The sequence below is a fragment of the Burkholderia sp. Ac-20353 genome (assembly GCF_017104785.1).
GTDB lineage: Bacteria > Pseudomonadota > Gammaproteobacteria > Burkholderiales > Burkholderiaceae > Burkholderia.
This window is the reverse complement of record NZ_JAAGPL010000014.1, coordinates 1-112800: the sequence shown is the minus strand read 5'-3', so window position 1 is coordinate 112800 and position 112800 is coordinate 1. Positions and strand designations below refer to the sequence as shown.

At 62.9% G+C, this 112800-nt stretch carries 109 protein-coding genes and 4 pseudogenes (1 of these 113 only partly in view); 71 read left to right on the top strand and 42 right to left on the bottom strand.

The window, feature by feature from the left end:
- From G3N94_RS07300 to G3N94_RS07280, 5 genes are all read left to right on the top strand, one after another.
- On the top strand, positions 1-326 hold the 3' end of the coding sequence (locus G3N94_RS07300) for an aldehyde dehydrogenase family protein (protein WP_205791527.1). It extends 1186 nt beyond the left edge of the window; only the last 326 of its 1512 coding nucleotides appear in the window; the start codon falls outside the window, past its left edge; it ends in the stop codon at positions 324-326.
- 53 nt (positions 327-379) lie between these two features.
- Positions 380-1726: a DUF3100 domain-containing protein gene (locus tag G3N94_RS07295; protein ID WP_205791567.1), complete on the top strand. Its 1347-nt coding sequence runs from the start codon at positions 380-382 to the stop codon at positions 1724-1726.
- Between the two features lie 22 nt (positions 1727-1748).
- On the top strand, positions 1749-2942 hold the full coding sequence (locus tag G3N94_RS07290) for a M20 aminoacylase family protein (RefSeq protein ID WP_205791525.1): 1194 nt from the start codon (positions 1749-1751) through the stop codon (positions 2940-2942).
- Between the two features lie 148 nt (positions 2943-3090).
- Entirely contained in the window at positions 3091-4398 is a 1308-nt protein-coding gene (locus tag G3N94_RS07285; RefSeq protein ID WP_277398518.1) for a D-amino acid dehydrogenase, read from the top strand.
- Between the two features lie 116 nt (positions 4399-4514).
- A complete protein-coding gene (locus G3N94_RS07280; protein ID WP_205791521.1) occupies positions 4515-5000 on the top strand; it encodes an anthrone oxygenase family protein in 486 nt (161 codons plus the stop codon).
- Between the two features lie 14 nt (positions 5001-5014).
- On the opposite strand, the gene G3N94_RS07275 is transcribed toward G3N94_RS07280, so the two are convergent.
- A complete protein-coding gene (locus G3N94_RS07275; RefSeq protein ID WP_205791565.1) occupies positions 5015-6064 on the bottom strand; it encodes an AraC family transcriptional regulator in 1050 nt (349 codons plus the stop codon).
- 144 nt (positions 6065-6208) lie between these two features.
- On the opposite strand from G3N94_RS07275, the gene G3N94_RS07270 reads away from it, so the two are divergent.
- From G3N94_RS07270 to G3N94_RS07260, 3 genes are read left to right on the top strand one after another with little or no spacing between them, the layout of a single operon-like run.
- On the top strand, positions 6209-7876 hold the full coding sequence (locus G3N94_RS07270) for an acyl-CoA synthetase (protein ID WP_205791519.1): 1668 nt from the start codon (positions 6209-6211) through the stop codon (positions 7874-7876).
- A gap of 14 nt (positions 7877-7890) precedes the next feature.
- Positions 7891-8658 (top strand): 3-hydroxyacyl-CoA dehydrogenase, encoded by a 768-nt coding sequence (locus G3N94_RS07265; protein WP_205791517.1) that lies wholly within the window; start codon positions 7891-7893, stop codon positions 8656-8658.
- A 19-nt stretch (positions 8659-8677) separates the two neighbouring features.
- On the top strand, positions 8678-9868 hold the full coding sequence (locus G3N94_RS07260; protein ID WP_205791515.1) for an acetyl-CoA C-acyltransferase: 1191 nt from the start codon (positions 8678-8680) through the stop codon (positions 9866-9868).
- Between the two features lie 86 nt (positions 9869-9954).
- Here the strand turns inward: G3N94_RS07260 and G3N94_RS07255 are convergent, their stop codons facing one another.
- Complete coding sequence (locus G3N94_RS07255; RefSeq protein ID WP_205791513.1) at positions 9955-11061, bottom strand: AraC family transcriptional regulator; 1107 nt, start codon at positions 11059-11061, stop codon at positions 9955-9957.
- Positions 11062-11456: 395 nt separating this feature from the next.
- Between G3N94_RS07255 and G3N94_RS07250 the strand changes: the two genes are divergently transcribed.
- Both G3N94_RS07250 and G3N94_RS07245 read left to right on the top strand, forming a co-directional pair.
- The gene (locus G3N94_RS07250) at positions 11457-13103 is read left to right on the top strand and encodes an AMP-binding protein (protein WP_205791512.1); all 1647 of its coding nucleotides are present in this window, start codon (positions 11457-11459) and stop codon (positions 13101-13103) included.
- 119 nt (positions 13104-13222) lie between these two features.
- Entirely contained in the window at positions 13223-13945 is a 723-nt protein-coding gene (locus G3N94_RS07245; protein ID WP_241021655.1) for an OmpW family outer membrane protein, read from the top strand.
- Between the two features lie 65 nt (positions 13946-14010).
- Here G3N94_RS07245 and G3N94_RS42910 read toward each other — a convergent pair whose 3' ends face one another.
- From G3N94_RS42910 to G3N94_RS07230, 4 genes are all read right to left on the bottom strand, one after another.
- Positions 14011-14133: a hypothetical protein gene (locus tag G3N94_RS42910; RefSeq protein WP_277398515.1), complete on the bottom strand. Its 123-nt coding sequence runs from the start codon at positions 14131-14133 to the stop codon at positions 14011-14013.
- A gap of 29 nt (positions 14134-14162) precedes the next feature.
- Positions 14163-14573 (bottom strand): organic hydroperoxide resistance protein, encoded by a 411-nt coding sequence (locus G3N94_RS07240; RefSeq protein ID WP_205791560.1) that lies wholly within the window; start codon positions 14571-14573, stop codon positions 14163-14165.
- Between the two features lie 186 nt (positions 14574-14759).
- Positions 14760-15212, bottom strand: coding sequence for a MarR family transcriptional regulator (locus tag G3N94_RS07235; protein ID WP_241021654.1), 453 nt, complete (start codon positions 15210-15212; stop codon positions 14760-14762).
- 232 nt (positions 15213-15444) lie between these two features.
- Positions 15445-16005 carry a TetR/AcrR family transcriptional regulator gene (locus tag G3N94_RS07230; protein WP_205791511.1) on the bottom strand — a complete coding sequence of 187 codons (561 nt, stop codon included), beginning with the start codon at positions 16003-16005 and terminating at the stop codon, positions 15445-15447.
- Positions 16006-16297: 292 nt separating this feature from the next.
- Between G3N94_RS07230 and G3N94_RS07225 the strand changes: the two genes are divergently transcribed.
- The 5 genes from G3N94_RS07225 (at position 16298) to G3N94_RS07205 (ending at position 21769) form a co-directional block, all read left to right on the top strand.
- The gene (locus G3N94_RS07225) at positions 16298-18514 is read left to right on the top strand and encodes a DUF3141 domain-containing protein (RefSeq protein ID WP_205791510.1); all 2217 of its coding nucleotides are present in this window, start codon (positions 16298-16300) and stop codon (positions 18512-18514) included.
- An 8-nt stretch (positions 18515-18522) separates the two neighbouring features.
- Positions 18523-19464, top strand: coding sequence for a phosphate acetyltransferase (locus tag G3N94_RS07220; RefSeq protein WP_205791509.1), 942 nt, complete (start codon positions 18523-18525; stop codon positions 19462-19464).
- 11 nt (positions 19465-19475) lie between these two features.
- The gene (locus tag G3N94_RS07215; RefSeq protein WP_205791508.1) at positions 19476-20654 is read left to right on the top strand and encodes an acetate/propionate family kinase; all 1179 of its coding nucleotides are present in this window, start codon (positions 19476-19478) and stop codon (positions 20652-20654) included.
- A gap of 24 nt (positions 20655-20678) precedes the next feature.
- A complete protein-coding gene (gene fabI / locus G3N94_RS07210) occupies positions 20679-21458 on the top strand; it encodes an enoyl-ACP reductase FabI (protein WP_205791507.1) in 780 nt (259 codons plus the stop codon).
- Between the two features lie 62 nt (positions 21459-21520).
- On the top strand, positions 21521-21769 hold the full coding sequence (locus G3N94_RS07205; RefSeq protein ID WP_205791506.1) for an RNA-binding protein: 249 nt from the start codon (positions 21521-21523) through the stop codon (positions 21767-21769).
- A 19-nt stretch (positions 21770-21788) separates the two neighbouring features.
- Here the strand turns inward: G3N94_RS07205 and G3N94_RS07200 are convergent, their stop codons facing one another.
- Complete coding sequence (locus tag G3N94_RS07200) at positions 21789-23084, bottom strand: citrate synthase family protein (protein ID WP_205791504.1); 1296 nt, start codon at positions 23082-23084, stop codon at positions 21789-21791.
- A gap of 101 nt (positions 23085-23185) precedes the next feature.
- Here G3N94_RS07200 and G3N94_RS07195 point away from each other — a divergent pair, with 101 nt between their 5' ends.
- Together G3N94_RS07195 and G3N94_RS07190 are read left to right on the top strand one after the other, a co-directional pair.
- Positions 23186-24622, top strand: a complete 1437-nt coding sequence (locus tag G3N94_RS07195) for a CoA transferase (protein WP_205791502.1) — start codon at positions 23186-23188, stop codon at positions 24620-24622.
- A gap of 1 nt (position 24623) precedes the next feature.
- A complete protein-coding gene (locus G3N94_RS07190) occupies positions 24624-25394 on the top strand; it encodes an SDR family oxidoreductase (protein ID WP_205791500.1) in 771 nt (256 codons plus the stop codon).
- A gap of 90 nt (positions 25395-25484) precedes the next feature.
- Here G3N94_RS07190 and G3N94_RS07185 read toward each other — a convergent pair whose 3' ends face one another.
- The 5 genes from G3N94_RS07185 to G3N94_RS07170 all read right to left on the bottom strand — a co-directional run bounded on the left by G3N94_RS07185 (position 25485) and on the right by G3N94_RS07170 (position 29144).
- Positions 25485-25877 (bottom strand): nuclear transport factor 2 family protein, encoded by a 393-nt coding sequence (locus tag G3N94_RS07185; RefSeq protein ID WP_205791498.1) that lies wholly within the window; start codon positions 25875-25877, stop codon positions 25485-25487.
- A 104-nt stretch (positions 25878-25981) separates the two neighbouring features.
- Positions 25982-26308: an antibiotic biosynthesis monooxygenase gene (locus tag G3N94_RS07180; protein WP_205791496.1), complete on the bottom strand. Its 327-nt coding sequence runs from the start codon at positions 26306-26308 to the stop codon at positions 25982-25984.
- 53 nt (positions 26309-26361) lie between these two features.
- Entirely contained in the window at positions 26362-27480 is a 1119-nt protein-coding gene (locus G3N94_RS07175) for a polyamine ABC transporter substrate-binding protein (protein WP_205791494.1), read from the bottom strand.
- A 181-nt stretch (positions 27481-27661) separates the two neighbouring features.
- Complete coding sequence (locus tag G3N94_RS42250) at positions 27662-27865, bottom strand: hypothetical protein (RefSeq protein ID WP_241021652.1); 204 nt, start codon at positions 27863-27865, stop codon at positions 27662-27664.
- 364 nt (positions 27866-28229) lie between these two features.
- Positions 28230-29144, bottom strand: coding sequence for a LysR family transcriptional regulator (locus tag G3N94_RS07170; protein ID WP_205791493.1), 915 nt, complete (start codon positions 29142-29144; stop codon positions 28230-28232).
- Positions 29145-29243: 99 nt separating this feature from the next.
- Here G3N94_RS07170 and G3N94_RS07165 point away from each other — a divergent pair, with 99 nt between their 5' ends.
- The 3 genes from G3N94_RS07165 (at position 29244) to G3N94_RS07155 (ending at position 31766) form a co-directional block, all read left to right on the top strand.
- Positions 29244-29690: a DMT family transporter gene (locus G3N94_RS07165; RefSeq protein WP_205791492.1), complete on the top strand. Its 447-nt coding sequence runs from the start codon at positions 29244-29246 to the stop codon at positions 29688-29690.
- A gap of 39 nt (positions 29691-29729) precedes the next feature.
- The gene (locus G3N94_RS07160) at positions 29730-30590 is read left to right on the top strand and encodes a D-amino-acid transaminase (RefSeq protein WP_205791491.1); all 861 of its coding nucleotides are present in this window, start codon (positions 29730-29732) and stop codon (positions 30588-30590) included.
- A 645-nt stretch (positions 30591-31235) separates the two neighbouring features.
- Positions 31236-31766 carry a hypothetical protein gene (locus tag G3N94_RS07155; RefSeq protein WP_205791490.1) on the top strand — a complete coding sequence of 177 codons (531 nt, stop codon included), beginning with the start codon at positions 31236-31238 and terminating at the stop codon, positions 31764-31766.
- A 134-nt stretch (positions 31767-31900) separates the two neighbouring features.
- Here G3N94_RS07155 and G3N94_RS07150 read toward each other — a convergent pair whose 3' ends face one another.
- Both G3N94_RS07150 and G3N94_RS07145 read right to left on the bottom strand, forming a co-directional pair.
- Positions 31901-33061, bottom strand: a complete 1161-nt coding sequence (locus tag G3N94_RS07150; RefSeq protein ID WP_205791489.1) for a porin — start codon at positions 33059-33061, stop codon at positions 31901-31903.
- Between the two features lie 533 nt (positions 33062-33594).
- Positions 33595-34548: a LysR family transcriptional regulator gene (locus G3N94_RS07145; RefSeq protein WP_205791488.1), complete on the bottom strand. Its 954-nt coding sequence runs from the start codon at positions 34546-34548 to the stop codon at positions 33595-33597.
- 108 nt (positions 34549-34656) lie between these two features.
- Here G3N94_RS07145 and G3N94_RS07140 point away from each other — a divergent pair, with 108 nt between their 5' ends.
- From G3N94_RS07140 to G3N94_RS07095, 10 genes and pseudogenes are all read left to right on the top strand, one after another.
- The gene (locus G3N94_RS07140) at positions 34657-36168 is read left to right on the top strand and encodes a CoA-acylating methylmalonate-semialdehyde dehydrogenase (RefSeq protein WP_205791487.1); all 1512 of its coding nucleotides are present in this window, start codon (positions 34657-34659) and stop codon (positions 36166-36168) included.
- Between the two features lie 198 nt (positions 36169-36366).
- Positions 36367-37167: an NAD(P)-binding protein gene (locus tag G3N94_RS07135; protein ID WP_205791486.1), complete on the top strand. Its 801-nt coding sequence runs from the start codon at positions 36367-36369 to the stop codon at positions 37165-37167.
- The gene (locus tag G3N94_RS07130; RefSeq protein ID WP_205791485.1) at positions 37164-38897 is read left to right on the top strand and encodes a SulP family inorganic anion transporter; all 1734 of its coding nucleotides are present in this window, start codon (positions 37164-37166) and stop codon (positions 38895-38897) included. The genes G3N94_RS07135 and G3N94_RS07130 overlap by 4 nt, the downstream gene beginning before the upstream one ends.
- Before the next feature lie 56 nt (positions 38898-38953).
- Complete coding sequence (locus G3N94_RS07125) at positions 38954-40408, top strand: DUF2252 domain-containing protein (RefSeq protein ID WP_205791484.1); 1455 nt, start codon at positions 38954-38956, stop codon at positions 40406-40408.
- A 188-nt stretch (positions 40409-40596) separates the two neighbouring features.
- Entirely contained in the window at positions 40597-40818 is a 222-nt protein-coding gene (locus G3N94_RS07120) for an enoyl-CoA hydratase-related protein (protein WP_205791483.1), read from the top strand.
- A complete protein-coding gene (locus tag G3N94_RS07115) occupies positions 40815-41375 on the top strand; it encodes an acyl-CoA dehydrogenase family protein (RefSeq protein WP_346778662.1) in 561 nt (186 codons plus the stop codon). The genes G3N94_RS07120 and G3N94_RS07115 overlap by 4 nt, the downstream gene beginning before the upstream one ends.
- A gap of 20 nt (positions 41376-41395) precedes the next feature.
- Positions 41396-42328, top strand: a complete 933-nt coding sequence (locus G3N94_RS07110) for a 3-hydroxyacyl-CoA dehydrogenase NAD-binding domain-containing protein (protein ID WP_205791482.1) — start codon at positions 41396-41398, stop codon at positions 42326-42328.
- A 309-nt stretch (positions 42329-42637) separates the two neighbouring features.
- Positions 42638-43573, top strand: a pseudogene (locus G3N94_RS07105) (phospholipase D-like domain-containing protein); the annotation flags it as partial.
- A 509-nt stretch (positions 43574-44082) separates the two neighbouring features.
- Positions 44083-44922, top strand: a complete 840-nt coding sequence (locus G3N94_RS07100) for an SPFH domain-containing protein (RefSeq protein WP_205791480.1) — start codon at positions 44083-44085, stop codon at positions 44920-44922.
- Positions 44923-44924: 2 nt separating this feature from the next.
- On the top strand, positions 44925-45476 hold the full coding sequence (locus G3N94_RS07095) for a hypothetical protein (RefSeq protein WP_205791478.1): 552 nt from the start codon (positions 44925-44927) through the stop codon (positions 45474-45476).
- 433 nt (positions 45477-45909) lie between these two features.
- Here G3N94_RS07095 and aroQ read toward each other — a convergent pair whose 3' ends face one another.
- The 3 genes from aroQ to G3N94_RS07080 are packed head-to-tail and all read right to left on the bottom strand — an operon-like array spanning position 45910 to position 48869.
- Positions 45910-46359: a type II 3-dehydroquinate dehydratase gene (gene aroQ, locus G3N94_RS07090; protein ID WP_205791476.1), complete on the bottom strand. Its 450-nt coding sequence runs from the start codon at positions 46357-46359 to the stop codon at positions 45910-45912.
- 25 nt (positions 46360-46384) lie between these two features.
- Positions 46385-47437, bottom strand: a complete 1053-nt coding sequence (locus G3N94_RS07085) for a Gfo/Idh/MocA family oxidoreductase (protein ID WP_205791475.1) — start codon at positions 47435-47437, stop codon at positions 46385-46387.
- A 25-nt stretch (positions 47438-47462) separates the two neighbouring features.
- The gene (locus G3N94_RS07080) at positions 47463-48869 is read right to left on the bottom strand and encodes an MFS transporter (RefSeq protein WP_205791474.1); all 1407 of its coding nucleotides are present in this window, start codon (positions 48867-48869) and stop codon (positions 47463-47465) included.
- A gap of 74 nt (positions 48870-48943) precedes the next feature.
- On the opposite strand from G3N94_RS07080, the gene G3N94_RS07075 reads away from it, so the two are divergent.
- The gene (locus G3N94_RS07075) at positions 48944-49912 is read left to right on the top strand and encodes a LysR substrate-binding domain-containing protein (protein WP_205791473.1); all 969 of its coding nucleotides are present in this window, start codon (positions 48944-48946) and stop codon (positions 49910-49912) included.
- Between the two features lie 23 nt (positions 49913-49935).
- Here the strand turns inward: G3N94_RS07075 and G3N94_RS07070 are convergent, their stop codons facing one another.
- Positions 49936-50838, bottom strand: coding sequence for a LysR family transcriptional regulator (locus G3N94_RS07070; protein ID WP_205791472.1), 903 nt, complete (start codon positions 50836-50838; stop codon positions 49936-49938).
- Between the two features lie 98 nt (positions 50839-50936).
- Between G3N94_RS07070 and G3N94_RS07065 the strand changes: the two genes are divergently transcribed.
- From G3N94_RS07065 to G3N94_RS07035, 7 genes are all read left to right on the top strand, one after another.
- Complete coding sequence (locus G3N94_RS07065; RefSeq protein ID WP_205791471.1) at positions 50937-51887, top strand: ketopantoate reductase family protein; 951 nt, start codon at positions 50937-50939, stop codon at positions 51885-51887.
- On the top strand, positions 51884-52276 hold the full coding sequence (locus tag G3N94_RS07060) for a VOC family protein (RefSeq protein WP_205791470.1): 393 nt from the start codon (positions 51884-51886) through the stop codon (positions 52274-52276). The genes G3N94_RS07065 and G3N94_RS07060 overlap by 4 nt, the downstream gene beginning before the upstream one ends.
- Before the next feature lie 2 nt (positions 52277-52278).
- Complete coding sequence (locus G3N94_RS07055) at positions 52279-52737, top strand: MaoC family dehydratase (protein ID WP_205791468.1); 459 nt, start codon at positions 52279-52281, stop codon at positions 52735-52737.
- Positions 52737-53948: a CoA transferase gene (locus tag G3N94_RS07050; RefSeq protein ID WP_205791466.1), complete on the top strand. Its 1212-nt coding sequence runs from the start codon at positions 52737-52739 to the stop codon at positions 53946-53948. The genes G3N94_RS07055 and G3N94_RS07050 overlap by 1 nt, the downstream gene beginning before the upstream one ends.
- 7 nt (positions 53949-53955) lie before the next feature.
- The gene (gene aroE, locus G3N94_RS07045) at positions 53956-54789 is read left to right on the top strand and encodes a shikimate dehydrogenase (RefSeq protein ID WP_205791464.1); all 834 of its coding nucleotides are present in this window, start codon (positions 53956-53958) and stop codon (positions 54787-54789) included.
- Positions 54790-55044: 255 nt separating this feature from the next.
- A complete protein-coding gene (locus G3N94_RS07040; RefSeq protein WP_205791462.1) occupies positions 55045-56250 on the top strand; it encodes an alpha-hydroxy acid oxidase in 1206 nt (401 codons plus the stop codon).
- Between the two features lie 135 nt (positions 56251-56385).
- Positions 56386-56844 carry a hypothetical protein gene (locus G3N94_RS07035; RefSeq protein ID WP_205791460.1) on the top strand — a complete coding sequence of 153 codons (459 nt, stop codon included), beginning with the start codon at positions 56386-56388 and terminating at the stop codon, positions 56842-56844.
- A 225-nt stretch (positions 56845-57069) separates the two neighbouring features.
- Here the strand turns inward: G3N94_RS07035 and G3N94_RS07030 are convergent, their stop codons facing one another.
- Positions 57070-57453 carry a hypothetical protein gene (locus G3N94_RS07030; RefSeq protein ID WP_205791458.1) on the bottom strand — a complete coding sequence of 128 codons (384 nt, stop codon included), beginning with the start codon at positions 57451-57453 and terminating at the stop codon, positions 57070-57072.
- Positions 57454-58000: 547 nt separating this feature from the next.
- Positions 58001-58297 (bottom strand): hypothetical protein, encoded by a 297-nt coding sequence (locus G3N94_RS07025; RefSeq protein WP_241021650.1) that lies wholly within the window; start codon positions 58295-58297, stop codon positions 58001-58003.
- Positions 58298-58690: 393 nt separating this feature from the next.
- Here G3N94_RS07025 and G3N94_RS42245 point away from each other — a divergent pair.
- The 4 genes and pseudogenes from G3N94_RS42245 to G3N94_RS07010 form a co-directional block, all read left to right on the top strand.
- Positions 58691-58795, top strand: a pseudogene (locus tag G3N94_RS42245) (recombinase family protein); the annotation flags it as partial.
- A gap of 32 nt (positions 58796-58827) precedes the next feature.
- Positions 58828-59067 (top strand): lipocalin-like domain-containing protein, encoded by a 240-nt coding sequence (locus tag G3N94_RS07020; protein WP_205791456.1) that lies wholly within the window; start codon positions 58828-58830, stop codon positions 59065-59067.
- 45 nt (positions 59068-59112) lie between these two features.
- Positions 59113-59628, top strand: coding sequence for a DUF2867 domain-containing protein (locus tag G3N94_RS07015; protein WP_205791555.1), 516 nt, complete (start codon positions 59113-59115; stop codon positions 59626-59628).
- Positions 59606-59685 (top strand): annotated as a pseudogene (locus G3N94_RS07010) (MerR family transcriptional regulator); the annotation flags it as partial. The gene G3N94_RS07015 and the pseudogene G3N94_RS07010, both read left to right, overlap by 23 nt.
- A 234-nt stretch (positions 59686-59919) precedes the next feature.
- On the opposite strand, the gene G3N94_RS07005 reads toward G3N94_RS07010, so the two are convergent.
- Positions 59920-60693 (bottom strand): arylamine N-acetyltransferase, encoded by a 774-nt coding sequence (locus G3N94_RS07005; protein ID WP_205791454.1) that lies wholly within the window; start codon positions 60691-60693, stop codon positions 59920-59922.
- A gap of 253 nt (positions 60694-60946) precedes the next feature.
- Between G3N94_RS07005 and G3N94_RS07000 the strand changes: the two genes are divergently transcribed.
- Positions 60947-62386: a PLP-dependent aminotransferase family protein gene (locus G3N94_RS07000; RefSeq protein WP_346778661.1), complete on the top strand. Its 1440-nt coding sequence runs from the start codon at positions 60947-60949 to the stop codon at positions 62384-62386.
- Positions 62387-62751: 365 nt separating this feature from the next.
- On the opposite strand, the gene maiA is transcribed toward G3N94_RS07000, so the two are convergent.
- The gene (maiA, locus tag G3N94_RS06995; protein WP_205791451.1) at positions 62752-63402 is read right to left on the bottom strand and encodes a maleylacetoacetate isomerase; all 651 of its coding nucleotides are present in this window, start codon (positions 63400-63402) and stop codon (positions 62752-62754) included.
- A 124-nt stretch (positions 63403-63526) separates the two neighbouring features.
- On the opposite strand from maiA, the gene G3N94_RS06990 reads away from it, so the two are divergent.
- Together G3N94_RS06990 and G3N94_RS06985 are read left to right on the top strand one after the other, a co-directional pair.
- A complete protein-coding gene (locus G3N94_RS06990) occupies positions 63527-64789 on the top strand; it encodes an MFS transporter (protein ID WP_205791450.1) in 1263 nt (420 codons plus the stop codon).
- A 161-nt stretch (positions 64790-64950) separates the two neighbouring features.
- Entirely contained in the window at positions 64951-66051 is a 1101-nt protein-coding gene (locus G3N94_RS06985) for a nitronate monooxygenase (RefSeq protein WP_205791449.1), read from the top strand.
- A 26-nt stretch (positions 66052-66077) separates the two neighbouring features.
- Here the strand turns inward: G3N94_RS06985 and G3N94_RS06980 are convergent, their stop codons facing one another.
- Positions 66078-67034, bottom strand: coding sequence for a LysR family transcriptional regulator (locus G3N94_RS06980; protein WP_205791448.1), 957 nt, complete (start codon positions 67032-67034; stop codon positions 66078-66080).
- A 146-nt stretch (positions 67035-67180) separates the two neighbouring features.
- Between G3N94_RS06980 and gltP the strand changes: the two genes are divergently transcribed.
- The 6 genes from gltP to G3N94_RS06950 all read left to right on the top strand — a co-directional run bounded on the left by gltP (position 67181) and on the right by G3N94_RS06950 (position 74499).
- Complete coding sequence (gene gltP, locus G3N94_RS06975) at positions 67181-68506, top strand: glutamate/aspartate:proton symporter GltP (protein WP_205791447.1); 1326 nt, start codon at positions 67181-67183, stop codon at positions 68504-68506.
- A gap of 55 nt (positions 68507-68561) precedes the next feature.
- Positions 68562-69836: an aminotransferase class V-fold PLP-dependent enzyme gene (locus tag G3N94_RS06970; protein WP_205791446.1), complete on the top strand. Its 1275-nt coding sequence runs from the start codon at positions 68562-68564 to the stop codon at positions 69834-69836.
- A gap of 258 nt (positions 69837-70094) precedes the next feature.
- A complete protein-coding gene (locus tag G3N94_RS06965; RefSeq protein WP_205791444.1) occupies positions 70095-70844 on the top strand; it encodes an electron transfer flavoprotein subunit beta/FixA family protein in 750 nt (249 codons plus the stop codon).
- A gap of 14 nt (positions 70845-70858) precedes the next feature.
- Positions 70859-71794 (top strand): electron transfer flavoprotein subunit alpha/FixB family protein, encoded by a 936-nt coding sequence (locus G3N94_RS06960; RefSeq protein ID WP_205791442.1) that lies wholly within the window; start codon positions 70859-70861, stop codon positions 71792-71794.
- A 30-nt stretch (positions 71795-71824) separates the two neighbouring features.
- Positions 71825-72664, top strand: coding sequence for a CoA ester lyase (locus G3N94_RS06955; protein WP_205791440.1), 840 nt, complete (start codon positions 71825-71827; stop codon positions 72662-72664).
- A gap of 164 nt (positions 72665-72828) precedes the next feature.
- Positions 72829-74499 carry an electron transfer flavoprotein-ubiquinone oxidoreductase gene (locus G3N94_RS06950; protein ID WP_205791438.1) on the top strand — a complete coding sequence of 557 codons (1671 nt, stop codon included), beginning with the start codon at positions 72829-72831 and terminating at the stop codon, positions 74497-74499.
- Between the two features lie 53 nt (positions 74500-74552).
- Here the strand turns inward: G3N94_RS06950 and G3N94_RS06945 are convergent, their stop codons facing one another.
- The 4 genes from G3N94_RS06945 to G3N94_RS06930 form a co-directional block, all read right to left on the bottom strand.
- Positions 74553-75944 carry an MFS transporter gene (locus G3N94_RS06945; protein WP_205791436.1) on the bottom strand — a complete coding sequence of 464 codons (1392 nt, stop codon included), beginning with the start codon at positions 75942-75944 and terminating at the stop codon, positions 74553-74555.
- A 105-nt stretch (positions 75945-76049) separates the two neighbouring features.
- Entirely contained in the window at positions 76050-77228 is a 1179-nt protein-coding gene (locus G3N94_RS06940) for a CaiB/BaiF CoA-transferase family protein (protein WP_205791435.1), read from the bottom strand.
- Positions 77229-77243: 15 nt separating this feature from the next.
- Positions 77244-78401 carry an acyl-CoA dehydrogenase family protein gene (locus G3N94_RS06935; RefSeq protein ID WP_205791434.1) on the bottom strand — a complete coding sequence of 386 codons (1158 nt, stop codon included), beginning with the start codon at positions 78399-78401 and terminating at the stop codon, positions 77244-77246.
- A 32-nt stretch (positions 78402-78433) separates the two neighbouring features.
- On the bottom strand, positions 78434-79279 hold the full coding sequence (locus G3N94_RS06930; RefSeq protein ID WP_205791433.1) for a MaoC family dehydratase N-terminal domain-containing protein: 846 nt from the start codon (positions 79277-79279) through the stop codon (positions 78434-78436).
- A gap of 139 nt (positions 79280-79418) precedes the next feature.
- On the opposite strand from G3N94_RS06930, the gene G3N94_RS06925 reads away from it, so the two are divergent.
- On the top strand, positions 79419-80372 hold the full coding sequence (locus tag G3N94_RS06925; RefSeq protein ID WP_205791553.1) for a LysR substrate-binding domain-containing protein: 954 nt from the start codon (positions 79419-79421) through the stop codon (positions 80370-80372).
- Between the two features lie 63 nt (positions 80373-80435).
- Here G3N94_RS06925 and G3N94_RS06920 read toward each other — a convergent pair whose 3' ends face one another.
- On the bottom strand, positions 80436-81368 hold the full coding sequence (locus tag G3N94_RS06920) for a LysR substrate-binding domain-containing protein (protein ID WP_205791432.1): 933 nt from the start codon (positions 81366-81368) through the stop codon (positions 80436-80438).
- Positions 81369-81464: 96 nt separating this feature from the next.
- Between G3N94_RS06920 and G3N94_RS06915 the strand changes: the two genes are divergently transcribed.
- The 4 genes from G3N94_RS06915 (at position 81465) to G3N94_RS06900 (ending at position 85660) form a co-directional block, all read left to right on the top strand.
- Complete coding sequence (locus G3N94_RS06915) at positions 81465-82001, top strand: phosphonopyruvate decarboxylase (RefSeq protein ID WP_205791431.1); 537 nt, start codon at positions 81465-81467, stop codon at positions 81999-82001.
- Entirely contained in the window at positions 82001-82594 is a 594-nt protein-coding gene (locus G3N94_RS06910; protein WP_205791430.1) for a thiamine pyrophosphate-dependent enzyme, read from the top strand. Before G3N94_RS06915 ends, G3N94_RS06910 begins: the two co-directional genes overlap by 1 nt.
- Before the next feature lie 125 nt (positions 82595-82719).
- The gene (locus tag G3N94_RS06905; protein WP_205791429.1) at positions 82720-84198 is read left to right on the top strand and encodes an aldehyde dehydrogenase; all 1479 of its coding nucleotides are present in this window, start codon (positions 82720-82722) and stop codon (positions 84196-84198) included.
- A gap of 157 nt (positions 84199-84355) precedes the next feature.
- Positions 84356-85660 (top strand): MFS family transporter, encoded by a 1305-nt coding sequence (locus G3N94_RS06900; protein ID WP_205791427.1) that lies wholly within the window; start codon positions 84356-84358, stop codon positions 85658-85660.
- 214 nt (positions 85661-85874) lie between these two features.
- Here G3N94_RS06900 and G3N94_RS42905 read toward each other — a convergent pair whose 3' ends face one another.
- A complete protein-coding gene (locus G3N94_RS42905) occupies positions 85875-86009 on the bottom strand; it encodes a hypothetical protein (protein ID WP_277398513.1) in 135 nt (44 codons plus the stop codon).
- 457 nt (positions 86010-86466) lie between these two features.
- Between G3N94_RS42905 and G3N94_RS06895 the strand changes: the two genes are divergently transcribed.
- On the top strand, positions 86467-86640 hold the full coding sequence (locus G3N94_RS06895; protein ID WP_205791569.1) for a hypothetical protein: 174 nt from the start codon (positions 86467-86469) through the stop codon (positions 86638-86640).
- A gap of 119 nt (positions 86641-86759) precedes the next feature.
- Here G3N94_RS06895 and G3N94_RS06890 read toward each other — a convergent pair whose 3' ends face one another.
- Positions 86760-87665: a LysR substrate-binding domain-containing protein gene (locus G3N94_RS06890; protein WP_205791425.1), complete on the bottom strand. Its 906-nt coding sequence runs from the start codon at positions 87663-87665 to the stop codon at positions 86760-86762.
- Positions 87666-87761: 96 nt separating this feature from the next.
- Between G3N94_RS06890 and glaH the strand changes: the two genes are divergently transcribed.
- Positions 87762-88679 (top strand): glutarate dioxygenase GlaH, encoded by a 918-nt coding sequence (gene glaH, locus G3N94_RS06885; RefSeq protein WP_205791423.1) that lies wholly within the window; start codon positions 87762-87764, stop codon positions 88677-88679.
- 52 nt (positions 88680-88731) lie between these two features.
- Here glaH and G3N94_RS06880 read toward each other — a convergent pair whose 3' ends face one another.
- Positions 88732-89628 carry a LysR family transcriptional regulator gene (locus G3N94_RS06880; RefSeq protein ID WP_205791421.1) on the bottom strand — a complete coding sequence of 299 codons (897 nt, stop codon included), beginning with the start codon at positions 89626-89628 and terminating at the stop codon, positions 88732-88734.
- A gap of 281 nt (positions 89629-89909) precedes the next feature.
- Here G3N94_RS06880 and G3N94_RS06875 point away from each other — a divergent pair, with 281 nt between their 5' ends.
- The 5 genes from G3N94_RS06875 (at position 89910) to G3N94_RS06855 (ending at position 95922) form a co-directional block, all read left to right on the top strand.
- A complete protein-coding gene (locus G3N94_RS06875) occupies positions 89910-92114 on the top strand; it encodes a TonB-dependent siderophore receptor (protein WP_205791419.1) in 2205 nt (734 codons plus the stop codon).
- Positions 92115-92147: 33 nt separating this feature from the next.
- Positions 92148-93071, top strand: coding sequence for an ABC transporter substrate-binding protein (locus tag G3N94_RS06870; RefSeq protein ID WP_205791417.1), 924 nt, complete (start codon positions 92148-92150; stop codon positions 93069-93071).
- 60 nt (positions 93072-93131) lie between these two features.
- Positions 93132-93752, top strand: a complete 621-nt coding sequence (gene pnuC / locus G3N94_RS06865; RefSeq protein ID WP_205791415.1) for a nicotinamide riboside transporter PnuC — start codon at positions 93132-93134, stop codon at positions 93750-93752.
- A 71-nt stretch (positions 93753-93823) separates the two neighbouring features.
- The gene (locus tag G3N94_RS06860; RefSeq protein ID WP_205791412.1) at positions 93824-95002 is read left to right on the top strand and encodes a phosphotransferase; all 1179 of its coding nucleotides are present in this window, start codon (positions 93824-93826) and stop codon (positions 95000-95002) included.
- Complete coding sequence (locus G3N94_RS06855; protein WP_205791410.1) at positions 94999-95922, top strand: rhodanese-like domain-containing protein; 924 nt, start codon at positions 94999-95001, stop codon at positions 95920-95922. Before G3N94_RS06860 ends, G3N94_RS06855 begins: the two co-directional genes overlap by 4 nt.
- Positions 95923-95943: 21 nt before the next feature.
- On the opposite strand, the gene G3N94_RS06850 is transcribed toward G3N94_RS06855, so the two are convergent.
- The 7 genes and pseudogenes from G3N94_RS06850 to G3N94_RS06820 form a co-directional block, all read right to left on the bottom strand.
- Positions 95944-96684, bottom strand: a complete 741-nt coding sequence (locus tag G3N94_RS06850) for an SGNH/GDSL hydrolase family protein (protein ID WP_241021648.1) — start codon at positions 96682-96684, stop codon at positions 95944-95946.
- 22 nt (positions 96685-96706) lie between these two features.
- Positions 96707-96802 (bottom strand): annotated as a pseudogene (locus tag G3N94_RS06845) (PadR family transcriptional regulator); the annotation flags it as partial.
- A 76-nt stretch (positions 96803-96878) separates the two neighbouring features.
- Positions 96879-97691, bottom strand: a complete 813-nt coding sequence (locus G3N94_RS06840; RefSeq protein WP_205791408.1) for an alpha/beta hydrolase — start codon at positions 97689-97691, stop codon at positions 96879-96881.
- A 68-nt stretch (positions 97692-97759) separates the two neighbouring features.
- Positions 97760-98977, bottom strand: a complete 1218-nt coding sequence (locus G3N94_RS06835) for a pyridoxal phosphate-dependent aminotransferase (protein WP_205791550.1) — start codon at positions 98975-98977, stop codon at positions 97760-97762.
- A complete protein-coding gene (locus G3N94_RS06830; protein ID WP_205791406.1) occupies positions 98977-99621 on the bottom strand; it encodes a dimethylmenaquinone methyltransferase in 645 nt (214 codons plus the stop codon). The genes G3N94_RS06835 and G3N94_RS06830 overlap by 1 nt, the downstream gene beginning before the upstream one ends.
- Positions 99621-100301 (bottom strand): RraA family protein, encoded by a 681-nt coding sequence (locus G3N94_RS06825; protein ID WP_205791404.1) that lies wholly within the window; start codon positions 100299-100301, stop codon positions 99621-99623. The genes G3N94_RS06830 and G3N94_RS06825 overlap by 1 nt, the downstream gene beginning before the upstream one ends.
- Positions 100302-100324: 23 nt before the next feature.
- Positions 100325-100984: an RraA family protein gene (locus tag G3N94_RS06820; protein ID WP_205791402.1), complete on the bottom strand. Its 660-nt coding sequence runs from the start codon at positions 100982-100984 to the stop codon at positions 100325-100327.
- Positions 100985-101171: 187 nt separating this feature from the next.
- Here G3N94_RS06820 and G3N94_RS06815 point away from each other — a divergent pair, with 187 nt between their 5' ends.
- From G3N94_RS06815 to G3N94_RS06795, 5 genes are all read left to right on the top strand, one after another.
- Positions 101172-102092 (top strand): LysR substrate-binding domain-containing protein, encoded by a 921-nt coding sequence (locus G3N94_RS06815; RefSeq protein ID WP_205791400.1) that lies wholly within the window; start codon positions 101172-101174, stop codon positions 102090-102092.
- On the top strand, positions 102089-102652 hold the full coding sequence (locus G3N94_RS06810) for an AAA family ATPase (protein WP_205791398.1): 564 nt from the start codon (positions 102089-102091) through the stop codon (positions 102650-102652). Before G3N94_RS06815 ends, G3N94_RS06810 begins: the two co-directional genes overlap by 4 nt.
- 86 nt (positions 102653-102738) lie before the next feature.
- Complete coding sequence (locus tag G3N94_RS06805; protein WP_205791396.1) at positions 102739-103257, top strand: SRPBCC domain-containing protein; 519 nt, start codon at positions 102739-102741, stop codon at positions 103255-103257.
- 18 nt (positions 103258-103275) lie between these two features.
- The gene (locus G3N94_RS06800; protein ID WP_205791394.1) at positions 103276-103740 is read left to right on the top strand and encodes a GNAT family N-acetyltransferase; all 465 of its coding nucleotides are present in this window, start codon (positions 103276-103278) and stop codon (positions 103738-103740) included.
- Positions 103741-103742: 2 nt separating this feature from the next.
- On the top strand, positions 103743-104978 hold the full coding sequence (locus G3N94_RS06795) for a proline dehydrogenase family protein (protein ID WP_346778660.1): 1236 nt from the start codon (positions 103743-103745) through the stop codon (positions 104976-104978).
- A gap of 220 nt (positions 104979-105198) precedes the next feature.
- Here the strand turns inward: G3N94_RS06795 and G3N94_RS06790 are convergent, their stop codons facing one another.
- Positions 105199-106833: a DUF2306 domain-containing protein gene (locus G3N94_RS06790; protein WP_205791392.1), complete on the bottom strand. Its 1635-nt coding sequence runs from the start codon at positions 106831-106833 to the stop codon at positions 105199-105201.
- 217 nt (positions 106834-107050) lie between these two features.
- Here G3N94_RS06790 and G3N94_RS06785 point away from each other — a divergent pair, with 217 nt between their 5' ends.
- Positions 107051-107722 carry a TetR/AcrR family transcriptional regulator gene (locus tag G3N94_RS06785; protein WP_205791390.1) on the top strand — a complete coding sequence of 224 codons (672 nt, stop codon included), beginning with the start codon at positions 107051-107053 and terminating at the stop codon, positions 107720-107722.
- Here the strand turns inward: G3N94_RS06785 and G3N94_RS06780 are convergent.
- On the bottom strand, positions 107719-108207 hold the full coding sequence (locus tag G3N94_RS06780; protein WP_205791388.1) for an NUDIX hydrolase: 489 nt from the start codon (positions 108205-108207) through the stop codon (positions 107719-107721). The genes G3N94_RS06785 and G3N94_RS06780 overlap by 4 nt on opposite strands.
- A 248-nt stretch (positions 108208-108455) precedes the next feature.
- Between G3N94_RS06780 and G3N94_RS06775 the strand changes: the two genes are divergently transcribed.
- A complete protein-coding gene (locus G3N94_RS06775; protein ID WP_241021647.1) occupies positions 108456-109010 on the top strand; it encodes a hypothetical protein in 555 nt (184 codons plus the stop codon).
- Here G3N94_RS06775 and G3N94_RS06770 read toward each other — a convergent pair.
- Positions 109004-109966 carry an alpha/beta hydrolase gene (locus G3N94_RS06770; RefSeq protein WP_346778663.1) on the bottom strand — a complete coding sequence of 321 codons (963 nt, stop codon included), beginning with the start codon at positions 109964-109966 and terminating at the stop codon, positions 109004-109006. The genes G3N94_RS06775 and G3N94_RS06770 overlap by 7 nt on opposite strands.
- A 45-nt stretch (positions 109967-110011) precedes the next feature.
- Positions 110012-110740 (bottom strand): helix-turn-helix transcriptional regulator, encoded by a 729-nt coding sequence (locus G3N94_RS06765; RefSeq protein ID WP_241021646.1) that lies wholly within the window; start codon positions 110738-110740, stop codon positions 110012-110014.
- A gap of 555 nt (positions 110741-111295) precedes the next feature.
- Here G3N94_RS06765 and G3N94_RS06760 point away from each other — a divergent pair.
- Positions 111296-112624 (top strand): hypothetical protein, encoded by a 1329-nt coding sequence (locus G3N94_RS06760; protein WP_205791384.1) that lies wholly within the window; start codon positions 111296-111298, stop codon positions 112622-112624.
- Positions 112625-112800: the final 176 nt, after the last annotated feature.

Sequence of the window (112800 nt, the reverse complement as noted above, 5' to 3'; positions counted from 1 at the left end):
AAATTTTCGGCCCGGTTGTGGCGGCCATCCCGTTCGATACGGAAGACGAAGCGATTGCGATCGCCAACGATACCGAGTTCGGTCTCGCCGGCGCCGTGTGGACGACCGATGTCGGCCGTGCGCACCGGGTGGCGGCGCAGGTGAACGCCGGTACGTTCTGGGTGAACGGATACAAGACGATCAACGTCGCGTCTCCGTTCGGCGGATACGGCATGAGCGGCTATGGCCGGTCCAGCGGCGTCGAAGCGCTGTACGAGTACACGCAGACGAAGAGCGTATGGGTGGAAACGGCCAGCGAGCCGTCGACCGCATTCGGTTATCTGTAAGGTGGAATCGGCTCCGGCCCGATCGGGTCGGAGCCAGCGGGGAGGAAGGAGACATGGAAACGGTGTTCAATACGCGAGAACAACAACAGGGCACGGCGCAAATCGCCGTCAAGCTGTTCGTCTACGCGGCGGTGATCGTGGTCATTGCCGAAGCCATCGGTTCGTTTGCGTTCAAGATTGGTCCCGGCAAGGTCGTTCTGTTGCCGATGATCTGGGCGTTGTTGATGGGAGCCGCACTTGGCCTGCTGAGTCAACGCTCGAGAAGCGGCCTCGCCCTCGATGTTCCGACGCAATTTCATGCAGCCGCGATCCTGCAACCGGCGCTACTCCTTTTCATTGCCAAGCTCGGCCTGATGATAGGGAGTGCGCTTCCGAAGCTCGCTTCTGCGGGCTGGGCGCTCGTGTTTCAGGAGTTCGGCCATTTTGTCGGCACGATTCTGCTCGGCCTGCCGCTGGCGCTGGTGCTCGGCATCAAGCGCGAGGCGATCGGCGCGACATTTTCGGTCGGGCGCGAGCCGAGCCTGGCGATCATCGGCGAAAAATACGGGATGGATTCGGCCGAGGGACGTGGGGTGCTCGCCGAGTATCTGACCGGTACGATCTTCGGCGCGGTGTTCATTGCGATTTTTGCGGGCTTCATCGCGAGCCTGAACATCTTCGATCCGCTCGCGCTTGCGATGGGATCCGGTGTCGGCTCCGGCAGCATGATGGCCGCGGCGTCGGGCGCGATCGCCGCGCAGCAGTCGCCGGAGGTCGCGAAGTCGGTCCTGACGTTCGCTGCGGCGAGCAACCTGATCACGACGACGGTCGGAACCTACTTCACGCTGTTCATTTCGTTGCCGATGGCGGTCTGGGGATATCGTCTGTTCGAACCGGTGATCGGTCGGACGACCCGCGCTTCCAGCACGTCCGACGCGTTGACTGATGCACGCCCGAAGCTTGGCGACGTGGAAACCGAAGCGCCGACGCTGCACTACGGCGGCAAGGTATTGGCATGGGGCGTCACTGCCGTGCTGTCGCTGGTCTGCGACTGGATCGCGCATGGCACGACGCCGGCCGAAGGCTTGCCCGGCATGGCACTGATGATCGTGGCGGTGGTGGCCGGCGACGCGTTGTGTACGCTGACGCGTCGCAAGATACCCGCCGTGTGCTGGGTATCGTTCATCGCGATGTTCATGACATCGCCGTGGTGCCCGCTAGGCGCACATTTCGCCGAGTTGAGCGCGAAGAACGACTTTCTCGGCGTGACCACGCCGATGCTGACGTTTGCCGGACTGTCGATCGCGAAAGACGTTCCCGCGTTCCGCCGCCTTGGCTGGCGCATCGTGCTCGTGTCGTTCGTCGCAAACGCCGGGACGTTCCTGGGCGCGACGCTCGTGGCGCAGATCTTTCATATCTGAGACGGTTTGAAGAGTCGCGATCATGAACGTCATTGCAGAAATCAACGCGGAGTCGGATGCGCTGAAAGCAATCCGACGCGATATCCATGCGCATCCGGAGCTCGGCTATGACGTACATAGGACGGCGAACCTCGTCGCGACCAGACTCGAGGAATGGGGGCTGAGCGTGGCGCGCGGTATCGGTCGGACCGGGGTTGTCGGTACGCTGAAGCGCGGCACGAGCGATCGCGCGATCGGCCTGCGGGCCGACATGGATGCGCTCCCGATGCAGGAAGCGAACGCGTTTGCGCATTGCTCGACGGTACCCGGTGTGATGCACGCCTGTGGCCATGACGGACACACGGCGATGCTGCTGGGCGCGGCACGTTATCTGTCTCGATCGGGCGACTTCGATGGAACGGTGCAATTCATCTTTCAGCCAGCCGAAGAGGAGGGTGGCGGCGCGAAAGCGATGATCGAGGATGGCCTGTTCAAGCGGTTTCCGGTCGAAGCCGTGTTCGGCGTACACAACTGGCCCGGTATACCGGCCGGCCATTTCGGCGTGAGACCCGGGCCGATCATGGCGTCGACCAGTCTTTTCAGGATCAAGCTCACCGGCGCCGGTTGTCATGGCGCGATGCCGCACCTCGGCACGGATCCTGTGTTCGCGGCCGCGCAGATCCTGACCTCGCTGCAGAGCATTTTGACCAGAAACAAGAATCCGATCGACGCGGCCGCACTATCGGTCACGCAGATCCATGCCGGGGAAGCGCTGAACGTCGTACCGACCGATGCATGGCTGGGCGGGACGGTTCGCACGTTTACCGACGAAACGCTCGATCTCATCGAGAAGCGCATGCGTGCAATCGTCGCCGCGATCGCGGCCGGTTTCGATTGCGACAGCGAGATCGAGTTCGATCGAAACTACCCGCCGACGGTGAATGATCCGGCGCAGACCGCGCTGGCCGTCGAGGTGATGCGCGAACTTGTCGGGGACGATGCGGTGAACGCGGCGATCGCGCCGACGATGGCCGCGGAGGATTTTTCGTTCATGTTGCGTGCAAAGCCGGGCTGTTATGCGTTCATCGGCAATGGAACGGGCGACCACCGCGCAATCGGCCATGGCGGCGGGCCATGCCTGTTGCACAACGCCAGCTACGACTTCAATGACGATCTGCTGCCGATCGGCTCGAGTTACTTCGTTCGACTGGTCGAGCGGTTCCTGCAGGGTGCCTGACCCGAGTTCAGTTGACGCTGAATAAATTCAGCCGATAATCGACGGAAAACGAGAAATAAAACTGCGGTGAGTTGATTAGTATCGGCGATTGGACCGGAAGCTGCGGCACCACGGACAGCGCCGGCGCAGCGTGTATGCGCGTCGGAGCCTGAGGAGAAACAGCATGCGAGTCGTTGTGTTGGGAAGCGGCGTCGTTGGCGTGACTTGTGCGTACTATCTGGCACGCGCAGGTCACGAAGTGACCGTCATCGATCGCGAAACCGGTCCTGCGCTCGAAACCAGCTTTGCAAACGCGGGCCAGATTTCTCCCGGCTACGCGGCGCCATGGGCTGCCCCCGGCGTGCCGCTCAAGGCGGTCAAATGGATGTTCCAGAAGCATGCGCCGCTTGCGATCCGGCCTGACGACGCGGACAAGCAGTTCCAGCTGCAGTGGATGTGGCAGATGCTGCAGAACTGCACGGCCGAACGTTACGCGGTGAACAAGGCGCGCATGGTGCGCCTGGCCGAGTACAGCCGCGATTGTTTGCAGGCACTGCGTGCCGACACCGGGATCGAATACGAAGGCCGCACCGGCGGGACGCTGCAGGTGTTCCGGACGCAGCAGCAGCTCGAAGGCGCCGCGAAGGACATCGCGGTGCTGAAGGAGGCGAACGTCGCCTACGAGCTGTTGATGCCGGCGGATCTCGCGCGGGTCGAACCGGCGCTTGCGGCGACGTCGCACAAGCTGACCGGCGGACTGCGCCTGCCGGGAGACGAAACCGGCGATTGCCAGCTGTTCACGACCCGTCTTGCCGCGCTGGCGGAACAGCTCGGCGTGACGTTCCGCTACAACACCGTGATCGACGGCCTGGTCGTCGAAGGCGGCCGCGTGATCGGTGCGCGGCATGGCGGCAAGCTCGTGCATGCCGATGCGTTCGTGGTGGCGTTCGGTTCGTACTCGACGAAATTCCTGGCGGATATCGTGAAGATTCCCGTGTACCCGCTCAAGGGCTACTCGATCACCGCGCCGATCGTGAACGAAGCGGCCGCGCCGGTGTCGACCGTGCTCGACGAGACGTACAAGATCGCGATCACGCGATTCGAAAAGCGCATCCGCGTCGGTGGCATGGCCGAAATCGTCGGCTTCGACAAGAAACTGCGCGAGGCCCGTCGCGAGACGCTCGAGATGTGCGTGAACGATCTGTTTCCCGGTGGTGGCGACACGTCGAAAGCGACGTTCTGGACGGGCCTGCGCCCGATGACGCCGGACGGCACGCCGATCGTCGGCCGCACAGCCATGCCGAATCTGTTCCTCAACACGGGGCACGGCACGCTCGGCTGGACGATGTCGTGCGGCTCGGGGCAACTGCTCGCCGATCTCGTTTCCGGCAAAAGGCCGGCCATCCAGTACGACGATCTCGATGTGTTCCGCTACGCGGACGAGCCTGCGCCGCCGGCCGACTTCGAATTCAGTTGAACGCACGTTCGACGGGCACCCTGTATGGCGTCGATGACGCGCTCGGCCGGCCCGCGCGCGAATTTACGGACTATGCGCGCGCGGCTGCCGCGGCTGGCGCGTGGGGAGGCTGAGCGATGCGACCACTCGTCATGGCGATCCTGCTGTGGTTTTCCGCAATCGGTTGCGGCGTGCTGGCCGGCGTCTATTTCGCGTTCTCGACCTTCGTGATGACGTCGCTCGGCCGCATCGCGCCCGCTGCCGGCGTCGCGGCGATGAACGCGATCAACGTCGACATCGTCCGGTCGCTGTTCATGCCGGCGTTTCTCGGCACGACGCTGACGTCGCTCGCGCTTGCGATCGTCGCGCTGTTTCATCGTGACGAACCGGGCGTGATCTGGATCGTCGCGGCAGGCGCGATCTACGTGCTCGGCATGTTCGCCGTCACGATGATCTTCAACGTGCCGCTCAACGATGCGCTCGCCACGATCGATCCGGCGACGGCCGACGGCACGGCGTTCTGGACGCGCTACCTGCGCGACTGGACCGTCTGGAACCACGTGAGGACCGTGGCGTCTGCGTTGGCCTGTGTTTTCTTTGTCGTGGCGATTGCGGTGAGGTAGCGCCGCGCGATACATCAATCGTCGCCGCGCATCGCCGGATCGGCGTCTTCGCCATCCGCATCGGACCCGCGGCGAAGCCCCGCCCGATCCGCGCGAAACCCGCCGGGCGACTCACCCGTCCATTTGCGGAACGCGCGATGAAACGCGCTCGGCTCGGAAAACCCCAGGTCGCCCGCAATATCGGCCACGCTGCGCGTGCCTTCGCGCAGCAGCGCCTGGGCCATCACGCTGCGCAGTTCGTCCTTGATCGCGGCGAAGCTCTGTCCTTCGCTGCGCAGGCGCCGCCGTAGCGTCGCCGGCGGCATGTCGAGCTGCGCGGCCAGCGTGTCGAAGCACGGCCAGTCCGCCGCCGGCATCGCTTTCAGGTGCGCGCGGATTTTCGCGACCCAGCCCGTGTCGTGCCGATAGCGCACGAGGATGTTCGCGGGCGCGCCGCGCAGGAAGGTCTTCAGCGCCTGCTCGGAGCGGATCGTCGGCAGGCTCAGGTACGCGGCATCGAACGTCAGCCGGCTGTCGGGCTGGCCGAAATGAACCGGCGCGCCAAAGAACTGGCTGTAATCGGCGCGATGCTCGGGGCTCGGGCACGAGAAATCGATGCGCCGCAGCGGAATGCGCCGCCCGACGAGCCAGCACGCGAGCCCGAGCAGCACCAGCCAGTAGGTCCGGTACGCAAACGCGGGGCGCGGCTCGCCGACGTCGGCGAGCACGATCCGCGCGTCGCCGCCCGCCACCTGGAGCCGGCCGTGCGGATGGTCGAGCACCACGCGCAGAAACCTCAGCGAGCGCCGCAGCGCCTGCTCGAGCGTGTTCGTGTGCAGCACCGCATGGCAGAGCAGCGCAAAGCTGCCGACCCGCATCGGGCGCGCGGCCAGGCCGAAGAACTCGTCGTCGAGCGCCTCCGCCATCGCGAGCCATAGCCGCCCGTATTGCTGGACCGTCACCGGCGCGTCGACCTCGGCCGGCAGGCCGGCCGCGCGCAGGATCGGCGCGACGTCGACGCCCTGCCGGCGCAGGCTCGCGAGCGCATCTTCGACAAACGCCGGCGCAATCATCTGCCGTTCCACCGCAGTTCCTCCCGACATGGTATTTCCGATCACGATCGTAGACCTGATTTGTCATTGTTTGCAATGTCGGCGATTACTACCATCAGGTACGGATCTGCCGTGCCATCCAACGAGGCGGCAGCCATACACCGGGAGGAGACACCCATGTCAGACCAATCCGTCGCCAGTACGACGCCCGCTTACGCCGACGCGGTGGCGCGATTCAGCATCGAGGCGGCCGCCGCACAACTGCACGGCGACCTCGCGCACGGGCTGAACGCGTGCGTCGAGTGCTGCGACCGGCACGTGGCGGCCGGCGGGACGGCGCTCGACTGGATCGACGCGAGCGGCCGGCACCACAGCTTCAGCTTTGCGCAGATGCAGGCGCTGTCCGCGCGGGTCGCGCATCTCCTCGTCGCGCAAGGCGTGCGGCCCGGCGACGTGGTCGCCGGCCTGCTGCCGCGCACGCCCGAACTGCTCGCGACGGTGCTCGGCACCTGGCGCGCGGGCGCGGTCTACCAGCCGCTGTTCACCGCGTTCGGGCCGAAGGCGATCGAGCACCGGCTGCGGATGAGCGAAGCGAAGCTCGTCGTGACCAACGTCGCGAACCGGGCCAAGCTCGACGACGTCGCCAGTTGCCCGCCGGTGGCGACCGTGCGCGAACCGGGCGCGTCGCTGCCGGACGGCGACATCGATTTCCTCGCCGCGCTCGCCGCGCAGCCCGACACCTTCGACCCGGTGCCGCGCACGGGGACGGACCTGCTGATGATGATGTCGACGTCCGGCACGACCGGGCTGCCGAAAGGCGTGCCGGTGCCGATGCATGCGCTGCTCGCGTTCGGTGCGTACATGCGCGACGCGGTGGACCTGCGCCCGGACGATCGCTTCTGGAACATCGCCGATCCGGGCTGGGCGTACGGCCTCTATTACGCGATCACCGGTCCGCTGCTGCTCGGCCATGCGACGACGCTGTGCGAGAGCAGCTTCACGGTCGAGGGCGTCTACGACGTGATCGAGCGGCTCGGCATCACGAGTCTCGCGGGCTCGCCGACCGCCTACCGGCTACTGATGGCGGCCGGCTCCGCGCCGGCCAGCCGCATCAAGGGCCAACTGCGCGTCGTGAGCAGTGCGGGCGAGCCGCTGAATCCGGAGGTGATCCGCTGGTTCGACACCGAGCTCGGCGCGCCGATCCACGATCACTACGGCCAAACCGAGCTCGGCATGGTCGTGAACAACCATCACGGGCTCGCGCATCCGGTGCATCCGGGTTCGGCCGGCCTCGCGATGCCCGGTTACCGGGTCGCGGTGCTCGACGACGCGGGCCGCGAACTCCCGCCGAACCAGCCGGGCGTGCTCGCGATCGACCTCGCGCGCTCGCCGCTGTTGTGGTTCAGCGGCTACTGGCGCCAGGAAACGCCCGCGATCGCCGGCGGCTATTACCGCACCGGCGACAGCGTCGAGCTCGAGCCGGACGGCAGCATCAGCTTCATCGGCCGCGCCGACGACGTGATCACGTCGGCTGGCTACCGGATCGGCCCGTTCGACGTCGAAAGCGCACTCATCGAGCATCCGGCCGTGATGGAGGCCGCCGTGATCGGCGTGCCGGATCCGGAGCGGACCGAGATAGTCAAGGCGTACGTCGTGCTGTCGGCGGGCCATGCGCCTTCGCCGGCGCTTGCCGAAGAACTGAGCCTGCACGTGAAGAAACGCCTGTCCGCGCATGCGTATCCGCGCGCGGTCGAATTTGTCGAGGCGCTGCCGAAGACGCCGAGCGGCAAGATCCAGCGCTTCGTGCTGCGCAAGATGGCAGTCGAACCCAGCACCCATTCCTGAACGGAGCAACACAGATGAACATCGATAACCGGGTATTTGTCGTCACGGGGGCGGGCTCGGGCCTCGGCGCCGCGGTGGCGCGCATGGTCGTCGCACAGGGCGGCCGCGCGATGCTGCTCGACATCAACGCGGATGCCGTCGCCGGCGTCGCGCGCGAACTCGGTACGGCGGCGCGCAGTGCGGTGGCCGACGTGACGAGCGACGCGGACGGCCAGGCCGCGATCGCGGCCACGCTCGACGCGTTCGGGCGGATCGACGGCCTCGTGAACTGCGCGGGTGTCGCGCCGGGCGAGAAGGTTGTCGGACGCGACGGCCCGCACCGGCTCGACAGCTTCGCGCGCGCAGTGTCGATCAACCTCGTCGGCACCTTCAACATGATGCGGCTCGCGGCCGACGCGATGTCGAAGCAGGACGCCGACGCGAACGGCGAGCGCGGCGTGATCGTCAACACCGCGTCGGTCGCGGCGTTCGACGGGCAGATCGGCCAGGCCGCGTATGCGGCGTCGAAGGCTGGCGTGGTCGGGATGACGCTGCCGGTCGCGCGCGAGCTCGCGCGCTTCGGCATCCGCGTCGTGACGATCGCGCCGGGCATCTTCGAGACGCCGATGCTGACCGGGATGCCGCAGGAAGTGCAGGACTCGCTGGGCAAGAGCGTGCCGTTCCCGTCGCGTCTCGGGCGGCCCGACGAATTCGCGGCGCTGGTGCGCCATATCGCCGAAAACCCGATGCTGAACGGCGAGGTGATTCGGCTCGATGGCGCGTTGCGCATGGCGCCGCGCTGATACTGAAGGAGAGGGAACCATGACGACACAGGATCCGATCGTTATCGTCGGTGCGGCACGCACCCCGATGGGCGGTTTTCAGGGCGAGCTGGCCGCTGCCGGCGCGAGCGACCTCGGTGCGGTGGCGATTCGCGCCGCGCTCGAGCGCGCGGGCCTGCCGGCCGAACAGATCGACGAGATCGTGTTCGGCTGCGTGCTGCCTGCCGGGCAAGGGCAGGCTCCGGCGCGGCAGGCGGCGCTGAAGGCGGGGCTGCCGCTGGCGGCGGGCGCGACCACGGTCAACAAGATGTGTGGCTCCGGGATGAAGGCCGCGATGTTCGCCCACGACCTGCTGGTCGCGGGCAGCGCCAGCGCGATGATCGCGGGCGGCATGGAGAGCATGAGCAACGCGCCGTACCTGCTGCCGAAGGCGCGCGGCGGCTATCGGATGGGGCACGGGCAGGTGCTCGACCACATGTTCCTCGACGGCCTCGAGGATGCGTACGACAAGGGCCGCCTGATGGGCACCTTCGCCGAGGATTGTGCGCAATCCTACGGTTTCACGCGCGAAGCGCAGGATGCATTCGCGATCGCGTCGCTCACGCGCGCGCAGAAGGCGATCGCGCAAGGCCACTTCGCTGCCGAAGTCGCGCCGGTGAGCGTGAGCGCGGGCAAGACGGAAACCGTGGTGAGCATCGACGAACAGCCGGGCAACGCGAAGCTCGACAAGATCCCGACGCTGAAGCCGGCATTCCGCGCGGGCGGCACGGTGACGGCCGCGAACTCGTCGTCGATCTCGGATGGCGCCGCGGCGCTCGTGATGATGCGCCGCTCGGAAGCGGAGCGGCGCGGCCTCACGCCGAAGGCCGTGATCATCGGGCATGCAACGTACGCGGACAAGCCGAGCCTGTTCCCGACGGCGCCGGTCGGCGCGCTGCGCAAGCTGTCGGAGAAGACCGGCTGGCAGCTGCGCGACGTCGACCTGTTCGAAATCAACGAGGCGTTCGCGGTGGTCGCGATGGCGGCGATGCGCGATCTCGACCTGTCGCACGACAAGGTCAACGTGCATGGCGGCGCATGTGCGCTCGGTCACCCAATCGGCGCGTCGGGCGCGCGCGTGATGGTCACGTTGCTCGCGGCGCTCGAGACGTACGGCCTCTCGCGCGGCGTGGCGTCGCTGTGCATCGGCGGCGGCGAGGCGACGGCGATCGCGATCGAACGGATCGTGTGATGGAGTAGCGCGGATCCGGTGACGTCCGGATCCGCGATGAGATCAAAGGCGGCGCAGCGGCGCGCGCAGCGTTGCACGGCGGCGGCTTACGATTCCCGGTTGTCGCGCGCTTCGCTCGGCGTCTTTCCGGTCCAGCGCTTGAACGCATGCCGAAAGCTGACCGCATCGCTGAAATCCAGTGCTTGCGCGATGTCGTCGATACTCAGCGCGGTCGTGCCCAGATAGTCGATCGCAAGCGCTTTGCGCACGCTCGTCAGCAATTCGCTATATGACGTTCCCGCGGCCTCGAGCTTGCGGCGCAGCGTGCGCGCGGTCATGCACAGCCCCTCGGCGATCGCGTCGATGTCCGGAAACCGGCCCGGCGTGCGCGTCAGTTCCTGGTACACGCGCCGCGTGACGTCGGACTGGTTGCGCAGTTCGTCGAGCAGGCGCGCGCAGTGCGACGACACTTGCGCCGCAGTGATCGGGTGTGCGAGATGCCCTGCGCGCGGCAGCCACGCGGCCGGGTAGCTGAGCACGTTGCCCGGCTGGTCGAACGCAAGCGGACAGTCGAGCACGTCGGCCAGCAGCGCCGCGTGCGCAGGTCGAGTCCGCATGAATTGCGCGCGCGCCGGCACGCACCATGCACCCATGGCGTCTTTGATGACCGTTACGTGCAACGCAAACTGCAGATCGATCAGGAAGTCATACAGGTTGGTGTCGAGTCCGGGCAGCGACACTTCCTCCCTGGCGGGAAACAGCCAGGATGCAAAATCATCCTGCCTGACCCATCGGATACCGAGCATCCCGTTCGCGAGCTGATGAAACTTGACGGCCGAGTTGAACCCGTGTTCCATCGACTCCGAGCACAGCAACGCATAGCCGAACATTCCATAACTCGACGCGCGCAGCCGGCTGCCGACGCGCACGCCCAGGTCGGAATGCGCGTATTGGCCGATCGCGTTGCGCGCAGCGGTCAGGAACTGTTGCGTCGACGTGAGCGTGAACGGGTTGGCGATCGTGTCGGGATCGAGCCCGGTCCCGGCCAGCACGGCGGTGAGGTCCAGTCCCGATTCTGACGCGACGTCGATCAGGGCCGCGAGCTTCGACGGCGAGAAGCGCTTTTCGGAAAGCGTGGCGGGATGTGCGGGATCGGCTGACCGATCGCGGCAGCGTTGCGTCTTCGCTGGTTTTGAAAGTGCATTGTGCTGCATGAGCAAGTCCTGAGTCCGATTCGATACGCACCGAAGCGTAATTCTGCACTCAAACGTACCATTCAGTCATCGGCTGCCGCACCAGCGGCGACAAAGCTCGCGGGCTGGAAAGACCGACACCCCGGCTTTCAAGGACAGCCCGCTTGTCCGTTTTAATCATGTTCCACACGCGGCCCGCCCGCCAAAGCCGCCGCCGGCGCGAAGGTTCGCGCGCGGCGACGTTCAAGGACAGTTCATCTGTCCGTCTCGATCATTTTCAAAGCGACGCTGGCGCGCGATAGTCGCCGCTGGCGAGACGGTTCGCGCACGCGATGCCGGACGGCGCCCGCGGCGGTCCGGGAGCGATTCCCGTGAGAAGCGCGAAGCCTTCGCGCTGGCAGTTAAAGGATACCTAAATGATCAAGAGACACTGGATCGCGTCATACGGCTCGATCCCCGCAGAGATCGACCCCGATCGTTATCTTTCGATGAATGCGCTACTGGACGACGCGATGCGCCGGTTCGCGGACAAGCCCGCGTTCCGCACAGCCAGCCAAACGCTGAGCTATGCGGATGTCGATCGCCTGTCGTCCGCGCTGGCCGCGTATCTGCAGCAGATCGTCGGGATCCGCAAGGGCGATCGCGTCGCCGTGATGCTGCCCAACGTGCTGGCTTTTCCGATCGTGTTCATTGCCGTCACGAAGATCGGCGCGATCCAGGTCAACGTCAATCCGCTCTATACGGCACGGGAACTCGAACATCAGCTCAATGACGCGGGTGTCGAGGCGATCGTGGTCTACGACGGTTCCGCGGGGACGCTGGCGGACGTGATCGCGAGCACGCGCATCAGGACGGTGATCACGGCTTCGGCCGACGAAATCGGCGCAATGCCGGTTGCCGCGACCGGGCATCCGGGGCTCTCGTGCGGGACGGTCACGTTGATGGTCACGCTGACTGCTGCGCTCGCCGAAGGCGCGCGGCTCGCGTGCGAGCCGGTCGCCGTCGATGGCAGCGACCTGTTGTTCCTGCAATACACGGGCGGCACGACCGGGCTGTCGAAAGGGGCCGCGTTGTCGCACCGCAATCTTCTTGCCAACATCGAGCAGTTCCGGGCCTTCATGCCGGATGTGCAACGGCCGGGCGAGGAGGTCGTCGTCACGGCGATCCCGCTGTATCACATCTTTGCGCTCATGGTGAACTTCCTGTCGTATTTCGCGAACGGCGCGGAAAACTGGCTTGTCGCCAATCCGCGGCAGATCGACGCGTTCATCGACACGCTGAAGGCCGTGCGGCCGACCGTCTTCTTTGGCGTCAACACGCTGTATGCAGGGCTTGCCAGCCATCCGCGCCTGAAGGAGGTGGACTGGTCGCGCCTGAAGTTGTCGGCCGGTGGCGGCTCGGCGATGATCGATGTGGTTTCGGCACGATGGAAGGCCGTCACCGGCAATTTCATCCGGGAGGGCTACGGTCTGTCGGAGACCTCGCCCGTGGTGTCGTTTAATCCGCAATCCATCCGCGAATTCACGGGTACCGTCGGCCTGCCCGTGCCGTCTACCGACGTCGTGCTGCTCGACGACAACGACCGCGAAGTCGATATCGGCGAGCCCGGCGAGATCTGCGTGAAAGGGCCGCAAGTGATGACAGGCTACTGGCAGCAGCCGGAGGCGAACGCGAGGGCATTCACTCCGGATGGCTACTTCCGCACCGGCGACGTCGGCGTGTTCGACGACAGAGGCTTTTTGAAGATCGTCGACCGCAAGAAGGACATGGTCATCGTGTCGGGCTTCAACGTCTACCCGAACGAAGTGGAAGCGGTCGTGACGTCGTTCGACGGCGTCGCCGAGTGCGCGTGCGTGGGCGTGCCGGACGAAAGGACCGGCGAAGCGGTCAAGCTGTTCGTCATCATGGCGCCGGGCGCCGACGTGACCGAAGCGGCCGTCATCGCGCATTGCCGGGCAAGGATGGCGGCGTACAAGGTGCCAAAGGTCGTTCAATTCGTCGATTCGCTGCCGAAGTCGACTGTCGGGAAGATCCTGCGGCGAGCACTGCATACGGTCGACTGACCGCTATACGGCGACACGAAAGTCGGGAGACGGAAACGCGGCTCCCGACGACTGTTTCATGGAGATTTGCAGCGTCGGTTTATTTGAAGTCCTTATAAAAAATATGGAGACTGTTCGTAATGAAATTCAAGAATCTGGCCATTGCCGCCGCCGTATTTCTGATGAGTGCCGGCGTGCATGCGCAGTCTGCCGGCAGCAACGTCGTCGGCGCAGGCTGGTTACGCATCGCGCCGCAGACGTCGAGCGATCCGCTCGTCGTGGGTGGCCAGTCGGTTCCGAATACGGGGGTCAATGCCGACAACGCGGATACGTTTGGATTGACGTTCACGCATTTCCTCACGGACAACATCGCATTGGAGACGGTCGCCGGAATTCCGCCGAAATTCAAATTCTCCGGCACGGGAGTGCTCTCGTCTGCGTCGATCAATCCGCTCGGCGAAGTTCGACAGTGGAGCCCGTCGCTGGTGCTGAAGTACTACTTCGGACGAGCGGATTCCAGATGGCGGCCCTATCTTGGCCTGGGTGTCAGCTACATCTGGTTCACGAACGCGCATGTCAGCTCCCAGTTCCAGCAGGCATTGAGCATGCAGGTGACGCACGGTGTGACAGCGGGGTTGCCGACCAGCGCCGACGTCGAGAGCGAATGGTCGCCGGTTTTCAATGCAGGCATGAGCTATCAGTTTGACAAACATTGGTCGGCGGTTCTTTCGCTTTCTTATCTCCCGTTCAGCACCAAGGCCAACCTGACTACGAAATTGCCGAACGGAGGGGAAGTGAAAAGCATGGCAAAGATCACTCTGGATCCTGTCGCGACGCTGGTTTCGATCAGTTATCGGTTTTAACGCGTATTGAAAACGCAATGTCCGGAAGATCCACCCGATCCGGCAACGGATTCCGCACTTGAACGTCAGTGTGCGCCGGCCGCTGGGTCGGCGCCGCCTGCGAGCTTTGACGGCTTCGTGATCCGGATCGGCGGAATGTTCGCGATGAAGATGATCGCCGACATGTAGAAGCTGTCGTTCAGCCCCATTACCGCGTCGATCGCGGCGAATCGTGCAGTCAGTCGACGGACACGTGCAAGCGCACGTCCACGTTGCCGCGAAGGGCGTTCGAATACGGGCAGGTGCGATGGGTCGCTTCGACGAGCTTGCGTGCATCGTCGTCGCTCAGCCCCTTCACGACGACATGCAGAGCGACCTCCAGCGCATAACCGCCTTCGGCCGCTTGCCCGATTCCGACTTCGGCCGAGGTCCGGCTTCCGGCGAGTGGCAGTTTCATCCGGCTCGCCGCCACCGCCAGCGCGTTATCGAAACACGCCGCGTAGCCGAGCGCGAACAGTTGCTCGGGGTTGGTGCCGGTCTTGCCGGATCCTGGCATTGCAAGGTCCAGCGCAAGGCTGCCGTCATCGAGCGCCGTGCGGCCGGAACGTCCGCCCGTGGCGGTGGCGCGGGTGTGGTAGAAGATCTTCATCATGTGTTCGTTGTCGGTTCGAGGTGGAATTTCCGGATGATCGATTTCGGTGAATTCGTCGTCGATCAGTCGTTAATTGATCTGTAATGCTAAGCGTGAGCGATGAGAAAAGTGCCGGCGTGAAGCTTGCCTGACGTGATGAACGAGCAGCAGCGATTCACGAGCGGCGCGATTGCCCGTCGGCCGTCATTGTGCGTGCTCCGCCAGGAGACGCACCAGATCCTGAGCGGTGGACTGCAGCCCGCTCAGTTGCGCGCGTTCGACGCCGAGTTGACGCAGCAGCGTACCCGGAATCTCGCGAGCGGGCCTGCGGAGGGCGCTTCCCTCAGGCGTCAGCGCGATGATGACGCGGCGCTCGTCCGCCGGATCGCGGGATCGAACGATATGCCGTGCCTGCTCCATGCGCTTCAGCAGCGGGGTAAGGGTGCCGTTGTCCAGATGGAGACACGCCTTGAGCTCCCCGACGGTCGCTTGCTCGTGCTCCCAAAGCACCATCATCACCAGATATTGCGAATAGGTGAGGCCGAGCGGCGCGAGCAATGGCCTGTAAAGCCGTTGCAGCAGGTTCGTGGCTGCATAGAACGGAAAGCAGACCTGCCGGGCGAGCTTCAGTTCTTCATGGGTGTCGGGTTTCTTCATGGTTCTGCGCATCGTTGCGGCGGCGGAGGCGGTGCAAGCCACGAGCACACGCTTGGGCTGTCCGTGGCGACTCATCGCCCGTTTCGAATGATTCGCATGATATGTTGCTAGCGATATATTGGCAAGCGATGTTTGTGGGGCGCGTCATGTTTCCTGTCCGCCTTCCCCACCTCGCGCACTAGCATCTGGCGGGCGCATTGCACGTGCACGTGCACGATCCGACCGAGGCGGATCATTCGCGCGCGTTCGGCCGAGTGCCCAATCGCTCCTCGAGATAGCTCCCCAGCGCCCGCTGCATTTCCCGACGCAGCGATGCGCGTTCGCGCGCGTCGACCAGCCGGATGCCCTGAACCGCGCCGCGAATCATCAACGACGCGGTGATCGACACCCTGGACAGTTCGCGTTCCTTCATGGAACGTGCATATGACGTCATCAGGTTGCAGAGGGTCGCGGACAAACGATCGACCGCATATTGATGCGGCATCAGCGCGGGCACTTCGGACAAAATCGCCCATACCGGACGCTGTGCCACATAGTCGAAAATGATCGAGATCAAACGATGCGCAAATTCTCTTGGCGTATTCGGTAAATCTTTTTTGAATTCATCGAGCTGCCCGGACAACTCGTCCATATACCGGAGCAGCAACGCCAGGCCGATGTTCTCCTTGCTCGGAAAGAACTGATAGAGCGAGCCGACGGACGCGCCGGCCCGATTCGCGATGCCGCTCATCGTCGTCCCGTCGTATCCGTCCGTTTCGAAGAAATATTCGGCTGATTGAAGAAGATCGGCCACGCGACGTTCGCCGCGCTCTTGCGTCGGGGATTTCGACGCTCTTGACAAAATGTGAGGCTCATTCATATGATGATTTTAAAATATGAAGCGTATTCATATTTTAATTGCCTGAGATCAAATCGTAATCATCTCGTTTTCCCGATTGCGGGCCGGTCTTGCGTAATGTCTGTCTGCCAGCATCCGCGTTCGACGGGTTCGCCATCCTGCGTGCGACGCCACGCGGCAGTCTCGCCTGCTGATCTTGCGAAGCGTCGTTTGCGCTGTCCGAAGTTCCTCTAACAGGAGTTCCAGCATGTCCGATGTCGATCACGCAATTCCATCCCTGGTTCGATGCGCGCAAGACGCCGTCGAATACGGGATCGATGCATGGCAACGCAGCATCCTGTTTCTCGACGTGCTGCGCGAGCGGGGAAACGTCTATCTCGACCACGCGCAGTCCGGCAAGCCGCCGGTGCTCGCGTTCGAGTATGAAGTCGTCGCCGACGGCCGGGAACTGCCGGAGCCGGCGAACTATGCACTCGCGCGCATCGTGCCGCCGGCAGGGGCGCCTGAAACCGATCCGGCGAAGCGGCCGTTCGTCGTCATCGATCCGCGCGCCGGCCACGGGCCGGGGATCGGCGGTTTCAAGATGGATAGCGAAATCGGCATCGCGCTGAAGCAGGGGCATCCGTGCTATTTCGTGTTCTTCCATCCGCAGCCGGAACCGGGCCAGACGATCGAATCGGTGACGCGCGCGGAGATCGCCTTTCTCGAACGCGTTGCGGAATTGCACCCTGATGCGCAAGACAAGCCGTTCCTGATCGGCAATTGCCAAGGCGGATGGGCGGCGCTGATCCTCGCGGCCGCCGTTCCCGAGATGGCCGGCCCGCTGCTGCTCGCGGGCTCGCCGGTGTCGTACTGGGCCGGCGTCGCAGGCAAAAATCCGATGCGCTACTCGGGCGGCTTGCTCGGCGGCACCTGGCTCGCGTCGTTCGCGGGCGATTGCGGGAACGGCACCTTCGACGGCGCCTATCTGGTCAACAACTTCGAGCAGATGAACCCCGCGAACACGTACTGGACGAAGCTCTACAACGTCTATGCGAACGTCGACACGGAGCCGGCCCGCTTCCTGGAATTCGAGCGCTGGTGGGGCGGCCATTTCCTGATGAACAAGAAGGAAATGGAATGGATCACGCAAAACCTCTTCGTCGGCAATCGTCTGTCCGCCGGCGAGGTGGTGTCGGCCGACGGCAACGCGCGCATCGATCTGCGCAACATCCGCTCGCCGATCATCGTGTTCGCGTCGTGGGGCGACAACATCACGCCGCCGCAACAGGCGCTCTACTGGATTCCCGATCTGTACGACAGCGTCGACGCGATTCGCTACAACGAGCAGACGATCGTTTATTGCCTGAACGACAAGATCGGGCATCTGGGAATCTTCGTATCGGCCGGCATCGCGAAGAAGGAGCACACGGAGCTCATCAGCGCGCTCGACCTGATCGATGTGCTGCCGCCCGGTTTGTACGAAGCGGTGATCGAGGATACGCAGCCCGACCTGCCGGGCCGCGAGTTTGTCGAGGGGCGGTATCTGATTCGTTTCGAGGCCCGTGAGATTGCCGACATCCTCGCGCTCGGCGACGGGCGCGACGGAGAGCGCGCGTTCGAAGTCGTCAAACGTGTCGCCGAAGTCAACCAGGGCGCCTACGACACGTTCGTCTCGCCGTGGGTGAAGGCGGCATCGAATCCGTGGACGGCGGCCTGGGCGCGGCTGATGAACCCGGCGCGCGTCGAGCGGTGGGCGATGTCGAACCTGAATCCGGCGGCATGGGCCGTCGGGCTGGCGGCTGACATGGTGCGGGCGGCACGGCAACCCGCGTCGTCCGGAAACGCGCTGCACGCAGGCGAGGCGCAGGTGTCGCAGGCGATCGTGTGCGGTCTCGACAGCTATCAGGCATGGCGCGACGGCACCGTCGAAATCCTGTTCAGAACGATCTACGAGTCGCCATGGCTCGCATCGCTGGTCGGCCTGAAGGAGGGCTCCGTGCAGCGTCGCACGCGTGAAACGGAGAGCTGGTTCGAGGAGGAGTTCAAGCGGCTCAAGCGGCGCGAACTGGAAGCCGCGTTCGAGAGCGGAACGCTGCTGGATGGCGCGATGCGGCTGATCATCTATTGCGGCCGCGAGCTCCAGGTGGTCGACGAGCGCCCGTTCAATGCAATGCGCGAGCTGATGCGCGAATCCGGGCTCGACGCGCAGATCCGGATCGCCGACCTCAAGCAAGTGGTGAAGCGCCAGACCTTCCTCGTGCTGCTCGACGAGGAACGCGCGCTCGCGGGGTTGCCGCGATTGCTGCCGGGCGAACCCGAGCGCCGTCGCGCGCTCGAGGTGGCGCGCATGCTGGCGGCCACGCGAGGCGAACTCACGCCGGCCGAGCAGACGCGATTCGCGCGGGTTGCCGAGGTGCTGGGGGTGGCGTCGCGAGAGCGCCGCACGAAATCGACTGAATCGAAATCGACGGAATCGGCGTGAGGGATACGATGGAACACAAACGCGAAAAATACGAACGCCTGATCGCGTTCGCGAAGACGTTGCCGGCCACGCCGACCGCCGTCGCGCATCCGTGCGACCTCAACGCGCTCGGCGCCGCGGTCGAGGCGGCACAGCTCGGCCTGATCGCACCGATTCTGGTCGGGCCGCAGGCGAAGATCGGCGCGATCGCGGACGAAGGCGGGCTCGACATCTCGAACCTGCCGCTCGTCGACGCGCCGCACAGCCATGCGGCTGCCGACGCCGCGGTGCGCCTCGTGCACGAGGGGCGGGCGCAGGCGCTGATGAAAGGTTCGCTGCATACCGACGAACTGATGGGCGCCGTCGTCGCGCGCGACACGGGCTTGCGCACCGCACGCCGCATCAGCCACTGCTTCGTGATGGACGTGCCGGGCCACGACGATCCGCTGATCATCACGGATGCCGCGGTGAACATCGCGCCCACGCTCGAAGAGAAGGTCGACATCGTGCAGAACGCGATCGATCTCGCGCACGCGTTGCGCTTTCCCGCCGCGCGGGTCGCGATCCTGTCCGCGATGGAGACGGTCAACCCGAAAGTGCCGTCGACGCTCGACGCGGCGGCGTTGTGCAAGATGGCGGACCGCCGCCAGATCGAAGGCGGCGTGCTCGACGGTCCGCTCGCGCTCGACAATGCGATCGACGTCGCCGCAGCAGGGCTCAAGCACATCGATTCGCCCGTCGCGGGGCGCGCGAACGTGCTCGTCGTGCCGAATCTCGAGGCCGGCAACATGCTCGCGAAAAGCCTGACGTTTCTCGCGGGCGCGGACGCGGCCGGCGTCGTGCTCGGCGCGCGCGTGCCGGTCATCCTCACGAGCCGCGCCGATTCGGTGGTCGCACGGCTCGCGTCGTGCGCGGTCGCCGCGATGGTCGCGCTTTGGCGGCGCACGCCGTCGCGCATCGTCGCCAACTGAGCGGGTGAACCATGGACGTCATTCTGGTCATCAACGCAGGTTCGTCGAGCGTCAAATTCTCGGTCTTCGCGGTGGCCGACCACGCGCTCGGTCCGATTTGCCACGGCAACTTCGAGGAGATCCATACGGAGCCGCACGTGCGCATCGGCAATGCGCACGGCGAGACGCTCGACGAGAAACGCTGGCCACGCGATACGCGGCTCGGCCATGACGGCGCGATCGGTTTCATGTTCGACTGGCTGCGCAGCCATTCCGCCGGCTATACGCCAATCGGCATCGGCCATCGCATCGTGCACGGCGGGAGCCTGTATGCGAATCCGGTTCGCGTCGACGATGAAGTCATTGCGAACCTCGACACGCTGGTGCCGCTGGCGCCATTGCACCAGCCGCACAACCTGGCTGCGTTGAAGCTCGTCGCCGAGCGGCAGGCGGATCTGCCGCAGATCGCCTGTTTCGACACGGCGTTCCACCATGGGCAACCTGCGGTCGCAACGCAATTTGCGCTGCCGCGCGAGATCACGCGGCAAGGGGTGCGGCGCTACGGCTTTCATGGCTTGTCGTACGAGTACATCGCTTCGGTACTGCCGCGTTACGACGAACGGGCGGCGCGCGGCAAGACGGTGGTCATGCACCTGGGAAATGGCGCGAGCATGGCGGCGCTGGCCAACGGCAAGAGCGTCGCGAGCACGATGGGATTCACGGCCGTCGAGGGATTGCCGATGGGCACGCGCTCGGGAACCGTCGATCCGGGTGTGCTCGTGTGGCTGATGGATCATCACCATATGGGCGCCCGCGACATCGAGGCGCTGCTGTATCGGCAGTCCGGGTTGCTCGGCGTGTCCGGCATTTCCAGCGACATGCGCACGCTGCTCGATAGCAGCGATCCGGCGGCGGAGGAGGCGGTAGCGCTGTTCTGCTACAGGGTTTCGCGCGAGCTCGGATCGCTCGCGGCCGCGCTTGGCGGCCTGGACAGCATCGTGTTCACGGCGGGCATCGGCGAGCACGCGGCGGCGATACGCGAACGCGTCTGTCGCGCGGCCGCATGGCTCGGCGTGTCGCTCGATCCGGACGCGAACGCGCACCACGGGCCGCGCATCAGCACGCCCGGCAGCGCGGTGTCGGCCTGGGTCATTCCGACCGACGAAGAGTTGATGATCGCGTCGCACACGCTCGACCTGCTCGAGACCTGACTTGAGACCTGACTCGAGGTTTGAATGGACGACAACCGGAATACGCCGCTAGCGGGCCACAAAGTGCTGATTGCCGGAATCGCGAACGAACATTCGATCGCATATGGATGCGCGCGCGCGTTCCGCGAGCTGGGCGCGGAACTGGCGATTACCTACGTGAACGAGAAATCGAGGCCGTATGTCGAGCCGCTCGCGCGGGAGCTCGGCGCCGCGCTTTTGATGCCGCTCGACGTGTCGAAGCCGGACGAGCTGCAGGCACTGTTCGACGAAATCCGCGCGACCTGGGGGCGGCTCGACGTTGCCGTGCATTCGATTGCTTTTGCGCCGAAGGCGGATCTGCAGGGCGGATTGATCAACAGCTCGGCCGAGGGCTTCGCAACGGCCATGGACGTGTCGTGCCACTCATTCATCCGGATGGCACGGCTCGCTGTGCCGTTGATGGACGATGGCGGGACGCTGTTCGCGATGAGTTATCTGGGCGCGACCCGGGTCGTGCCGAACTACGACCTGATGGGGCCCGTCAAGGCGGCTCTCGAGGCGACGTGCCGCTATCTGGCGCACGAACTCGGCCCGCGCGGCATTCGCGTCCATCCGATATCGCCGGGGCCGCTCAAGACGCGTGCGGCATCGGGACTCAAGGATTTCGATCTGCTGCTCAACGAGGCGGTCGAGCGTGCGCCGCTCGGCGAGCTGGTCGACATCATGGACGTCGGGTTCGCGTGCGCGTATCTGGCAACGCCGTATGCGCGGCGCATTACCGGCAACACGATGTTCGTCGACGGTGGCGTCAGCATCATGGGATAGGCGTCGGACCAAACCATGCCCGGCGCGCCGGGCATGAATTTCATTTGGAAGGAATACTGAAAATGAGACTCTTGATCGGCAATTTGCCGCCCGATACGAGCGATGACGATCTGCGCGAATTCGTGAACAAGTACATGCCGGTCGAATTCGGCAGCATCACGCATATCGACGTCGAGGACGAGAATCCGAGTGTGCTGATCGAAGTATGCGGCGCGGAACATGTGCTGCTGGCCGAAATGCAGCGCCGCTTTCATCACCTGTACTGGAAAGGCTGCGAGCTTTCCGCACACGTGATGCTGTTTTCCGAATGAGTCCGTTGTGGGGGCGGTGCTAACGCGCGTTGAACAGCGCGGCAAGCACGTCTTCCTTCGGAATCCCGTGTTGCGACGACGGGCGTTTCCGTCGCGACCGGTTCGTTCCTGAACCTGTGGTCTCCGAATCGGTTTCAGCCGGCCGCGCGCCCGTATAGATCGCGCGCGGCCGGATCAGCCCAGGATGCTGACGTTGCTCCAGCCCATGTGCGATCCAGCCGACCGTGCGGCCGAGCGCGAACAGCCCGAACGCGGCACCTACCGGAAGCCGCAGATGCCGGCGCACGGCCACGAGCGCGAAATCCACGGACGGTTTCTGCCCGACGAGCGACGTCCCCAGGTCGACGAGGGTCCGCCATTTCGGATGACTCGGCAGCACGCGCGACAGTAGCGCGACGGCCCGCACGTCGCCATCGGGATAGAGCGGGTGGCCGAACCCCGGCAAATCGTCGCCGCGCGACAGGCGCTCGCGCATCCTGCGCTCGATGTCGTCGTCACCGAACTCGTCCCACATCGCTTCGCCGCGCGCCGTGGTTGCGCCGTGCCGTCCGCCCGTCAATCCCGCAAGCCCGCCGATGACGGCCGCGCGCAGGCTCGCGTCCGTCGACGCGATGCAGCGGGCCGTGAAGCTCGATGCGTTCAGTTCGTGGTCCGCGCAGAGCACGAGCGCCATCCGGATCAATTCGGCGCCGCGCCGGTCGACGCCCCATGCGCGTGCGCATTGCAGGTGTATCGGCGCGGTGTCGGGCCGGGTGCCGAGCAGGCACGCGGCCATGATGCGCACGAGGTCCGCGCAGCCCTGCGCCTGCCGTTGCGCGGATTGCTGCCAGATCGCCGTCGGCGCGTCTTCGCTCGCGACGGTGAACAGCGGAAGCAAGGATTCCTCAGCACGTCGGCCTGCATAGCGCTTCATCAATGCAGGCAGCGCAGCGGACGACGGTGGCGCGCGATCGCCGAATGCGGTCGTCTCTTCGCATTGCCACAGAAGCGCAGCGACCGCTTCGAAGCTCGCGGACGCTGCAAGGCTCAGCGCGTCGACGCCGCGATAGGACAGCCGGCCGCCTTCGATCAACGTGATCGACGATTCGAGCACAGGCGTGCCCCAGTCGAGCGCCGCCCGCGCGACTTCCTTCGGCTTGCGGCCGCGCGCACGCTGCTCGGCGAGACGTTCGACGTCGCTCGCGAGATACCGGCTCTCGCGCTGGTTGCCGGTGCCGTCGGCGCGCAGCAGGCCGCGACTGACGTACGCATAGAGCGTCTGACGCGACACGCCGAGGCGGGCCGCTGCTTCGGTCGAGTTCAGGTAATCCGGCATGATTGCGCACCGATCGAGCGACGGGTTGATCAGGATAATCAACGTTGACAACTAAAGCGAGCAAAACGATCTTAGGCGTACTCAACCCACCCGAGGGCATCATGTACGCCGAAGAACAGACTCAAACGACTCTTGCCGATGGCAGCGATACGGTATTCCGTATCTTGTCGGAATTCTGGCATGCCGTGGACGGTGACCCGCAATACCTGCGGGCGATCGAACTGACCGGTTCCGGTGATCTCGTTTCCGCGTTTCGCGTGTCCGATCTCGCGACCGCCGCGATCAGTGCCGCGGGCGTTGCGGCCGCCGAGTTGCTGTCTACAGGAACGGGGCACGTGCCCGCGGTGCGTGTCGATCGACGCCTGGCGTCACTCTGGTTCGGCACGTCGCTGCGCCCGGATGGATGGACGCTTCCGCCGCAATGGGATCCGATCGCCGGAAACTATCGCGCGCGGGATCGCTGGATCCGGCTGCACACCAACGCGCCGCACCATCGTGACGCCGCGTTGAGCGTGCTCGGCTGTCGCGCGGACGCGCAGTCGGTCGCGGACGCGATCACGCATTGGGATGCCGGCGCGCTCGAAACGGCGATCGTCGAGCACGGCGGTTGCGCGGCCGCGATGCATACGATGGACGAATGGTCCGCGCATCCGCAAGGGCAGGCCGTCGCGGCCGAGCCGCTGCTGTATCGCACGATGCGCACGGACGTCGTCGACAGCGGCTGGCAGCCGAACGCGGATCGGCCGCTCGCCGGCATTCGCGTGCTCGACCTGACGCGCGTGCTCGCGGGGCCCGTCGCGACCCGCTTCCTGGCCGGCCTCGGCGCCGACGTGTTGCGGATCGATCCGTATGGCTGGGAAGAGCCGGGCCTCATACCGGAAGTCGTGCTCGGCAAACGCTGCGCGCGGCTCGACCTGAAGGACGACGCGGGGCGCGCGACGCTGGAACAATTGCTGCGCGGCGCGGACGTCGTCGTTCATGGCTATCGTGCCGACGCGCTGGCGCGTCTCGGCTTCGACGCGGAGACGAGAAGGCAGCTGAATCCGGCGATCGTGGACGTGTCGCTCGATGCGTACGGCTGGCAGGGCCCCTGGTCCGGGCGGCGCGGGTTCGACAGCATCGTCCAGATGAGCACGGGCATCGCGGAATTCGGGATGCGTGCGATGGGCACCGATCAACCGGTGCAGTTGCCGGTGCAGGCCGTTGACCACGCAACGGGCTACCTGATGGCCGCGGCGGTGATCCGCGGGTTGACCGAACGCGTGCGGCACGGCGTCGGATCGGTGGCTCGCGCGTCGCTCGCGCGGACGGCGCGCTTGCTCGCTGCGTACCCGGCGACGGCGTGCGCGCCGCTCGTGCCGGACGGGCCCGCTGATCTTGCCGCGCACGTCGAACACACTTCATGGGGGCCGGCGCGCCGGCTCGTGCCACCGGTGCAGATCGACGGCGCGCCGGTCTGGTGGCAACACCCGGCGAGCGCGCTTGGGTCGTCGGCCGCGCAGTGGCAGGTTTCTTCACGCAATCGATCGGGAGAGTGAAATGGAGCAAGTCGTCGTTGTGAGCGGCGGCGGGACGGGCATCGGTCTCGCCACGGCAAAGAATTTCGCCGCGCAGCGTGCGCAGGTGGTCGTGATCGGGCGGCGCGCAAGCGTGCTCGCACAGGCGGTGGACGCGATCGGACGCGCGTATCCGGACGCACCGGCAGCGCTCGCGCTGTCCGCGGATCTGAGCGCGCCCGACCAGGTCGAGCGCGTGCGCGCGTCGCTGGTCGAACGGTTCGACGCGATCGACGTGGTCGTCAATGCGGCCGGCGGGAACGTGCAGAGGCTGTTTCCGGAAGCACACTACGCGGACGGGCTCGCCGGCGTCGCGCGCAGATGGTCCGACAATTTCGGCCTCAATACGCTGTCGGCCGTGCTGCTGACCGAGGCGCTGGTCGACCGGCTGCGCGCGCCGGGCGCCCGCATCGTGTTCATCAGTTCGATTGCCGCGTACCGCGGGTCGGGGCATGGTTGCTACGGCGCGTCGAAGGCCGCGCTTCATCCGTATTGCTACGACCTCGCGAAGCGCGTCGGGCCTCGTGGCATCACGGTCAACGCGGTCGCGCCCGGCTATGTAGAGGACACCGAATTTTTCGGCGCCGCGCTGCCGCCGGAGCAGCGGGCCGGCAAGGTCGCGGAGGCGATGAACCGCCGCGCGGGCACGCCGGACGATATCGCGGGCACGATCGGCTGGCTCGCGTCGCCCGCTGGCGCACATGTGACCGCGCAGATCCTGCAGATCAACGGCGGGGCAGAGCGGGGGCGGTAGCGCGTCGAGAACGTTGAACGGATCGGCTGGCGGCGTGCCGCGACCGGCGTTGCAGTTCGCGTGCGATTCGCGTGCGGTGAGTTGCGTCGATCAGTCCAGCCGTTCGACGAACTGCGAGCGGTCGAACGGCGCGTCGTACGGTTCGGGCCAGAACTCGACGATCTTCGTGATCGTCCGGTTTTCGACGGAAAAGAACGTGATGGCCCGAGCACGGGCGACGCCGTCCGTGACCGACACGTCCGACGTGGCATCCCGTTCGCCGGCGACGATCCGGTTGATCGTGAACGACCACAACCCGTCGGCCGGATACGCAGCGTTCAGTCGCGCAAAATTGTCGCCGCCCCGGATGCGCTCGTTCGACTGCGGCCATTCGAGCACGAAGTCTTCGGAAAGCACGGCCTTCACCGCGTGGAAATCGTTCGTCGCCATCAGGCGCCAGAATTCCCGAACTACGGTGGCCGTGTCATCGGTCGTTGTCGTCATCGGGTCCTCGATGTTCTCGATGTGTTGAAACGGGTGACGGCAATTCGCATGCGATTGCGCTTCGTCAGATTTCGTCCAATTGCCGGTCGTGCTTGCCGTTCCGATCAGGCGGGCTGGCCCGGATTCTGCCGGGCCAGCCCGCCGTCGCCGTATTCCCGGATCACCTTCGCGATGACGACCCGGTAGCCGTCCAGCCAACGGGCCTGCTTCGACTTCGCGTCGAGGTGCGACGGATGCCGGATCAGTTGCGTCAGCGCTTCCTCGGATTCCCAGTAGTAGATGTTCTGGATCAGTCCGGTACCCGCGTTCTCCCAGGTTTCCTCGCCGAGATACCCCGGAATCGCGCGTGCCGCTTCGGCGATCTGCTGGTCGAGACGATGAAATTCGTCGTCGTATTGACCGGCCTTGAAGATGAAGGTGGACGAGTACACGGGGCTTTCCTTGGAGCGATCGGGAGAACGCGTAGTGTACGGCATGCTGCCGCTCAACGCCCCGTCTTCAGTTGCGCCCACAAGCGGTTCTGCAGCCGGCGAATCTCGGGCGACACGGGTTTCAGCAGTGTCATCCTGCTGAGCACGTCGTCGGACGGATACACGGCCGGATCGCGTGCGATCGCCGGATTCACATACTGGCGCGCCGCCTTGTTCGCGGTCGGATAGAACACCGAGTTCGTGATCGCCGCATTGACCTTCGGATCCTGGCTGTAGTTGATCCACTTCAGCGCGGCGTCCTGATTCGGCGCGTCCTTCGGGATCACCATCATGTCGAACCACAGCAGGCCGCCTTCCTTCGGATTCGCGAACCGGACCTCGTACGGACGTTTCGCTTCAGCGGTACGGCGGTGCGCGATGCCGACGTCGCCCGAGTAGCCGAACGCGACGCAAAGGTCGTTGTTGGCGAGATCGTTGATGTAGCCCGACGAGTTGAACTGCGTGATGTACGGACGCACCTTCTTGAGCACGTCGTACGCGGCGCGATAGTCGGCCGGGTTCGTGCTGTTCGGGTCCTTGCCCATGTACTGCAGCGTCGCGGCGAACACGTCGACGGCCTGATCGAGGAACGACACGCCGCAGCTCTTCAGCTTCGCCATGTTGGCCGGATCGAAGACCAGCGACCAGCTGTCGACGGGCGCCTTGTCACCGAGCACTTTCTTCACCGCCTGCACGTTGTAGCCGATGCCGTCGGTGCCGTATGCCCACGGCACGCCGTACTGGTTGCCCGGATCGGCGTCGGCAACCATCTTCATCAGCAGCGGATCGAGGTTCGACAGATTCGACAGCTTCGTCTTGTCCAGCTTCCGGAACACGTCAGCCTGGATCTGCTTGGCCATGTAGTTCGACGTCGGCACGACGATGTCGTAGCCCGAATTGCCCGACATCAGTTTCGCCTGCAGCGTGTCGTCGCTGTCGTAGTTGTCGTAGCGGACGTGGATGCCGGTTTGCTTCTGGAAGTTCGGGATCGTGTCCGGTGCGATGTAATCGGACCAGTTGTAGATGTTCAGCTCGCCGGCCGCGTAGGCCGGCACGCAGGAGAGGGATGCGGCGCCGGAGAATGACACGAATGCGGCGGTAGAGACGGCGCGGCGAAGCGTTCGAATACGCATGATGGGAGTTTCCGTATTTGATGCGGGTGGCGGCATGCAGTTGATGTGCCGTCACGCGCTCGTGATTTGGCGCTGTGTGCGGCAATGAACACGCGAGCGCAATCCGTCACCGGTCACCAGTCAAACGGTGCGCGGCGGACGGGATGCGGGCGGAATCGACGACAGAAAGAGAAACGAGGCGCTACGGCAGCAGTGACGCCACGTCGTCGGTATGGATCGCAACGAATGCGCGCGCGGAGACGGCGTTGTGACGTCGAACGGAACGACGGGACAGGATGGTGTAGATCGACAGATGCAGGCGAGGACGATGCCGGCCGCAACTGCCGTCGGAAGGGGATGCCGCGCTGCGCAGGCTACGCGCATCGCCTCGATCCCATCTCACCATAGGGCCACGGACTTTCACGATTGCACTCGACTGGGTTGTTGAAAGTATTGAACACCCGTTGATACGAACAGGGCACGCATTTCGATCTTCGAGATGACGGCTGCATCCGGCAAAAGCATTTTGCTGCGCAGCAATAAAGGCGTCGTCACGCGAATTGAAAGATTTACGTCAGCCTGAAACGTCAGGATATACAGGTTTTTGACATCATCAAAAAAATTCTTGTAAGGATGAGTCAGTATTTTCCCTAGTGAGCGAATCGAGTCGGCACTCGATCGGGCACGCAGTCGAATGCGGATAGATGACGCCGGGCAACGGCTTCCCTCTGATCAATGCGTCCGAAAGTGATGAGAATATTCAACGCGATCTACGCGATGTCCGCGCCGGAATCGAATGATGTCGCCACATCATCGCGCTCGGCTCTCAGAAGGTCGATGAAGCGTTCCGTGAGGCTGTCGGGCGGCATGCCGCCCGGTCGGATCAGCACCGTTTCAATGGGCAAACGAGGCCGGAAGGGCCGCAGCACGATGGGCAACCCGGTCAGGTCACGAGCGGCCAGCGGGTCGACGATGGCGACGCCCAACCCTTCCGCCACCAGGCCGCACCGCGCTGCCGTGTACTGCGCCATCAGGGAAAAGCGTGGCTCGATACCGGCGCTTGCAAATGACGCGTCGACCGCCTGCTGAAAAGCCCCTGGGGCACCCGCGATCAAAGGGACGTCCGCAAGATCGGATACGCTGATCGTCCGTTTGCGAGCCAATGCGTGCCGACGCGGTAGCGCGCACACCGCATCGACCGTAAGGAATGCTTCGCACGCGACGCCTGCATAGCCGGAGCGCGGCCGTACGAGGCCAAGGTCGCACTGCCCGGTCGAAACCAGTGACCAGATCGTGTCGGGGTTGGGCACGTGAAGTGACACGCGTACACCGGGATGTGCGCAACCCAACTGCCGGATGGCACGTGGCACGAACCTGGAGGCCAACGATGGCTGGCATGCCACGCGTAACGAGCCGGTTCCTATTTCACGTATCTGGCGCGCGGCGTGCCGAAGCTGATCGAGCCCGGCATAGGTCCGGTCGACTTCGCGCGAGAAAGCGATGCCCTCTTTTGTCGGCAATGCGGCTCCATGCCCGCGTATGAACAGCGGAAAGCCAAGATCCGCTTCGAGCTGCGCAATCGCTCGACTGACATGGGGCTGGCCCATGCCGAGCGCTTCCGCTGCCCTCGTCATTCCACCATGGCGCATGACGGCACGAAACAGGTCGATATGGGCTGGATTCATGATGCCTGATTTGCATGGATAACGTGATTTACGGCATTTGACGACATGGATAGCCGTGTCGTCAAATCCCCGTATTGATTCTGGAAACCGAAAACGTCAATGCAAAACGCGCTCTTCTTTCTGATTCTTGCCGTCCTGGCCGGGGCCAGCGTCACCGTCCAGCAGGTGTTGAATGCAAACCTCCGCGCGGCACTGAGTTCGGCCGCATGGTCGGGCTTCGTCAGCTATATCGTCGGCGTGGCCTGCATGGCGCTGCTGGCGGTGGCCCTGCGCAATCCCGTTCCTTCGATGGCCGTAGCGGGACGTATTCCACTGTGGGCATACAGCGGCGGGATGTTTGGCGCGATCTTCATCGCGCTTGCCATCTACCTTGTTCCACAGCTCGGGGCCGCGACTTTCATGGTCCTGCTCGTTACCGGCCAGATGCTGACGTCGGTGGCGATCGACCATTTCGGATGGTTGGGGATCCCCGCACGACCGATCGATCTTTCCCGGTTCGTCGGGGCAGCGTTTCTGATCGGCGGATGCGTTCTCATCCGACGGTAGATATTCGAATTCAATGGCAATAGAAAAGGAGAAATGCAAGTGACCGGGATCGCCTATGTGAATGGCTCGTTTCTTCCATACGCGGAAGCGCAGGTATCAATTTTTGATCGAGGCTTTCTGTTTGCGGATGGTAGTTACGAAGTTTGCGCTGTGCTCGATGGAAAGATCGTCGATAGTGAGATCCATCTGGCTCGCCTGCAACGCTCGACACGTGAAATCGAGCTGGAGTTGCCGGAGACGCCGGAGCGCATTGCCGCGCTGATGAAGGAAGCGATTGCTCGCAATGCATTGGTCGAGGGTGCTGTTTATCTGCAGGTCACTCGTGGGGTTGCGCCCGAGCGTAACTTTGCCTATCCCGAAGGCATGCAGGCGTCGCTGATCATTTTCACAACGGCGAAGAACCTGATCGATACGCGGGAGGCGAGAGCGGGGATCGCGGCGAAGACAGTGCGCGATATCCGCTGGTTGCGGCGAGACATCAAGAGCATCTCGCTTCTCGCACAAGTGCTCGTCAGGCAGGAGGCAGCGAGGGCGGGCTGTCAGGAAGCGATCATGGTCGACGATGATGGCTTTATCACCGAGGGTGCGTCGTCTTCGGTATTTATTCTGAACACCGAAGGTATTTTGGTAACGCGACCAAACTTCAGCGCGATCTTGCAGGGCTGCACGCGCAAGGCCGTCGTTCAGCTTGCCGCCGAGCGGGACATTCGCATCGAAGAACGACTGTTCAGCGTAGCCGAGGCACTCGAGGCAAAGGAAGTATTCGTTACCAGTGCGGGGGTGCTGGTGCAGTCTGTCGTGACGATTGACGGCAAGGCAATTGGCGATGGCCGGGTAGGGCCGGTGGCTCAACGCTTGCGGGAGATTTATATCGACGTTTCCCGTGCGAGGGCGTGCTAGGCATTGGGTTCGGTTCCGGGCTGGCGCTGCTTTCGAATCGCGCAGCGTGGTCTCGCGCGCAAGCTCGATGAATGGTTTGCTTCGGTTGCCTGTTCTTTGAGCATGGCGATCGAAGCCTTGTGCGGCAAGGAAAGCGGCGGGTTTTCCACACGGTTGTCCAGTGAAATTGTGGATAGTGTGGCGCGCGGCGATTCCGGATGTCGTTGAGCCCGTGTGCCGCAGCACAAGCTCGGGAAAGCGAGAATAGGCAGTGAGTCCGACGATGGTCGCGCCGCGTCGCGCCGGTACGACGCAACGCGAATTCATGCGGATCTGGATGGCATCAGTGGTTGATTTCGCTGGCTGAAGTGAGCTCGGTCAAATCGTTGGTCATCTGCCGACGACCGACATGACAGCTCGATTGCGATTCAATGGCAGACAAGTTGCCGGCGTTTCCATTGCTCAGGTGATCGCCGAATGCAAGGGGTCAACTGTCAAACAACGTGAGTCATTCGTCAGCATTTGCAACGAGCGTAACAGTCCTCAAGAATCGCGGATTTCCGGTGCGAGGCCCGCTACAGTGGCTTCACCTGCCGCACGGTGCGGCGAGGAACGCGACAGGCCGCCGATGCGGCCGGTACCAACAATGTCTTTGGGGAGAAAACCATGAACAAGATTCGTACGATGCTGCTCGGTGCCGCGCTGACGGCGTTTGCTACGTCGGCTGCTTTTGCGCAGACCGCCCAGACGGGTGCACAGGGCTCGGCCGGCCTCAACGTCCAGACGCCGGTTCTCGGCGTCAATGCGCAGGCAGGTGCCGGCGCGAACGCTGCAGGTACGGGAACGGGCGCAGGCAATCTCGTCGGCGGCGCGGTGAACGGCGTCGGCAAGGCGGTCGGTGGTGTCGGCGCAGCGGCCGGCAACGTGGCTGGCGGTGCGACGAACGCGGTGGGTTCGGCCGCTGAAGCCGCGAAGGACACGACGAAGTCGGCCGTCCATTCGGCGAAGCAGCACGTGAAGCACGTTGCAGGCGCGGCGAAGAATCACGCGGAAGGCGCGATGTCGACGGCGGGCGACGTTGTCGGCGGCGCGAAGGCGAAGGCCGGCGAAGCGCTCGACGGCACGGCTGCAGCAGTTCAGGGCGGCGCGTCGGTCGGCGTGAAGGGCTCGGCTTCGGCTCAAGGCGGCGCAATGTAAGTAGCGGCGATTTTGCCGACGCGGCGTTCGACTCGATCGAGCCGTCGCGCAGGCACTTGCCGGACGACGGCCCGGTTCGCTTCGATGCGGACCGGGCCGTTTTGCCTGTGGGTACGGCGGCAGGCAGATGACGATCAGAACCGGTGGCGCAGGCCCAGATTCACCATCGTCTGGGACTTCGTGCCGCTATAACCGTACGAGCCGATCGATGCCTGTGCCGGCGTCCTGCCGCCTGCGCCGTCGGCAGTCTCCCCGCTCGCGTGCTGATACGCGGCCGTCATGTACACGTCCGTGCGCTTCGACAGGTTATAGTCGGCGCCGAGCGACGCCTGGTGGTAGTTCGCCGCGCTATCCCCGCCCGACTTCGTGTAGCTGTAGCCGACACCCAGCAGCAGCGCCTGTGATGCCTGGTAGTTCAAAAAGCCTTGCGCGGTGTTGTAGTGCTCGTTCTTTGCAAACACCGAAGCGCCATCGCGGCGGTATTGCGCATTGCTGTAGCCAGCACCGACAGTGAACGCGCCGAACACATACTGACCCGCGGCGCGCGCGATACCGATCGAATGCGCGGTCTGGTAGCCCGTGTTGATCGCGCCGTTGAACGTGCCGTCAGACGTGCTCGACCACGTCGTGCGGTCGCCGGCCGTCGGGTTCGCGTTCGCTGCGTAGAAGTAGCCGCCTGCGAGGCTCAGCGGGCCGTTGTTGTATGCCACTGCCGCCGAATACGACTGCTTCGAGCCGGTGCTGCCCGCCACACCGCCAAGCGAGTACATCGCGGCGAACTGCAGGCCGGCAAACACGGGCGACGTGTACTTGACCGCATTGTCGACGCGGAAGCTGTTGTCGTAGTTGTCGACATCGCCTGCGGTCGCGAACGCACTGCCGAAGTAGTTGTCGGCGGTGATCGGCTGCACGAGGTCGATCAGCGGATCGTACTGACGCCCCAGCGTAACCGTGCCGTACGGGTTGCTGGCGAGGCCAACAAAGGCCTGCCGCCCGAACATGCGGTTACCCTGGCCGAGGCCGCCGGTGCTCGGATTGAAGCCGTTCTCCAACTGGAAGATGGCTTGCAGGCCGCCGCCGAGATCCTCGGCGCCCTTGATGCCCCAGCGGCTGCCGGACAGGTTGCCCGCGCTGCTGTTGCCGAGTGCCCACAGATTCTTTGCGCCGTCGGCGTGATTCACGTACGTGAGCGAGGTATCGATCGTGCCGTACAGCGTCACGCTCGTCTGGGCGTGCGCGACACCCGCCACCGCGAACGACGCGAGCGAGAGGATCGATAAAGTCGTGCGTTTCATGTCATCTCCTTTTTTACACAGTTGCATGTGGTTGCGCGAACTGACGGAGATTACCTAGACACATTTCCGTTGCAAAAAAACGCAAATCTGTTTTGTGTCGAAAAGGACACAGCCTTCCGCACAAGAGGGCGCACGGGGATGGTGCGCATTGTCACGGGAATGGTGCACATTGTCTTTTTCAATATGACAATCCCCATTGCAAATAGGCCAATTACAAATTTCGAAGGACGACATGAGCACATCGTGAATACGCGCAGGCCTGATCCGCCACATTTCTTTGTCTTTTCTGCCAGCCGCTGCGATTATTTCGATATCAAAAAATAATTGTTGATGGATTGAATTTTGGAGATGAAGCGTGAAGCTGTTATGGTGTGCGCGTGCGTCTCGCACATTATGTGTTGGCAGATGTACCCACGCTTGAGCGGCCTCGGCCGCTCTTTTTTTAATTTGTCGTGCGGTCCTTCCATGGCGTGGATGCGACTCATCCACACCTCTCACGCCGACCGACGAGCGTGGTCTTGTCGACTCGCAGGCTACAGCGGAAACCCCTGCGCGAAGCATTCGCGCAGATGGCTCACGAACAGGCCGACCGCGCGCGGCACATGCGTTGCGTAAGGTCTCAGCACGTAGAGCTGCTCGGCGAACGTGCCGGTAATGCGCCAGTCCGGCAACAGCTGCACGAGCTTGCCGGCCTGCACCGCGGCTTGCGCGGTGAAATCGGGCAGCAACGCAATGCCGAGGCTGTCGAGCGCCGCGTCGCGCAGCGCTTCGCTGTTGTTCGCGGAAAACGGACCGTTCACCGGCAGCACGACCCGCTCCTCCGCCATGCCGGATGGCGTTTTGCGTGGCGCCTTGCGCTCGAACGACCACGCTGCCGCGCCCGCGGAGCGCGGATAGGACAGGCAATCGTGGCCGGCGAGATCCTCCGGCCTGGCCGGCGTGCCGCGCCGGCGCAGGTACGCGCGCGTCGCAACGATCACCGAACGCGTTTCGCACAGCTTCCACGCGACGCATGTGTCGGGCGCCTCCGCACTGTGGCGGATCGCGAGATCGAAGCCCTCGGCCGCGAGCGACACGAGCCGGTCGGATACCTCGAGCTGCACGCGCACGGCCGGATGAGCCTTCAGGAACGCGGGCAGTTTCGGCACGAGCTGTTGCCGGGCGAACGCGACGGGCGCCGTGACGCGCAGCTGCCCGCGCACAACGCCCGCGAGCTCGCGAACGTTCGCGAAGCTCGCTGCGATCTGCGCGTAATGGCTGCGCGTATCCTCGACGAGCTGCTGCCCGGCCTCCGTCAGCCGGACGCTGCGGGTCGTGCGCTGCACGAGGGAAATGCCGGCGGCGCGCTCCAGTTCCGCGATCCGCTGGCTCACGGCCGCCTTGCTGACGCCGAGCCGCGCGGCCGTCGCGGTGTAGCTGCCCTGTTCGGCGAGCATCGTGAGCCAGTGCAGATGCGTCCACAGGTTTTCGGCGTTCTGGATATCCATAGACTGATTGTTCACGTTTGAAAACAATGAATTCAACGATAGCACCTTTGCAGACCGTCGCGCGCTTCCTAAACTGCCTCCATCGCAAATCATCAACAGGAGGACGGCATGCAGGCTTACCAGGACAGCGCGAACGTCGGTCATTTCATCCACGGTGAACGCACGGACGGCACGGGTACGCGTACCCAGCCGATCTTCAATCCGGCGACCGGCGCAGCGACGCGCACGCTGCTGCTCGGCGAGGTGGCCGACGTCGACGCGGCTGTCGCGAGCGCGAAGGCGGCGTTCCCGGCCTGGAGCAACACGCCGCCGATCCGCCGCGCACGCGTGATGCTGCGCTTTCTCGAACTGATGAACCGGCATCGCGACGAGCTCGCCGCGATCATCACCGCGGAGCACGGCAAGGTTTTCTCCGATGCGCAGGGCGAGGTGGCACGCGGCATCGACGTGATCGAGTTCTCGTGCGGCATCCCGCAACTGCTGAAGGGCGACTACACGGAGCAGGTGTCGACGGGCATGGACAACTGGACGACGCGTCAGCCGCTCGGCGTCGTCGCGGGCATCACGCCGTTCAATTTCCCGTGCATGGTGCCGTGCTGGATGTTCCCGGTCGCGATCGCCGCGGGCAATACGTTCGTGCTGAAGCCGAGCGAGCGCGATCCGTCGGCGGCGCTGTTCATCGCGGAGCTGCTGAAGCAGGCCGGCCTGCCCAATGGCGTGTTCAACGTCGTGCAGGGCGACAAGACTGTGGTGGATGCGCTGATCACCCATCGTGACGTGAAGGCGGTGAGCTTCGTCGGCTCGACGCCGATCGCGAGCTACATCTACGAGACGGGCGCGCGGCACGGCAAGCGCGTGCAGGCGCTCGGCGGCGCGAAGAACCATCTGGTCGTGATGCCGGACGCGGACCTCAACCAGGCCGTGGACGCGTTGATCGGCGCCGCGTACGGATCGGCCGGCGAGCGCTGCATGGCGATCTCGGTTGCGGTGCTGGTTGGCGACGTCGCCGACCGGATCGTTCCGATCCTCGCCGAGCGTGCCCGCGCGCTGCGCGTGAAGGACGGCATGGAAGCCGATGCGGAAATGGGGCCCGTCGTGACGCGCCAGGCGCTGGAGCGCATCGAAGGCTACATCGCGACCGGTGTGGAAGAGGGCGCGCAACTCGTGGTGGACGGCCGCGGCCTGAAGGTGCCGGGACGCGAGGAAGGCTTCTTCACGGGCGGCACGCTGTTCGATCATGTCACGCCCGACATGCGCATCTACAAGGAAGAGATCTTCGGCCCGGTGCTCGCATGCGTGCGCGTGAAGGACTTCGCCGACGCGGTCGAGCTGATCAATGCGCACGAGTTCGGCAACGGCGTCGCATGCTTCACGCGCGACGGCCACGTGGCACGCGAATTCGGCCGCCTGATCGACGTGGGGATGGTCGGCATCAACGTGCCGATTCCGGTGCCGATGGCGTGGCACGGCTTTGGCGGCTGGAAGCGCAGCCTGTTCGGCGACATGCACGCGTACGGCGAGGAAGGCGTGCGTTTCTATACGAAGCAGAAGTCGATCATGCAGCGCTGGCCCGAGAGCATCGAGAAGGGTGCCGAGTTCGCGATGCCGACGGCGAAGTGATGGAACAGACGTGTTGCCGGAGACCGAACACGGTTTCCATATAACGGGATTGCCGCCGGTTCGCCGGCGGTTTTTTTTATGGTTCTTCAACATCCCTTCGGGCTCTTGACTATTGACTACGGGCGCGAAAGGGGGGACCGTATCCGCTTGGCATTGGGTTCGCTGTTGTCTCGATCAGACTAACAATCCGAGGTAACCATGTGGATCTTCCGTGTCGATGAGCCTCGTCTCGGGGTCATCCGTGTTAGAGAATGGCGCCGCCGCGCGCGCCACACGATCGGCCTTCTCGTTCTGCTGCTGGGCTGCTCCGTCACTGGGCTGATCAGCCTCGACCAGTCCAAAACATCTGTCCCCAACAAAATGTTTACGGCCCTCTGGGACGGGGTCAACCTCGTCACGACAATCGGTGCCTTCAGCGAGTTCAATCAGCCTCAGAAGGTCTTCATGCTTGTGGCCATGGTCGCGACACTGCTGATCGGCGGATTCGCGGTGTCCAGGCTCACGGGCATGCTATCGGGCGACGATGTGATGGTTTATCGGGAGAACCGGCTCATGGAACGCAAGCTCGAACAACTCGTCAATCATGTCGTGGTGGTCGGATTCCATTCGCTCGGAGAGCTGGTCGCGAACCGCCTGCAAGGAGCCGGAGAGACGGTGCTCGTCCTCGTGGGCGATCAGGAACAGGCCGACCGGGCGGCGGATAGCGGCCACATGGTCGTGCTCGGCTCGCCTGGCGCGTTCGACGACGTGCTCAAGCATGCGCGGCTGGACAGCGCCAAGGCAATGGTCGTGACGACACCCGACAGCAACAACAATCTGGCGATCACACTGCTGGCCCATACGCTGAACGATTCGCTCGCGATTTCAGTACCCGGCGAAAACCCGCTGAGAAAAGGGCTCTTCACGAGCGCGGGCGCAACCAACGTGGTCATCGCAGATGACATCATCGCCAATGCGCTGATCAGCACACTCACGACAGCAGTGGAGGCAGCGAAATGAAACCCGCAGCGCCGACGCCTTCTCATCTGCATCACTTGCCGTTCCTGCAGGGGCTGTTGCCGTTCAATCCTGCTCAACTGCCGCACGACATCATCGCCGGGATCACGCTGGCGGCACTCGGGATTCCCGAGGTGATGGGGTACACGAAGATTGCCGGCACGCCCACGGTCACGGGCCTGTACACGATCCTGCTGCCGCTCGTGGCGTTCGGGGTCTTTGGTGCGTCGCGTCAACTGGTCGTTGCTGCGGACTCCGCGACTGCCGCCATTCTCGCGGGTACGCTAACGGCCGTCGCCGCGCTGGGCAGCAAGGAATATATCGGCCTGACGAGCACCGTTGCGTTGACGGTGGCCGTAATGCTGGTGATCGCGCGCATCTTTCGTCTGGGTTTTCTGGCCGACTTTCTTTCTCGCAGCGCATTGATCGGATTTCTGACCGGCGTGGGCGTCCAGGTCGCGGCGGGCGAGCTCGCCGGGCTGTTCGGACTCGAGAAGCAGGGGCATGGCCCGTTGATGCAGATCGCATCCGTGGTGCAGCGCGTCGCCGCGGCGAACTATGCGACAACGGTGCTTTCGATAGCCGTCCTCGTCGTGATCATCGGTGGCAAGCGTATCGCGCCGCGCGCGCCGGGCGCGCTGATCGCGGTGATCGGTTCGATCGTGGCAAGCGGCGTGTTCAATTTCGCCGGACACGGCATCGCGGTAACGGGTGAAGTGCCTGGCGGGCTCCCGTCGCTGTTCGTGCCGCCGTTGCATATGGCTTCGATCGACCAGGTGCTGGTGACGGCCGCGTCGTGCTTCATCGTCATCATCGCCCAGAGCGCTGCGACGGCGCGCGCGTACGCGAACCGCTACAACGAGAAGGGCGATGACAATGCCGACATCATCGGGCTTGCTGCCGCAAACGCAGCGGCGGCGTTCACGGGCACGTTCGTCGTGAACGGCAGTCCGACCAAGACCGAGATGGTCGACGATGCGGGAGGACGCACCCAGGTCACCCATCTGACGACGGCCGTCATCGTGCTGCTGGTGCTGCTGTTTCTCACGAAGCCGCTGAGTCTTCTGCCTGCCCCTGTATTGTCGGCCATTGTCTTCATGATCGGCGTGAAGCTGATCGACGTGAAGGGCATGAGGGAGCTGTTTCGCATGCAGAAGGACGAGTTCGTCGTCGCGTTGCTGACGGCATGCGTGGTGGTCTTCGTCGATGTGATGCACGGCATTCTCGCTGCCGTCGTGCTGTCGCTGATCGCGCATGCGCGCAATAGCTACCGCCTGCGCACGCGCGTGTTGACGCGCAGCCCCACCGGCCACTGGTTCCCCCATCGTGTCGAGCCGAATCTGCTCGCGGCGCCCGGCATCGTCGTCTACCGGTTCGAGGCGGACCTGTTCTATGCGAACACCGGGCGCTTCGCGGAGGAAGTGCTGGAACTCGTCAACGGGGCGAGCACGCCGTTGCGCTGGCTGGTGATCGACGCATCGGAGATCAACAACATCGACTACACGGCGGGCAAGAAATTGACCGAGCTGGGTGCGGAGCTTGACAGGCGTGGCGTGGGCATCGCGGCGGTTGCGCTTCCGACGGGCGTGCGGCATGAAATCGAACGGTATAAGGCATTGCGTGTGGGCGGCACGCATCGCGAGATCTTTGAGACAGTCGATGCAGCGATTGAAGCGCTACGCGATCGTTCGCCACCTGCGTCCGCACCGTCGCCGGGCGCCAAGCCGGAATGAAGCAACGCGAAATGATGGAAGTCCGCTTCGACCTTGAATCGAAAAAGGAGTGATGCGTGCCTGATTCCACTGCCGCAAAGCGCGCCGAAACCGCCACGGATCGCGCTGATCCCCAGACTCTGGCGGCGCAGGAAGATCCGTCAACGCTTTTTGCAGGGCGTGGCTCGTTGGCAGCGCGCGTCAAGCAGGGCAAGGCGGCGCGCAGTAAAGTGCGGCGCGAGAACCTGGCGACCTGCAGGATTGCAGATCGCGATCCGATCGCACTGCTCGACGCTTCCAATGTGGGCCGGGTGAAGGAACTGATACCTATCCGCTATGGGCGGATGGTTGCGGGCCCGTTCGCGTTCTATCGCGGTGCTGCGCCGTTGATGGCGCACGATCTGTCGAAGCTGCCGCATTCGGACGTGATCGTGCAACTGGGGGGCGATGCGCATCTCGCCAATTTCGGACTGTTCGCAAGCCCCGAGCGGCGCATACTCTTCGGCCCCAACGACTTCGATGAAACGCTGCCTGGCCCGTTCGACTGGGATGTGCGCAGGCTTGCCACATCATTCGTGATCGCGGCGCGCGAACGCGGATTCGCGCTGCGTGACCAGCGCGGCGTGGTGCGTCGGCTATGCGAGACCTTTCGGCAACGGATCGCCGAGTTCAGCAGCATGGACACGCTGGACGTCTGGTACTGCCAGTTCAAGGCGGCGAGCATGCTGGCCATTGCCGATTCGATGGAGGAAAGGAGGAAAGAACTGGCCGTGATCGAAAAGGCGAGGCAACAGTCGTCACGTTCCGTGATGACTCACGCAACCGAACTGGTCAACGGCAAGCTGCGCATCAAGGACGCACCGCCTCTCGTGTACCACATCCCGCTGGAGAGTCCGCACGATCATAAGCAGTACGATGCGCTGGTACGGCGCTTCTTCGCCGACTACCGGCTAACGCTTCCCGATGACAGGCGTGCACTGTTCGATCGCTACGAACTGGTGGACGTCGCCATTCGCGTCGTGGGCATCGGGTCGGTGGGAACGCGTTGCTACGAGGCCCTTTTCATGGCCGACGGACAGTGCCCACTGTTCCTTCAGCTCAAGGAGGCGCGGGCATCCGTGCTCGAGGATTACCTGACGCCGAGTCGCTACCCCAATCACGGTCAGCGTGTCGTGAACGGTCAGCGTCTGCTGCAGTCGGCCAGCGACATTTTTCTCGGATGGTCGAAGATGCGCCACACGGGCAACGACTTCTATGTTCGGCAGTTGCGCGACATGAAGGGCGCATTCGACTTTACGACCTTCGACGTTGAAGATCTCGGCGAGTATGCGGTTTCGTGCGCGCATGCGCTGGCCCATTCGATGGCGAAAGCAGGCGATCCCGCATTGCTCAGCGGATATGTCGGCAAGTCGGACACATTCGACGAGGCGATCGTCCGATTCGCACTCGCTTACGCAGAACAAAATGAGGCGGACTGGTCGGCTTTGAAAGCAGCAGTCAAAGCGGGACGGATCGAGGTCATTCGTGAGTGAAACTCGAGCTGGTCGCAACCGTAAATCACGAACATTGCACTTTGGAATTTTCCCGTCGCTCCTCTATAAATCACTGAAGGCAACGACGGTGCGGGAATGTGCGAAAGGAGTGAGTGACATGAAGTTTTCCTGACAATCGTGAAGGTATCGTGCGCGATTTGTAAATGTCGTGCGGAGTACTAAGACTCATGAAACAGATACTTACCCCAGAATCGTTCGAAACGATTGTCTATGAAAGGAACGGCGCGGTCGCGTCGGTCACGCTGAACCGTCCCAAAGTCCTCAACGCGCTGAACCACAAGGCCATTGGCGAGCTGACGGTGGTCTTTGAAAGCGCCCGCGACGACCCCGATGTGCGCGGCGTCATGATCACGGGTTCAGGCGACCGCGCCTTCATTGCAATCAGGTGAAGGGCTTCATCGTCGAAAACAAGACGACGCCGGGATTTTCGGTCGAGAAGATCGAGCGCAAGGTTGCGCTGCGCGTCGTGCAAAACGGCGTCATCACGCTCGAGAACTGCCGCGTGCTGCGCCTGACCCGCCAGTATGTCGCATGGGAATCCGTCGGCTGCAGCATGGGCGCGTACGAGAACGCGCTTAAATATGCGCAGACCCGCGAGCAGTTCGGCAAACCGATCGCGTCGTTCCAGATGGTCCAGGATCTGCTGGCGAAGATGCTCGGCAACATCACCGCGTCGCAATGCATGGTCGTGCGCCTCGCGCAATTGCAGGACCAGGGCAAGCTCAAGGACGAGCACGCTTCGCTCGCGAAGGCGTTCTGCACGATCCGGATGCGCGAGACGGTCGGCTGGGCTCGCGAGGTATTGGGCGGCAATGGCATCGTGCTCGACTACAACGTCGCCCGCTTCATGGCCGACTCGGAAGCGCTGTACTCCTATGAAGGCACGCGGGAGATGAACTCGCTGATCGTTGGCAAGGCCGTCAGCGGTTTCAGTGCGTTCGTTTAATTTCCTGGAGATCAACTGTCATGGCCAAGCCAATGCAACGTGTCACCATCATCGGAACCGGGGTCATCGGCGCGAGCTGGGCTGCGCTGTTTCTTGCCAAAGGGCTGGACGTGGTCGCGACTGACATCGCCCCCGATGCGAAAAAAAAGCTCGACGATTTCATCGCGGCCGCCTGGCCTGCGCTGGAGACATTGGGTCTCGCGCCGGGCGCATCACCGGCGATGCTTCAATTCACTGACAACTTCGACGAAGCCCTCGCCGGCAGCGATCTGATTCAGGAAAACGGCCCCGAGCGGATCGACTTCAAGCAGGATCTCTATCGCCGTCTCGATCACGCATTGGCGCCGGAGGTGATCATCGCATCGAGTTCGTCTGGCCTGACGATGAGCGAGATTCAATCGGCCTGCCCGAACCATCCCGAACGATGCGTGATCGGCCACCCGTTCAACCCGCCGCACCTGATACCGCTGGTCGAGATCGTGGGCGGCGCGAAGACATCGGAAAACACCATTCAACGCGTCAGCGAGTTTTATCGCAGCCTCGGAAAGAAAACGATTCGCTTGCACAAGGAGGTTCCGGGCCACGTCGCAAATCGCCTTCAGGCAGCCCTGTTTCGTGAAGTCGTTCATCTCATCGCAGAGGGTGTCGTCAGCGTTGGCGACGCCGATGCCGCCGTCTCGTGGGGCCCGGGCTTGCGCTGGGGAATCATGGGGCCGAGCCTTCTGTATCACCTCGGCGGCGGTCAGGGCGGCATCGAGCATTTCTTCGAGCAGTTCACGGGCCCATTGACGGCCTGGTGGCATGTGCTCGGAACGCCGGAACTCACTCCGGACGTGCGGGCGACGATCATCAACGGCGTACATGAGGAGGTCCAGTCGCGCTCGCTGCAGGAACTCGCCACTTACCGCGATGAGGTGCTGATGGGGTTGCTTCGGCTGCGGGACAACGAGTGACGCCTTTCACCGAGCGCATCTCGAATCTTCCGGGGCACGGCATTCGTCGCGAGCGAAAGCGGCGAGCGTGCCCCGCGCATTGGGTTGGCCGTTGTCAACGCATCGGTGCCGATGACGGCGGTGAGGTGCGGACATGACAAAACTTCAGCGTCTCATCGTAAGCGTTCTCGCCCTTGTGTTGACCGCGTGCGCCGGTCTTCCGCCGCAGAGCAGCCAGCCACAGACTTTTTCGCTTCCAGACAGCGAACCCACACGACTCAGCGCGATCTTCGCGCGGGACGAGCTGAGCCATCCGGACAACAGCGCGCGCATGGTCCGACTGTCCGGCAAGTCTCCGGCGCCTTCGACATGTTCTGGAATGCTGAATCGACTTATTCGATCGAACAGTTGACGGGGCATCCGGCGGAACCGTCCGCGCTGGCCGACTACCGCGCGAAACTGGACGAATACGTCAAGGCGGAGCATGACTCGACCTACGTCGAGCAAGCGCGAGAGCGGCTGACCAAGATCCTGGCAGCGGGTGATGCCGACTTTTCGTGGGGAACGGCCACGCTCCTGTACGACGACCCATCCAAGATCACGCGCGACCCGGCCGACCCGAAGGGCCACCTCATGACGCGGTTTGCGGCCCTTGACCTCAAACCCGCGCATGAGATGCTCATCATCTCGCCTTACTTCGTCCCGGGGAAAGAGGGTGTCGCATGGATCAGCGATTTGACCGCTCACGGGGTGCGCGTGACGGTGTTGACCAACTCGCTGGCTGCCACCGACGTCGTTGCGGTCAATGCCGGATATCAGCACTACCGCGTAGCGCTCCTCGCGGCGGGCGTACGCCTCTATGAGCTGAAGCCGGTTGGCTCGGCAAACGTCAAGGCGCAACGAAAGATTTTCGGCTCTTCAAGGGCCTCGTTGCATGCGAAAACGTATGTGTTCGACCGACAAAGTATTTTCATCGGCTCGATGAATCTCGACCCTCGATCAAGCAGGCTCAACACGGAGATTGGCGTGCTGTGCAACAGTCCGGCGATTGCCGGCCAGGTGATCGATGACGTCGAGCCGCACCTGGACGCGATTGCGTGGCGAGTCGAGCAACGCACTGACGCGAATGGCAGGAGCCGGATCGTCTGGATCGACACCGCCGAGAACGGAACGGTGACGGAAACTGATTCGGAGCCAGGTGTGTCTTTCATGCGGCGTGGCAGCATCTGGTTTTTGGGCCTGCTGCCGATCGAATCGCAGCTGTGAGCGCAGTGGCGCGGGGTGATCGCGGCCTGGAGATGGAACAGCCGCCAAAGGCCGAGGGTGGGAAGAGGGCCGGTGGTCGCCGGGGAGGGCTGGAGCCCCCCCTTTTTGCCAGCTTGCCCCCGAGTCGACTAGCCAGAACAGCGTCTGAAAACACAAACCGGGCGCTTCAATGTTGCACGTTTCCTCAGCCGTCAAGAGGTAGTCCCAGGTCACCGCGAGGGATACCTCGACAGCAGCGGTCAACAGCAGCAAAGCGGCGACGTGTTTCATGGGGGCAGATTTTGGGACAGGCATGCTAACGAGTATGGCATGGGAGTCAAGCGGTGTAACGAATACGATGGGTGTAATGAATACGAAGGCCGTATGCCATATCGGCGAAAGTTCGGTGTCACACATGGCGTCATTTGACTTTCTTCGGTATGGGAATATGCTTTGAACGCCAAGGATCACGATACCCGCTTCGCTATCCGCTTTGCCGTGGAGTCAATGACTGACACAAGGAGCATCGCATGGCCATTACAAGGCAGGTCATCACGTCGCTACAACGCGACGGCACCGATATGCTGGGGACCAGGATCCTGGCAGTCAAGATTGCCGACGAGAGCATCGTTTCAGGCTCGCTGTTGACAGTGGAAAGCAATCACTTCTGCGTCCTGAAATCGCGCGGGGCTGTGCTCAACATCTATGAGACGGGTCAATACGCACTGACTACGCCCGACAAGCCGCTTCTGGGCTCGATTGCTCAAGGCTTTTTCGGCGGATCCTCGCCTTGGGTTTTCGAAGTGATTTACATCAATCGGTCGAAGCTCCTGATTCGCAACCAGGGGATTGCCACGAGTGCGGAAATGGCCGAGATGGCTTACCAGGTCGACTATTACGTTCATATCGATACCAAGGAAGCGGCGCTCGACCTGATTGCACACCTGCCGTTCAACGGCAATTTCATCAATACCGAAGAAGTCGCCGAGTATGCGGGCCCCGCGATCGAACAGGCCATCAACCAGATCGTTCAGGTCACGAAAATGGAAAGCATCAACGAGCACATCACCGAAATCAGGGATTCGGTGAAGATGCACCTTTCCGATTTTCTGAAAACCTTCGGCATCCTGCTGAACGACGTCAAGGTGTTGATCGTGCCGAAGGACGAACGGATGCGCGAACTGATATCGCTGCAGGCCATTGGTCTCACGCCGATCGAGGCCGTTCGCTATTATCTTGCGCTACGGATGGCCGAAAAAGGTCTTGTATCCGCACCCAACGCTGCGGCAGGCGTGCCGTTCCAGATCGGTGGTCCGGCTACCGGAGTTTATCCATTAGGATCCGATACCGGGCTTTCCACAAATACCTGACCATGGATTCGGGATTCTACGACGAAGGCGTACTCCGGCAGACAGCGATCAACTTGTTCTACGGCTGGGGCTACAACTTCTACAAGATCGAGAACCAGCTGCGCGCTGACGATCAACTCGTGCGCAGTAAGGCGGCATGGCTGCTCGGTTTGGCACGCTCGAGTGTGGAGCGCGCCGATTCCGAATACCGGCGAGCGCATTGTGGTACGCCGTCGCGCGAACAGCCATTTCCGGATCCTGCAGCCACGTCGGCGTCCCGGCAGCTTGAACGGCTGGCTGTCGATATCGGCATGGTGGGTGGCCGGCTGCAATCGCAACCGGTGCCGGAGAACGACCGTATGACACAACGCTACCGTCGCGAGGCAGACACGCTCAAGGATCTGATCAGTTGCGATGAGCGACTCGTCGGGCAGTGCAACTTGCTGCACGCCATGCTGGATACGCGAAGCGGTGAATGGATGCTCGAGCATCTGGGTGAACTTGGCCAAGGGCTGGTGGCCATCCAGGAAACCCTGCGACGCCGCGATGCGGTATTGCTTGCCCACATCGAATAGGCTTCGCTCGGCCATGGAGCGCCGGCATATCAGGAATACGAATCGCCCGGCGGCCTGAATGTGCGCATTGACGGATCGCGGTTCGCAGATCCAGAACGGAAATACGTGTCACGCGCCCGACGGGCGGTTTCGGATCGTCATCTGCCGTCGGCGTCCACGGCCTCCCCGGGGACGCGACACGGCTTTCGTCGTCGGTCCGGACCCGGCCACAAGCCGCCGTTCGCATGCGTTGGTGGTTGGACATTCAGGTGTCAGCTTTGGCGTGCGGATTCAACCCGTCGATGCAACACACTTGAGGCTGCATAGTAGCAAGGAGTGTTGCCATGAAACAGAGACGGCGGATCTACTATACAGACACCCAGAAGGCGTTAATGTGGGAGCGTTGGCGCACGACAGCAGCCACAGGATGTCGATGCGGCGGACTGATGCATTATCAACCCTTGTTTGCCTCGGTGGCCGCGGCAACCGCTGCCCGCAGCGCGAGCAGATAGCTGTCGAGCCCGAACCCGCAGATCTGCCCTTTCACGACCTCGGCGAACACCGAGTGATGCCGGAATGCCTCGCGCGCGTGGATGTTGGACATATGGACCTCGACGACCGGTACGGTCAGGATGGCCAGCGCGTCGCGAATGCCGTAGCTGTAGTGGGTCCACGCGCCGGCATTGATTAACACTGCATCGACGCGTTCGGAGAAGGCCTTGTGAATGCGTTCGCACATCTCGCCTTCATGATTCGTCTGGAAGCTGTCGACCTCGACGTTCAACTCGCGGCCGAGCGCTTTGAGCTTATCGTCGATTTCGGTCAATGTAATCGTCCCGTACTGAACCGGGTCGCGCTTGCCGAACATGTTGTGGTTGATGCCGTGAAGCATGAGTACTTTCATTTCAATCTCTCTTCTATGTTGATTTTCAGTCACGCGGCAGTTCGACGATGGTGCCTTGCATTGCCGCAGTCACAATGGCTTCGGTGATTCGCAGGTTCTTGAGGCCATCGCGGGCCGATACCAAGGGTGCCACCTCACCGCGAGCGACCGCGCCGAAGTGTTCCATCTGATGCTTGATGGGGTCGTCACGCACCATGCCGACCACGCCTACCTCGAACGGCTTCCACCAGGAGCGGTCTTCGTGTCGCGGATACGTTTTAAGACGCATCGTCGGAATCGCGAAGCTCCCATTCGTGCCTGCAACGAGGTAACAGTCTTCGTCGTCGTAGGTAGGATAGGCCTTATTTTCCTGCGAGGTTTGCTCCCAGCTGCGAGCACTAGCCGCCGTGTCCGACAGCATGAACGTACCGAGCGCACCACTTTCGAAACGAAGGTTGATTGCAACCGTGTCTTCGACCGGGAAATCTCTGGTTGCGTGCGACTTGAATGCCTGCACCGCGACGATGTCACCGCAAAGCATGCGGAGGTTGTGCACTTCGTGAATCATGTTCAGCAGAATCGGGCCGGCGCCGATTTCGCGACGCCACGGGGCGTCGACGTAGTAGTGGTCGGGTTTCACAAACATCGCCGTACCCGTGACCGCAACCAGACGTCCGAGAACTCCGGAGTCGACCACTTGGCGAGCCTTCGCCATGATGGGGCTGTGGGCGCGATGGTGACCAATCAGAATTGGCACACGTGCATCCTCGCCGACGCGGACTAAGGCTTCGGCTTCTGCGACTGTCGGCGCAATGGGCTTCTCGAGCAACATTGGTACGCCCGCCTCGAGAGACAGCTTGGCGTGTGCAACATGCAACTGATTCGGCGTGGCGAGGACGACGCCATCCGGTTTGTCTTTCTCGAACATTTCGTCGAGAGTGGCATACAGCGGCACGTTTTCCTTCTCTGCCAGCGCCTTCGCCGCTGGCGACGGGTCAACGATGGCAGAGAGCATACAGGTGTTGCTTCCGACGGCGGCGCCGATATGTGCCTGTCCGATATAACCGGCTCCGGCGACGGCGATTCGAGTCTTGCTCATGTTGCTGCTCCTCAATGGATTGCGCTCAGGCGCGCGATTGCTCAAGAGCCTGCTGGCGCATCTCCTGGTACTCAGGTTTTCCGATGGGGCTTGCGTCAGGCTTGCCCAAATCGTTCAACGGAATTCGATACGTCTCACGAGCGCTCCAGGCTGCCACCGCCGACACAATCGTGATGACCAATGTAACGACTCCAATGGTCGTCGGGATGCCGGATGCGCCTGGAGGGGCCACTGCCGCGAACAGAGCGGGCAGGAGTGCCGTCAGTGCGGTACCAACGTTTTGAGCGATTGCTACCGCTGTGACGCGGGTGCGCGTCGGGAAGAGTTCCGGGTACAGGCTGGGGAAAATCGCGTTATAACCTTGGTAGACGACACCCCACATCAGCAGTGACATGCCTATTGCGAGCGGAACACTCTTGATGCTGATTGCGTACAGGTAGGCGAACGACAGCAACCCGGTCACGAGTGCACCGACTATGACAAGCGGTCTGCGTCCAACCTTGTCCGACAGGTTGCCGACAAACGGAATCACGAGGACGGCCACGATGTTTCCCAGCACGGGAATCCAGAGATAGACGTCCTTTGCGAAGCCGATGCCGTAGCCCGGCTGAACTGCATATGCTGCGCCGAACACTGTGGTCACAACGGGGATGACGTTCATCAAGGCGATGCCAACTACGCGAAGCATGTCGCGCCAGCTGTACTTGAACGCATCAACGATGGGAGAACGCGGTACTGCATCCTTCTCGCCTTCCTCCTGGAAAGCTGGCGTTTCTTCCACATTGCGGCGGATGAGGTACCCGGCGATGATGACCACAAAGCTAAGCAAGAACGGGATACGCCAACCCCAGGAGTTGAATGCGTGTTCCGGCATGTAATGAGCCAGGGGGAGGAAAACGGCTGCGGCGAGAATCTGACCTGCTTGCACGCCCTGGAGGGTGAAGCTGGCGTAGTAGCCTCGGCGCCCGAATGGAGCATGTTCCAGAATCATCGAACTCGCCCCAGAGATTTCGCCTGCGACAGCGAAGCCCTGGACGAGGCGCATGATGACGAGCAGCGTCGGGGCGAAAACACCGACTTCTTGATAGGTCGGCAGCAACCCCACTGCCATGGTCGAGAAGCCCATCAGGAACATACAAACGATGAGCACCTTCTTGCGTCCGTGCGTATCGCCTAAGTGACCGAGGAAGAAAGCGCCAATCGGACGCGCTACATAACCGACGCCATAGGTGGCCAACGAGGCAACGATGGCGACGGTGGGGTCACCTTTCGGGAAGAAGATTTGCGGAAAGATAAGCGACGCGGCCGTCGCATAGATGAAGAAGTCGTAGTACTCGAGCGCTGAACCTATCCAACCGCTCGCAGCGGCTCGTCGCGTCTGGCGAGTCGGATGCGCGCCGTCGGCGGTGGCCTTGGTGGCTTGCTGCTTCATTGCCTGTCTCCGTTTATATGAACCGCGAACTAAGACGCGCGGTTTCGTCGTGGAGCAGAGAATAGAGTCAACCGATGCGCCTACAATGCGCGCATCATTCACTTCAATCCTTCCAAATCGTGAACAATGATTGGGACCTCATCGACCTCAAAGTCTTCTGCGAAGTGGCTCGGCGCTCGAGTTTCGTCGCAGCAGCTACTGAACTAGGGATTTCCCCGGCCTATGTGAGCAAGCGAGTCGCGGACCTGGAACGGGCGCTAGGAGTAACCCTGTTCCACCGGACGACGCGGCGCGTTCGAATCAGCGATTCCGGTGAGGCGGCTTACGCGTGGGCGCGCCGGGTGCTGGAAGCGGTAGATGGTTTGAATGACAGCGTGTCGCGAACGGACAGACGGTTATCGGGGCAGCTGCGAATCAGTTCTAGCCTCCGTCTGGGGCGCAACCATCTGTCCCCGATACTGGCGGAGCTGCATCGCGAGCATCCAGACCTGGAAATCTGGCTCGAACTGATGGACAGGCGCGTTGACCTTCTTGCCGAAGGCTTTGACATCGACATCAGGATGGGCGAAGTGTCAGAGCCGCACCTTGTGACGCACCTCGTGGTCGAGAACGCGCGGGTGCTTTGCGCCGCGCCCGAATATCTCGCCAGACGCGGCACGCCGAAGACGGCAGCTGAACTCGCCGGCCACGACTGCCTTCTCTATCGGGAGCGGCACCAAACTTTCGGTGTCTGGCGACTTCAAGGTCCGCAGGGGATAGAAGCGGTGAAGGTAACGGGGCGAATTGGTTCCAATCACAGCGACATCGTAAGCAACTGGGCGCTGGCTGGGCACGGCATCATTCTGCTGGCCGGGTGGGACGTCGCCCCTGCGCTCAAATCAGGAAAGCTGCAGCGCATCCTGCCCGAGTACCGCCAGGAGGCCAACGTGTGGGCGGTCACCGCCGCCAAACTTCAGAGTTCGCCCAAGCTACGCACCTGCACAAACTTCATCATGAAGCGCCTGCGCCAAGGGCCGCACGCTCTGGATACTTCGATTCGATGAGTCTCGCCGCACTGCTGTCGCGCTCATGACGCGCCGAACAACAAAGCAATGACGCCGCGCAACCACCGATTGCCGGCCTCGTGATGGTAACGGGCGTGCCAGTGCTGCCGGACGGCGAAGCGTTCGACCGGCACGGGACAGTTGTAGACATGCAGGTCATTCGCTTGAGCAAGCGTCTCTCCGATGTGCCTTGGGAGCGTGGCGACCAGGTCAGTGGTCTGGACAACAGCACCCAAGCCTAAAAAGCCTGGCAGTTCGAGTATGACATCTCGCTCGATGCGCTCGCGTGCCAGTGCTTGTTCGAGAAGCTGCGCACCAGTCCCCGCCGCGATGGAGATGTGACCTTCTGAGCGATATTGCTTTATGCCGAACCGGGTGCCAATTCTTGGGTGATGACCGTTTGTGAGGCACACCCAATCTTGGTCGTAAAGCTGCTGCTGGTAGATTCCGCCGCTCAGCCAGGGCACATAGCCAATCGCAAGGTCTGCTTCCCCGGATTCCAATGCGCGCTCCGTGTTGCCGTCGATTCGCGCGGCTTCCAGTCTGACACCGGGCGCTTGAGCACGAACGTGCGCGAGCAGTCGTGGAAGTAGCGTGATGTGGCTCGCGTCCGTCATGCATATCCGGAAACGCCTTTGCGCAGTCGCAGGGTCAAAAGCAATCTCCCAGGCGGCAAACCGTCTGAGTGACTCCAGGATTTCCCGACAAGGTCCAATCAAGGCATCGGCCTGCGGGGTCGGCGCCATCCCACCTGGGGTGCGTATGAACAATGGGTCGTGCAGATACTCGCGAAGCTGGCCGAGCCAGATGCTCACAGTGGGCTGGCTCTGGCCAAGTTGCTCGGCGACGCGCGTCACGCTTCTGGTGTCGTAGAGCATGTCGAAAAGGTGGAGCAGCTTCAAATCCGGCAAATCGCTTGTGTTCATGGCGTTATTGAATTCGGCAATGGTCTCATTGTAGGCATTGAATTGCCATTATGCGGGGCAACTCCTATCGTTTGACAAAACACACCACGGAGATGCTCGTGAAGATTGCAGTTCTCGGTGCCGGCGCTCTCGGCTGCGCTATCGGCTCCACACTCACCCAAGGCGGCAACGAAGTCTGGCTGGTTGACGCCTTCGCCGCGCATGTCGAAGCAATGCGCAACGATGGCCTGCTGGTCGACAGCGTGGAAGGTTCCAGGCGCGTCGAGGTTCGAGCCACCATGAATGCAACGGATGTCGGCCCCGTGGACGTAGTCGTCGTGCTGGTCAAGTCCTTCCACACCGATGCGGCGATGCGCGGCGCGCTCGCGCTCGTCGGCAGCAAAACGGTCGTTCTTTCTTTGCAAAATGGACTCGGCCATGAGGACGTGCTGGCCGACATCGTCGGCCGGGAGCGTGTTCTCGCCGGAAAGACTTACGTCGGTGGCGTGCTTCGCGCGCCGGGCCATATACAGGCCGGTGTCTCCGGGAAGCTGACGTTCATCGGCGAACTCGACGGCCAAATCACGCCCCGCGTGAAGGCAATTGCTGAGACGTTCAACGCCTCGGGACTGGCGACCACGGTGAGCAGCAACATCATGGGAACGATGTGGGACAAGTTGCTGATTAACGTCGCAACCGGAGCCCTGACTGGCATCACCAGCTTGACATACGGTCCACTTTACGAGGAACCCTTGCTCAAGGCGGCTTCACTTTCCGCAGTGGCTGAGGCTATCGAGGTCGCCAAGGCAGCTGGTGTCCAGTTGTCCATCACCGAGCCGGAGGAAGCGTGGAATCTGGCGGGCGAGGGACTCGGTCCGGCTTTCAAGACCTCGATGCTGCAAAGCCTGGAAAAAGGTTCAGTCACCGAAATCGACTACATCAACGGGTCGGTCGTTCGTTGGGGTGAGCGCGTCGGCGTACCGACGCCGGTCAACTCCACTCTGGTCGCGTGCATCAAAGGTATCGAACGCGCGATGACCGACCGACAGAAGGAAGCGGAAAAAGTATGAGCGGCGCAAAAGCATATCTCGAGCACGTTGCCATCTGGGTGAAGGACATTCATTGGCACATCCGCTTCTTTGAAGACGTTCTGGGCATGACGATGCGCGAAGTCGATGGGACGGTCGACGCACCTCGTCAGTACTGGACCCTTGGCGGTCTGCAATTTATCAGCGCTCCGGACCATGAAGGCCCCGAAGGGCGGCTCGCTCACTTGGGTGTCATGTGCGATGACCTTGAGCAGGCACTGACGGCAGCCAAGGCCTATGGTGTCAGCGAGATGCCGCAGGGGCGGAACTGGGTGCGTCTTCCGGACGGACTCGCTGTTGAATTTATTCAAGCCAAGCCCGCCATCTGCGTCGCGCAGGCACTGGCAATCAATCCCCGCGCGGAGGCATGAGCATGACTATCGTTGAAAAGTACTGGGACGACGCCTGTGAGGGCGACGAGTGCACGAGCCCGACCTACACGGTCACCAAGGAACGCATCCTGGCTTATGCGGGCCTCACCGGGGACCACACGCCGGTTCACGTCGACGAGGAGTACGCCAATGCAAGCCACTTCGGAAGCATCGTGGCGCATGGCCTTTTCGGACTTTCCATCGCGGATGGCCTGAAGACGCAGAGCGAATATCGCTTTCTGCCTGGCATGTCACTCGGTTGGACCTGGGACTTTCTGCTGCCCATCAAGGTCAATGACGTCTTGCATGTGAAGTTCCGCGTTGGGTCGATGCGCCCGAGCAAGAGCCGTCCGGATTGGGGCATCGTTGTGCTGCCGTCCGAACTCATCAATCAGCAGGACGAAGTTGTGCAACGCGGTGAACACCGCCTCATGGTGCCGCGTCGGCCGGGAGCTTACTGATGCAGGCACGTCCCCTCGAAGGTATTCGCGTCATCGATTACAGCCATTTTCTGGCAGGCCCATATGTTGGCCGCTGCCTCGCTGCGCTTGGTGCGGAAGTCATCAAGGTCGAGCGTCCCGGCAGTGGTGACGCAGGTCGGCAGCATGCCACAGTGCTGGACGACCAGCAGAGCGGTTATTTCCTGCAGCTCAACATGGGCAAGCGCGGTGTCAGTGTGAACATGAAAGATCCGCGCGGAAAGGATTTCATGCAGCGCCTGTGCGATTCAGCCGACGTGTTTATAGAAAACTACCGTCCTGGTGCCCTGGACAAGCTCGGTCTTGGCTACGCCGCGTTGTCAGAGCGCAACCGGCGCCTGGTTTATTGCTCGATTTCGGCCTACGGGCACACCGGGCCGGACGCGCATCGGGCTGGGTTTGGCCTGATTGCAGAAGCAAAGAGCGGAATTATGCAGATGGTTGGCACTCCGGGCGAGCGCCCGCCGCTACTTCGTATATCCCTTGGTGATATGTACACCGGCATCCATGCAGTCGCAGCGATCAACGCCGCGTTGCTGGGCCGTGAGAAGAGTGGCCGCGGTCAGCACATCGACATGGCGCTCTACGACACGCTCGTATCGATGCACGAATATGCTGTGCAGTGCTATACGATGCAAGGCATTTTGCCTGAACAGACGGGCCACGATATGCCTACGTCGACTCTCTATGGCGTATTCCGCGCGTCCGACGGCGACCTGGTGATAGCAGCACAGGTAGACGATGCCTGGAAGCGGTTTGCTGCGCTCGTCGAGCAGGATGGCGGACCGGCGGCCTTCGGTGCCGACACCCGCTTCCATACGCTTAGGGGCCGTAACACGTTCCGGGAAGAGATTCTTTCGGTTGTGCAACCTTGGGTAGCTGCGCACTCCGTTGCAACGGTGCTCGATCTGCTAGACAGCGTCGACGTACCTTGCGCGAAGGTCCAGCGTATCGATGAGGTTCTTAGCGACCCTCAAATCCTGGCGCGAGGCATGGTGGTCGAGCAGCATCATCCGCGCTATGGAACGCTGCGACTGCCTAACCTGCCCTTCCGCTTCTCGGACTGCGATACGACGATCCGCGAAGTCGCGCCGGACCTCGGTCAGCACAACGCTGAGGTCGCCCAAACACTGGGCTTCTCTGCATCTGAGATTGACGCGATGCAATCCGAAGGTATTCTTTATTCAAGGTAATCCGACGATGACTGACAAATATGCGGTAGTTGGCAATCCAATTGGCCATACCAAGTCTCCCCTGATTCATGGAATGTTCGCCAAAGAGGCGCAACAGGACATGAGATACACGGCCATCGAAAGTCCGCTGGAACCGAAAAGCGCCTTTGAAGATGCGGTGCAAGCCTTTGCGGCGGAAGGCGGAAAGGGAATCAACATCACGGCGCCCTTCAAGCTCGAGGCGTTCGCGATGGCCGATGAACGAAGCGAGCGTGCAACACTGGCTGGGGCGGCGAATGCTCTCAAGTTCGAGAATGGGCGAGTATTCGCAGAGAACTTCGATGGCATCGGACTGCTGCGCGATATTGAGGTCAATATGGGCTTGCCGTTAAAAGGCAAGCGAGTGCTCATACTCGGCGCAGGTGGTGCGGTACGCGGCGCATTGCTGCCGTTCCTCGCGGCACAACCCGCTGAACTGGTCGTCGCAAACCGGACACTGCGCAAGGCCCAGGACCTGGTCAGCGAAGTCGGCGATCGTGGTCCGCTGCGTGCCGTCGGCTATGGCGAGCTCGAGTCGATGGGGCGATTTGACCTCGTAGTTAACGCAACGTCAGCAAGTCTGACCGGAAACCTTCCTCCCGTGCCGCCCAGCGCCTTCAGTCCGGATGGGACCGCCTACGAGCTCGCCTACGGAAAGAAGCTCACACCATTTTTGCGGCTGGCGCGCAATGCCGGTGTTCAATACATCGCGGACGGAGTCGGCATGCTGGTGGAACAAGCAGCAGAAGCATTCGAATGGTGGCGCGGCGTTCGCCCGCAAACGCGAGCTGTCATCGACCAGCTTACGGTTCCGCTTGAGTGAACGAATGACATGCCATAAACGCTGGTGCGGCATAAGACGGCTCCGACGACGCGCGTTACCCTTGCATCGGCACAGTCCCGCCGCGCCGATGGTACTGCAGCGTATGGCCCGCTGCCGGAGAGCCAGGGCTGACGACACATGACGGCAGGTCATGGAGCCCATGAGGAAAGATCGATTGTTGTGACGTTTCTGCGCGACTAGCATGGACCGTCCACCGCCGAAAACACGCACACTAAGCAACTATATTCGACAGGTATGAAACGTAAGCTCTACAGCGGCAGGGATTCGCGGCGCGCGGTCGCGATCGCCGACCTTCAGGCGATGGCGCGCCGACGCCTTCCGCATTTCGCGCTCGAATATCTCGAATGCGGTGTCGAAGACGAACTGGGCGTTCGCGCAAACCGGGCCGCCTTCGACGGCGTTCAGCTTGTGCCGCGTACGCTGCGCGACGTATCGCAACGATCGATGCAGACCCGTCTCGCCGGCGACATCGCGTCCGCCCCGATGGCCATTGGACCAACCGGCTTCAACGGAATGCTGTGGCGCGATGCGGACATCGCGCTCGCGAGAGCGGCCGCGCAGAGTGGGGTACCGTTCTGTATTGCGACGCTCGCGTGCGCGAGCATCGAACGCATCGCAGACGCGACGCGGAACTGGCCGGAGTCGCGCCGCTGGCTACAACTCTATCTATTCCGCGATCGCCGCTGCACGCTCGAATTGCTACAACGAGCGCGGGACACGGGCATTACCACGGCCGTGTTGACGACCGACGCAGTCGTCTATGGCAACCGCAACTGGGAAGCGCGCAACTACCGGGGCTTCAAGCGGCCGAACTGGCGCAGCATGTTCGACGCCGCGATGCACGGGCGTTGGCTCGCGAACGTCTATCTACCCGGCCTGCCTCGCTTCGAGAATCTCGACGAGTTCATCGGCAAACGCGCGACGGCGCTGGAAGCGGCCGACTGGATCGAACGTCAGATGGACACGGCACTGACGTGGCGCGATGTCGAATGGCTGCGCGAGCATTGGGACGGCACGCTGATCGTGAAAGGGATACTCGATACCGAGGATGCGAATCACGCTGTGCGCTGCGGCGCGGATGCGATCGTCGTGACGAGCCACGGCGGGCGTCAGCTCGATTGTGCGATTCCGAGCCTCGCCGCACTGCCGGCGGTTGCGGATGCGATCGGCGGACGGGCAGCGATCCTGATCGATTCCGGTATTAGGCGCGGGCTGGACGTGATCAAGGCACGGCGTCTGGGTGCGCAGGGGGTACTGCTCGGCCGCGCGACGCTCTATGGTGTTGCGGCGGCCGCCGAGCGGGGCGCATTGCGCGCGCTCGAAATCTTGCGCAATGAGATCGACAACGGGCTAGCTCAGCTCGGCTGCGCCACGCTCGATCAGCTCACGGACGTTTCGGTCGTCTGCGCGCCGAATGCACCAGCTGAGAGACGGATATAGCAGACGAAGAAAACAGACGGTGCTGGTTACACAGAAGGCGCAAGTGCGTGTAGATTAGTATCTTGTTGCGACCCGCCACTGTGTCTTCGAATCGGTCGCCATCCGAGTCAGTCCTGAAGTTGCACAGGAGCCGGCATGACCCCGAAGCACAGCAAGAAAGGTCATCTCGAAGCCGCGGCGTCACACCACGAGCAGGCCGCGCGACATCACCGCGAGGCGTCGCGCCATTTCGAGGACGGTCAAGACTTTGCCCACGCCGCACATCAGGCGATGCTGGCCCATGGCCACACGTTGCATGCGATCGATCAGGCACACGACGCTGGCGCGCACAGCGCCAATACGCCATCAGTAACGCCTCCATCGACCGGCTCAGGCTTAAGTGCCGCGGACGTGGCAAAACATCATGCGGCGGCCGTGGAGCTTCACACGCAGGCCGCGCAGCATATGCGCCACGCCGTCAAGCTCTTCGATCAGGATCGTAGTGCGGCCTCCCATGACGCACAGGTAGCGCTCTCCCTTGCACTGCGCGCTTTGTCTCATGGCAACGAAGCAGCCAGACTATTTGTCCAGCTCACTGCCAGTGGTGCTGAGTGAGTTAAGGTTGGTTGAACTCAAGCCAGTCACAACTTGTTTGGTGGGATATTCGGAGAGTTGCGGTATCCGTCTATACCGCTTATTGAGCGCACCGAAAGCCGAATCGCTTTCTGCACGGCGTGCACGCCGTGCAGCATCAGGTCGTCGCGCGGATCTACGGTCGTGGGCCTTCCGCATCGATCCGCGCATTGCCAGGTATGGCGTAATCCAGCGTGCCACTCGCGACTAGGCCGTTCGTTCCAGCAAGTCTGTTGCGAAAGACTTCGCATGCTCTACAGCCTCTTGCGCGTCGAGGAATACACCGAGCTGCTCCCAGCGCTCTTCGGCCGCGTACGTTCCTTTCACACCGAGTGCCCTCTGAACGCGCAATTGCGCCGCGAATCTGCCGTCCTCCAATGGTCGAGCAGTCGCTATTACCTTGTGCGGAAGGTCGGATCCTTCTGGCTGAACCAACTCGACAGGACCGCCAGCTACGCCGATATCTTTCAACTCGTTCCTGACTTTGCAGTCCGGGCAGTAGAAGCACCACCCGTCGTCCTCCTGCATGGATCTGACCTGCCCGCGCGCCAGCACGGCACGACATTCAACGTTTTCGCAGATGAACGGCATAGCAGTCTCCGGAGTTGTTTGAAAGAAATCCTAGCATGTCCGCCGACGGTCAACCATCGGCATTGTTGCCGTGCCTGACGCTAACGAAACCCTCAAGCGCGGGCTGGCGAGGTCGCGTTACGCGGCCGCGGAGTCGCCATGATCAGGTATAGACCGCCGCCGATCGCCACAGTAAGTGGTCCGGGTCGAGCCAACGGTCATGAGTGCCCAGAACGGGTCCCGCTCGTCGTCTGACACTGGCCTCCTTGGTTTTGTCGAGCACCCAATCATCGGAATGCCGTTGCTGAACGAGAAGCCGTCGGACCGGCCCAGTCCTGGAATTTGCGCACCGTCTCAATGCCCTTCCGGATGAAGAGCAAGTGCAGCGTCCAAGTGACAACTTGGCAGATCACCTCCAGAACGGACGGTCGCTTCTCCTCGAGGCCACGCAAGGCAACCGGGAGTCGCAACTGCACGCCGGGAAAAGCTACGCGGGGTTGAAGGGAGTCGAGCACAACGTCGTCAACGCGACTGGCCATGAAGTGATATTTATCGAAGTAGAGATTCTTTAGGTGAAGGTGTGGCCAGATCGCAGTCCGGCCTGCTGGCCGCCAATCAGGCGTAGGAGTGCGGCTAGGCCCATGATCTCGGCTTCGCCCGGCGTGCCAACCAGCCGACGGGACGTCTTGATCGCAAATGCCAGACGCGATGCATCGACGCGCTGCTGGAATTCCGCAACCAGCGGATCGTGCAAAGCCCATGCGCGGATAGCCACTTCGCGGCCGGGCCGTTTATTCGCTGCGATATGTAGATAGCGCGTCAGCGTGTCGCCCACACTGCGACCATCGGCCGCGTAGGCGATCATGCGCGCCGATTCCCCCATACCCTACCCCGTCGAGGGTATCGAACGCCGCTGCAATCCAGTCGTGTCGCGTCAGTTTGCTCATCGGTGTCTTCCATACAGGCTGTGTATGGTACGGCATGAATTGATATGCTGAATACCCTAGCACATTGTGACTCACGCGTATGGTGCCGTGCCAATTCTCATGGAGATTGCTTTGAAAGACATCGCCATTACTGCCCTCCGGGCAGCGGGAGATCTACGAGGACCTGATAGAGTTCAGTATCCGGCAGCGCATGGAGCAAGAGACGAAATCGATAAGGTGTCAAAACCCGGCTGATTGCTTAATTTCCTAACCTGATTTTTAGACAATTCGGGCCTGTCTTTTTGCCGCTTCTCCAGCGTATCAATCGGCGCGACCTGTGCCAAGAACTCGGCATCACACGGCAGACCTTGTATCGGCACATTTCCCCAAAAGGTGAATTGCGGCCTGATGGCGTGAAGCTAATCGCCCGTGTCTGACTTGTAGGTTGGCGAAACCAAGGAGTGGTGAGATGGCTATGTCCGACATCGAAGCCCACCCGTTGTTCGGGTGGTGGAAGATTTTATCTTTTCAGGTCGAGTTCGAGGATACAGGCGAGCGCGCGGACACATACGGTGTCGAACCACTCGGCCATATAGTCATCGAACGCGATAGGATGATGTCGATACTCACATCCAGAGAGCGCCTGAATAGCGATCCGGCGGCCCTTTTCGAGACAATGATTGCTTATTCTGGTTTGTGTCGAGGATGAGGACAAACTCATCGCGCTAAACCCAAACTATGGAGAGATTGGTTGATGATCAATGCCCATAAAGCTCATGCGATACCCGTGCCATCCGACAGCATCCTAGCGCCGCTTTATAAGAGCGCGGACCTGCTGGATGCGTATGCGGTTCAGTTGCCGGCGGGGGCCAGCGACGATCTGGAAGTGTTGGCGCGCGCTGGATTCGAGCGGCAGGCGTGGTGGATTCGTGCGCTGATGCGGGTGCGGGACACAATTATGGCGACAGTCAGCGTCAAATCGTCTCGTGCGGTCGGTATTGCTGCGGCGGCGCGGGGGCCGGTGATCGGTTTCTTTCCACTGCTGTCGAAGAGTGCGGGGGAACTGGTGATGGGCGAGGACGATCGGCATCTCGACTTCCGGCTCGCGATCCAGCAGCGTGCGGGCGCGGCACGCGGCAGGGAGCTCGTCGTGGTGACCGTGGTGCATTGCCATAACTTGCTGGGGCGGACGTACCTCGCGGTAATCACACCGTTCCACCGTGTAATCGCGCGGGCTAGTCTGGAACAGGCGGCAAGCCGTGCTGTCTGAACTGGTCTGCGCCTGCCATGCACGAAAAGGGAATTTTCATACCCGCTGATCGCGTAACGACAGGGCGATACGAGTCAGGCAAGCTCGGCTACACCTTAGCGTGTTCTATTTTCCGTTTTCTGAGATGACAGAGCAGCAGACTGAAGTTTGATGACGTGACGGCCGGCGAGCGGTCGCTTGCTGGCCACAACCGATCACTCGCTACCTAACCTTGAGGGTCCGGTCGTGCCGCCCGAAGGAGACGCACGACGGACACTCGCGCCATCGATTGCGGCTACGAAAGCATCGGCTTCAATTGTGCGTGGTGGTAAGGCCAAACTCGCGGAACAGGATAGCCCCACGGTCGTCAGGCGAGATCGTGTACTGCTCCGTTTGCCCGTTCACGACAGCTTTTAGTGTGTCACCAAACAGGATTTTTCGACCGGCTTCGTTGTGCAGGACGACGAGCATTTTTTGCACAAAAACCGCGTCCGGGTGCGTCGAGTTCAGATAGTTGGCAGGAGCGAAGTCTATCCACTCCTGCGGAGAAAGATCGAACGCGTATTGATTCGCCCATTGCCCGTCGACAAGCGCCTTCAATAGATACTCGCGGTCGCTCGTCATGCTCAGCATGAACGTGTCGGCATCCTGTTTGACCTCGATGTCAATCTCATCGAGTCGCATCGGAGCCCTGATTCCGTAACTTCCGAAGCCAAGATCACACAGCCATCGTTCGCCGTTCATGTTCAGTACAAGCGCCATGTGTGTTTTGGGTCTCTTGACCGGGTAGAACATCGGTCTTGCAGCGACGAATTGGTATGAAACGCCAAGCGCCTGCAGGGCCATTGCGAATATCCCATTCACCTCATAGCAATATCCACCTCGTTTGCGATGGAGGATTTTTTCGACGATCTCCTCGGGAACAAGGGAAACTCCTCGCTTTTCCTGCACGTCCAGATTCTCGAACGGAACGGTAAAGAGCTGCCGCCTCATCATTTCGGCGACGGTGGCGATATCCGCCGCCGCAGGTTGTTCAAAGCCTATCCGGTCGAAATAGTGCTGCAACGTAAAGTTCTCTGCATCCATTATGCGATCCCACTGTTAATCAGTCGTTTTTACTGAAAGTAGTTGGCTATGCGCGGGACAACCGGACTTCCGTGCCGTTGCGACCCGCAGGTCGGACTCGGTCGGGCAACGGTATCGCAAAGGGATCTGGCCGCTCTGCTCGTAATGTCTTCGCGAAAGCATGGCCATGATGGTGGCATGCGGTCCATTGCGAGCCTATACACAACAGTAACGAATCTGTTACATAACAGATTCGAGAAAACGGATAACGAATATGGCGCGTATGAAGTCAGCGATACCGCGATACAGGCAACTCGCAAATCGGTTGTGGGACGGGATCGTACAGGCCGGTCTCAAGGATGGGAGCCGCCTGCCGTCTGTACGTACACTGGCGGCGCAGCATGGCGTGAGTCTGACAACAGCGTTGCAGGCGTTGCGTTGGCTGGAGACGCAAGGGAATATCCGGGCGCGCCCGCGTTCGGGTTACTTCGTGGTCGCACCGACGGAACGGGGGAGCCCGACCATCGCGAGATGGCCGAATGCCTCGCCGGAACTAGATGCGCAGGCGCGGGACCATCTCGCGATGGTCGGTTCGCCATGTGCCGTCCAGCTTGACCTCGCGGCCGGTGAACCGTCTCTTTATCCCGTCGACCGGTTCAGCGTCCTGCTACGGCGTTTCGCCTACCAGCAGATGCACCTTGTCGGTGCGCATGTCAGGGGAACCGGTCACCCAGATCTCCGGCGTGAGATCGTTCGTCAGGCGATGCACTATCCCTGCGAACTCGACCCGGAAGAACTGGTGGTGACCAATGGATGCGTCGAGGCGCTGAATCTGGCACTCCGGGCCGTCACGCGTCCCGGCGACGTGGTGGCCGTCGAATCGCCGACGTATTTCGGGCTGTTGCAGATGTTGCGCGCGCTGGAGTTGACGGCGCTGCCGGTACCCTGTCGGCCTGATACGGGCATGGACCTCGACGTGCTGAAAAGTGCGCTTGACCAGGCGCCTGTCAAAGCGGTTGTCACCATAGCCAACGCCAACAACCCGATTGGTAGTGTTGCATCCGACTCTGCAAAGTGTGCGCTTGTCGAACTACTCAGGGGACGGAACATCCCGCTGATCGAAGATGACGTCTTCGGGGACATCTGCTTTGGGGACACGCGACCACGCCCGGTACGGGCTTTCGATACCAATGGCAATGTCCTTCTTTGTGGGGGATTCTCGAAAAGCCTATGTCCTGGACTGAGATTGGGCTGGATTGCGGCCGGGCGTTTCGCCGAACGAGTGAAAGCGCTGAAGTACACGACCAGCATGGCCACTGCTGAGCTGCAACAGGCTGCGGTTGGGGAAATGCTCGCAAGCGGCGGCTACGCATTACACCTCAGGCGACTCAAGACGGCCGTCAAGCACCAGCAAAGGAGCCTGCGTGATGCGATGCTGCGCCACTTTCCGGACGGGACGACAGTGAGCAGCCCGGCTGGTGGATTTGTCCTCTGGGTCAAGCTACCTGCGAGATCGGATGGCGACTCCGTCAGCACGCGTCCGCTGTTCGAACGGGCACGTGCGGAGGGAATCGGTTTCGCGCCAGGGCACCTGTTTGGTCAGGACGGTGCGTATGACGATTGCTTGCGGGTGAATGCGGGCTATCGCTGGACCAACGAACTGGAGGCCGCGATTGAGCGCCTAGGTACACTGGCGAAGATCACTGCCGTCTGAGTCATGGTCGGCGGCACCTCTCGGACCGGAAGCGGACGATCACCGGTCCTCGCTATCAAACTTCGGATTGCAAAATTACTAAGGCGGATTGCTCCCTAATGCCTGCAGCAAACCGATGCCGGGATATAAAAAAAACAGCAGCTAGCGCCGTGACCATTGAATGGCGCCACGGAGACAGCCTTTCCAGCCGAGTGACACCAACGATTCCCAGGAAACAGAGCAAGCGCTGGCCTCGATGAAATGGGCATCGCCCTCATTCGGCAGCGTCCCGACACGTGTCGACGGAACAGCAAGCAACCCTGTCTCCCCACAGGGAGGAGACAGGGCCCCGCGCTGGAACTGATCTCGCGCGACGCGGGTTCACTTCAGGACGGATAGCCCGGTTGCCGGAACGGATGTGCGTCGGCGAACGCCGGGAGTTCAAAGCAGCGCTTCGTCAAAGCCGTCACGTTGGGAAACGGCGTAACGTCGAGTTTGTAGAGATCGGCGATGATGATCTGGCCGGCGATGCAGATATCGGCGATCGTCGGCGCGTCCCCTAGCGCAAAAGGCGCGGCCGGGCGTCGGGTGAGATGCCGCTCGTAGGCTGCCAATCCTTCTGTCGCCCAATGCCTGCACCATGACTCGACGGCTGGCGCATCGGCGCCGAATGCCGTCCCGAGATGCTTGCGAACGCGCGGTATGACCAGCGGATGCGAATCGGCGACCGAAACGAGCGCAAGCGACCGCGCATACGCGCGTTCCTTTGCATCTGCCGGCAGCAGTCGAGGCTCCGGATGGATGTCATCGAGATACTCCATGATCGCCAACGACTGGAAAACGCGATGTCCATCATGGACGAGGGTCGGTACCACGTGCTCCGCGTTCAATTCAGCATATTCGGTATCGAATTGACGTCCGGACAGGATGTCGACTTCGATTTCTTCGAAACGGAGTTTCTTCAGTGCAAGCTGTGCGCGCGTACGAGGTCGCTCGAGGATGGCCTCGCGGCCCATGCTGTGATCACCGACGCTCACTCAACCGGTTTCAGGAAGAATATCTTCCGTATGACGTGGATTCTATCCATTCTCGGTTCAATCTAGACTGAGTCCCAATGTGACGGCTGCCGCCCCGGCGCCTGTTCAGCGGAAGGAGGTCACCATGCAGCAAGCGATCCTGGATCGGCCGGCGCCGCCCGCATTCAACGTGGGGCGGGGCACGACCTACGCGCAGCGCAACGCGCAATACTGGCGGCGCAATCTCGCCGTCTGCGTGTTCGGTTCGTTCACGACGCTGGTCAGCCTGAGCATGCTGCTGCCATTTCTGCCGCTGTACGTGCGGCAGCTCGGCGTCGATTCGCCGTCGGCCGTGATCCAGTGGTCGGGCGTCGCGTTCGGCGCGACGTTCCTCGGCACCGCGGTGACCGCGCCGCTGTGGGGGCGCCTCGCCGATCGCTTCGGTCGCAAGCCAATGCTCGTGCGGGCCGCGATCGGGATGGCGATTGTGATGTCGCTGATCGGCGTCGCGCACAACGTCTACGAACTCGTCGCGCTGCGGCTCATGGCCGGCCTCGTAGGCGGATATGCGTCGGCGTCCACGGTGATGGTCGGCACGCAGGCGCCGCGCGAGCGCGCGGGGTGGGCGCTCGGCATCCTGTCGACCGGCGCGCTCGCCGGCAATCTCGTCGGGCCGCTGGTCGGTGGGCTGCTGCCCGGCTGGCTCGGCATTCGCGGCACGTTCTTCGCCGGCGGCGCGATGATCGCGGTCGCGGCGCTGTTGACGATCTTCGTCGTGAAGGAAGACTTCCATCCGGGCATAGACACACGGCGCGATGCAGCCGGCCCGGCGACGGACACCGTGCGCCGCACCCGTTTCGCAGTGGTCGCCGCGTTGCTCGTGACCGCGATGATGGTGCTGCTCGCGAACATGTCGATCGAACCGATCATTACCGTCTACATCGGCGACCTCGGCGTCGGCGCAGATCACCTTGCGCGCGTCGCGGGCGTGGTGATGGCTTGCTCGGCGCTCGGCAGCATGCTGACGGCGGCGCGGCTCGGCGCGCTGGCCGATCGCGTCGGCAGCTGGAACGTGATCGTCGGCTGCCTGCTGCTGACCGCGCTCGCGATGCTGCCGCAGGCGTTCGTCACGCACTGGTGGCAACTCGCGGCGTTGCGCGTGCTGATGGGGATGACGCTCGCGGGGCTGCTGCCGTCGATCGGCAAGCTCGTCAGGCAGTCGGTCGACGAGCGCGCGACCGGACAGATGCTCGGTTACCTGCAGTCCGCGCAATTCAGCGGGCAAGTGATCGGGCCCGTGATCGGCGGCCAGATCGGCGTGAGCGTGGGCCTGCATTCGGTGTTCTTCGTCACCGGCGCGCTACTGGCCGCGTGTGCGGGGCTGGTTCACTGGGCGCGCGGGCGCTAGCCGGTTCGCGGTATGCGGGATGAACGTACGATGCAAATCCGCCGACCGGCGCGTGCGGGTACGATGCAATGCGTCGCGATCCGAGCCGATCAGGCCGGCGAAACGATGCGCGCTCGCGCGCGCTGATGACGACAACCGAATTCGTAACAGGAGCAGACGACATGGACAATCCTTCCGACAACCGAACCCTGCTGCGCAAGCTCGGGATCCGCGCGCCGATCATTCAGGCGCCGATGGCGGGCGTCAGCACGCCGGCGCTCGCCGCCGCGGTGTCGAATGCGGGCGGGCTCGGCTCGCTCGGCGTCGGCGCGACGAACGCCGAAGGCGCGCGCAAGATGATCCGCGACACGCGCGCGCTCACCGACCGGCCTTTCAACATCAACGTGTTCTGCCATCAGCCGGCGACGGCCAATGCGGCGGTCGAGCGTGCATGGCTCGACTGGCTCGCGCCGGAATTCGCGAAGTATGGTGCGACGCCGCCGGCATCGCTGGCCGAGATCTACACGAGCTTCGTCGCGGACCCGGCGCTGCAGGCGATGCTCGTCGACGAAAAGCCGGCCGTGGTCAGCTTCCATTTCGGGCTGCCGTCCGCCGACGTGATCGCCGCGTTGAAGCGCGCCGGCATCACGCTGCTCGCGAGTGCGACGAACCTCGACGAAGCGCGGCAAGCGGCCGCGGCGGGCGTCGACGCGATCGTCGCGCAAGGCATCGAGGCCGGCGGGCATCGCGGTGTATTCGATTCGACCGCGACCGACGACCGCCTCGGCACGTTCGCGCTGACCCGGCTGCTGGCCAGCGAGCTCGCGCTACCCGTGATTGCGGCGGGCGGCATCATGGACGGTGCGGGGATCGCGGCCGCGCTCGCGCTCGGCGCGCAGGCCGCGCAGCTCGGCACCGCGTTTGTCGCATGCGCGGAAACGTCGATCGATGACGGCTATCGTCGCACGCTGCTCAGCGACGCGGCACGCCGCACGACGTTCACGTCGGCGATTTCGGGGCGGGTCGCGCGGAGCATCGTGAATCGCCTGACGGAACTCGGCAACGACCCGCGCGCGCCGGCGACGCCGGCCTATCCGATCGCGTACGACGCCGGCAAGGCGCTCCATGCGGCCGCGAAAGCGAAGGGCGAGTTCGGGTACGGCGCGCAGTGGGCAGGACAGGCCGCGCCGCTCGCGCGGGCACTGCCGGCCGCGGAATTGTTCGCCGAGCTGGAGCGCGAACTGCGCGACAGCGTTCGGCAGATGCAGGCGGCGTGGGGTTGATCGGCGTGGGCACGCGCCTGCAGCGGTCACGGCGCTTTGCACGTTGATCGATTGCGCGATGGCGGTTGCCCGTGCGCGCCCGGATCCAGCAGGTTCGTATTGAAATTGCACGACTGCGCGGCCAGTTGTGCGATCTCGGCATTCAGCGAATGCGCACGTTCGGCACGATGCAGCGCGACATAGCGGACAGGCGGCAGCGCGGGACGCGTCCGCACGATGTCGAGCGCCCCGCACGCGACCAGGTGCGCGACGCACGCCTTCGGCAGGTAGCTGACGCCGAGGCCCGACAGTGTCAGGCCGATCTGCGCAATCAGGCTGTTGCTCGTCAGGATCCGCTGCATGCCGACGCCGTGTTCCTGCAGGAAGCGCGTGTAAAGGTAGCCCGTGCCCGACAGGCCGCCTTGCAGGATCAGCGGAAACTGCGCGATGTCCGCGAGCGCGGTGATCGTCCTCCTTTTCGGCGCGAATCCGGCCGCGCACATCCACGCGTTGTCGACTTCACCGACTGAAGTCGTCGCGAACGATTCGGTGGCGTGGATCTGCGGTACCACGATCAGGTCGATCGTATCGGCGGCCAGGCGGTCGCGCAGTGTCGCGTTCAGTTCGACTTCCGCTTCGACACGCACCTTCGGATACGCGGCCTGGATCGCCGCGATCAGGCGCGGCAACCATGTCAGCGCGGTCAGTTCGGTTACGCCGATCCGTACTTGCCGAACCAGCGCTTCCTTCGAACTGATCCGCTCCACGATCTGGTCGCGCCGTTCGAGCAGCTCCTTCGCATGGCCAAACAATTCCTCGCCCTTGTCGGTGAGCCGCGCGCTGCGGTGCGCGCGGTCGAATACGGTGAGGTCGAACGCACGCTCGAGTTCCTGGATGCGTTTCGATATGGCCGACTGCGTCGTATTGAGCCGCGTTGCCGCTGCTTCGAACGAGCCGAGCTGCACGATCCAGTACAGCGCCTCCATCTGCTTGAACGTCAGCATCGCCTGTCGTCCCTGTCATGAATAAAAGCGATAGTTTCTCATACAAAAAAATCGCTTTTTTCGCTTATTTCGGTTGCTTATGGTGTCGATGTCGCGCCGCCTGTCGCCCAACATTCGATCGAATGAACCTCTAGTCTGGAGAGAGCATGGACACCGTCATCGAAAACCCGTCCGTCACGCACGCCGAGCGCAAGCCGCGCGTCGGCCTCGCGTGGCAGATCGTCATCGGCCTCGTCGTCGGCATCGCGACAGGGCTCGTGCTGAACCGCTTTCCGCCATTGCGCGATGCGGCCGTCTCGGGATTCCTGCAGCCGGCCGGCGACATCTTCATCAAGCTGATCCGGATGATCGTCGTGCCGATCGTGTTCACGAGCATGGTGATCGGCATCGCGGGCGTCGGCGACGGCAAGTCGCTCGGGCGCATCGGCCTGAAGACGCTCGTGTACTTCGAAGTGGTCACGACGATCGCGATCGTGCTCGGGCTCGTGATCGGCAACGTGCTGCAGCCGGGCGTCGGAACCGACCTGTCGCAGCTCGGGCACGCCGACATCTCCCGCTACCAGCAGGCGACTCAGCAGGTGCAAGCGCATCACGGGCTGATGGCGCTGGTGCTGGGCGTGATCCCTGACAACATCGTCGCGTCGATGGCGAAGGGCGACCTGCTGCCGGTGATCTTTTTCTCGCTGCTGTTCGGGCTCGGGCTGCAATCGGTGCCGGACGAATACCGCAAGCCCGTACTCGCGATACTGAAGGGCATCGCCGACGCGATGTTCAAGGTGACGAACATGGTGATGCGCTATGCACCGATCGGCGTGTGCGCACTGATCGCGGTGACGGTCGCGAGTTTCGGCTTCGGTTCGCTGCTGCCGCTGCTGAAGCTGGTGGCCGTGACTTACCTGGCGATCCTGCTGTTTGCGATCGTGGTGCTCGGCATGACCGCGCGGCTGTTCGGTTTTCGCATCGTCACGCTGCTGCGCGTGATCAAGGACGAGCTGATCATCGCATTCTCGACTTGCAGTTCGGCGACCGTGCTGCCGCAGTTGATGAAGAAGATGGAAGACTACGGCGTGCCGAAAAGCATCACGACGTTCGTGGTCCCGACCGGCTACACGTTCAACCTCGATGGCGCGTCGATCTATCTCGGGATCGGCACGCTGTTCGTCGCGCAGCTGTACGGCGTGCACCTCGGCTGGCAGGAGCAGATCCTGCTGACGCTGACGATGGTCGTCACGTCGAAGGGCGCGGCGGGTGTGCCGGGCTTCATGTTCGTGATCCTGCTCGCGACGCTGGCAAGCGCGGGGCTGCCGCTCGAAGGGCTCGCGTTCATCGCCGGCGTGGACCGCGTGATGGACATGGGGCGCACCGCGCTGAACGTGGTCGGCAACGCGCTTGCGCCGCTCGTCATCGCGAAATGGGAACGCCAGTACGACGCGGAAAAGGGCCGCGCGTATCTCGCGTCGCTGGATGCGTGACGCCAGATACACGACGCACACCGACAAACTTCCGAAGCAAACAGGAGCATTGCAGATGAGCAGCACCCGAGGCGCATTCTTTCCCGACGCGTTGATGGCGGAGATCAAGTCACGTTTCCATCACGTCGATCACGATATCGACGGGCGCGAACGCCTGTTCTTCGACAACGCAGGCGGCTCGTTCCGCCTGAAGGCGGCCGTCGAAGCGTTCGCGCGGATCGACGCGCTGCCCGATTGCCCCGAGCGCATCCATCAGCGCGCGCTCGATCTCCAGGGGATCCAGTCACGCGGCGAGGCTGATGTCCGCACGATTCTGAACGCGCAGGGCGGCACCGTCTATGCATCGCTGACGGCATCCGGCGCGATGTTCGACATGGTGCGCGCGATCATGGAGAACGTGCCAGGGACGAACGCGGTCACGACGATCCTCGAGCATCCGTCGTCGCACGATGCGATGACGTATTACGCGGAGCGAACCGGAAAGACGCTGCGTGTCGCGCCCAGCAATCCGGAGACCGGCGGCGTGGATGTCGACGCGATCGTGTCGCTCGTCGATGCCGATACCGCGCTGCTCAGCGTGATGGCTGCGTCGAATATCTCCGGCGCGAAATTCGACATCGCGGCGATCGTCGCGCGGGCACGCGAGAAGAAGCCGGACCTGTTCATCGTCGTCGACGCGGTCCAGCACGCGCCGCACGGCATCATCGACCTGCAGGAAACGCCCGTCGATTGCATCAATTTCGCACCGTACAAGTTCTTCGGCTGCCGGGGCTCGGGCATCGCGTGGCTGTCGCCGCGCGCGGCGGCGTTGCCGCATCACCGGCTTGCCGCGAAGCAGGCGGGCGTCTGGGAACTCGGCAGTCCGGCACCCGCGCAGTTTGCGGTCGTCACGGCGATCGTCGATTACGTGACGTGGATTGGCCGGTATTTCAGCGATTCCGACGATCGCCGCGCGCTGTTCGTCGAAGGCATGCACCGGATCGAACTGCACGAGCGCGCGTTGCTGGCGGCACTGCTCGACGGTCACGGCAGCCGCCGCGGGCTCAGGGCGATCGACGGCGTCGACGTCTACTGGGACCATGACGACCTCACGAAGCGGGACCTGATCGTCGGCATCGGTTTCGAGCATCTCGAACCGACGCAGGCCGTGCGCGAGTACGAGCAGCGGGGCGTGATCGTCTACGAGCGGGTTGCGTCGAGCCTGTATTCGGGCCGGATGCTGAAGTCGTTCAATCTCGACGGCGCGGTGCGGATCTCGCCGCTGCACTGTCATGGGCCTGACGACATCGAACGCTTCCTGGCGATCACCGAAGCGCTCGCAGCACGCTGACCACACGGCCCGGATGATCCGGGCCGTGTCGCATTCGGCGTCGGCATTCACGATGGTCAATGCTGGCGAGCCGCCCGCAGCCAGTTGATGCGCCCGCCATAGGGTGTTCCTATGGCGGGCAGAAGGATCGCGTATTTGCGCAACGCGTGGCGACGGGTTCAAATGCGATTTCCGCAAGCGTAATCAACCATTCCCGAAACGTTGGCGTGCCACTTGCACAGAGGCCGCGCATCGTGGAGGCGTCGAAGGAGGCAGCAGGTGCGAGTTTTGGTGGCAGTCAAGCGCGTGGTCGACTACAACGTGAAGGTCCGCGTGAAGTCGGACAACACGGGCGTCGACATTGCGAACGTGAAGATGTCGATGAACCCATTCGACGAAATCGCGGTGGAAGAAGCCGTGCGCCTGAGGGAAGTGGGCGTGGCGACCGAGGTGGTCGCGGTGTCGGTTGGTGTGACGCAGGCGCAGGAAACGCTGCGTACCGCGCTGGCGATCGGCGCGGATCGCGCGATCCTCGTCGAGTCGAATGACGGCGTCGAGCCGCTCGCGGTCGCGAAGATCCTGAAGGCGCTGGTCGACAAGGAGCAGCCACAGCTGGTGATCCTCGGCAAGCAGGCGATCGACGACGATTCGAACCAGACGGGCCAGATGCTGGCTGCGCTGGCCGGCCTGCCGCAAGCGACGTTCGCGTCGAAGGTCACCATTGCCGACGGCCGTGCCACGGTCGCGCGTGAAATCGACGGCGGCGCGGAAACGCTGTCGCTTGCGCTGCCGGCGGTCGTCACGACCGACCTGCGCCTGAACGAGCCGCGCTACGTGACGCTGCCGAACATCATGAAGGCGAAGAAGAAGCCGCTCGAGACCGTGAAGCCGGAAGACCTCGGCGTGGACGTGACGCCGCGTCTGAAGACGCTGAAGGTGGTGGAGCCGCCGAAGCGCGCGGCCGGCGTGAAGGTGCCGGACGTGAAGACGCTGGTCGAGAAGCTGAAGACCGAAGCCAAGGTGCTGTAAGGAGCGGAAAGAAAATGACGATTCTGGTTATTGCCGAACACGACAACGCGTCGATCAAGGCGGCGACGCTGAACACGGTGGCTGCTGCAGCGAAGATTGGCGGCGACATTCACGTGCTGGTCGCAGGTCACAACGCGCAGGGCGCGGCCGACGCGGCAGCAAAGATCGCAGGCGTTTCGAAGGTGCTGCTGGCTGACGCGCCGCAACTCGAAGTGGGCCTCGCGGAAAACGTCGAAGCGACCGCGCTGAACATCGCGAAGGACTATTCGCACATCCTCGCGCCGGCTACCGCCTACGGCAAGAACATCGCGCCGCGCATCGCCGCGAAGCTGGACGTTGCGCAGATTTCGGACATCACGGCGGTCGATTCGGCCGACACGTTCGAGCGCCCGATCTACGCAGGCAACGCGATCGCGACGGTGCAGTCGAGCGACGCGATCAAGGTGATCACGGTGCGTGCAACGGGCTTCGATCCGGTGGCGGCTGAAGGCGGCAGCGCAGCGGTCGAGAAGATCGAAGCGGCAGCCGATGCAGGCGTGTCGCAATTCGTGAGCCGTGAAGTGACGAAGCTGGACCGTCCGGAACTGACGTCGGCAAGCATCATCGTGTCGGGCGGTCGCGGCCTGGGCAGCGGTGAGAACTACACGAAAGTGCTGGAGCCGCTGGCGGACAAGCTGTCGGCTGCACTCGGCGCCTCGCGCGCGGCAGTCGACGCCGGCTACGTGCCGAACGACTATCAGGTCGGCCAGACCGGCAAGATCGTCGCACCGCAGCTGTACATCGCGGTCGGCATCTCGGGTGCGATCCAGCATCTGGCCGGCATGAAGGATTCGAAGGTGATCGTCGCGATCAACAAGGATCCCGAAGCACCGATCTTCAGCGTGGCCGACTACGGCCTCGTCGGCGATCTGTTCACGCTCGTGCCGGAACTCGCTACCGAACTTGGGTAACCCGCGTTGGATTCGTCGCAGGAACCACACATGATGAACCACACTGCTATTTCACCTCAGTCCTACCTATTCGTACCCGGCAGCCGGCCGGACCGTTTCGACAGCGCGCTGTCGAGTGGTGCCGACGCGGTCATCGTCGATCTCGAGGACGCGGTCGAGTCTGCCGCCAAAACCGCCGCGCGTGAGACTGTGGCTGCATGGGTTTCCCGTCGACATCAGGTTCTCGTGAGAATCAACGGGCGTGGAACGCCATGGTTCGAGGAGGACGCGAAGCTGGCCGCACTCGCCAGCGTGGCAGGTATCGTCATTCCTAAAGCCGAAGGACTCGACGACATCGTTGCCGTTGTTTCGCAGGCGAAGCGCAAGATTCCGATCTATCCGCTGATCGAGACCGCGCAAGGCATGTGGTCGGCCATGGAGATCGCGAAGGCACCTTGTGTCGAACGTCTGATGTTCGGCACGCTGGACTTCATCGCCGAGATGGGAACGGATGACGATCGCGACGCATTGAATCCCTACCGCACGCAACTGGCACTCGTTTCCCGGGTGGCCGGGATCCAGCAACCGGTCGACGGTGTGACGCCCGACATCAAGGACGACAGCCGACTTGCAGCCGACGCACGTAACGGAAAGCAGCATGGCTTCGGCGCGAAGCTTTGTATTCATCCGAGGCAGATTGCGACCGTCCACGCGTGCTACGGGCCGAGCGAACGCGATCTGGATTGGGCGAAGCGCGTGATGGACGCTGTCGCTCGTTCCGAGCAGGGCGCGTTGACCGTCGACGGGAAGATGGTCGACCGTCCGGTCGTGCTGCGCGCGCAGCGGATCCTTGCGTTTGCTGATCGAGGTCGGGTGGGCTTGAATACCTGATCATCGATTGGGTTAGCAGAGGCGGGATGGCGTGGCTACGCGAACGAACAGTTGCGAAGACAACCGATTTGACTCGCTACGAGTGCGGTGCCGAGACGGCACGCCGGTTCCCGGCTGCGACCGCGTTACTGCAGTTTTACGAATGAGAAAGAAGAAGTCAGCCTATGTCTCGAGATGATTTTGTCGCGCGCTTCGGTCCGCGCGAATCGATGGAATACGACGTCGTGATCGTCGGCGGCGGCCCTGCCGGGCTGTCCGCGGCGATCCGGCTCAAGCAGCTCGCCGCCGAGAAAGGCGCCGAGATCGGCGTGTGCGTGCTCGAGAAGGGTTCCGAGATCGGTGCGCACATCCTGTCGGGCGCGGTGATGGACCCGCGCGCGATCAACGAGCTGTTCCCCGACTGGAAGGAACAAGGCGCGCCGCTGACCGTCGAGGTCACGGAAGACCGCTTCCTGTTCCTGTCCGAGAAGAGCGCGGTGCAGACGCCGAACTGGGCGCTGCCCGCCAACTTCCAGAACCACGGCAATTACGTGATCTCGCTCGGCAACGTCACGTGCTGGCTCGGCCAGCAGGCCGAAGCGCTGGGCGTCGAGATCTTCCCGGGCTTCCCGGCTGCGGAGATCCTGTACAACGACGACGGCTCCGTGAAGGGTGTCGCGACCGGCAACATGGGTGTCGGCAAGGACGGCGAGCCGACCGAGAATTTCCAGCTCGGCATGGAGCTGCACGCGAAATACACGCTGTTCGCGGAAGGCTGCCGCGGCCACCTCGGCCGCCAGCTGATCTCGAAGTTCAAGCTGGACGCGAATGCCGACCCGCAGGCGTACGGCATCGGCATCAAGGAGCTGTGGGAAATCGACCCGGCGAAGCACAAGCCGGGCCTCGTGATCCACACGGCCGGCTGGCCGCTGAAGTCGGACACCTACGGCGGCTCGTTCCTGTACCACATGGACAACAACCAGGTCGTGGTCGGCTTCGTGGTTGGCCTCGGCTATACGAACCCGTACCTGTCACCGTTCGAGGAATTCCAGCGCTACAAGACGCACCCGTCGATCCGCGCCTTCCTCGAAGGCGGCAAGCGCGTGTCGTACGGCGCGCGCGCGATCACCGCGGGCGGGCTGCTGTCGCTACCGAAGACGGTGTTCCCGGGCGGCGCGCTGATCGGCGACGATGCAGGCTTCCTGAACGCGTCGCGGATCAAGGGCAGCCACGCGGCGATCAAGACCGGCATGCTGGCGGCCGATGCCGCATTCGATGCGGTGCAAGCCGGCCGCCAGAGCGACGAGCTCAACGCGTATCCGGATGCGTTCAAGCAGTCGTGGCTGTACAACGAGCTGTACCGCGCGCGCAACTTCAAGCAGTGGATGGCCAAGGGGCTGTACCTCGGCACGCTGATGGTCGGCCTCGAACAGAAAGTGATGGGCGGCAATGTGCCGTGGACGCTGCATCACAAGCATGCAGACCACGAGATGCTGAAACCGGCGTCGCAGTGCGCGCCGATCGAGTATCCGAAGCCGGACGGCAAACTGACGTTCGATCGCCTGTCGTCCGTGTTCATCTCGAACACGAACCACGAGGAGAACCAGCCGGCGCACCTGACGCTGAAGGATGCTAACGTGCCGGTGAACGTGAACCTGCGCACGTATGCGGGACCGGAAGGCCGGTTCTGCCCGGCGGCCGTCTACGAATTCGTGAAGAACGACGACGGCAGCGACCGCCTGGTGATCAACGCGCAGAACTGCGTGCACTGCAAGACCTGCGACATCAAGGACCCGACGCAGAACATCGTGTGGGTCACGCCGGAAGGCGGCGGGCCGAACTACCCGAACATGTAACGTGCCGGAAAGCGCCGCCCCGAGCGGCGCTTGTTTCAACTTCAACCGAGTCGTCACTGCGCCTCACGCGGGATTGTGCTTCTTTCCCGGGCGCTTGCTTCCGGCATCGCAGATGCGACGTCCTCCAGCGCATGCCGACCGGTTTCGACACGCAACACGGCGATTGCCACGCAAAGCACGGCAAGAACGCCGCTCAACATGGCAATGACGCCTGAAACCCCGTATTGCTGATAGAGCGCAAGTGCCAGGTACGGTGTGGCGATCGAAGACGCGCGACCGCACGTACCGGCTATGCCGGTGCCGCGAAGCCGGACCTCGGTCGGAAACAGCTCCGGAATGTAGCCGAACAAACCCAACGTGGTGACCGTATAGATCGCGCTGACGAGACAAAAGCCAACGACGACAATGGCTGTTGTATCGCGCAGCGACACATACAGCCAGCCAAGGGCGACGCTGAGAAGCGACGCAACGATGATGCCCTTTGCGCGCCCGAAACGGTCGGCGACCAGATAGCCGATCAGACCGCCTACCGGTGAGCCGATCGACATCAGAAATACGAAACCGAGGGACTTGACGACAGACAGCCCTTGCGTAACGAAGAACGTAGGCAGCCACGCGATAAAACCGTAGAGCCCAACGTTGACGCCGATCGCGGTGAGCGCCGCCACGAAGAGCCGCCCGCGCATCCCTCGCGCAACGAGTGCGCTGAGCGGCGCCTTCCCGACATGCAGATTGACGGTGCGCTGCACGGGCGGCAACTCTCCGACCTGCGCGCGAACTTCGCGCTCGATCGAGGCAAGCGTTGCTTCGGCTTCGTCGAGCTTGCCCACCGATTCGAGCCAACGCGGCGATTCGGGCATGCGGTGACGGAGAAACCATACGACGATCGCCCCTACGCCGGCTAATGCGAACATGTAGCGCCAACCGAGGTGAGGAATGATCCAGTACCCGGCCGCGAGCGCAGCAAAGAGGCCGCTGTTCGTGATGATCGCGAGCAGGGATACCCATTTGCCTCGCGTAGCCGGGGGAACGAATTCCGCCAGCGTGCCGGCTGCGACAACCAGTTCTGCGCCGAGGCCGATACCCATCACGAAACGCAGTGCGATCAGCCACTCGATCGTCGGTGCGAAGCAGGCGGCAATCGACGCCAGCCCGAACACGGCCAGATTGAGCTGGTACGAGTATCGCCGCCCCAAGCGGTCACCCACGTAGCCCGCGGCGAACGCACCGATCATCATCCCGATGAACGTCGACGAAACGAACATCGCGCCGTGATGCAGATCGGTGAATCCTTCCTTCACCATCGCGGCAACCGAACCGTTCGCGAGGTAGATGTCGAACGCATCGAGGAACGCGCCGCCGGCAATCAAGCCCAGGATCTTCCAGTGAAATCGTGAGATCGGCAGTCGATCGAGCCGGCCGGCGGCATTTACCGTCATTGACATGTTTGTCTCCAATTATTGAATGTGAGCTCGCGCGCCCGGTGACGGGCGCGGAGCTTCTTCTTGTGGATAGGTAGCTGATTCGTGCCAGGCGGCGCGAGAGGGGGATCAGATCGCGCCGGTTTCGTGCAGCATGTCGATCTGGCCGTCGCTATAGCCGAGTTCGCGCAGCACGGCGGTGGTGTGCTGCCCCAGTGCGGGAACCGGATCCATGCGAGGCGCGTCGGTCAGTGAGAGTCCGGGCGGGAAAAGCGCGGGAATCTCGCCGGCTGACGTGCCGACTGTGGTCCAGCGGTTTCGGGCAGCGAGCTGTTCATGTTCCCACACCGCTTGCATGTCATTCATTCTCGCGTTCGCGATGCCGGCTTCTTCCAGTCGATCGATCACCTGGGCAGAGGAAAGCGTCGAGAACGCCTGCTCGATCATCCGCGACAGGTCCTCGCGGTGTGCAACACGCCGGCTGTTCGAGCAGAACCGCTCATCTGACGTCAGCATCGGCTGGTGGATCACGACGTCGCAGAATTTCTTCCACTCGCGCTCGTTCTGCAGGCCGAGCATCACCGTCTTTCCGTCGCCGGCCTTGAACGGACCGTACGGAAAGATCGTCGCGTGAGCAGCACCGGTCTGACGTGGCGCGGATTGACCGTCAATCGCGTAGTAGAGCGGATAGTTCATCCATTCGACCATGCTTTCCAGCATCGACACGTCGATGTGCCGGCCCTTTCCGGTGCGACCGCGCTCGATCAGGGCGGCCAGGATGTTCGTATAACCGTACATGCCTGCCGCGATGTCGGCAATCGAGCAGCCGGCTTTGGCCGGTTCGCCGTCGGAACCGGTAATGCTCAGAAAGCCGGACTCGCTCTGGATCAGCAGGTCGTACGCCTTCTTGTCGCGAAACGGGCCGTCGAGCCCGTATCCGGATATGTCGCAGACAATCAATCGCGGGTATTGTTCGCGCAAGGTCTCGTAATCGAGACCCAGACGCTGCGTCGCGCCGGGCGCGAGATTCTGCACGAATACGTCGGCAGTGGAAAGCAGCTGATGAACGACCTCGATCGCGGCGGGTTGCTTCACGTCGAGCGTGATGCTCTCCTTCGAGCGGTTGGTCCACACGAAATGCGAGGCGAGTCCTGACACGCGCTCGTCGTAGTTGCGCGCGAAATCCCCGCCGCCCGGCCGCTCGACCTTGATGACGCGTGCGCCGAGATCGGCGAGCTGGCGTGTACAGAACGGCGCTGCGATCGCGTGCTCGAACGTGACGACATTGATCCCTTCAAGTGGGCGCATGATTTGCATTCCTCATCAGAACGAGCGCGGGAGACCGAGTATGTGCTCGGCGACGTACGACAGGATCAGGTTCGTCGAGATCGGGGCGACCTGGTAGAGGCGCGTCTCGCGGAACTTGCGCTCGACGTCGTATTCGCACGCAAAGCCGAAGCCGCCGTGGAACTGCAGGCATGCGTCCGCAGCTTCCCACGACGCGTCGGCGGCGAGCAGCTTTGCCATGTTCGCCTGCGCGCCGCACGGCTCGTGCGCATCGAACCGGCGCGCGGCCTCGAAGCGCATCAGGCTCGCAGCCTCGACGTTGATATACGAGCGTGCGATCGGGAACTGCACACCCTGGTTCTGGCCGATCGGGCGGCCGAACACGACACGGTCCTTCACGTATTGCGATACCTTGTCGACGAACCAGTAGCCATCGCCGATGCACTCGGCCGCGATCAGCGTGCGTTCCGCGTTCAGGCCGTCCAGGATGTACTTGAAGCCTTGACCTTCTTCGCCGATCAGGTTCTCGGCAGGGATTTCGAGGTTGTCGAAGAACAGTTCGTTGGTTTCGTGGTTGACCATGTTCGGAATCGGGCGCACGGTCATGCCGTTGCCGATCGCGTGATGAAGATCGACGATGAAGATCGACATCCCTTCACTTTTCTTCGTCACGTCCGCCAGCGGGGTGGTGCGTGCGAGCAGGATCATCAGATCGGAATGCTGGACGCGCGAGATCCAGACCTTCTGGCCGTTGATCACGTAACGGTCGCCCTTGCGCACCGCGGTCGTCTTGATCTTCGTCGTATCGGTGCCGGTGGTCGGTTCGGTCACGCCCATCGATTGCAGACGCAGCTCGCCGCTCGCGATCTTCGGAAGGTACTGCTGCTTCTGTGCGGCCGACCCGTGGCGCAGCAGCGTGCCCATGTTGTACATCTGGCCGTGGCACGCGCCGGAATTGCCGCCGGCCCGGTTGATCTCTTCCATGATCACCGATGCTTCGGTCAGCCCGAGCCCCGAGCCGCCATACTCCTGAGGAATCAGCGCGGCCAGCCAGCCGGCCTTAGTCAGCGCGTCGACGAACGCTTCCGGGTAGCCGCGTTCTTCGTCGATCTTGCGGAAATATTCCGCGGAAAACTCGCCACAGAGGTCGCGAACGGCTTCACGAATGTCCTGGTAGGCGTCGGTATGATTCATGGCGTGTGTATCGAGGTAATAGTCAGAAAGGGTCAGGCAAGGGTCGCGCGGGCGGACATGGTCAGCCAGCCGTCCTGGTCCTTCGCCCAAAGGTCGATCGTCTTGCCGTCGTCGGCAAGATGGCCGCAGACGCTGAACGTGTTGCCGACGAACGTCGGCCGCACCGCGCGGTAGGCGTATTCGCGGATGGTTGCGCCCGGCAGCGAGCGCGGGACGAGGTCGAGCAGCAGCGTCGCGATCAGCGGTCCGTGTACGACGAGGTCCGGATAGCCTTCGACTTCGCGCGCGTAGCTGCGGTCGTAATGGATTCGGTGGCCATTGAACGTCAGTGCCGAGTAGCGGAACAGCAGCACTTCGTCCGGTGTGATGTCGCGCTGCCACTGGGCGTCTTCAGGTGCGGCCTTGGGCGCAGGCGTAGCGGTACCGGGCTCGGCAGCGCCGCGATAGACAATGTCGTGTTCCTCCCGGATCGCGATCGACCCGCCGGATACGACCGTGTGCTCGACCGTCACGAAGCCCAGCCGGCCGCTGCGTCCTTCCTTGCGCTCGACCGACAGCACGCGGGACGTGCGCGTTGCGGTCCCGCCGATCGGCAGCGGGGCCTCGAACGTGACGCGGCCGCCCGCCCACATTCGTCGCGGAAGCCCGAGATCGGGGAGAAAGCCGCCCTTGCGCGGATGCCCGTCCTGGCCAAGCTCGGACTGCCGGGCAACCGACCAGAAGTAGAGCCAGTGCCAGAGCGGCGGCAGCGCGTCGCCGGCTGTGGGACGCGGGTCGTGGTCGAGCGTGGCCGCGAAGGCCGCGGCGCGGTCGACGGAAATCAGGTCGGTTGCGACCTGCGCGACGTCGTTGCCGACGTCGGAGCGGGGAGTGTTCATTGTCGCCTCCATCGCCGGCAATCCGGCTATTTGGATTCTGTTGGGGCGACTTTATGTGAAGCGACCGCGTAGCGGAAATACCGTTTGAATGTACCGGCCATAGGGGTATCCTATGACTTTCACGTTGCCTCTCCTTGCCATGGACATTCGCCAGCTCCGCTATTTTGTTAGCATCGTCGAGTACGGGAGCCTCGGCAAAGCAGCGGAAAAACTCTATGTCGCGCAACCGTCGCTAAGCCAGCAGATAGCGAGGCTCGAGGATGATCTCGGGGTTGCGCTGCTGGTACGCAGTCCGCAAGGGGTAAAACCGACCGTCGCGGGGAAGGCGCTTTACCGGCATGCGCGTGTCGTCCTCAAGCAGATGGAGCAACTGCGCCAGGAAGTGTGCGAGGGTGCGGGCGGCGAGTCGGGCACGGTTGCCGTCGGACTTCCGACGACAATGACGTCGATTCTCGCCGCGCCGCTGTTCGAGCGGGTGAGGAGCCGGTATCCGGGGATTCGGCTGCAGTTCGTCGAGAGCATGAGCGGGTTCATCAACGAGCTGCTTGCGAACGGGCGGCTCGATCTCGCGATCTTGTTCCGCGAGTCCAATACGACCGGGATCACCGCACAGCCGCTATTCGACGAAGTGCTGTATCTGCTCGGCGAGCCGGGCGGCGGCGTGTCACCGCGTTCGCGCACTTGCAGCCTCGGCGCGCTGGCGGGCGTGCCACTCGTTGCGCCCAGCGTGACAAACGGGCTGCGCCTGTTGCTCGAGCGCACGTTCGCGCGCGAGGACGTCCCGCTCAACATCATTGCCGATATCGATTCGCTGCCAACGCTGCTCGCGATCGCTCAATCGGGTGCCGCATGCACGATTCTGCCGGCATCGTCGATCATGTCGCGCGACGCATCGAGCCGCCCGAAATTGCGCCGTATTACCGATCCCGAGATTCAACGACCCGCGAGTCTGTGCTGGCCAAGCACGGTGCCGGTAAATTCGGCGGCGCTCGCGGTGCGGCGGACGATCGTCGAGCTCATCGACGAACAGGCGGCGACCGGTGCGTGGACCGGCATCACGTTACGTACGCAGCAGCAAGAATCGCCGGCGTGACGGGTTCCCTGGCACGGCTCATGGCCGTGTTCGACCAGCACCTGCTCACGCACAACGAGCGTGCTAGCTCGCGATCCAGCGAGCAGCGGGCCAATCGCCGCGTTCGACAGCGTGCTTCATTTCGAGGACCAGGATCGCCGACACGGCCCGTACCGCCATCGCGATCCGGCGCGTGTTCGGCAACGCAAGCACGATCGTGCGTTGCAGCTCCGCGTCGCTCAACGGTGACGCGCAAAGCTGCCGGCGCGCGACGTCCTCGGTGACTGCAATGCTTGGCAGGATCGTGTAGCCGTGCCCGTGCGCGACGAGGTTCTTCTGCACGCTCATTGCATTCGTTTCCACGACGACATTCAGTTTCGTCCCCGTGCCCGGGCAAGCCTGTTCGAGCATATTGCGCATGCCATGCGGCGAGCTCGGCAGGATCATCGGCCATGAGACGACATCGGCGAGCGCCACGGGCCGCTCCGGCGAAAGTTGCGAAGAAGGCGGGCCGACGACGCACAAACTCTCGGTGAGCAGCGGCTGTACCTGGACGGTCGGCGCCGCCTTCGGGTTATAAAGCAGCGTGGCGTCGACCTCGCCCGATTCGAGCCAGTCGCGCAGATGTCCCGCGTACCCGACCGAAATGCGGAAACTGACGGCTGGATGGCGCGCCTTCACCTCTGTCAGCAACGGACCCGCCAGCAGATCCGCCGTGCTCGGCAGCAGGCCGATCGTCACGATGCCGGAGATCTGCGCATCCGATGGCTGAATTTCCGAGCGCGCACGGTCGAGTTCGAGTAGCGCCCGCCTCGCGTGCTCGGCGAGTATCTCGCCCGATTCGGTCAGCTCCATCCCGTATCGGCCGCGCTCGAACAGTGAAATCCCGACGTCTTCCTCGAGCAGCTTCAGTTGCCGCGAAACCGCGGGTTGAACGATGTGCAGCACTTCCGCCGCACGGGTGACGCTGCCCGTTTCCGCGACGGCCAGCAGCGCACGCAGTTGCTTGATGTCCATGCCGATTTGTGATCCCGCAATCAGAAAACTCTATTTCTGGGTAGGTGTAATCGCAATTTATTATGCCTGAAACCACTTCGTGAAGGAGCGCAACCCATGAGCACTGCAACGGGACACACGCCGGCCTGGCAGGAGTCCATATTTTCGGTCCTGAAGGCCGGTGGCGTACGGCAAATTGCCTACGTGCCGGATGCCGGGCATACGCAGGTGATCCGCCGGGCGATTGCGGACGACGAGATCGAGGCGATCGCACTGACAACCGAGGAGGAGGGCGTCGCGCTGACGAGCGGCGCGTGGCTCGGCGGGCAGCGGGCGGTGCTGCTGATGCAGAGCAGCGGCGTCGGCAACTGCGTGAACATGTTCTCGCTGCTGCGCAGCTGCAATTTCCCGTTTTTCACGCTCGTGACGATGCGCGGCGAATATGCGGAGTTCAACCCGTGGCAGGGGCCGATGGGCAAGACGACGCAGGCCGCGCTCGAGCTGATGGGCATCACGGTGCTGCGCGCCGACCGCCTGGAGGACGTCGAGGAAATCGTCGGCGCGGGTTTCGATGCCGCGTTCGAAGCGGGCGAGCAGGTCGCCGTGCTGTTGTCGCAAAGCCTGATCGGCCGCAAGAAATGGGAGAGAAAGTAATGAGCGGGCAGAACACGAAGACGATCGAGCGACGCGCATTCGTCGCGAATCTGCTGGCTCGCGTGCCGGACGCGCTCGTCGTCACGGGCCTCGGATCGGCATCCTATGACGTATTCGCCGCCGGCGATCGCGACGGCAACTTCTATCTGTGGGGGGCGATGGGTGGCGCTGCCGCGCTCGGTCTCGGCGTCGCGCTCGCGCAACCGGAGAGGCAGGTCGTCGTCGTCACCGGCGACGGCGAACAGTTGATGGGGATCGGCACGCTCGGCACGATCGGCGCGAAGCAGCCGAAAAACCTGACGATCGTCGTGCTCGACAACGGTCACTACGGCGAGACGGGCATGCAGCAAAGCCATTCGAGCCTCGGCACGGATCTCGTCGCGGTCGCGAAAGGCTTCGGCCTTGCCGATTCGTTCGCGATCCGTGACGAACGGGAAGTCACGCAGATCGTCGAGCGCGTGACGGTGCGCGGCGGTCCGGTTTTCGCGCAGGTCCACATCCGCGCCGACGAGCCGCCGCGCGCGCTACCGCCGCGCGATGGCGTTCATGTCAAGAACCGTTTCCGCGCAGGCCTTGGCTTCGCGCCGTTCTGAGCCACGTCCAATCCATGCGCCGGATGCGAACGTATCCGGCGCATGCCGTTTTCATTCCGCGGTCCATTGCACGATGTGATCACGCACCGGCATGGAACGCAGACATCGACATCAACGAGCCGGTCATGCAACGCTACTTTCATTTTGTCGACGGCGAGCGGCGCGAGCCCGCGAGCGGTCAGTGGTTTCAAAGCGACAATCCGTTCACCGGCCAGCCGTGGGCCGAAATCGCGCGCGGCAACGAAGCTGACGCCGATCTCGCAGTGCGCGCCGCGCATCGTGCGTTCGTCTCGGGCGAGTGGCGGGACTTGTCTGCGAGCGCACGTGGACAATTGCTCTGCCGGCTCGCCGATCGCCTTGCCGACGAGGCTGCGCGTCTCGCCGAAGTCGAAGTGCGCGACAACGGCAAGCTGTATGCAGAGATGCACGCGCAACTCCAGTATCTGCCGCAGTGGTATCGCTACTACGGTGGCCTCGCGGACAAGATCCAGGGCGACGTCATTCCGCTCGACAAGAAGGGCTACTTCAATTTCACGCGACGCGAACCGCTCGGCGTCGTTGCGATCATCACGCCGTGGAATTCGCCGCTGATGCTGCTCGCATGGAAGCTCGCACCCGCACTCGCGGCAGGCTGCACGACGGTCATCAAGCCATCGGAGTTCACGTCCGCATCGACGCTCGAATTCGTCGAACTGCTGCACCAGGTCGGATTCCCGCGCGGTGTCGTCAACGTCGTGACAGGCTTCGGCAATGAAGTCGGAAGCGCACTCGTGTCGCATCCGCTCGTGCGCAAGGTCACGTTTACCGGCGCGGATTCGACCGGACGCCGAATCAATGAACAGGCCGCGCGCGATTTCAAGCATGTGAGCCTCGAGCTCGGCGGCAAGTCGCCGAACATCGTGTTCGACGATGCGAATCTCGACGACGCGGTGTACGGCGCAGTATCCGGGATTTTTGCGGCGACCGGGCAGACCTGCATCGCCGGCTCGCGGCTGCTCGTGCAGTCGAAGGTGCACGACGAGATCGTCGAGCGCGTTGTCGCGCTGGCGCGCACCGCACGGATGGGTAATCCGATGGATGCAGGCACGCAGGTCGGCCCGATCACGACGCGCCCGCAGTACGACAAGGTGCTGCACTACATCGACGTTGCACGTAGCGAAGGCGCAAGTCTCGCGCTCGGCGGGCGCGCGGCGACGCGCGCCGAGTGTGGCGACGGCTGGTTCGTCGAGCCGACGATCTTTACCGGCGTCAGAAACGACATGCGGATCGCGCAAGAGGAAGTATTCGGCCCTGTGCTCTCCGTTATCCGTTTCGATACGGATGACGAAGCGGTTGCGATTGCGAACGACGTGCGGTTCGGGCTCGGCGCCGGCGTGTGGACGAGCGACATCGGCCGGGCGTTCCGGATGTCGGAGCGCATCGAATCCGGCACCGTATGGGTGAATACCTATCGCGCGGTGAGCTACATGTCGCCGTTCGGCGGGTACAAGGATTCCGGCCTCGGCCGCGAGAACGGCATCGATGCAGTGCACGAATACCTGCAGACGAAGAGCGTGTGGATCAATACGGGCGCACCGACCGGCAATCCGTTCGTGCTGCGCTAGCACGTACGTCCCCGTGGGCGCGTGTTCTTGCGCGCCCGTCATCAGAGGCATTGGATGTCCCGACACGGCGACAGACCGGCGCGGGATATCGTGGTTGCTTGGCATGGGGCTGCAGTAAGTGCTGAAGCGCTAACTGCAGCCGACTCAGGAGACATCGATGAAATCCCATACCCTGCGGTCGGCCGCGACGGTCGCGTCCGCAGATACACGTCGGCGCATTCGCGCGATCGTCAGCGCGTCGTCCGGCAACCTGGTCGAGTGGTTCGATTTTTTCGTCTATTCGTTCTGTTCGCTGTACTTCGCACACGCGTTCTTTCCAACCGGTGACAGGACCACACAGTTGCTGAATACGGCCGGCGTGTTCGCGGCCGGCTTCCTGATGCGGCCGATTGGCGGCTGGCTGTTTGGCCGCATCGCGGACCGGCGCGGTCGCAAGCAGGCGATGGTCATCTCGGTGCTGATGATGTGCGGCGGGTCGCTTGCGATCGCCGTCCTGCCGACTTATGCGCAGATCGGCGCGCTTGCACCGGCGCTACTGATCGTTGCGCGCTGCATGCAAGGGTTGTCGGTGGGCGGCGAGTACGGGACGAGCGCGACCTACATGAGCGAGATCGCGGAGCCGGGCCGGCGTGGATTCTTCTCGTCGTTTCAATACGTGACGGTGATCGGCGGCCAGGTCGCCGCGCTCTTCGTCGTCGTGGTACTGCAGCAGGTGCTTTCCCACGACGAACTGAGCGCTTGGGGATGGCGCATTCCGTTCGGGCTCGGCGCGGTCGGCGCGGTCGTGTCCGTCTATCTGCGGCGCTCGCTTGACGAAACGACCAGCGAGCGCACACGCAATCGCGACGATGCCGGTTCGCTGACCGGGCTCGTCGGGCACCGCCGCGCATTGCTGACCGTGATCGGCTTCACGGCGGGCGGCTCGCTCGTGTTCTATACGTTCACGACCTACATGCAGAAGTATCTGGTGAATACGGTCGGCCTCCATGCGAATACCGCGAGCACGATCATGACGGCCGCGCTCGTGGTCTTCATGCTGATGCAGCCGGCATTCGGGGCGCTGTCCGACCGGATCGGCAGAAGGCGGTCGATGATGCTGTTCGGCCTGTTCACCACGTTTGGAACAGTGCCTTTCTTCATGCTGCTGAAGACGATTCACGAACCGGTTGCCGCATTCGTGCTGATCGTTGCCGCGCTCGCAGTGGTGAGCCTCTATACGTCGATCAGTGGCCTTGTGAAGGCGGAGTTGTTTCCGGCCGAAGTGCGTGCGCTCGGCGTCGGCCTGCCTTATGCGATCGCGAACGCCGTGTTCGGCGGATCAGCGGAATATGTCGCGCTGTCGCTGAAGGCGGCGGGCATCGAATCGTCGTTCTTCTGGTACGTCGCGATACTGAGCGCCATCGTGTTCATCGTGTCGCTTACGATGCGTGGTTTCGCAAGTGGCGGGTATTTGCGCGACTGATGCGCAGTGAGGCTAAACCACGTTCGACGAGATTTTCGACGCGGCGAATCCGTCACAGTGGTCACAACCGGGTGGGGCTTCCTGATGGCGCGATCTGCGCATCGACGTTTCGCGCTCGACTCTGTCCGGAAAATGCAAGCAGTCCGGTCGGCCCGCCGGCCATGCATGCGTGCAAGCGGGCGGCGCACGGTGCGCTGCCTCGGCGGCACCACCCTCACGGGCGCAGCAGGTCGAATCCGGCGAAGACCACCACGCCGCTGAGCGCGATCATCGCGACGGAGTGCTGGCCGAAATAGAGAATCGCGGCTGCAAGCCACGACGCAATGCAAAAGGCGCCAATGCGGGCCATCGTTGTACCTCAAAACTCGTCATGAACGTGGACTCGCGTCCGCCGGGCGCACTGTGCAGTGCGCAGTGCGATAAGACCCGACAGGGGAATCGCGCATCCGGATGCAGGGTGCCGCCCGTTCCGCGACCGGCATGCACGGGCACGGCCATTCATGCGTTTGCGGATGTCTCGACCCGAGGCCCGGCCTCGGGACGGGGACGGCAGCACGCATGGGCGTGCTGCGACCGTAGGACGGTCGTGGGTGCCGGCGGCGATCGCCAGGGCGACTCCGTTCGGAAGCCGGATCGCAAGATCGGCCGCGACAAACTGAATTTTACCAGTGAACACGGGGTCTGCCGTGCGGCGCGAAGGCGGCGGAACGCGAACAGTCGCTCAGGAAGACCGTCGGCACCGCGTTCGACGCAGCGTCAAGGGCATGTGAGCAGCCGGGCTCAAATTTCGTCCGATGAATGCCGTAATGCAGTTGCAAGGAAAACATTGCATCACCATCACGATTCGTTCATTCACCCGGACCGACACGATGCAGATCGAACTTTCCACGGCGACCGGTTCGCCAAAGGCGCCCTGCGGCCCGACCGCCGACACACTGGGCACCGCGCAGGCCGCCCCGGCACCTGCCGCAAGCTTGTGACCATGCTCAATGCCATGGTCAGAAACAACACGCCTTGGGATGCTTCACTTCATCGGGCTTGACTCGGAAGACGGTTACTCAGTCGGCGCATGCCGAAACAGCGTGGCCAACACGCCGTACTACCCCGACTCACGCTCGGCGTCGATCGTAACTTCCTTCACGAAAGCACGAACGGCCGGGGACGGCTCCCGGCGACGGTGTGCCAAAGCCAGATGAACGGAGAAAGCGAAGTCCGTGACAGGCGGGTAGCAAAGACCGCGCGGGCTGATACTCTTCATCGACTCGGGTATGACGGCAACACCATAGCCGGCGGAGGTCAGACTGATTGCGGACATGAAGTCCTTTACCCGATAGTCGAGGGAGGGCGTAAAGCCGCCGACCTTGCCGAGTGAAGACAATACCTCGCTGAACGCGTCGTCTTCGTCGAATTGCGGAGAAATGAAGGACTGGGCCTGCAGGTCTTGCGCGCGCAGCTTGCGTCGCGTCGCCAGCGGGTGGGACTCGGCCATTGCAACCACGAGGCGCTCGGTCTGGACGATCGTTGCAACGATTCCCGACGCGTAGCGCGGTCTGGGGCGCACGATGCCGACGTCGATTTCGCCGTTGTCCAACGCTTCGAGTTGCCGAGGCGTCGCCATCTCGGCAATGTCGACCCGCACATCGGGATGCGACAAGCGAAACTGGCGCAGCATCCCGGGCAGCACGCCATTGGTCACGCTCGACGCGACGAAGCCGATCCGGACAATGCCGGCCAGCCCCCTGGCTGCCAACCGTCCGACTTGTTCCGCACGGTCGATATGCCGTAATGCCGTCATTGCTTCGGCATGGAACAGGCGTCCCGCATCGGTGAGCGTCACCGGCTGACGCTTGTTCCGGTTCAGCAGCCGGACGCCGATGTCTTGTTCGAGGCGCTGAATCTGGGTGCTGAGCGCCGATTGAGCGACGTTCAACCGATCCGCGGCCTTCGCGAAGTGCAGCTCCTCCACCACGGTAGCGAAATATCTCAGCTGACGCGCGTCGATCATTTAATCTCCAAATGAGAACAAAGTTTCGAGATTGTGGTCTGGATGCTATCAGAGAAATCGGCTGAAATGAGGCGACTCGTCACCCTGGAGAACACCATGGAAGCGCTCGCCGACACCTTGCAACAACCGTCGTTTCGTTTGTCGCCACACCCGGATCACCATCGGATCGTGCATGTCACGGCCGATCGTCAGGCGCTCGCCGGATTCTTGCGGGACGTCAGGTCCATCGACGTGCAGAATCTGGAATACGTACCGTTCATGCGCTTCGCCCTTGCCGACTCGCTGATCCAGCGACTCGGCGACGAGTTCGCACGTATGTTGATCGAACTGGTCAAGGACCGTCGTCACGGCGGGTTCACCATCGGCCTGCAGGATCTTTCGCAGGATGCATCCGACTTCGTGAGGTTCGGTACGGCCATCGCCCATATCCTCGGCACGAGCAACCACGATGCGATGTCGGGCACCTATTACGCACGCTTTGTCGTGAAGCATACCGATGACAGCGATTCGTATCTTCGCCAGGCCTATCGCCTGTTCTCGATGCACGCCGACGGGACATTCGTCAGCGAGGCAACGGACTGGCTGTTGATGATGAAGTTCGCCGAGCGGAACGCGATTGGCGGCGAGTCGCGCTTTCTTCACCTCGACGATTGGCAGGAACGCGACCGGTTTGCGAAACACCCGCTGGGAGTCCATCCGTTCCTTTACAAGGCCCCGGGTTCGAAGAACGTATCCGAGAAGGTCGAACGCCCGGTCTTCTTCGAAAGCGAGTTCGGTTTGTCGATCTCCTTCATCGACCAGTTCGTGCAACCCGCCAATCGCGAAGAAGCGGCATTTCTGCGCGCACTGTCCGAATCGATGGAGGCGTCACCCGGTACGAAGGAGGTGACCTTGCCGGTTGGCGACTTGGTTGTGTTGAACAACTACTTTTACGTGCACGGGCGGGCGCCGTTTGAGAAAAATGAAGGGCTCTTCCGCGAACTGATGCGTCAGCGAGGCACGTTCGAACGATGATGCGACCCGCGCCGAACCGTGTATCACCGAAAGGCGGAACACGGTCCGGCAATCACGCTTGCGGCGCGATGTCGCCCGGTGCATCGCTTTCCGGCAGCAATGCCACGAAATTCCCCACAATGGAATCGGCCCCCGTGTCCCGCCACGTGAGGCCGACATCCCAGCGCGCATCGGCATCGCGGATGGGCAGGCACACGACCCTGTCGCCCGGTGAGTGCAGCGCCGATTCGTGCATGATCGACACCCCGAGCCCTGCACCGACCAGCGAGATGATCGTCAGCGACTCGTTCGCGTGCTGGACGAAGCTCGGCTCGAAGCGGCGCGATTCGCAAAAGCGCGCGATGTGATCGTGCAGGCCTGGTGCGCGCGAGCGCTGCAGCAGTAGAAACGGGAGCGTGCGCAGCGCTTGCGAGTCGAAACCCGTGATCGTGTCCGCGAGCGTGCGCGGTACGACCAGCGCGAGCCGGTCGGAGAGGAGGCGCCGGTGCGCGAGACCGGCCCGCACGGGTAGACGCACGAAACCCGCCTGAAGACTACCTTCGAGCAGCCGCTCCATCTGTTCGGCCGAAGACAGGTCATGCAGCGTGACCTCGACATCGGGAAAGCGCTCGCGGAAGCGCGGCAACACGCGCGACACCGTCTCCACTGTCGAGAAGCTGTAGCCGATGGCGAGCCGGCCGACTTCGCCGCGTGCGGCCCGCTTTCCCTGAGAGAGGACGCGTTCGGCCTGTTCCACCAGCGGTCGAGCTTCGCCGAGAAAATAGCGTCCCAGTTCGGTCAACTCCGTACCATGCCGGTCGCGCCGGAAAAGCGGCGCACCGAGATCATCTTCGAGTCGCTTGATCTGCTTCGTGAGCGCAGGCTGCGAGAGATTGAGCGCTTGCGAGGCGAAGCCGAAGTGCAGCGAGTTCGCGAGCGTGACGAACGATTTGAGTAGATGGAAGTTCATATCCGCGAGTTATCACCGCCAGGAAAACATGTCATTGGACCGCGCGGCGCGGCTATGGTCGAATCCTGGTTCGCGCAGTATAGCCGTCACTTTTACGTCGGAGTGCAATGCAATCGATATATTGCAAACGGTGATTTCGTTATTCCGGAAACCCGAATGCAGAAACGGTTGAACGCGTGTCGACGTAATCGTTCCGGTTTTCCGTCACGGGCAAATCAACCTGCAGGAAAGAAATGAAACGATATTCGGGGAGATCGCGCGCGGCATTCGCGCCACGCGTCATGGCCCGCCGATGGGGCCGGCCGGTGCGGCTCGGCGTCGGTCTCGGCATCACGCTTTTAGCGGCACAGGCCGCCGCGGCACCGGGCGACACACCTGCACTGGACGCCGATGCAGCAGGCAGCGCGACGCTGCCGACCGTTACGGTCAGCGGCGAACGCGGCAGCGCGTTTCGCGTGCGCAACGCATCGGTCGCAGGGCTCGACAACACGCCGCTGCGTGACATGCCGGCGTCGGTGAGCGTCGTCACGCGCGCGCAGCTCGACGATCAGCAGGCGAAGCAGCTGAGCGACGTCGTGCGCAACGATGCATCGGTCGTCAACGACTATGCGCCGGTCGGCTATTTCGAAGGTTTCGCGATCCGCGGCTTTCCGGTCGATCTCGCAAGCGCGATCCGGATCGACGGGCTGACCGTGTCCGGCGAGCAGAACGTGCCGCTCGAGAACAAGGAGCGCGTCGAGATCCTGAAGGGGCTCGCCGGCATCGACAGCGGCGTGGTCGCGCCCGGCGGCGTGATCAACTTCGTCACCAAGCGCTCCGCGAACGTCGCGAGCGTGACGGCGGGCGTCGACAGCCGCGGTTCGACGTCGGCGGCCGTCGATCTCGGCCGACGCTTCGGCCCCGACAATCAGTTCGGTTTCCGGATCAATGCCGCGAAGGAGAACATGCACTCGTACGTCGACGGGACGAACGGGCGGCGCACGTTCGGCTCGATCGCCGCCGACTGGGACATCAGCCCGCGCGCGAGCCTGCAGCTCAATGCGGAATTCCAGCAGTGGATCCAGCGTTCCGCGCCGGGATACCAGTTGCTCGGCGGCACCGTCGTGCCGTCCGTGAAGACGACGTCGAAGGCGCTCGGCACGCAGCCGTGGGCGAAGCCCCTGACGACCGACGCGCTGAACCTCAACGCGCGCTTCGACTACCAGTTCAACGACGACTGGAAGGCCTACGTGGCCGCGGGCCGCAGCCGCACGATGATCGACGACAACAGCGCGTTCGCCTACGGCTGCTCGTATGCGCCGAGCTGCGCGGCCGGTGCGACGTCGCCGTTCTTCTTCGGCGCGAACGGTGACTTCGACGTGTACGACTTCCGCAGCCCCGGCGAGTACCGGCGCAACGACGACCTGCGTGCCGTTACGACCGGCAGGTTCGCGACGGGGCCGTTGCGGCACGAGCTGACGCTCGGCGTGAGCGTGCAGCGGCGTGTCGTGCACATGGCCGATGCCGTGAACTACTATGTCGGCAGCGAGAACATCTACGGCCCGGACCAGACGTTCGCGCCGTCGCCGAACCAGCCGGGGCCGTCGTACCCGCAGCTCGACGCGTGGCAATACTCGGTGTTCGGCGTCGACCGCATCAGCATCGGCGAACACTGGCAGGTGCTCGCGGGCGGCAAGGAAGTGCTGCTGCGCCAGCGGAGCTGGGACAGTCTCGACGGCCCGCAGACCCGCACCGACAAGTCGGTGTTCCTGCCGCAGGTCGCGCTGGTCTACAAGCCGGTGAATGTGCTGTCGCTCTATGCGTCGTACAGCAAGGCGCTGTCGCTCGGCGACCAGGCGCCGGTGCGCGCGACCAACGCGTATGCATTCCTGCCACCCGTCGAATCGCACCAGATCGAGGTCGGTGCGAAATACGACTGGCTCGACCGGCTGAGCCTGACAGCCGCCGTGTTCTCAATCAACAAACCGTTCCAGTTCGCCGACCCGGACGCGTCGGGCACGACCTACACGTTCGTGCAGCGTGGCACGCAGCGGCACCAGGGGATCGAGCTCGGCGCGGCCGGGCGCGTCACCGAGCGGCTCGCGCTGACGGCCAGCGCGGCGGCGATCCGCGCCCGCGCGTACGACTCGGGTTCGTCGGCATACGAAGGGCACCAGATCATCAACGTGCCCGCGCTGCGCGCGTCGCTGTATGCGGACTACGCGGTGCCGGCTGTCGCAGGCCTGAACGTACTTGGCGGCGTCGAGTACAGCGCGGCCCGCAACGCGAACGAGGAAGGCACCGCGCGCGTGCCGTCGTGGTTCGTGTTCAACCTCGGCGCGCGCTATACGACGAAGATCGGCGGCCATCGCACGGTGCTGCGCGTGTCGGTGGACAACCTGTTCAACAAGTTCTACTGGCGCGACGCGGGCGAGCAGCAGGGCGATGCATACCTGTTCCCGGGCGCGCCGCGCACAGCGCGCCTGTCCGTGACCTACGACTTCTGAATGCGGCGTCGATCAGCCTGTGGAGAACTCAGCATGACCCGAATCACTCTGATGCTCGAATATTTTCACCCGTGGACCAACGCAGCCGGCTTCTATTTGGCGCGCGACGAGGGCTGGTTCGCGGAAGCGGGACTCGACGTCGAGATCGTCGTGCCCGATCCCGCGCGCGGCGACGCGCTCGGGCATCTTGCGCGACACGACGTGGACTTCGGTGTGTTCCCGAGCAATCGCCTCTTCGTGCAGCGCGAGGCGGGTCATCCGCTCGTGAGCATTGCGGCGATCAACCATCGGGCGCTGGAGACGATCCAGACCGTGGCTGCGACGGGCATCGCCCGGCCGCGCGACCTTGCCGGACGCCGCCTCGCGCTGAACCCGACGCCGCGCGGGCTCGCGATGGTGCGTCATCTCGTGGCGCATGACGGCGGAGACCCGGACGCGTTGACGTTCGTCGACAGCGGTGTGCGCGAACTGCCGCCGGAGAGTTTTCTCGAGGGCGAGGCCGATGCGTCGTTTGGCAGCTACTGGGCGTGGGATACGCTGTTCGCGTCGAGCGTGCCGGACGGCGAACGCCGCATCTGGCCCGTCGATGAAATCGGCGCGCCGGCGTATCACAGCTACCTGCTCGGCGCGCACGAGGATACGCTGGAGACGCGCGGAGAGTTCGTGCGCGGCTTTCTGGCTGCGGCGCGACGCGGCTATCTCGCGGTCGCGCGGGAGCCCCTGCGGGCACTGCCGTCACTCGAACGCGTCATTCCTTATTTTCCGCGAGCGCTGCTGAGCCGCTCGCTGCCGCTCATTGCCGCAACGTGGACGCACGAGGGAACGTGGGGCGTGCTGCGCGAAGCGCTCCTGAATCCCTACGCGCAGTGGCTCGGCGCACACGGCGTGTTGCGCGACGCTTCGCAGAGCCCGCACGCATTCACCAACGCGTTTTTGCCCGACGACATCTGCCGATAAGGTTGTGCCCGCCAGGCGCCCGCCGGCGGCTGTTTCAAGACAAGGAAACGCTTACACATCATGTCCCCACTCGAAATCATCGGCGTTGTCGTCAGCGCGCTCGCGATCTGGCTCACGGCGCGTCGCAAGATGCTGTGCTGGCCGATCGGGCTCGCCTCGGTGGCGCTGTATGGCTGGATCTTCTTCGACGCCAGGCTTTATTCGGACGCACTTCTGCAGGGCGCGTTTGCCGCGCTTCAGCTATACGGCTGGCAGCGCTGGCTGGTGCAGCAGCGGCGCGGCGAGGGCGAGGGGCAGGAGGGCACGCGGCCCGTCGTGCCGGTCGGCGGCGTGCGCTTCGCGCGGCTCGCGCCCGATCTGATCGTGGCAGTGGGCATGAGCGCATTGCTCGGCGCGGCGATGGCGCGCTTCACCGACGCCGCGCTGCCCTGGATCGACGCATCGCTCGCGGCATTCAGCCTCGTCGCGCAACTCTGGACCGCGCGACGCTACATCGCTTCGTGGACGTTGTGGATCGTCGTGGATGCCGTCTACGTAGGTGTGTTCATCTACAAGGGCCTGTATCTCACGTCGGGGCTGTACGCGTTGTTTCTGGTTCTGGCGGCGCTGGGCCGGCGTGACTGGTCGCGTGCGGATGCAGGACGGGAGACGTCGTATGTTGCATCGGGAGGCCGCGTCTGATGGCATACGATACAACTGATCCGATGCAACACGACGCAGGACACGGTCCGAAACCAGCTGTAAGGCCAGTCATGAATGCGAATGCACGCGACACCGGCGTGCCGGACGTACCGCCGCAATTCACGGTCGACGGCGAGAAGACAGAGCGTGATTGGCCGCTCATCACGCGCGATGACGTCGAACGCCTGCTTGCGGAATACGCAGACCTCGCGCCGCTCGCGAAGCTTGCCTGGCATAGCCCGAGGCCATTTTCGGCGGCCGTGCTTGCGCACACGCTCGATGGCCGCGCGTGGTTCGTGAAGCGCCACCACGCCCGTCTGCGCAGCGCAGGCAGCCTCGCCGAAGAACACGGGTTCATTGCACATCTGCGCAGTCGCGGCATGCCGGTCGCCGATGTGCTCGCGGACCGCGAGGGCCGTACGGCGATCGCGCGGGGCGACTGGACGTGGGAGGTTCACGCGGCCGCGCCCGGAATGGATGCCTATCGCGGCGTGATGTCGTGGAAACCTTTCTTTCATCCGACCCATGCATGGTCCGCGGGCCGCTCGCTGGCGCGCCTGCATCTGGCCGCGGCGGATTACGACGCTCCCGCCCGCGCGTTGCAGCCGCTCCTGTCGAGCTTTCGCGTACTTAGCTCTGCGCGTCTCGACCCCGCGCTCGAGCAGTGGGTGCAGGCTCAACCCGGACTCGCGCGGTCATTGGCTTCGCGCGACTGGCGTGCCGACGTCGCCGAGACCATTGCGCCCTTGCACGCGCGGCTCGTGCCGTTGCTGCCGGAGCTGCGCCCGCTCTGGACGCATGGGGACTGGCACGCGTCGAATCTGTTGTGGACCGACGCGGCGCCGGGCGCACAGGTGCGTACGGTGCTCGACTTCGGTCTAGCGGATCGGACCTGCGCAGTCTACGACGTTGCACTCGCGATCGAACGCAATGCAATCGACTGGCTCGCCGCCCCGGCGGCATGCGCGGTACAGTACGAGCATATCGCGGCGCTGCTCGACGGCTACGAGTCGCTGGCGCCGTTGAACGAGGCCGAGCATGAAGCGCTGGTCGCGCTGCTGCCGATCGTCCATACGGAATTCGCGTTGCTCGAAGTCGAGTACTTCGACGACATACTCGGGGACGCTGCTGGCGTCGCTGCCGCGTACGACGGCTATCTGCTCGGGCACGCGCGCTGGTTCGGGAACGACGATGGGCAGCGGCTGCTCGCATGGCTGCGCGCGCGGCGTCGCAAGGAGAGCGGCAGATGAGCAGTGAACAGGTTTTTCGATCGAACGACGCGGCGGCAGATGCTGCTCGACGGGCACGCATCCTCATCGAACCGGCCGCTCTCGCCGCACGCCTGGGCGAGCCCGGCGTCGTCGTGCTGGATGCGCATGTGGAGTTGCCACCGCCGCGCTTCGACGGTGATTACCAGGTGGCAAGCGGCCACGACGGCTGGCTCGCGCAGCGCATTCCGGGCGCACGCCATGCCGATCTGACCGCCGGGCTGAGCGCGGCTCACGAGACGCTTTCGTTCATGCGGCCGGCGCCGGATGTGCTCGCGCGCGAACTCGCGGGGCTCGGCGTGAGCAGCGCGTCGCGCGTGGCGATCTACGACCGTGGCGATGGCTTCTGGGCCGCGCGGCTCTGGTGGATGTTGCGCTGGATCGGCATCGATGCCTGCGTGCTCGATGGCGGCTGGCGAGCTTGGCGAGCGGCCAACCTGCCCGTCGATACCGGTCCCGCGAGCGCGGTGGCGCGAGGCAGCATCGACGTGCGCGAGCGCGCGGGCATGTGGGCCAACCGCGCCGACGTAGAAGCAATGCTCGCAGGCGCTGCACGCGCCACGCTTGTTTGCGCGCTCTCGGCGGACGTGTATGCCGGCACGTCACCGAGCCGCTATGCCCGGCGCGGGCATATTCCCGGTAGCCTGAACGTCCCCGCGCGCAACCTGCTCGACGCCACCGGGCGTTACGCGACGGCGCCCGGTCTGCGTTACGCGCTGGGTGCGCTGGGTTCGCTGGATGCCGCGCAACCTGTCTGCGTGTACTGCGGCGGCGGTATTTCCGCCGCAGTGGACGCGCTCGCGCTCACGCTGGTGGGGTACGACGACGTATCGATTTACGATGGGTCGTTACAGGAATGGGCCGCTGATCCGGCTTTGCCACTCGTCTCGGCATCCCGATGACGCGCGGCGCGCATGCGTCGTTCATGCGACCTGCAACAGAACTTCCGCGATCTTCTTGCCCAGCACGTGATGCTGCTCGGCTGAAAAATGAACGCCGTCCACCGAGCTCACTTCGACGACCTTGCCGATGTCCAGAAAGTGCGCGCCGGCATTTCGTGCGATTTGCTCGTACAGATTCGCGAGTTGGCGAGACTTCACCGCGCCGCCCGCGAAGATCTCGCCAAGAAATCCCACCTCGACAATAGGCGCCGGCGCCATGAGCAGCACCTTTGGTGCCTTGCCAGCCGGGCCTGCGTTGCTGGCGGCCAGTTCGGCAAGCAACACGCCAACCGAGATCGCGATGTCCGCAGGCGTAACCGAGAAGCGCGTTTTCAGATCGTTCGTACCGAGCATCAGCACGACAACGTCGATCGGCAACTGGCTTTCGATACATGGGCGCAGATACGACAAACCGTTCTTGTGCCGACCTTCGATCGGATCATCGTGCACGGTCGTGCGCGCGGGAAGCCCTTCTTCCACTATCCGCCAGCCTGCACCCAGCGTTTGCGCGAGGACGCCCGTCCAACGGTCCTCGCGATCGAAGCGCTCCAGCACGCCGGGGTGCGTCATCGGACGCGTGCCGTGGGTGTTCGAATCGCCATAGCACAGCACGGTTTTCTGCGTCATTGTCATCTCCTTGGTTAGTGGTTTCTCTCGATCATCTGGCAGAACGGCAAGCAGGCGCCAGCGGTCAACCACAATGCCGCAATCGGTGGCGCGCATCCCGCGCGCGTTCTGACGCGAGTCAGTCCTTCGGCAGACGCAAAACGTCGAGTGCCTCTTTCGAGAACTCGACCCAGGACTGCTCGTGCGCGATGCCCGCTTTCAGCACCAGACGCTGAAGGCGCTGCGCACGTGATTATGCGTCAGTCGGAAAATCGTGTGCGATCTGGCATTCGTTCATCGAACGCGAGCGGTCAGCGCTCCGCGCACTGCCGATGAAACGCCGCGATGCGCGCCCACATCGCAGGCGGATTCGAATACATCGGGAAGTGACCACACTTGGGAATTTCTGCGAGCGTGACGCCATGGGCCGCGATATCCGCGAGATACGACAACGACGCGTTCTGCTCGCCGTACATGAACATCTTCGGGCACGGCAGGCCGAGAAACTTGTCCATCAAATCGCCGTTGTCGGACAGGTCGACCATCGAGCGGAAGATGCCGCCGACCGCTTCGGCCCGCACCTTGTGGCGCAGGCTCGACGCATACAGCGCGCTCGCATGGGCCGGCGCATGTCGCGCACGCTCGATGAAGTCGTCGAGGAAGCGTTCGGCGCTGTCCCGCGGATGGTCGACGATCTGCCGGCTCAGGAAGCAGTCCTCGGGCGCGATGTTGCCTTCGATGTCGACGAAGCTGAGCACGCGCTCCGGATGCCGATGCGCGAGCATCAGAGCTGTCAGCCCGCCCATCGAATGCCCGACGAGATGGAACCGCTCGAAGCCCGGCCGGTCGAGCACGTTCAGCGCCGTTTCCACGAGGAATGGAATGCCGACCTTCGTCAGGTCCGCGCATTGCGTTTCACCGCAGCCCGGCGCGTCGTACGCGATGAACGGCCGGCCCGCGAAATCCGCATGGCGAACGATGTCCGCGTAGTCTTCCTTCGTGGAGCCGAAGCCATGCAGGAATACGATTGGCGCGCGCTCGCCGGTGCGATGGATCGCGGAGATGTCGACAGCCGTGCCGTCGATCGTGAACGTGAATCGCGACTGGATGAATTCGTGAGGCATCGAACCTCGCTCCCTGGTTGGGCCGGCATTGCGACGTACCGTGGCCGCAGCAGCCGGCAGAAACATATTCAATCGACAAGCGACCGGCAGAACCCCTGAATGGCATTACATGCGGTCTGCAGCGACGCATCATCCAGCGCGTAGGCGATACGGATATACGGCCCGAGCCCGAATGCGCTGCCATGCACGGTGGCGACGCCCGCTTCGTCGAGCAATGCGTTGACCACATCCTCGTCGCTGCGAAGACACGTGCCGGCCGGCGTCGTCTTGCCGATCAGGCCCGCGCAGGACGCGAACGCATAGAACGCGCCTTGCGGCACCGCGCAGTGCAAGCCCGTGGCAAGATTCAACTGCGCGACGACCAGATCGCGCCGACGCTGGAACGCGACACGCGAATGAAAAATGAAACCCTGCGGCCCCGACAGTGCGGCCAGCGCCGCGTGCTGCGAGATCGTCGATGCCCCCGACGTCTGCTGGCCCTGCAATTTCTCCATCGCGTCGATCAGCCAGCCGGGGCCCGTGCCGAAGCCGATACGCCAGCCCGTCATCGCGTACGCCTTCGACACGCCGTTCATCGTCAGCACGCGTTCGCTCAGCCGCGGTTCGACCTGTGCGATCGTGCGGAAGTCGACGCCGTCGAAGATCAGGTGCTCGTAGATGTCGTCGGACAGCACGAGCACGTGCGGATGCGCGAGCAGCACGTCGGCGAGCGCCTGCAGTTCCGCGCGGCTGTACACCGCGCCTGTCGGGTTCGACGGCGAGTTCAGGATCAGCCAGCGCGTGCGCGGCGTGATCGCGGTTTGCAGCATGCCGGGCGTGAGCTTGAAGCCGCTGTCGGCGCCGCATGCGACGGTGACGGACGTGCCGCCGCAGAGCTGGACGATCTCCGGGTAGCTGACCCAGTACGGCGCGGGCACGATGACCTCGTCGCCGTCGTTGAGCGTCGCGGCCAGCGCGTTGAAGATCACCTGCTTGCCGCCGTTGCAAACGATCGTGTTGCGCCAGTCGACGTCGAGGCCGTTCTCGCGCTTGAACTTTCCGGCGATCGCTTCGCGCAATGCGCGCAACCCCGCGACCTGCGTGTAGCGCGTGTGGCCCGCGCGGATTGCCGCGACGCCGGCCTCGCGCACATGCTCGGGCGTGTCGAAATCGGGTTCGCCGGCGCTCAGCGAAATCACCTTCGCGCCACTCGCGCGCCGCGCGGCCACGCGGTCCATCACGCGGTAGGTCGCCGACGGCTGCGCGGCCGCGAGAAAGCGGTTCAGCGGCTGGGCGTGCGCCTTCATCATGCGGTCCTCGACTGCGTGAGGCCGAGCAGGTCGAGCGTCGTGCGGCCGGTGGCCAGCGCTGCCATGATCTGCGTTTCCTTGTCCGCGCGTGCCTGGCCGTTCGCAAGCGTCGCTTGTGCATGCGCTGCCGGGATGATCACGACGCCGTCGTCGTCGGCCACCACGAGGTCGCCGGCTGCAACCGGCGTGCCCGCGAAGCTGAGCGGCGCACCGACCGACGGCGCGCTGTCCTTCAGCGTGCCGCGTACCGACACGCCGCGCGTGAACACCGGGAAGCGGCGCGCGGTGAGCGCTGCAATGTCGCGCACGCCGCCGTCGATCACGAGGCCCGCGACGCCAGCCGCTTCAGCCGCGACGGCGAGCACTTCGCCCCAGTATCCGGCGACGAACCCGCCCGTCGACACGACGAGCACGCTGCCGCGCGGCGCGTGTTCCATCGCGAGATGGATCGCGAGATTGTCGCCCGGCGCGCATTCGACCGGATATGCGGGGCCGGCGACCGACGCGCCGGGCCAGATCGTGCGGATCGCCGGATCGACGGAACTGGTCGGCAGCCCGGATGCTTCGTAGAGCGTCGACGTGCCGAGCTTGCGCGCCTGCTCGAGCGTCGTGGCGTCGTAGGAGAGGAGAGGGGCGGACATCATGCTTTCCGTTGAAGAGTGTGATAGCCGAGCGCGGACCGCGCGTCGCGGAGGGTGGCGCCGGCCGCGATGCGTTCGCGGATCGACGATTCGACTGCTTCGATCTGTCGGGCGGTTTCCGCGACTTCGCGGGCGCGCGCCCGCGGCACGATCACGACGCCGTTCGCGTCGGCCACCACGATGTCGCGCGACGCGACGCGCACCGTGCCGATCGAAACGGTCGTGTTGACCGACTCGACCTGCACGCGGTCCTTGCCGGTGCGCATGAAGCGGCCGGCCGTGAACAGCGGATAGCCGTCGCCGAGCGCCTTGTTCACGTCGCGGCAGACGCCGTCGATCACCGTGGCGGCGATGCCGCGCAGGCCCGCGTACTGGGTCATGATGTCGCCCCACACCGTGCAGTCGGTGCGGCCGCCGTTGTCGATCACGATCACGTCGCCCTCGGTGACGTCGTCGATGAAATCGCCGACGGTGCCCGCGGGCACGCTGGCCGGCACGTACCTGACCGTGTACGCCGGACCGACGACGGGATGCGGATAGTCGGCGAGCGGCGCGATGCCGAGCGCCTGGCCGTGCAGGCCGAGCTTGTCCAGCGCGTCGGACACGCCGGGCGTGTCGAGGCCGGCGAACTGCGCGACCAGTTCCTGGTCTTCGGCGCTGGCTTTAAGGGGATTCGTCATGGGCAATGCTCCGGGAAAATGACTTACTTGGCGCGGATCGCTTCGAATTCCTTGTCGTGCATGACTTCGGCGACGGAGCGGCCGGTTCGCACGGCCGCGACCATGCCGTCCTGGCGGCGCGCGATGCGCTCGCCGAGATCGAGCACGTCGTCGATGCGTGCTGCCGGCACGAACACGGTGCCGCAGCGGTCGGCGATCACGTAGTCGTCCTCATGCACGGTCACGCCCGCCATCTGCACGGGCTGACCGGCATCGACCTGCACCACGCGATTGCGCGCGCTGATCATCGTGACGCCGCGACCGTAGACGGGGTAGCCGATCGCTTCGCTGCCGTCGATGTCGCGGCTGGTGCCGTCGATGACGGAGCCGCGGATCCGCTTCGCGCTCGCGGCATTCGCGAGGATGTCGCCCCAGCACGAGATGCCTTCGAGTCCGCCGGCGATCACGAGCACGCGGTCGTTGGTGGTTACCGCGTCGACGACCGGCGTGATCAGGTGCACGGTGGGCGCAGCGTCGGTCTTGGGGCCGAGCTGGATCGTGCTCGCGCGTCCGGCGATCTTCGGGCAGTCCCACAGCGGGCGCAGGCCGACGGTGGCGCCTGGCAGGCCGAGAAAATCGAGCGCGTCGGACACGGTATTCGTGTCGAGCGCCGCGAGACGGTCGAGGTGGGAGGCTTGGGTCATGGCGGCAGGTTCCGTTGACAGAGGCCCTCATCGTCGGGCCCGACACCTGATATGTAAATTCGCGATTTGGTATCTGCCTGATATGATTTTCGGATCAGGCGCGTGCAGGTGTTTCCGGTCCGGCGATCGATCGTCGCGGTGACGGGGGCGGGCTGCATGTTCCGGTTCGACGCGGAGGCGGGGTGACATGAGCAATACGATCGACTTCAGGCTGATCAGGCAGCTTTGGATGTTTCTCGCGGTGGCCGAGGAAAAGCACTTCGGCCGCGCGGCGCAGCGCCTGAACATGTCGCAGCCGCCGCTGACCGAACAGATCAAGGTGCTCGAACAGTCACTGAAGCTGCAACTGTTCGAACGGTCGCGGCGCGGCACCCAGCTCAGCGCGGCCGGGGCCGCGATCCTGCCGGCCGTGCGGCAGTTCGCCGATCAGGTCGAGCGGCTCGAGCGCGTCGTGCGCGAAGTCGCGGCCGGTCAGGCGGGGGTGCTGCACGTCGGGGCCATCACGTCCGCGATGCTCGAGACGGTGCCCGCGGTGCTCGATACGCTGAAGCGCACGCATCCGCATCTGACCGTGTTCGTGCGCGAGATCGACAGCGTGGAAGCGGTGCCGGCGCTGGAAGCGGGCGAGCTCGATCTTGCGTTCGTCCGGCTCGACCGCGAGGTCGGCCACGGCATCGCCACGATGCCGCTCGCGGAGGACCGGCTCGCCGTCGCGCTGCCGCGCGATCATGCGCTGGCCGCATTGTCGAGGGTACGGATCGCGGCGCTCGCGAACGAGTCGCTGGTGATGTCGGCGCGGCAGGTGAGTCCCGCTTACTTCGACATGTTGACGGGCGTGTGCCGCGCGCACGGGTTCGCGCCGCGCGTGCTGCATGAAGTGCGGTCCGTGACATCGCAGATCGCGTATGTCGGGTGCGGGCAGGGCGTCGCGCTGGTACCGGCGTCGATGCGCAGGCTCGCGCCGGAGAACGTCGTGGTCCGGCCGTTGAAGGAGCGGGTGATGGTGGTCACGGCGGCGCTCGCGTGGAATGCGAATCGCTATCATCCGATGGTCGATGCCGTGGTGTCGTGGCTGAAGAATGGCGGGGTTTCCCGGAGAAAATCATGAAGACAACTCAAATCATCCTGCTCAACGGTGTCAGCAGTTCAGGCAAGACGTCTCTTTCGCGTGCGCTCCAGGCCAAGCTGGACGGCGCGTACCTGCATGTCCAGATGGACACGTTTCTGGATATGCTGCCGGCTCGTTACCTGAACGATCCGTCCGGATTCACCTTTGCCTCGTTCGTCGAGGACGGCAAGGATGTCGTATCGATACAGAGTGGACCCGTTGCCCGGCGAGCGATGCAGGGTATGCGACACGCGATCGTTGCGCTGGCGAATCAGGGGAACAACCTTATCGTCGATGAGGTTCTTCTCGGTGACGAGAAGGCTGAATATGCGCGTTTGCTGGCGCCATTCAACGTGAGCATGGTCGGTGTACACTGCCCGCTGGATGTCCTTGAGGAAAGGGAGCGGCAACGTGGAGATCGGCTTGCAGGGCTGGCCCGATGGCAGTACGACAAAGTCCACGCTGGCCCGACCTATGACGTAACGGTAGATACGGGCAACGCCACGTCGGACGAGTGCGCGCAAGTCATCGTGAACGCGCTGGGGTTGCGCGGGAGTTGATGCTTGAAATATCGAGCAACGTTCGCATTACTGAATTTGTACCGTTGGCAGAAGAGTGTGGCGTAGACCGCAATCCGGAGAGAGATATGACCATGCGAACGCGCATACTGACGGGCATTGCTATTTTCGTAGTCGGCGTTATCGGAGTGCTCGTTGCCTGTCACGGAAGTGGTAGCGCGCAAGCTGAGCTCGTAGTTGGCCGTCCTCCCGCCGAGGTTTGGAAAGTTGTTGCGAATGGCGCAGCGTACGCGGACTGGAATCCGTTCATCACACGCGTCGACGGCGAATTCAAAGAGGGGGCAACGGTGCGGATTGTCATCGGCACCGAACCGAACGCAATGGTATTTGCACCGAAGGTCCTTCGTGTTCGAGTCGGAAGGGATCTTTGCTGGCGCGGTAGCGTATGGATTCGCGGAATTTTCGATGGTGAACACTGTATCCACCTGTCTTCAGTGAATGGCAGCACGCTCGTTGAACAGTCGGAGCGTTTCACCGGTCTGCTTGCCGGTCGGTTGACGGAGGGTATTGTGCGAGACACCCGGCAGCAGTTTCAGGCGATGAACGCGGCTCTCAAGAAACGCGTCGAGTCCGACCACAATACGTAGACAACGGAGGAAAGCAGGATGCAACGCCAATTTTCGATCCGTCGCGCTCATCCCATGGACGCAGATAGGCTCACGAAGCTGGCACGTCTTTCGAAAGCACACTGGGGCTACCCCGACGATTGGCTGAACATATGGCAACCCGAGCTCGCGGTCACGCCTGAGATGATCGTCGGGGCAATTGGCTACGTTGCAGAGTCCGGTGAAGAAATCATCGGATTCTGGGTCAGGGCGTCGCTGGAGTCCGATCAGCCTACTCCCGGGTGGCTATTCGTCCACCCGGATCATATGGGCCAAGGCATTGCCCGCGCATTGTGGTACGAGGTTCAAAAGGAAGCCGCTGCGAGGGGCATCAAGAGCTTTGTTATCGAAGCGGACCCGAACGCGGCGGCGTTCTACATGAAGCTCGGGGCAGAACAGATCGGCGAGAGAGAATCCACTGTCATTCCGGGGAGATCGATTCCGATTCTGAGAATACCGATCTGACGGTGATCGTTGCGGTCATCGATTTCAGGCCGAGTCAGACGGTGATTCGCCATGCTATGATCGGCGGCACCGCGACGCAGAACAGCGAGCGCGGCTGCCGTGTTTCGCGGCTTTTCTTCACGAACGTTATCGCATCGCTCGCGCTCGATCCGAATGTACGCAGCTGCCTGGCCTCCTTCGAAAACGCACTGAACAGTCTCTGTCACTGCAATTCCATGCATTGGCGCGGCTATTCGTTCCGGACTCGCGTCAGGCGATCCGGTGATGCCGTTCGATCCCGACGTCACTCGCCGGGAATCGCACGGCGGCTTTTTCGTGAGACCAGCATGCGTATTCTCAATGCGATGGCGGCACGCGCCATCCCGTTCATCCCCCGTTCACTGATCCGTAAAATCTCGTGCCGCTATATCGCTGGCGCGACCCTCGCCGACGCGCTCAACCGCGTGCGATCGTTGCACGCAGCCGGCTACCTCACAACGCTCGACGTGCTCGGTGAAACGGCTTCGTCGCCAGCCGAAGTCGAAGCGGTAACGCGTGAATACCTCGCCCTGATTGATGCACTACACGTCGATGGTGTGCGAACGGAACTGTCGATCAAGCCCTCCGCACTCGGTTTGCTGTTCGACGATGCCGGCTGCAAGACGCAAGTCCTGCGTATCCTCGACGTGGCGACCAGGTATGGCGTGACCGCTTGCATCGACATGGAGGATGTGAACTGCACGCAGCGATCGCTCGACCTCTTCGCGGAGGCGCAAGTCGCCGGAGCGGACGTTGGGATTGCGCTGCAGGCGTATCTGAAACGCACATACGCTGACATCGTGCCGCTTCAACGTCGAATGAGTCGGCTACGAATCTGCAAAGGCATCTACGCAGAAGCGGACGAGCATCTTGTTTCGGGCGCGTCGCGAGATCGGCGCGCGATCAACGAGCACTTTCTGGCGCACGTATCAAGCGCATTGCGTGCGGGATCGTTCGTCGGCATCGCAACGCACGACGAAGAGCTCATCGAGTCGTTGATTGCATGGATCCGGCGCGAGCAGATTGATCCGGGCCGCTTCGAATTCCAGATGCTGCTCGGTGTGTGCGAATCGTTGCGCGAGCGCTTGCGTTCAATGGGGTTTCAGGTGCGCGTGTACGTTCCTTATGGTCACGACTGGCATGGATACAGCACGCGGCGTATCAAGGAGAATCCGCGTATAGCAGGCTACGTTCTGCGTGCGCTATTGAGCGGCGGTTGAGCGTTCGTCACTGGAGTACTTGCGAAGCGTAAGTTGGCGGGGCCATCGTCGAACCTGCTCGACGATGGCCAACCAGTCACTCGGTACACGCGGACCCACGTGCGTCGGAGAGACGTTGTTTATTGATCGTTTACGCTTCAACTACAGCCGTTTGCGTAGTGTTGATCCGAATGCCGGCGATGGGGCGACTACCGAAGTTGGCTGCTTCAAGCGAGCGCGACTAGCGAGCAAACTTCTCTCGTGTCGCGCTGCCGTACACCGCGTAAATCGATCCCGCCAGCATGGCAACGACCAGGCCGATGCTGATGGCGACTCGATAGACGCTGGTGATCTCGACGTAATGCTGCAGATTTGGCACGCCCATCTGGAGGTAAATCCAGCCGAGCAGCGGAACGATGGCATAGAAACTCGGCAGCGCCAGCACGCAGAGGATGGAGAGCAGGCTCCATTCCTTGACGAGCGCATGGCGCTCACGCATCACGCCCCACAGCAGCAACGCTGCGAAGAACAGTTCGAACGCACCGTTCATCTGGAACGGCGTACCGCCGGACGAGGTCATCGCAGTCGGGCCGCCCAGCAATTGCCCCCAGTACAGCAATGCGAGGCCATTTGCCGCGGTCAGCACGCCAGTCACGCGGGCAAGTCGCATGATCCGTGACGGTTGCTGTGTCTTGATGAACGCAGCCCGAAGCAGGAAGGGGGCAAGCAGGCACACCCCGATCGCGCTGACGGCATAGATCCAGCGAGAGCCGGGCGCTGCACCCAGCACGGTGCCCTGGAACGCAGTCAACCCGGCAGGAATCCAGTTCTTGCCGGCCTGGAACTGATCCAGGCCGGGTGCCACCAGGTAATGGCGGACTACGGCGATCAGGCCGGCAATGCTCAGTGCGGACAGAACGGCGACGCCAACCTTGGCAACTACCTCCGTCGAAGCGGCGGAAGCGGCCGAGCCAGCCCGAGTCGTCGTCGGGCGAGACTTCTGGAACCAGCGATTCATGCAGAGCAACAGATAGCCGAACAGCATGCATTGCGCAATCAGGACGGCGACGGCTGAAAAATTGGACGTGTTCTGGTCGACGTTCGGATAGACCATCGCGGCCCAGATCCAGTCGATGCGCGTAAACGGCGCCGTGAGCAGGAAACCGTAATTGATGGCCATATAGGCCTGGTGCTGCGCAATCTCCCGGCGCATCAGATGATAGATAGACATCCAGAGCGATGCCGTTACACCCAGCGCGAGGAACCAGAGGCCGGTCGCAAACGTCAGCGTGTCGTACATCCTGTCGACCGGGGTGCGCGCCATATAGATCATCGCGCCAATCATCGCGAGCTGCGACGAGGCCATGTAGACCACGCCGGCGGTGCGGTGCCAGCGCGGATGGTTCCGGCGCAACGACGGCCAGAACTGCAGGGCGCCCAGCAGCATGCACGTGCCGCCCATGATGTTGTGCAGAGACAGGATGACGATGTTTGTCTTCGGCATCCGCGCGTAATAGAGCACGGTGTCGTAGAAGCCGTTCTCGCCAAAGATGAGTTGGGCCGACGTCAGCTTTGCTGCGATCCAGATGAACGGATCGTCGGTCCCGAAGACCTGCCCCCAACTCGGACTGGATCCGGCTGTCGACAAGGTTCGCAACTGTTCACGCGCATGCAGGAGGCCGTCGCCCGACACGGCCCCGAAATTCGCCTGTCCCGTTGCAATGGCCGTCAAGCCATACAAAATGGTGACCACGGCGAACACCACGAACACCACGGTCGCCCATGACCGTAAGCGGCCGCCCGACACGTCGCCGACTCGAGCCGCGATTGCCGATGCCTTTGCCGTCGCATGCCCGATTTCATTCGATCCTGCCATCACGTCTCTCCCTGATCATGTGTTTTTATCGATGGACTCAAAGCCACGCCATCCGTTGCAACACCGTGTCATGCGCGTGCCGACATGCAGACCTATGAAAGAATGAGGGACTGATGCAGTCCAGATATCCTTGGTCAATGAATGAAGGGCGGGCATCACCAAAGCCGACAATGTTTGAGTTGCAAACATTGTCGATCGTGACATTGAACACTGTCAAATGAGTAGAAACCCCGGGAATCAGAAAGCGGGCTACCACCACGGCAATCTGCGGCAGGCCGTGCTGGATTTGTCCTTTGCCACCCTCGAGCACGTGAATGCGCGGGATTTGAGCGTGCGGCATCTGGCAACGCAGCTTGGCGTGTCGGATTCAGCCGTCTACCGACACTTCGTCAACAAGGACGCCCTGCTGGTTGCGCTGGTGGTCGAAGGTTTTCGGCGCCTGACCCGAGCGCAAGTCGGCGCCTTTGCTGCGGAAATTTCCCGTGGCACGTCAGCACGCGACGCGTTTCGAGCGGGGGGTTTGGCCTACGTGAAGTTCGCGCACGCGCATGCCGAATTGTTCCGGCTGATGTACGGCGGTTTTGCGGTCCAGCACAAGGACGACGCCGAACTCGTCCAGGCCAGACGCGAGAACAGCGACGTGACGACGGAAGCGATCCGGAGAATGATCGGATCCGTCGTCGACGACAAGCAGATCCTTGCATTCAGCGTCGCAGTGCGCAGCTTCGTGCACGGCTTCGCCGTGCTGTGGATCGACGGCCATCTGGAAAGCAGCGAATCGGATATCGAGACCCTGGCGGAAACCGCTTTCGAATTCTCGATGCACGCGTTTCCCGACATGGATCCTCTGCAGCGGAAGGCTGCGTCGAGCCCGAAAAGAGCAGACTAACAGGAGCGGTCTCTGCAGAGATACGCAGTGACCGCGTCTGTCAACGCGAGGCCGCCCAATTCCTCCGGCGATGCCAGATGCGCGGCGATAATCTCACGATTATCAAGCCGCAGTTCTGGCATGCAATCGAGGTGCAGTTCGAAGAAATGTACGTGGTCTCTGCGCCCGTCCCAGATGCCGCAGGCGCTGCCTGCGGGGATCAATGGGTACGACGAGAGACCAATCTCTTCAGCCATTTCGCGCTGCGCCGCTGCATAAGGGGTCTCGCCGGGCTGGATACCACCGCCGGGAAAATTCCACTCGGGCCGGTACGATGACCTTAAAAGCAACAGCGCCCGCCCGACGTAGATTGCGACCAGCGCACCCTCATGGCCAGGCCGTCGAAGGTGCCACCAGACGCGAGCCAGCCGGAATCCGATGCGAAGCACCGTGCGCCAGACCGCGTCGACAAGCATGGCCGATCGCGCTCGCTCAAGGCTCGGCATGAGGTCTCTCCTTTCCTTTCATGATCCAAGAAACTTCCGGATCATACGCGTTCGCGTCGCTTGGGCCATTTCGCGTAAGTCGTTCGCAGCCGTTCGCCCCCGCTTTGAAATGGCAGCTTGCTGCCCCGCGATCGGACATCCACAATGTAATTTCCCGAGCGAATCAAAGACACATTCGGGGCATTCCGGATACCGGGTGTCCTGCGGAAAACGGTCTTCGGCTTCGGGCTTTGGATTGGGAGGTCAAGATGATGTTCGATCTGGAACGGTTCATCGCCGACTGTCGTCTTGCTCTGGCTGAGGACTCGTCGCACAAGGCGGTTCATGAAGTCGTCACTCGTGCGGTTGCGGATCCGGCGAGCGTGCTCAAAGGATTGGGTGAGCCGAGGCGCGCGGAGATCCAGAAGCTCTACCGGTCAGAGGACTTGACGATTCTCAACGTGATCTGGGGACCTCGGATGATGTTCTTGCCCCACAATCATCAAATGTGGGCAGTCGTTGGCGTGTACACAGGCCGCGAGGACAATATTTTCTGGCGTCGTATCCCGGGCAGTGACAGCGGCAGGGTGGAGGCCGCTGGTGCCAAGGCGCTATGCGAGAAGGACGCGGAACCGCTTGGACCGAACATCATTCACTCCGTGACTAACCCGATTTCTCGTTTGACAGGCGCGATCCACGTTTACGGTGGTGACTTTTTTAGTGTCGTACGCAGCGAGTGGGATCCTGAGACCCTCGTCGAGCAACGCTACGATCTGGAGAAGAACATGCGGCTGTTCGACGAAGCCAATGCCATGCTTCATTGATCGCCAGTCAAGTGACGCTTGAACCACTCCGCAGCACACCGGCTGGTGGTTTCGAAGTGCTCTACGTAGGGCGTAAAGTGCCCACCCGAGATCATCGCGAGTTGTTTGGGTTGCAGCGCGTCCTCGTACGCACGCAGACACAAGTCAGTGGCAGTCAACGTGTCGGCATCGGCGACGATCATCAGCAACGGCGTCGGACTGATGCGCGCGATGTACATGCCCGGCTCATTTTCGCGAGAAAGCTCGGCGCTGCGCAGCGTCACCTCGTTGCGCCAGTTCGGCGCGAAAGCCGCCGTGCCGGCGAAAAAACCGTGGCTATCCGCGCCCGCCATCGCGCATGGCTCGGCGGGATCGGCGCTCGTCGCGGGCAACATGGCGGGCGCTCCTCCAGCGAAGCGTCTCGCACGGTCCGTCTCGAAGCGGCTTAGCAGCGCCGGCACGTGATCGGCGCGGGTCCGGCGCAATGCCGACTGATAACCGCTGATCTGCGGCACCTGCGATACCACGCACTTCACGCGCCGATCGATCGCGGCAATTTCGAGCACGTGCCCGCCGCTGAAACTCGAACCCCAGATGCCGATGCGCGCCGCGTCCACCTCGGGTCGCGTCGACACATAACTGATCGCATCGCGATAGCCGCGCTTCTGCAAGGCCGGATCGACTTCCTGGCGCGGCATCCCTTCGCTGTCGCCGAAATTGCGGTGATCGTAGACGAGCACCGCAAAACCCTCGCTCGCAAACACCTCGGCGTAACGATCGAGATACTGCTCCTTGACCGCCGAGTATCCATGCGCCATCACGATGGCCGGACACCGGCCCGCACGCGGCGGCCGCGCAGGCAGATAGAACCAGCCGCGCAGGCGCACGCCTTCTGAAAGAAGCTCCACGTTTTGACGTTCCATTGCGTATCCCTTGCGAGTGAACCGGTGCGCCGTGACGTCGGCGCATGGGCACACGATACGCAAGTGCGGCGCGCGGCGCGCCGCAGGTCCGGACATCCGCTACGCCGGATCGGACAAGCTGAAATACGCGCTCGGCGTCGTGCCCGTCACGCGACGGAACATGGCCGCAAAAGCGCCCGGCGTTTCGTAGCCGAGCGCGCCGCTCACTTCGGCGACGGGCCTGCCGGTTGCGAGCAGCGGCAGCGCGTGCTGGACGCGCACGAGTTGGCGCCAATGCACGAACGTCATGCCGGTTTCGGCGATAAACAGGCGTGCGAGCGTGCGCGTCGACGCACCCGCTTCGACGGCCCACTCGTCAAGCGTACGCGCGTCGGCGGGCGCGCCGAGAATCGCATCGCATATGCGTTTGAGTCGACGGTCGCCGCCGCGCGGTATGTGCAGTGGATGACCGGGTACCCACTCGATTTCGGCAAGCAGATGCGTGATGACGAGCTCGTCGCGCCCGGTGGGTTCGCCATCGAGCGGAATCGACGCGGCGCGTACGATCAGTTCGCGCAACAGCGGCGTCACGTTGACGGCGCGCGGTGCGTCGGGAAAACCGGCCGGGCAGCTTTCGGTGCGAATGTACGGGCTGCGCAGTGAAACCGCACCGCGTGCGCGCATCGCATGCGGCGTGCGCGCGGGCATCCATAGCGCGCGCTGCGGCGGAACGAGCCAAAGCGCCCGGCCGACCGTCACTTCGATGACGCCGCGCGTCGCGTAAATCAGCTGCGCACGAGCGTGCCGATGCTCGCCGACTTCAAAGCCGTCCGCGTATTCCTTCGCCATGACGGCGGCAGGGCCGGGCGCGCGTTGATAGTCTGTGGGATTCGTGCTGCGCGTGGAGGGCAGCGCGGACGGACATCGTGACGGAGGGGCAGGCGGCATGGGCGGGTGGGCTGTGCAAGAACGAGTCAGTATAGTTGGGCACACGTCCTCTGGCGTGCGACAGTCCACTCGGTCACGCATTGTTACGCACGCGCATTGCGCTCAAACTGACCCGGCAAAAATTCGTTTGGCGAGCTTCTATTCCTATAATAAGAATTTATATTCATAAAGCGTAACCTTGGCGAAATGGGTCGGCATTTCGTAAGGTTTTGCACCTTTTTATTATTCCAAAATTAACTTAAGCCAGCGCTTGCAATGCGCGAAACGCACGTCTATGTTCGATAAATTATGAAAGAGAAGTGCTTGTCGCCCGCCGCAGTGGGCGTGCCTTGTGTCCGGGGGCGGTAGTTAATCAAGGGAAGGAAGGCGGCATCTATGGAAACTTGATTCCGGTATGCGAATCTGGAAGTTCTTCAGTAGCGCGCCGCACCGGACCGGGCCATAAGGAGTGAAGCAATGAAAAAGGCGCTGATGTGGATCGTTCCCGTGCAGTTTGAAATCGACCGCGCATGTCGATCATCGATATTCCGACTGTCATATTGGCGTGTAATTCTGCGTGCTCTTTCGAGCATGCGGAGAGTTACGTCATGCTTTCCTATACGCCGATTCGGTTTGGGGGTAGTGCTAATCCTCAGTTTTTGGACTGTAGGGAGCCACGCTCAGGAGGCTCGTTATCGTTATGTTTCACTTGACCAGATTGCGCTGCCAGCAGGATTCGCATCATTTTCTCCCACCGCGATTCAGAACAGCGGTCGGGTTTACGGCACCCTATGCGATGCTACTTGCGGTGTTATTGAGTTCGCCTACTTCGAAAATGGTACGTTGACTGTTCTCCCACCCGTACCTGCCGGCAGTTTCAGCGGTCCGGTTAACGCGCGCGGTACTATTGGCGGCAGCATTTTGGTCGACCCCGTTAATGGTGTATTTCGCGCCGCCTTATTCCAAGGAGGTCGAGTCAAACTCGTTCCGCCGCAACCGGGAGAACTCTCTGCCTTTGTATTCGCGCTTAATGACAACGACACAGCTCTGGTGGAATCAGACGATGCTTCTGGGCCAACATTTGTGCTTTACCGCGGCGGTACGGCGACGCCGATCAATTTCGGACAGAGCATTGTCAATCCATTTTTTTCGTTTATTGGAAATTGCACGTGCATAAACAACAACGAAATCATCGAGGGAATCGCAAAGGGGGCTGGTGACAGTTTATACAATGGAACGCGAGGCTTCCGTTTCGATACCCGCAACGGCAATGCTGCGATCCTCGATCCGTTTCCGGGGGATCCGACCGAAACGCTCTCCTGGGGCCAGGGTATCGATCAAGCCGGCAATGTTCTCGGTTACTCCTTTGTGCTCGCGGTCCCGGGAACCCCTTACCATGAGCGCATCGGGGTATGGGGGCCCAACGGCGTTTTTTATACGTATTTGGTCGAGACCGACTCCAGCAGTCGCTTGCTCTTCAATGACAACGGCTTGATCGTCATTACGGCGCTAGCCACTTCCTTCGTCAGTTATGTGGTGCCCCGACCTGGTGTGCGCTTGAATCTTGCCGATCTGGTCGTCAATTTACCCGTGGGGCAAGACCTGTCTTCGATCACTGGCTTGAACAACCACGGAGACATGATTGGCTTCAGTTCCACCTTCGCCAACTTTCTACTGCAGCGTCTTGACAATGGTGACTCGCGGAGCTTCCCGACGCCCGTAGTAAACAATGCGCGACACTCTGTCCCTCCGATGATTGCAATCATGCGCAATCGACTGCTACCACAATCAGGGCGGATCAAATGATCTTGTCCGCGTCGGCTGTCTGCCAGCATTGCTCGTCGCCGGTTCACCCCATCTCGTTATACGCAAGTCCCGTCACCGTCGTCGTCACGCAATAGACGCATGGTTTCCGCAGCGATATGAACTTTCGTGAGTCCCTTCCAGATGGTCTCTGCGCCGGGTTCGCCGTCGCCCTTGCG

What these genes read in the sequence shown, in the direction of transcription:
- G3N94_RS07165 (WP_205791492.1), top strand. Translation starts at nt 29,244, where the DNA reads ATGCAAAACGCGCTCTTCTTTCTGATTCTTGCCGTCCTGGCCGGGGCC.
- G3N94_RS07020 (WP_205791456.1), top strand. Translation starts at nt 58,828, where the DNA reads ATGGCTATGTCCGACATCGAAGCCCACCCGTTGTTCGGGTGGTGGAAG.
- G3N94_RS06815 (WP_205791400.1), top strand. Translation starts at nt 101,172, where the DNA reads ATGAGCAATACGATCGACTTCAGGCTGATCAGGCAGCTTTGGATGTTT.
- G3N94_RS07095 (WP_205791478.1), top strand. Translation starts at nt 44,925, where the DNA reads ATGGATTCGGGATTCTACGACGAAGGCGTACTCCGGCAGACAGCGATC.
- G3N94_RS06990 (WP_205791450.1), top strand. Translation starts at nt 63,527, where the DNA reads ATGCAGCAAGCGATCCTGGATCGGCCGGCGCCGCCCGCATTCAACGTG.
- G3N94_RS06890 (WP_205791425.1), bottom strand. Translation starts at nt 87,665, where the DNA reads ATGATCGACGCGCGTCAGCTGAGATATTTCGCTACCGTGGTGGAGGAG.
- G3N94_RS06855 (WP_205791410.1), top strand. Translation starts at nt 94,999, where the DNA reads ATGAGCAGTGAACAGGTTTTTCGATCGAACGACGCGGCGGCAGATGCT.
- G3N94_RS06875 (WP_205791419.1), top strand. Translation starts at nt 89,910, where the DNA reads ATGGCCCGCCGATGGGGCCGGCCGGTGCGGCTCGGCGTCGGTCTCGGC.
- G3N94_RS06880 (WP_205791421.1), bottom strand. Translation starts at nt 89,628, where the DNA reads ATGAACTTCCATCTACTCAAATCGTTCGTCACGCTCGCGAACTCGCTG.
- G3N94_RS07075 (WP_205791473.1), top strand. Translation starts at nt 48,944, where the DNA reads ATGCGCCTACAATGCGCGCATCATTCACTTCAATCCTTCCAAATCGTG.
- G3N94_RS06900 (WP_205791427.1), top strand. Translation starts at nt 84,356, where the DNA reads ATGAAATCCCATACCCTGCGGTCGGCCGCGACGGTCGCGTCCGCAGAT.
- G3N94_RS42910 (WP_277398515.1), bottom strand. Translation starts at nt 14,133, where the DNA reads ATGGGGCTGAACGACAGCTTCTACATGTCGGCGATCATCTTCATCGCG.
- G3N94_RS07175 (WP_205791494.1), bottom strand. Translation starts at nt 27,480, where the DNA reads ATGCGTATTCGAACGCTTCGCCGCGCCGTCTCTACCGCCGCATTCGTG.
- glaH (WP_205791423.1), top strand. Translation starts at nt 87,762, where the DNA reads ATGGAAGCGCTCGCCGACACCTTGCAACAACCGTCGTTTCGTTTGTCG.
- G3N94_RS07255 (WP_205791513.1), bottom strand. Translation starts at nt 11,061, where the DNA reads ATGCAGCACAATGCACTTTCAAAACCAGCGAAGACGCAACGCTGCCGC.
- G3N94_RS07185 (WP_205791498.1), bottom strand. Translation starts at nt 25,877, where the DNA reads ATGACGACAACGACCGATGACACGGCCACCGTAGTTCGGGAATTCTGG.
- G3N94_RS06810 (WP_205791398.1), top strand. Translation starts at nt 102,089, where the DNA reads ATGAAGACAACTCAAATCATCCTGCTCAACGGTGTCAGCAGTTCAGGC.
- G3N94_RS07055 (WP_205791468.1), top strand. Translation starts at nt 52,279, where the DNA reads ATGACTATCGTTGAAAAGTACTGGGACGACGCCTGTGAGGGCGACGAG.
- G3N94_RS06785 (WP_205791390.1), top strand. Translation starts at nt 107,051, where the DNA reads ATGAGTAGAAACCCCGGGAATCAGAAAGCGGGCTACCACCACGGCAAT.
- G3N94_RS07135 (WP_205791486.1), top strand. Translation starts at nt 36,367, where the DNA reads ATGTGGATCTTCCGTGTCGATGAGCCTCGTCTCGGGGTCATCCGTGTT.
- G3N94_RS07040 (WP_205791462.1), top strand. Translation starts at nt 55,045, where the DNA reads ATGAAACGTAAGCTCTACAGCGGCAGGGATTCGCGGCGCGCGGTCGCG.
- G3N94_RS07190 (WP_205791500.1), top strand. Translation starts at nt 24,624, where the DNA reads ATGGAGCAAGTCGTCGTTGTGAGCGGCGGCGGGACGGGCATCGGTCTC.
- G3N94_RS07155 (WP_205791490.1), top strand. Translation starts at nt 31,236, where the DNA reads ATGAACAAGATTCGTACGATGCTGCTCGGTGCCGCGCTGACGGCGTTT.
- G3N94_RS07015 (WP_205791555.1), top strand. Translation starts at nt 59,113, where the DNA reads ATGATCAATGCCCATAAAGCTCATGCGATACCCGTGCCATCCGACAGC.
- G3N94_RS07000 (WP_346778661.1), top strand. Translation starts at nt 60,947, where the DNA reads ATGGCGCGTATGAAGTCAGCGATACCGCGATACAGGCAACTCGCAAAT.
- G3N94_RS06915 (WP_205791431.1), top strand. Translation starts at nt 81,465, where the DNA reads ATGAGCACTGCAACGGGACACACGCCGGCCTGGCAGGAGTCCATATTT.
- G3N94_RS07050 (WP_205791466.1), top strand. Translation starts at nt 52,737, where the DNA reads ATGCAGGCACGTCCCCTCGAAGGTATTCGCGTCATCGATTACAGCCAT.
- G3N94_RS07130 (WP_205791485.1), top strand. Translation starts at nt 37,164, where the DNA reads ATGAAACCCGCAGCGCCGACGCCTTCTCATCTGCATCACTTGCCGTTC.
- G3N94_RS07195 (WP_205791502.1), top strand. Translation starts at nt 23,186, where the DNA reads ATGTACGCCGAAGAACAGACTCAAACGACTCTTGCCGATGGCAGCGAT.
- G3N94_RS06910 (WP_205791430.1), top strand. Translation starts at nt 82,001, where the DNA reads ATGAGCGGGCAGAACACGAAGACGATCGAGCGACGCGCATTCGTCGCG.
- G3N94_RS07215 (WP_205791508.1), top strand. Translation starts at nt 19,476, where the DNA reads ATGGACGTCATTCTGGTCATCAACGCAGGTTCGTCGAGCGTCAAATTC.
- G3N94_RS07290 (WP_205791525.1), top strand. Translation starts at nt 1,749, where the DNA reads ATGAACGTCATTGCAGAAATCAACGCGGAGTCGGATGCGCTGAAAGCA.
- G3N94_RS06765 (WP_241021646.1), bottom strand. Translation starts at nt 110,740, where the DNA reads ATGGCGAAGGAATACGCGGACGGCTTTGAAGTCGGCGAGCATCGGCAC.
- G3N94_RS06920 (WP_205791432.1), bottom strand. Translation starts at nt 81,368, where the DNA reads ATGGACATCAAGCAACTGCGTGCGCTGCTGGCCGTCGCGGAAACGGGC.
- G3N94_RS06805 (WP_205791396.1), top strand. Translation starts at nt 102,739, where the DNA reads ATGACCATGCGAACGCGCATACTGACGGGCATTGCTATTTTCGTAGTC.
- pnuC (WP_205791415.1), top strand. Translation starts at nt 93,132, where the DNA reads ATGTCCCCACTCGAAATCATCGGCGTTGTCGTCAGCGCGCTCGCGATC.
- G3N94_RS06940 (WP_205791435.1), bottom strand. Translation starts at nt 77,228, where the DNA reads ATGCGCCCACTTGAAGGGATCAATGTCGTCACGTTCGAGCACGCGATC.
- gltP (WP_205791447.1), top strand. Translation starts at nt 67,181, where the DNA reads ATGGACACCGTCATCGAAAACCCGTCCGTCACGCACGCCGAGCGCAAG.
- G3N94_RS07200 (WP_205791504.1), bottom strand. Translation starts at nt 23,084, where the DNA reads ATGCCGGATTACCTGAACTCGACCGAAGCAGCGGCCCGCCTCGGCGTG.
- G3N94_RS06980 (WP_205791448.1), bottom strand. Translation starts at nt 67,034, where the DNA reads ATGCTGACGTTCAAGCAGATGGAGGCGCTGTACTGGATCGTGCAGCTC.
- G3N94_RS06850 (WP_241021648.1), bottom strand. Translation starts at nt 96,684, where the DNA reads ATGCGCGCCACCGATTGCGGCATTGTGGTTGACCGCTGGCGCCTGCTT.
- G3N94_RS07150 (WP_205791489.1), bottom strand. Translation starts at nt 33,061, where the DNA reads ATGAAACGCACGACTTTATCGATCCTCTCGCTCGCGTCGTTCGCGGTG.
- G3N94_RS07120 (WP_205791483.1), top strand. Translation starts at nt 40,597, where the DNA reads ATGAAACAGATACTTACCCCAGAATCGTTCGAAACGATTGTCTATGAA.
- G3N94_RS06775 (WP_241021647.1), top strand. Translation starts at nt 108,456, where the DNA reads ATGATGTTCGATCTGGAACGGTTCATCGCCGACTGTCGTCTTGCTCTG.
- G3N94_RS07260 (WP_205791515.1), top strand. Translation starts at nt 8,678, where the DNA reads ATGACGACACAGGATCCGATCGTTATCGTCGGTGCGGCACGCACCCCG.
- G3N94_RS07035 (WP_205791460.1), top strand. Translation starts at nt 56,386, where the DNA reads ATGACCCCGAAGCACAGCAAGAAAGGTCATCTCGAAGCCGCGGCGTCA.
- G3N94_RS06780 (WP_205791388.1), bottom strand. Translation starts at nt 108,207, where the DNA reads ATGCCGAGCCTTGAGCGAGCGCGATCGGCCATGCTTGTCGACGCGGTC.
- G3N94_RS07080 (WP_205791474.1), bottom strand. Translation starts at nt 48,869, where the DNA reads ATGAAGCAGCAAGCCACCAAGGCCACCGCCGACGGCGCGCATCCGACT.
- G3N94_RS07100 (WP_205791480.1), top strand. Translation starts at nt 44,083, where the DNA reads ATGGCCATTACAAGGCAGGTCATCACGTCGCTACAACGCGACGGCACC.
- G3N94_RS07280 (WP_205791521.1), top strand. Translation starts at nt 4,515, where the DNA reads ATGCGACCACTCGTCATGGCGATCCTGCTGTGGTTTTCCGCAATCGGT.
- G3N94_RS06835 (WP_205791550.1), bottom strand. Translation starts at nt 98,977, where the DNA reads ATGAAGGCGCACGCCCAGCCGCTGAACCGCTTTCTCGCGGCCGCGCAG.
- G3N94_RS06820 (WP_205791402.1), bottom strand. Translation starts at nt 100,984, where the DNA reads ATGACCCAAGCCTCCCACCTCGACCGTCTCGCGGCGCTCGACACGAAT.
- G3N94_RS07235 (WP_241021654.1), bottom strand. Translation starts at nt 15,212, where the DNA reads ATGAAGAAACCCGACACCCATGAAGAACTGAAGCTCGCCCGGCAGGTC.
- G3N94_RS06760 (WP_205791384.1), top strand. Translation starts at nt 111,296, where the DNA reads ATGAAAAAGGCGCTGATGTGGATCGTTCCCGTGCAGTTTGAAATCGAC.
- fabI (WP_205791507.1), top strand. Translation starts at nt 20,679, where the DNA reads ATGGACGACAACCGGAATACGCCGCTAGCGGGCCACAAAGTGCTGATT.
- G3N94_RS06970 (WP_205791446.1), top strand. Translation starts at nt 68,562, where the DNA reads ATGAGCAGCACCCGAGGCGCATTCTTTCCCGACGCGTTGATGGCGGAG.
- G3N94_RS07170 (WP_205791493.1), bottom strand. Translation starts at nt 29,144, where the DNA reads ATGAATCCAGCCCATATCGACCTGTTTCGTGCCGTCATGCGCCATGGT.
- G3N94_RS06800 (WP_205791394.1), top strand. Translation starts at nt 103,276, where the DNA reads ATGCAACGCCAATTTTCGATCCGTCGCGCTCATCCCATGGACGCAGAT.
- G3N94_RS07295 (WP_205791567.1), top strand. Translation starts at nt 380, where the DNA reads ATGGAAACGGTGTTCAATACGCGAGAACAACAACAGGGCACGGCGCAA.
- G3N94_RS42250 (WP_241021652.1), bottom strand. Translation starts at nt 27,865, where the DNA reads ATGGTGAGATGGGATCGAGGCGATGCGCGTAGCCTGCGCAGCGCGGCA.
- G3N94_RS07250 (WP_205791512.1), top strand. Translation starts at nt 11,457, where the DNA reads ATGATCAAGAGACACTGGATCGCGTCATACGGCTCGATCCCCGCAGAG.
- G3N94_RS06895 (WP_205791569.1), top strand. Translation starts at nt 86,467, where the DNA reads ATGCAGTTGCAAGGAAAACATTGCATCACCATCACGATTCGTTCATTC.
- aroE (WP_205791464.1), top strand. Translation starts at nt 53,956, where the DNA reads ATGACTGACAAATATGCGGTAGTTGGCAATCCAATTGGCCATACCAAG.
- G3N94_RS07110 (WP_205791482.1), top strand. Translation starts at nt 41,396, where the DNA reads ATGGCCAAGCCAATGCAACGTGTCACCATCATCGGAACCGGGGTCATC.
- G3N94_RS07145 (WP_205791488.1), bottom strand. Translation starts at nt 34,548, where the DNA reads ATGGATATCCAGAACGCCGAAAACCTGTGGACGCATCTGCACTGGCTC.
- G3N94_RS07140 (WP_205791487.1), top strand. Translation starts at nt 34,657, where the DNA reads ATGCAGGCTTACCAGGACAGCGCGAACGTCGGTCATTTCATCCACGGT.
- G3N94_RS07240 (WP_205791560.1), bottom strand. Translation starts at nt 14,573, where the DNA reads ATGAAGATCTTCTACCACACCCGCGCCACCGCCACGGGCGGACGTTCC.
- G3N94_RS06955 (WP_205791440.1), top strand. Translation starts at nt 71,825, where the DNA reads ATGATGAACCACACTGCTATTTCACCTCAGTCCTACCTATTCGTACCC.
- G3N94_RS07005 (WP_205791454.1), bottom strand. Translation starts at nt 60,693, where the DNA reads ATGGATGCAGAGAACTTTACGTTGCAGCACTATTTCGACCGGATAGGC.
- G3N94_RS07265 (WP_205791517.1), top strand. Translation starts at nt 7,891, where the DNA reads ATGAACATCGATAACCGGGTATTTGTCGTCACGGGGGCGGGCTCGGGC.
- G3N94_RS06935 (WP_205791434.1), bottom strand. Translation starts at nt 78,401, where the DNA reads ATGAATCATACCGACGCCTACCAGGACATTCGTGAAGCCGTTCGCGAC.
- G3N94_RS07205 (WP_205791506.1), top strand. Translation starts at nt 21,521, where the DNA reads ATGAGACTCTTGATCGGCAATTTGCCGCCCGATACGAGCGATGACGAT.
- G3N94_RS07270 (WP_205791519.1), top strand. Translation starts at nt 6,209, where the DNA reads ATGTCAGACCAATCCGTCGCCAGTACGACGCCCGCTTACGCCGACGCG.
- G3N94_RS07030 (WP_205791458.1), bottom strand. Translation starts at nt 57,453, where the DNA reads ATGCCGTTCATCTGCGAAAACGTTGAATGTCGTGCCGTGCTGGCGCGC.
- G3N94_RS06860 (WP_205791412.1), top strand. Translation starts at nt 93,824, where the DNA reads ATGAATGCGAATGCACGCGACACCGGCGTGCCGGACGTACCGCCGCAA.
- G3N94_RS06870 (WP_205791417.1), top strand. Translation starts at nt 92,148, where the DNA reads ATGACCCGAATCACTCTGATGCTCGAATATTTTCACCCGTGGACCAAC.
- G3N94_RS06945 (WP_205791436.1), bottom strand. Translation starts at nt 75,944, where the DNA reads ATGTCAATGACGGTAAATGCCGCCGGCCGGCTCGATCGACTGCCGATC.
- G3N94_RS07060 (WP_205791470.1), top strand. Translation starts at nt 51,884, where the DNA reads ATGAGCGGCGCAAAAGCATATCTCGAGCACGTTGCCATCTGGGTGAAG.
- G3N94_RS07245 (WP_241021655.1), top strand. Translation starts at nt 13,223, where the DNA reads ATGAAATTCAAGAATCTGGCCATTGCCGCCGCCGTATTTCTGATGAGT.
- aroQ (WP_205791476.1), bottom strand. Translation starts at nt 46,359, where the DNA reads ATGAAAGTACTCATGCTTCACGGCATCAACCACAACATGTTCGGCAAG.
- G3N94_RS06930 (WP_205791433.1), bottom strand. Translation starts at nt 79,279, where the DNA reads ATGAACACTCCCCGCTCCGACGTCGGCAACGACGTCGCGCAGGTCGCA.
- G3N94_RS07025 (WP_241021650.1), bottom strand. Translation starts at nt 58,297, where the DNA reads ATGATCGCCTACGCGGCCGATGGTCGCAGTGTGGGCGACACGCTGACG.
- G3N94_RS06825 (WP_205791404.1), bottom strand. Translation starts at nt 100,301, where the DNA reads ATGACGAATCCCCTTAAAGCCAGCGCCGAAGACCAGGAACTGGTCGCG.
- G3N94_RS07220 (WP_205791509.1), top strand. Translation starts at nt 18,523, where the DNA reads ATGGAACACAAACGCGAAAAATACGAACGCCTGATCGCGTTCGCGAAG.
- G3N94_RS42905 (WP_277398513.1), bottom strand. Translation starts at nt 86,009, where the DNA reads ATGGCCCGCATTGGCGCCTTTTGCATTGCGTCGTGGCTTGCAGCCGCG.
- G3N94_RS06985 (WP_205791449.1), top strand. Translation starts at nt 64,951, where the DNA reads ATGGACAATCCTTCCGACAACCGAACCCTGCTGCGCAAGCTCGGGATC.
- G3N94_RS06925 (WP_205791553.1), top strand. Translation starts at nt 79,419, where the DNA reads ATGGACATTCGCCAGCTCCGCTATTTTGTTAGCATCGTCGAGTACGGG.
- G3N94_RS07225 (WP_205791510.1), top strand. Translation starts at nt 16,298, where the DNA reads ATGTCCGATGTCGATCACGCAATTCCATCCCTGGTTCGATGCGCGCAA.
- G3N94_RS06790 (WP_205791392.1), bottom strand. Translation starts at nt 106,833, where the DNA reads ATGGCAGGATCGAATGAAATCGGGCATGCGACGGCAAAGGCATCGGCA.
- G3N94_RS06830 (WP_205791406.1), bottom strand. Translation starts at nt 99,621, where the DNA reads ATGTCCGCCCCTCTCCTCTCCTACGACGCCACGACGCTCGAGCAGGCG.
- G3N94_RS06950 (WP_205791438.1), top strand. Translation starts at nt 72,829, where the DNA reads ATGTCTCGAGATGATTTTGTCGCGCGCTTCGGTCCGCGCGAATCGATG.
- G3N94_RS07085 (WP_205791475.1), bottom strand. Translation starts at nt 47,437, where the DNA reads ATGAGCAAGACTCGAATCGCCGTCGCCGGAGCCGGTTATATCGGACAG.
- G3N94_RS07070 (WP_205791472.1), bottom strand. Translation starts at nt 50,838, where the DNA reads ATGAACACAAGCGATTTGCCGGATTTGAAGCTGCTCCACCTTTTCGAC.
- G3N94_RS06905 (WP_205791429.1), top strand. Translation starts at nt 82,720, where the DNA reads ATGCAACGCTACTTTCATTTTGTCGACGGCGAGCGGCGCGAGCCCGCG.
- G3N94_RS06960 (WP_205791442.1), top strand. Translation starts at nt 70,859, where the DNA reads ATGACGATTCTGGTTATTGCCGAACACGACAACGCGTCGATCAAGGCG.
- G3N94_RS06840 (WP_205791408.1), bottom strand. Translation starts at nt 97,691, where the DNA reads ATGCCTCACGAATTCATCCAGTCGCGATTCACGTTCACGATCGACGGC.